Source organism: Mycoplasma sp. 06067-C1-B144P-99-0482-3 (assembly GCF_051053925.1).
Taxonomy (GTDB): domain Bacteria; phylum Bacillota_I; class Bacilli_A; order Mycoplasmatales; family Mycoplasmataceae; genus Mycoplasma; species Mycoplasma leachii.
This window is the reverse complement of sequence record NZ_CP144017.1, coordinates 230687-346029: the sequence shown is the minus strand read 5'-3', so window position 1 is coordinate 346029 and position 115343 is coordinate 230687. Positions and strand designations below refer to the sequence as shown.

Below are 115343 nucleotides of genomic sequence, written 5' to 3'. Positions count from 1 at the left end.
TCCTTTAACATTATCTAAAGCTTCAATTGCTTTAGTATCTGCCTTAGAATTATCTTTTAAAACTAATCTAAGGCGAGATATACAATGAGTATATGAAACAATGTTGTCAGCTCCACCAAGTAAACTAACTAGTTCTTTAACTTCTTCTGTATATGATTTTTTTGCCATAAAGACCTCATAATATGGAATTGTTTCCACACTACAATTATATAATAAAAAATGAAACTAAAATTTTATCTATCTAAAACTTTAATTTCATAATTTAAGTATTTTTCATTTTTTTCATCTATAGGTTTATTATTTAAAATTTTATTAATACTCTCATTTATTCTTTGTACTAGATTTTGATAATCAATAGCTATACAGTATTGTTTTTCAAAAATCGGTAATAACAAACTATTTTTTTGATAAATATCAGTTAAAGTAATGTTTTTAAACTTTTGATTAACTATATATTTTAATAAAATTTTATGACAAGTATGAGTTCCACAAATAATGATTTTGTTATTTAGATTTAATTCTTTTATTAAATTATAAATACTAGTTTCACTATTATGTTCAAAAAATAAATAATCAAATTTAATATTTTTATTTTTAAATCAATTATTTAAACTATAAAAACGATCATATCCAGTTGATTTATTAGTTTCAGGTTTTTCACCAATATATAAAATTTGTTTTTGATGATCAAATTCATTTTGATTATTCATAGTTTCTAGTAACGAGATCATCATTTCTTGATCATTATTAATAAAATAAAACTTTCCTCAATCTTTTCCATAACTAATAAAAGGAATAGTAATTTTTTTTAAATAATCTCTAATTTTTAAATCATCACTAATAGCAAATAAAACTAAAGCAGCCGGTTTTCTTGCTACTACTTTTTTTAAGTATTTTAAATAAGTTTCTTGATTATAAGTAGTTTGAATTACAAATACCATTGTTTCAGAAAATTCTAATTGTAGGTACTTTAAGATTTTTTTAATAACAAAAGTATTACTTTTAGTTAAATCTGGAATTAAAAAATAAACTTCTTGAATTTTTCTTTTAATTGAATGAGCTGCAAAATTAGGTGAAAAATTATATTTTTCAACTACTTTTTTAATTAGTTCTTTTTTTTGATCACTAACATAACCATTATTAAAATAACGTGAAACTGTTCCAACTCCAACATTACATTCTTTTGCTATTGTACTTATTGAAATTTTTTTATTTTTCATTTTTAACTCTTTTAATAAATCAATTTTGTTTAATCATTGGACTAATAATTATAAATAAAACACAATAAGTAAATAAAACAGCAAAAAATAATATAAAAAAATAAGGAAAAGCAAAAGTTTTTACTCGTAAAAATTGAAATAATAATCCAACTACTAGTCCAATCAAAAAAAATATTAAATGATAAAATCAAGGAATTTTTTTAAATATTTTAGAGATCATTGTTTTATCTTTTGCTAAATTAAATTCATTCATACTTTTAGTCTCATAAATCTAAGTTTCTAAAATTATTTTATCATTTAAAAAAATAATACTTTTATTAGTTGATATATTACAAAACACTAGCACTTTTTTAAACAATTTTTAATTTTAATAGGTGAATTATGGATCAAAATAAAACAAATAATCTGATTTTAGCTGGAGCTATTATTTCAATAATCGGTTCTGTTATTTCAGTATTTTTACTTATTGGGTATCGCTTCCGTTTATATGTTTTATGTAAATATTTTATTTGGATATTATTTTCAATTTTTGGTGCTATTTTTAAAATCTTTTTTTAATTTCATAGGATTAGCAATTAGTTCTGTAATTTTAAGTATTTTATGTCTTGTTCCTAAATTTAAAAATAATAAAAAATTAGTTTTAACAGTTGATATATTTAATGTTGCTTTTGGATTTATTGCTGGGGGAGTTTTATTAATAATTGGAGCTAATAACATATCAAGTTCAGCAGTTATAAGTACTACAAATACAACTACTCAAATAATTAGTACTGAACCAATGAATAAAGAAATAATAAATCCAGAAATAGAAGAAAAAAATATTCATATTAAAAAATCAGAACAAAATCTAGACTCACTAAAAATTACTAAAAAACAATTTAAATATAAAAAAACTAATTTTAGCTAGATTAATTTTAAGTTTAATAGGGGCAATCATCGGATTTTTGATAAATATTTTTTATACATTTGATTTAACTCAGTTACACATATACATCAGACGACGTGAGATATATAGATATCTTGAGTCATTAATAATCGAAACGTCATTTTCAGCTTTTAATTCAATAGGTTTATTTACACTTTTAATTATGAGTATTGTAGGTTTATCAACTCTTAAAAAGAACAAAGATATTCTTTTAATATTTATAGTAGCTATAGCAATCCCATTATTTAATCCAATATTTATAAATTCATTTGGTGGAATACTAATTTTAGTAGGTGTAATTATTAAAAAGATAATTGAGCAAAAAGAAGAAATTATTCAAAAAATTACAAAATAAGTCATAATAATTTAATTAAATATATAACAATGTAAGTTTTAAAACTTACTTTTTTTATTTTTATTTACTGTAAAACAAAAAAAGAAGATCAAAATGATCTTCTTAAATTATGTAAATTAAATTCTTATATAAATAATTAATTTATCTTATTAGTAATATGAATGTCAAATAGAACAATTTGTAAGATATTTGGTTGTTTAAATTTTAAAAATAAAGAGCACAGTAGTGCTCGAGTTTTCTAATGGTGCTGACTATAGGAATCGAACCTACGACCTACTGATTACAAGTCAGTTGCTCTGCCTGCTGAGCTAAGTCAGCATAAATAAAAAATGGTGGAGTGTATAGGACTTGAACCTATGACCGCCTGCTTGTAAGGCAGGAGCTCTCCCAGCTGAGCTAACACTCCGAAAATATGGTAGCCTGTACGGGGTTCGAACCCGTGTGTCCACGGATGAAAACCGTGTGTGTTAACCGCTTCACCAACAGGCCAAGATAATGGCGGCTTTTACAGGGCTCGAACCTGTGACAAACCGGTTAACAGCCGGTTGCTCTACCTGCTGAGCTAAAAAGCCATATCTTTTAATTGGTCATATTTATCTAAGACACTAAAAATAATACCATTACTGATTATCATTTTCAAGATTTTACTTAATATTTTTTTATTTTTATAAATTATTTTTTAACTACCATAAATGTATTTATCATCTGAGTACTTTTGATTAAATTTTGAAAGTTTATCTTTAGTCATAACTGATTTTAAAGCATTTGCAAAATTTTGAGCATTTCCAACTTTTTTAACATCTCAAGAACTTAAATTTTGATTGAATTTATCTGCTGAAGAAAACATTCCATTCATCGATTCAACATTACCTGTATTTCACAAATTAATATCTTGATTAAAACTAGTAGCTTCAGTAAACATACCATCCATACTTTTAACTTTTGAAACATTTCAATTATTTAATGGCTGATTAAAACTTATAGCGCTTCTAAAAGTATAAGTTAGATCTGTTAAACTATCAGTCTTTCAATCATTTATATTTTGATTAAATGTTATTGCTCCATCAAACAAAAAATCCATATCAGTAACCTTTGAAACATTTCAGTTACCTATTGGTTGATTAAATTTTTCAGCTTCAAAAAACATAGCTGACATATTTACAACATTAGAAATATTTCAACTAGAAATATTTTGATTAAAGCTTTTTGCTAAATAAAACATGTTTTTTAAAGAAATAATGTTTTTAGTATCTCATTTGTCAATATTAGTGTCTTTTTTCATTTTTATTTTTTTAAAAGAATCACTTAATGAATTAATTTTTAATGGCAGATCAATTGGAACTTCTTTTGTATTTTCATCTAATCTATTTAAAACATAATAATCTACATTTTTTATTGTTTCTTTTTATAACCTAATTAAGTTACTTTAGTTTTAGTATCATCACTATATTTAGTTTCTACATACTCTTTTACAGTTTTTGGCTTAAATTCAAAAACATTACCAAAAACTCTGATCTTAACAGAGTTCTTATTAGCATTATTATCTAAAACTAAATGTTTATCTTTTTGATTTTCATCAAATAAAATAACTTCATTTAAATTTTTTTTACTTAAAAATACTTTTAGTTGATCTAAAACATCTTTATAAGTATGAAAAGTTGCAAAAGTATTATACAAATTTATTATTTTTTTACTAGTATTTTTTAAAAAATTAAATAAAAAAAAAATAAGCAATTGCTTATTTTGTCTAATTATTTTTTTAACTCATCATACATTTGTTTAAATTCAGGATCAAAGTTAAAAATAGATTGTAGTTTATCTTCACTTAGTTTGTCTTCTTTTACTAGTTGATAAGTTCTTTTTACTTGTTGGTATTTTTCAGTTTTTTTAGCTTGTTCTAATTTTTGATTATTAATTTGATTATTATTTATTCTACTTATATTTGCATGATAATGATCTGCAACTATTTGTTGGTTTGGATTATCAGTTTGATTTATATTAGATATAAATTGATCTTTAGACTGATTATTAGTTTGATTTTCAATTTGATCTTGTTCTTTAGATTCAGTTTTTTGTTTATTATCAATTTGATTTTCTAATTGATTATCAGTGTTTTTTTCTTCTTCATCTTTATATTTATTACTACTAAAAATAATTAAAAATCCACCAATTATACATACTATTGAAACTATACTAAAAATAACTAGAATTTCTAAATAAATTGTTGTTTTATGATAATTACTAATAACTGATAAACACAAACTAATAGCACACATTAAAAACACATAACTACTAATTGTAATTAAACTAATTCCACTAATTGTATTTAATTTAATATTTGTAGTATTAACAACAGTTCCTAAAGTAATCCCAACTATTCCAAACATAAATCCAATAGTTGCTAATAACATAAATATAGCACTTGATATTTGAATAATTAAATTAGCCTTTTTAAAAATATCATTATATATATAATGTCTTTTAGGATGATTATTTTTAAAACTAGTTTTCATAATTTTCCTTTATATGTAGTTTGTATAATTTGAATGTATTTTCTAATAACATACTAACAGTCATAGGTCCAACACCACCTGGAACTGGAGTAATATATGAACAAAGTTCTTTAACATTTTCAAAATCAACATCACCAACTATTTTATTAGTAATTGGATCTTTTATAATTCCAACATCAATTACAATAGCATTTTTTTTAATCATATCTTTTTTAATAAGCGCTTGTTTTCCAGTAGCTGAAATTACTATATCAGATCTTTTAGTATATTTTTTTAAACTCTTTGTATTTTTATTACACATACTAATTGTTGCACCCATATTAGATAACATTATTGCTAAAGGTTTTCCAACAATATTTGAAGTTCCAATAATAGTTATATCTTTTGATCTAACATCAATATTATAAGCTTTTAATAAATTAATAATTCCAATTGGTGTACAAGGATAAATAGTATTATAACCTTCTAACATTTTTCTTTGATTAATATAGTGAAACCCATCTACATCTTTTAAAGGATCGATTGCTTGTAAAAACTCTTGTTCATTTAAATGTTTTGGTAATGGTAATTGTAATAAAATTGCATCAACACTATTATCATTATTTAATTGATTAATTTGATCAGATAACATTTCACTAGTGATATTTTGATCAAATCTTAATAACACTGATTCAATTCCTACTAAGTTACAAGCTTTTATTTTATTTGAAACATATAATTCACTTGCTGGATCATTTCCAATTAAAATTACAGCTAATTTAGGTTTTTTATAGTTTTTATTTAAATATGTGTCAATTTGTTTTTTTAAAGCTTCTTTAATTTGTTTTGAAACTAACTTACCATCTAAAATAACCATACTATCACCTATCCTATAGTTATATCTTCTTCAAGATATTTATAAGCTTTATCTCTTGCAGGTTTTAAAAAGATTAATAAAGTATTTGAAACTCCTAATTGACCAATAAACATAATTAAAATAATTGATATTTTAGTAACAACTCCTAATTGATACATTTGAAAATGAGTTAATGGAGATAATCCAACAGTCCCAAATGCACTAGTAATTAATAAAATAGTATTAATTGAAGCACTGTTATGGTTTTTTAAAGTATGAAAAGCACTATTTGAATCAACATAAATAATAAATAAAGCAACAAAAATTAAAAATGTTGAAATAAAGAAAGCTGCATAACTTCTATTAACAGTTTCACTAGGTATAGTTTTTCTAAAAGCACTTGTGAATTTTTGGTTTTTAATAATTTTAAAAGTTGATAAAAGCAGTATTCCAAAAGTTGTAGTTCTAATTCCTCCAGCAGTTGAACTTGGTGCTGATCCAATAAACATTAAAATTGATAATATAGCTTTTGATCCTGAATTAAAAGTTGAAATATCAATTGTTGAAAACCCAGCATTTCTTGAAGCTGTTGTATTAAATAAAATATCCATAAAAACAACAATATTAGATTTAGCATTTAAAACAGTAAAGTTTTCATCATAATAATAAAAAATTAATGAATGATCGTAATTTGAATATTCTGTTGCAAAAACAGCTAAAGGACCAAAGATAAATAATACTAAATACACTCAGAAATTAATTTTTGTAAATAAACTAAAATTAATTTTTTCTTTAGTTTTTTTAGCTTTTAGTTTACGTTTAATATCATGAAAAGTAGGATAACCTAATCCACCAATTATTCACTCAAGCATAAAAATTACTTGAATAGCATAAACTCTATGATTATCTACATTATATGGTTGTAATGAGTTTGGTGAAATAATATCAAACCCAGCATTATTTACAGCACTTGTAGAATGAAAAACAGCAAATCATAAAGACTTTCAAAAATCATGATATGGTGAAACCACTTCTAAATTTGGATTATTTGAAGGTTGATTAAAAAAGAATAAAAAGAATAAAATAAAAGCTGAAATCACTTGAACTGAAGTTAGTCAAATAAACCCATCTTTGATTAGAACAATAGTTAAACTAGTTGTAGCACTTCCTCTTTCAGATTGAGCAACAATAGTATCTGAAATTGAGATTTTTTTATTAATAATTAAAAATAAAACAATTTTAAAAGTTAAAACACCAATTCCACCAAATTCAATTAGTAATAATAAAATAAACTGACCTCAAAAAGTATAAGAATGAGAAACATCTAAAACAGTTAAACCAGTATCACTAAATCCAGATGAAGCAATAAATATTCCAGTTAAAAAATCTCAATTATATTTAGATCCACTTTTAGTTAGTGAAAAGTTAGGAATTGATAATAATAACCCTCCTAATAAAATAATTGCTACATAAATTAAAAAAATCTTTCCTGAAGTTTTAGAAAGTGGTCAAATATCTTTAACTAGTCGGAAAAATTTATACTTTTCTTCATTAAAATTTGAAGTTTTTTTAAAAAGTCTTGAGGTGAATTTTCGTTTCTGTTTTTTATTATTTTTTTTCTTAAAAAACATAAATCCACCTCTTTTCAATATATTATTATATCATTTTGATAAAAATGTATAATTTAATTAGTTAAGAAGGGATAATTTATGGCAAAAAAACAAAACTTTGCAATCATTGGTGTTTCTAACTTTACTTTATCTGTTATTGAAACTTTAGTACAAAAAAGACAATCTGTAACTGTTTTTGATATTGATGAAAGACGTTTGAATTTATATTTATCTGAATTTGATACAGTTGAAGGAATTGTAATTGATACAACTAATAAAGTAGCTCTAGCAAAAAAAGGAATTCAATCATATGATTGAGTGATTGTTGGAATTGAAAATGAATTAGAATCATCACTAGTAACAGTTTTAAACTTATTAGATTTAGAATGTACTAATATTACAGTTAAAGCAAAAGATGATAATTATAGAAGAGTTTTACTAGCTTTAGGTTTAACTGAAAATCAAATTATTGTTCCTAATAAAATTGCTGGAGAAATTACAGCTACTAGAGTAATTTTTAATATTGATTTTGATATTGAAGTACATTCAATTGATGATGAATTTATCTCTTCAACTTTAGAAGTTAAAAACCCTGATTTATTTAATAAAAATATTCAACAAGTTGGATTATCAGCAAATAAAGATTTTAATATTATTCAAATTAGAAGAAAAGGTAAGATCTTATTACCAGATGATTATACTGAACTAAAAGAAGGAGATCATATTGTAGTTTTTGCAAGAACTACTATTATTAATAGTTTAGCTGAAAAAATTCAAGGTATGATTGATGAAGAAACTGATCCAAACCTTTTAACTGAAGAACAATAAAAAATGGGCAGTGCCCATTTTTTTATTATTATAAATTCTTTTCAATTTCTTTAATTACAATTTCATTTGCAATTTCAGGATCAACATTACCATTAGTTTGTTTCATTAACTGACCCATAATTGTTTTAATTACTCTTTCAGGACGAGTTGAATATTGGTTTAATAACTCTTTATTTTGATTAATAATATCAATTAATAATTTTGAGATTTCATCTTTATTTGTAATTAATTTTAGATTTAATCTTTCAACAATTTGTTCAACAGTTTCAGTATTTGAATCTAATATAATTGGCATAATTACTTTTGTTTGTTTTGATGAAATAATATTTTTATCAATTAAATTAATTACACTAGCTAAATTTTCTGGGCTTAATTCAATTTGATCTATTGTTTTATTTTCTAAATTTAATTTAGCTTGAATTTCTGAAATTAACATTTTAGCTATTTTATTATAATTAGTAGTTAATTTAATAGTTTTTTCAAAAAAATTAGTCATTTCTAAACTAGTTAAAATAATATTAGCATTTTCACTAGTTAAACCTAATTCATTTACATATCTAATACGTTTTTGATCTGCTAGTTCAAGAGAATTTGAAATAATTTGATCAACTCATTTTTGATCTAGTTGGATTGGAAAAATATTTGGTTCTCTAAAATATCTATAATCAATACTATCTATTTTACTTCTCATTAAAATAGTTGAATTAGTTTGATCATCAAATCTTCTTGTTTGTTGTTCAACAATTTGATTTTTTAATAAAATTTCTTTTTGTCTATTAATTTCAAATTCAACAGCTTTTTTAATATTTGAAATAGAGTTTAAGTTTTTGATTTCAACTTTATTTGAAAATTTATCACTACCATAAGGTCTTAAAGAAATATTTAAATCAGTTCTTAGTGAACCTTCATTCATTTTTACATCACTAACATTTAAAAATAATAAAATTTCTCTAAGCTTTTCAACATATAAACAAGCTTCTTCAGCACTTCTTAATACTGGTTTTGTAACAATTTCAATTAATCCAACACCAGATCTATTATAGTCAAGATAAGTTAAATTATCTTTATGCACTTGTTTTGCAGTATCTTCTTCAATATGCAAACGTTCAATTTCAATTACTTTTTTATTTCCATTTTCTAAAATTATTTCTAAACTACCATTTGTTCCAATTGGATTAAATTGTTGAGTGATTTGAAAGCCTTTAGTTAAATCTGGATAAAAATAGTTTTTACGATCAAAAGTTAATAAAGTGTCAATTTGCATATTTAAAGCATTACATGCTAAAATAGCTAACTCTACTCCTTTTTTATTAACACTTGGTAAAGTTCCAGGATAAGCTAAATCAATTTCATTTGCTAAAGTATTTGGAGTTTGTCCGTAACTAACTTTACTTGGTGAAAACATTTTTGAATTAGTTTTTAATTCAATATGATTTTCAACTCCAATAATAATTTCAAAATTTTGCATACTAATCCTCAACAATTTGGTTTTTAATTCCAATAATATTTTCTAATAATTTAGCTGCTTGCAATGTTGATAAATCTGTTTTAACTTTTGTTGTAATATTAATTCCAACTGGCATATTTTTAGTTTTAAAAAATGGAATAGTAATTGAAGGACTACCTGTAAAATTAGCTAAAACTAAAATATTTTCAATAAAATCTCTTTCTTGAGATTTTTTATTTGGATTAGTAATTTCTTCTATTAATGGAGCAATAGATGGTGATGCTGGTAATAATAAAACATCAATTTGTTCAAATAAATTATTAAAATCACGATTAATTAAAGTTCTAACTTTTTTAGCTTGTACTAAATATTTTTTTTGATTTTCACCTTTTAAAACTAGTGAACCAATTGCAAATCTACGTCTAACAATTTCACCAAAACCTTGAGTTCTTGAATTGATCATAATTTCACTATAATCATTTCCGTCCACTCTTTTTCCATATTTAATTCCATCTAAACAAGAATTAGTTGAAACACTTTCACTATTTGCAATCATTAAATAAACAGGTAAAACTGCATCTAATAAATCTTGTCTAAAATCTAAAGCTTTAATTTGATAACCTTTATTTTTTAATGTTTCAAATAAATTATAGTAATGAGTTTTATGTTCTTGATCTAAACTTTCAATTACTGAACTAATATATCCAAAAGTTTTAATATTTGAAAAATCATTTATTTGTTTTAAAAAGTCAACATGATCAGCTGTTGTTGATGAAAAATCTCTAGTATCATTATCATAACTAGCATCACATAAAACTGCCATATCATCTACATTTTTTGTAAAAAATCCAGCTGTATCTAAACTTGGAGCATATGGTAATAATCCATATCTTGAAATTACTCCATAAGTTGGCTTAAACCCAACTATTCCATTATAACTAGCTGGTTTTCTAATTGAATCACCAGTATCAGTTCCTGTTGCAAATGGAACTAATCCTTTAGCTACTAAATAAGCAGATCCAGAACTAGAACCACCAACTATACGATTTTTATCTCATGGATTTGTAATCTTACCATTACATGATAATAATCCAGTTCCACCCATTCCAAGTTCATCTAAAGCAGATTTTCCAACTAATATAGATTGATTTTTATCTAGTGAATCAACTAAGGCAGCAGAATAATTTGGAATATAGCTCTCTAGTATTTTTGATGAAGCTGTAGTTGGTATATCTTTTGTTGAAAAATTATCTTTACAAATATATGGAATTCCACATAATAAATTATTGCTATCAAAATTTTCTTCAACTTTTTTTGCTTGTTTTAAAGCATGAATTTCAGCTAAATAATTAATTGCATTAGAATCTAATTCATATTTTAAATTCTTCAATACTTCTTTAGTTAGATCTAAAACAGTATATTTTTTATCTACTAAATCTTTGTGAATTTCAAAAATACTTTTTTTTCTATAATCTTGCATTATTTAACCACCCTTGCTATTGTGATGTAATCATCATGTTTAGTTGGCGCATTTTCTAAAATTTCTTTTTGACAATTAGTTTGTATTGGTTCATCATCTCTTAAATATGAATGAATTTGATTAACTGTATAAAAAGTTGGTTCAACATCTGTTGTATCAATACTAGTGATTTTTTTAAAATCATCAAAAAGTTTGTCTTCAACACTCATTAAGTTTTCAAGCTCTTCATCGTTTAATTCAAACATAAAATCATGAGCTAATTCTTTTCAAAATTCTTTATTAAATCTATTTGACATATTATCCTTTCTCTAATTTTAATAAATCAAAAAATTGCTGTTCATCTATAATTTTAACACCTAATTTTTTTGCTTTTTCTAGTTTAGAACCTACATTATTACCAACTAATAAATAGTCAGTTTGTTTAGAAATTGAGCCACTTATCTTACCAGCATTATTTTCAATTAGTGTTTTAAATTCTTCTCTTGGTCTTGTTAAATTTCCAGTAATTACAAATGATTTATTAGCAATTATTGAATTAGAATTAATTTTTGCTCCCAAATAATTAAAATTAATATTAAATGATTTTAAATCATTAATTAGTTTTAAATTATCTTCTATTTTAAATCAATCAACAATAGATAAAGCTAAAGATTCTCCAATTGAATTTATTTGAATTAATTCATCATAACTAGCACTCATTAAATTATCTATATTTTGATATTTTTTAGCTAAAATTTTTGCGGTTTTACTTCCAATATGTCTAATTCCTAAACCAAATAAAACTTTTTCTAAAGAATTATTTTTAGAAGCATTAATTGAATCAATTAAATTTAAATAACTTTTTAAACCAAAATTATCAATTGCTAAAATTTGATCTTTATATTCTTCTAATTTATAAATATCTGAAATATTTTGAATAATTTTTAGATTAAATAAAATCTCTAAACTTCTATCTCCTAAACTTACAATATTCATAGCTTCTCTGCTACTAAAATGTTGTAATGATCTTAATATTTTCATAGAACAAGAAGAATTTATACAAAACTGATCAACTTCACCATCATTTTTTTCTAATAAAGAATGACAATTTGGACAATATAATGCAGGTTTAAATTTTTCTAATTTATAAAAATCTTCATCTTTAATAGCTTCAATAACTTCTGGAATAACATCTCCAGCTTTTTTTATTTTAACTATACTATTAATTCTTAGATCTTTTGTTTTAATATATTCTGCATTATTTAAAGTAGCAGCACTAATTTTAGCTCCCATTAAAAAAACAGGTTCAAGTTTAGCATTATAAGTAATTTTTCCAGTTCTTCCAACTGTAGCAAATACATCTAATAATTTAGTTTGTTTAATTTCAGCTGGAAATTTATAAGCAATTGCTCACTTCGGAATTTTACTAGTAAACCCTAAACTATTTTGTAAGTTTTTATCATTAATTTTAAATACAATTCCATCAATTTGATAATCTAAATCATTTTTTAAATTAGTATATTTTTGTATATATGCTTTAATTTGATCTAAATTTTTGCACAACATTGTTTCTTTATTAGTTTTAAAACCTAGCTGATTTAGTCTTAAAATGGATTCATATTGATTAAGCTTAGCTGAATCATCACTAATGTAATAATATAAAAAGGCATCAAGATTTCTACTTGCAACTATTTTTGAATCTAACTGTCTTAAAGTACCAGCGGCTGCATTTCTAGGATTTGCAAATAAATCTTCACTATTTAATAATCTTTTTTTATTAATTTTTTCAAATTCAGCTTTAGATAAATATATTTCTCCTCTAACTTCAACACGTTCTTTTTTACTAATTTTTAAAGGAATAGATTTAATAGTTTTTACATTAATAGTGACATCTTCACCTACAATACCATTACCTCTAGTAGCAGCTGATATTAAAACTCCATTTTCATAAACTAATGAAATTGATAAACCATCAATTTTTAATTCAGCTACATATTCATTATTTAAATTGTTTGAAACTTTACTTACTTGAATATTAAATTCTAAAAATTCATCAAAATTAAAAACATTACCTAAACTTAGCATTGGAGTTTTGTGAGTTATTTTTAAAAACTTTTCATTAACCGTTCCACCAACTTTTTGACTAGGTGAATCACTTGTAATAAATTCAGGATATAAATTTTCTAAACTAATTAGTTCTTTTAAAGCTAAGTCATACTCAGTATCATCAACACTTGGATTATCATCAACATAATATTGTTTAGATCATAAGTTTAACTGTTCTTTTAATTGATTAATTCTTAATAGAACTTGTTCTTTTGACATATTTTAATACTCCAATTCATCTTTTTTCATATCACTAAATTTTAAAGTATAAATTTTAGGCTTAGGTTTATATTTTGAATATTTTTCAAATTCACTTTGATCAATAACCTTGTCATTTTCAAAACCATTCATAGCTTTTAATAAAGCTTCTTGTTTTAATAACAACTCATCAATTTTTATACCTTCTTTTTCAAAAAGTTTCTTTTTTGCTAAAATTTCTTTTTTTCTTGCAATTTGTTTAATAATAGGTAAGTTATAAAAAAATATTTTACCTATTGATTTATTAAATATTAATGGAACTACTACTATTAAAAATAAACCTACAAAAAATGTTATAGCAATAACTGTTAAAAGCATATTAAAATTAACAGGAATCTCATCATCTAAATTAATATGAGCAATAGTAGATAAAACTAGTAAAACCATTCCAATAATTGCTCCTGAAAGAACTAAATAGCTTACATTTGTAAAAATCGAATCAAATTTAGCATTATAAACTAACTTATCTCAAGAAAAAAATCATAAATATACATAAGCAACTATTAAAAAGAAAAACTTAAAAATATAAAATGTTTCAATCACAGAAGTAATTTTAGTTTCAACATCACTAATAAAACGATTTAATAATAAAGTAGTAATAAAACTAGTAATAAAAAAACTAAAAGCAATAATATTAATTGGTTTAACAATTGCTCTGTTCATTCCTTTTGCTTGTATTAAAGATAATTTTCCTTCTAAAACAACAATTAAGCTTGTTGTAAAACCAAAAAGTGTTGAGAAATTAAAACTAGAAATTATAAATTTAATTGTGTTTTTTGTTAATCCATTTGTATCAACATCATTAATTATGATTTTTGAAAATAGCCCTGAAACTACATAAGGAGTTATTGAACTTGTAAAAAGAAATGAAAATATAGCTACAACATAAGTGTAATACTCATAATTAGAATATGTTGTTCAATCTAGTCGGCCTTTTTTAATAATAACACTTAAAAAATATTCTCTAAATGAAGTAATTAAAGTAGTCATAATAACTCTTAAATTAATTGCAACTACCATATATAAAGAAAGCAAAGAAGAAACCTTTAACCCAATTGAACCCAAAGCTAAAAAGATAATAATTAAATCACTATTACTTAAAATAGATTGACCAATAGAAGATCAATAAATTTTTGTAGATTTTCTAATTAAACTTAAATTATTAAAATCATTATAAAATTTTAAAAATGGATATTTTGATTTAATATAAATTTTAATTATAAGTCCTCTTATGAATGGATAAAGTAAAAACGGTAAAAATAAATAAACTGGTGAATATTTATCATTTAAAGAAATATAAGAATTCAATCCTATAAAAAATGCACCATAAAACAACATATCAGTAAATAAAATAACTAATTTTCTAGTGGCATTTTTTTGATCTGCTTGCATAATATTTTCATAAACACCAAAAAGTCCAGCTGTTAAAGTTTGTTTAAATCCTAAAATTAAAAAAATTAAACTTAGTTCTCAAAACTTTAAACTAGATGAACTTTTTGATAATGGAGCAATAAAATCAATTCCTCACTTAATTGGTTGATTACTTGTTATCATTGGAGAAATTGCAATTTGTAATGGATAAAGTATAGATAATAAAAAAACTAAAATAAAACCAGAAACAATCTTATTATTATAATTTCTTTTTGAAGTTGAATAAATTTCATTAACTGTAATTCAATCTTTTTTACTTAAAGGTTCTGATAGCATTAAAACTGTTGATAAAGCTAAAGCTCCTTCAGCAGTTCCACCAATTATTGAAAGTGACATAGAAATTCTAATAAACCCATTTATTTCAGTTCCAAAACTTTGTAAAACTCAATAAATTAACAAAAACTGAATTATCATATTAGTTATTGAAATAACAACACCTAATAAAGCACTAAAAACACCACTTTTAGCTGAAGTAGTTTTTTCAGTTGTACTAATAGGTATATTAGCAGTTGTTGATTCAACATTTGTTTGCATAATTACCTCCTACTAATTCAATCTGGGTTTTTTATAATTACTTTATTATTTAAATAATCTAAAGGTTTTTTTAAATTTTTAAATTCAATTTTAAAAGCTGCTAAATAGATCATTTTTTGATCGTTTTCTTTTTTACCATTATATCTAAAATCATTTAAAATAGGATTATTATAAAAACTTAACACACTTCTAATTTGGTGTTTTTTACCTGTTATTAATTTTACTAAAATTAAATTTTTATTAATTAGTTTAAACTCAGTTTGACAATATTTATAGTTATTTTTTTCAACTAAACTAAAATCAGCTTTTTGAGTATTACTATCATAACTAATATAACCATTAACTTGTAAAAAATCATTTAAATTTCAATCATAACTAGTTAGTGCATAATAATATTTATTAATTTGATCGTTTGATTTAAATGCATTAGTTAAAATAGTTGAACTAATTTTATTTTTAGCATAAATTACTAAGCCACTAGTTAATTTATCTAATCGATGAACATGAGAAATCACAAATGAATTTTCTAAATAAATATCATACTCTTTTTTATCAACTAAATAAGATTTAACCATATCATCTAAACATAAATTATATGTTGAATGCATTTCTAAATTATTAGACTTGTTAACTATTAAAATATTATTATCTTCATAAATAATATCTAAACTAACATTACTAATATAGTTAAATTGATCTCTAATTATTGGTTTATTTGAATCATAAACTTCAATAATATCATTTACTTTTAATAAATATTTTTTATCATTAATTCTTTTAGAATTTATCTTAATAGATTTATTTCTTATTCATTTATAAATAACACTTATAGGAGTAGTTTTAAAAGTTTTTTTTAAAAACTTAAATAAAGTTTGATTTTGATCATTTTTATTAACAATAAATTTTGTCATAACTATTTTATATATAAACTAGCTATTATTAAAACTACTGAAATTAAATTATAAAAAGAATGAGATAATCAACAATAACTTAAATTACCTTTAGAAAAACTAAACACTAATGAAAAGAAAAACCCACCTATAACATATGGAAAAATATTATAAACATCTCCACTTGAAATATGTAAAATTCCAAAATATAAACTAGATACTATGATTGATAAAACTTTATTTGAAACCCCTGTAAATAGAGCTTGTCTAGCTACTATTTCTTCACACAAAGGAGCTATAAAAACAGTTAAAATGATAAATAAAACCATATAAATGTATTTAGTAATTCCTTGTACTTTAAAAGGTGAAACTAAACCTTCTTGATTTTTTGATTCACCTAAATTTAACTTTAATTCTGTAATTATTAAACTATATAAAGTATTACCTACAAAAAAAGCAACAATTGCAAAAAGAATTGCAATGGGTATTAAAAGTTTTTTATTTTCTTTAAAAGTTTTTTTAACTTTACTTTTTAAATTATTTATTTTATTAAATGCAAAAATAATTACTAAAACTTCAGCAACAGTTTGAACTAAAAGATTATAAATATCAGATCAAGCATTATTATTGTTATTATTAAAAACACCAACTAAATTTGCTAATAAACCAAAAGCTAATCCAAATAGTTGCAAAAATATTGGAAAACCAAACAATATTCCAACTCCAGACTTTCAAAAACTCATAGGATTTCTAGATCAAAAAATAGTTGCTCCAACTAAAGTAAATAAAATACTTGAAAGTTGAAAAATTAATCCTATTCTTTCATCTGTTATATTTAATTGAGTTTTAAAAACATTTAAAAAAATTACTGCAATTAATGGCAAAATAACTAATGAAAATAAAATAATCATTCCTTCAACTTTAGGTTTATAAAACTTAAAATCAAATGGATATTGTTGATCAACACTAGTATCTTTAATACTAAATTTTTTAATCATTTTAAAATAACTTTCTATTAATAAAGAAAACAACCTAGATGGTTGTTTTTAAATTAAATTATCTTTGTATTAAAGCTGTATCAATCATAGTTTGTTTGATTGCTTGTATTGCTTGATCAGCATCATTTCCATCAGCTTGAATAGTTATTTCGGTTCCAGTTTTTATAGCCATTGCCATTACATTCATAATTGATTTTAAATTACCTTGTTTTTCATTTGCTATTATAGTAATGTTTGAACTAAATTTAGAAGCTTCTTTAGCTAGTACTGAAGCTGGTCTTGCATGTAATCCTACTTTATCTGTAATGATAGCTGAAAACTTTGCCATGAGTCTAATCCTCCTAAAATTTAACAATATTATTATATCATTCTTATTTAAACTACATTTAAATATTATACCTTACTTAAAGCAGAATTATTAGTAGCAATCATCATAATTCCATAACTTGAATTTGTAAATGAAATTTGTAATTGATCATTAATTATTTTAACTACAACACCTTTTCCAAATAATTTATGTTCAACATGATCACCAACATTATATAAATTATGTTGTTTTGGACTAACATAAAATGAACTTTGTTTATAATCATTTGAATCATAAAGTAAAGTATTTAAAAATTGAGTTTCAAATTCATATAAGTCTTTATCAAGTTCGTGAATAAATTTACTTGGTTTTAATTCTGATTGCATAATATGAGAATAATCGCCTTTAACATAAGTTAAAAATAATTCTTCTTTTGCTCTAGTTAAAGCAACATATAAAGCACGTCTTTCTTCTTCTAATTCACTAATACTAGTTTCAGATAGTCTTGATGGAAAAACTCCTTGGTTTAATCCAGTAATAAAAACTACTTTATTTTCTAATCCTTTAGCTGCATGAACTGTTAGTAATGAAACTTTATCAATTTGTTCAGCTTCATCAATATCACTAGCTAAGGCTTCTTCTTGTAAAAAAGCAATTAGTTTATTTTCTTCACTATAATATTTTGGATCAAAATCTTCATCAAATCTTTTTAATTGATCATATAAAGCATTAATATTTTCTAAATCGTCTTGCTCTTTTTTAACTTTTAATTTATTTTCATAACCAGATTGAATTAGTAAATATTTTAAGATTTCTTCAATATTTGTATTATCTAAATATAACTGATGAGCTGTTTTAAACACTTCAATAAGTTCATCTAAGTTTTTAGTAATTGAATGTAAAAGTGTTCTATTTTCATTTGTAATTAAATCAAATATATTCAAATGATTTAAATTAGCAGTATTTATAATTTTTTCAATTGTAATATTTCCAATTTTTGGAATTAAACCTAAAACTCTTTGACTAGATAAATTATCTTTAATTGAAATCATTTTTAAAAATGCCATAGCATCTTTAATTACTTTTCTTTCTCTAAACTTAATTCCACCAATTAATTGAAAAGGAATTTTTTTATTTGCTAGCTCTTTTTCAAATTCTTGAGACCAAGCATTCATTCTATATAAAATAAAAATATCTTTATAATGATAGCCTTGTTTAACTAGTTCTTTAATCTTAGAGCTTACATAACTAGCTTCACTAGTTTTTGAATTACATTCTTTTAAAACTACTTTTTTACCTGATTTATTATTAGTAAAAATTTCTTTGTGTTCTCTAAATTTATTATTTTTAATAAAACTATTAGAAATATCTAATATTTGTTTTGTTGATCTATAGTTTTGATTTAAAACAATACTTATAGCATTACTATATGTTTTATTAAAGTTTAAAATAATATCTAATTTAGCTCCTCTTCAAGAATAAATAGTTTGATCAGGATCTCCAACTACTGTTAAATGATTAGTATTTATAGTTAAAAATTTAATTAAGCTAAATTGAAGTTCATTAGTATCTTGAAACTCATCAACTAAAACATAATCATAAGCATTTCTTCATTTATTTAAAATTTCATTATTTTGTTTAAATAATCGATAAACATAAATTTGTAAATCATCAAAATCTAAAGAATTATTTTTTAAAAGCGTATTTTGATACAACCTATAAATAGCTGCAAAGTTTTTTTCTAAAGTGCTTGTAGCATTTAAAATAGCTTCACTAGGATCAACTAATTCTTCTTTTCATTCTTTTATTTTATAAAGAATTTTTTTATCAAAAGTTTTTTTATCGTTTTCATTTAGTTCAATATTTGATTCTTTTAAAGCTGATTTAATAATTCTTTTTTGATCATCACTATCAATAATTAAAAATTTATCTTCTAATCCAATATGTTTTCCATCAATTCTTAATACTTTAGAACATCATGAGTGAAAAGTAGAAATAAACGGACTTTTAAAAGAATTATTTGTAATTTGTAAAACACGTTCTTTCATTTCTTTAGCAGCTTTATTTGTAAATGTTACAGCTAAAATTCTACTAGGATCGATGTTTTGTTTTTCTATTAAATAAGCAATTTTAGTTGTAATTACTCTAGTTTTACCACTACCAGCTCCAGCAATAATTCTTACTGGTTTATCTGTATTTAAAACTGCTGCTAATTGTTGAGTGTTTAGTAAATTTAACAAATTATCCACTGACATTTTTCCACCATCTACTTACTATTTTTTTTATCTTTTAGATCATCACTATCTAAATCTTGTTTTAACTCATTTATAAATTCTAAATCAAAATTACCAGGTTGTTCATTTAAAGAAATATGTTTATCATTTCTAGTTAAAATTTTATTAGATTTAATTTGTTTATTTACTATTGTTTTTTGTTTTTCAATTACAATTAAATTCAATTTAATATCAATAAAAGATTGATGATTAGTTTGTAATCTAATTGAAATCATCAATCCCAAAAATCAAAATAAAACAATAACTAAACCTATTTGATAAATAATTAAAGATAAAGAAATTCTTCAAGCTTGTTTTTTTACAAAATTACTAGGTAATAAAAAAGCAAAAATAATTGTAAAAATAAAACCAATAAATAAAGGAATAAAAATAAACCAAATTTCTCTAATTATTACTTGTTTAAAACTAATTTTGTTAGTAGTTAAACTTTTTAACTCTATTTTAAAAAGTTTTTTACAACAACTATTTCCTTTTAATAAAAAACTTAAAACAACAAAATAAAAAAAAGTTCACACAAAAGATACTAAATACTTAGCAAGCAAACTTACAATATCACCAGTTTTAATTTTAAAAAAAATTGAAATGATAATTAATGGAATTGAGCAAATTAAAAAATCAAAAAGCCTAGCAAAAAAAACTTTTCATAAACTAGCTAATTTGTAATTGTTATCTAGTTTAATTTCATCTATTTTACTAGTAATTAAAGAATCATTCATTATTTTATTTTTTTAAGTTCACTATATATAAAACGCTCAAAATCATTCATTCTTTTGTTAAATTCAGGGTCTTTATTTTCTAGAAAAATTTTATTTTTTTTAACAAAAACATTAATTTTGTTTTTTACTTTACTTTGAGTGAAATTTAAAGCTTTTTTATATAAAACAGGGTTGTTATATTTTCCAATTAAATTTAAAAATTTATAACAAGTTTGATAATAATGAGCATAAGTTAATTGATCTGAAAGAACTTTATATTTATCAATTTGTCTAAAATAATTAATAATGTGTGGTCATTGTCTTAATAAATCAAAAGCTGAATATTTCATAATAGAAATTCTATGCAATGATAAATAATCATCAAGTATATAACAATTATTTGCTAAAGATAAAAATTTATAAGTAAATAAGTGGTCAAATCTAACTTTTCTTCTAAAGCTTAAATTTTTTTGTTTAATTGTCTCAAGTTTAAAAGCTTTAGTATAAATAAGTCTTTGAATATAAGCAAATACTTCATAATTTTTATTTAAATCATATAATTTATTACCTTTTAAAAGATTATATGAAATTTGATCTTCAAGTAAACCATTATAATTTTGATTAAATTCTATTAAATCAGCATTGTTTTTGTCAGATACTTTTTGAATTTGTTCAACAAAATTGGGATATAAAAAATCGCCTTCTTTAACAAAAACAATATATTTTCCTGTTGCTAATTCCATTGCAATGTTTCAATCACTTGAAGTATCTTGTGGAATATTATTTTCGCTTAAAATGATATTATTTGAATTATCAAAAATTTCTTTTATATACTTTCTTTTTGCATTATCTATATATTTAGAGTCATTTATAATAATAGTTTGGTGTGAGTCATTAGTTTGATGTTTTATAGAGTCAATAGTTGTTTTTAATCTATTTAAATGTGTTTGAGACACAATAATAAAAGATACCAGCATTTTTACACCAACCTTCTTATACTATTTATATTTTACACTATTTAAAAATTAAAAAATGAAACTTATTTTTTAGTTATAAGTTTCATTTTTTAATGAGTGTTTCTGATATCTAGTTATAATGTTTTAAGTATTTCTTCTGAAAACTTTGGAAGATTTTCTTTTGGTATATTTGATTCAGCATCTTTTCTAAAATCTTTTGCGTGAGTTACTTTTATTGGTTTTCAAGAACTTAAACTGCGCTTAAACCCTTTTGCATCTTGGAACATTTGTCTCATCGATGTAACATTAAATATATTTCATTTAGAAATATTACCATTAAATAATTTTGTTTTACTAAACATTCGACACTGCCATATTTTCTACTTTAGAAGTATCTCATTCATTTAAATCCTGATTGAAATTAAAGGCTCCACTAAACATACTTTGCATATCTTCAACTTTTTTTACATTTCACTTAAACACAGAACCATTGAAATTTTCAGCATCTCAAAACATTCCATGCATTGTTTTAACATTTTTTGTATCTCAAGAATTTAAATCTTGATTAAATTTACTTGCTCCAGCAAACATTTTAGTCATATCAATAACATTTGAAACATCTCAATTACTAATATCTTGATCAAAAGTTGTTGTATCACTAAATGTTTCAGTTAAGTATTTTACATTAGTTATTTTTCATTTATCTAAATTATCTATACGTTCTGATTCTAAATTTCTAAATGTATTGTCTAATGAATTAATTTTTAAAGGAAGATACAGTGGAACTTTTTTTGCATTTTTGTCAACTGTGTTCATTTTTATACTTTTTAACGTATTATCTAGTTTATAACCAATTTGTAATAATTGATTTTTAGATTTATCATATTTTTCTTTAACTTCGTCTTTTAAAACTGTTTTAGGAATAAAAGTAATTGTTTTATTAAAATAACTAATATTTAACTTATTTATTTCACTACTATTATTATCAACTTGCAACTTTGTATTTTTTTAGGGTAGCAGTCCCAAACTTTTAATTGATCAACAACATCTTGATAAGTTGAAAACTACCAAAAGCTTCTTCTTGTTCTTTAAAAACTTTTTGTAAAGCTGTTAGACCTTTATTTTTAATATCTTCACTTACTACAGTTTCTAATTTAATTTCAGAAGTATCAGGTATAGATTTTCTATTTCTTGAAGAACGACACTGTTTTGCTCATTTATATTTTTATTAGAATTAGTTTGTTTATTAGTGCAACTAACTGATGAAATACCAGTACTTAATATAGTTAAACTACTTATTATTTTTAATAAGTGCTTCATTTTTGCTCTTTCTTTAAAACAAAAAATACGAATCTAGAAATTCGCAAATATATCAATATAAAGTTATATTAACATTTAGATTAATAATTAAATTATTAACTAATTAATCTAAAAGTTTTTTGTATTCAGAATACCCCTTTTTTTCCATTTCTTCATATGGAACAAATTCAATAGCTGCCCCATTAATACAATATCTTAATCCACCCATTTCTTTAGGACCATCATTAAAAACGTGTCCTAAATGGTTATTTCCAGTTTTTGATCTAACTTCAACTCTATGCATATTGTGAGAATAATCTGCTTTATATTCAACAGCTTTATTATTAATTGGAGCTGCAAAACTTGGCCAACCACAACCAGCATTAAACTTAGTATTTGAAGCAAATAACACTTCTCCAGTTATTTTTTCAACATAAATACCTTTTCTATGTTCGTCATTAAATTCTGAAGTGTGTGGTTTTTCTGTTGCTGAATATTTTAAAACATTTAAACTTAATTCGTCTAAACTTAATTCTTTTCTTATTAACTTAATAAGTTCTTGTTCTTTATCTGTTAAATTAAAATCTACATTTAAATTAACATGACAATAACCTGTTGGGTTTTTATCTAAATAATCTTGATGATAGTCTTCAGCAGTCATATAGTTTTTTAATTCTTCTAACTCAACATAAAATTCATCATATTGTTTTTTGTATTCTAAAAACACTAATTCAATAACTTTTTTATCATTTATATCAGTATAATAAACACCAGTTCTATATTGGGGGCCTACATCATTTCCTTGCTTATTTAAAGAAACAGGATTAATAATTCTAAAATAATGCACTAGTAATTCTTCTAGTGAAATTTGATTTGAATCATAAGTAACTTTAACTGTTTCAGCATGTAAAGTTTTAGATAAACTATAATATTTAGTTTTTTCACTAATTCCATTAGCATATCCATTTTCAGCATTAATTACACCTTTTAGTTTAGAAAAATATGCTTCAACACCTCAAAAACAACCACCAGCCAAATAAATAACTTTATTCATATGTTTTTTACTTCCTTTTTTTATTGTTATTTATTTTAATATAAAAAATATAAATTTATAAACTTTAATTAAAATAAATAAAAACAAATCTGTATAGATTTGTTTTTCTAATTATTATAATTTGTTAACTTCTTTTACACTAAATGAAACTGTTCTTTCATCTCTTAGTTTGTACATTAGATTTGGGTTAGCATAACCTTTAGTTTTTTCAAATCCTAACATGCTTAAACCATTAAAGTATAATGGTATTTCATCTAAAATTGCTCTTTGCTTATCTTCTATTCCTGTTTTAGGATCAACTTGATAAATTTTTCTATCTTGTTTAAATTCAATCCCTATATTACCAATTGCAGAAAAATCATTATTTGAAACACTAGATTTATAACCCTCAGCTCTTTTATCATCTAGTTGTGCTCTAGTTGTTTTAGATGAGAAGTAATTTTCCGATAAATAACTAGGTCTGTTTGTATATAAGTTAACATGTGCATGACTCATTCATCCACCATTTGATGAGTGATCACCTAAATAACCTATAACTGTACCCTTTGAAACCTTTTTTGGTGTGCTTGGAGTAACACTTTTTACGACTTTTACTGTTCTGCCTTTTTTTAATTTTGCAGTTTCAGCAACTCATCCTAATTTATTATTATTTAGAGTTCTTTGAGCATCTAAATGCAAGAATGAAATATAAATATGTGTTTTATTATCATTTAATTCAATTTCTTTTTGTTTAGGAGATCATGGTAGGCTAGTAATTGGAACTTTAGCAACCAATACAGTACCAACACCAGCAAATGGAACATTAGTACTTAATTCATAAGCTGCTATAATTTCACCATCATATGGCATTACAACAGGCTGAAAATCATTAGCAATATAATCTTCACCTATGTGCATATATTGTGGACTCTTTATTTTTTCACCATAAAATCCTCTTGATTTAGCATATCCTCCAGAAAATACTTCTGAATCAAATTGTCTAAAGAAGTCTTTATTTATACTTTTTAAATTTTCTTGAGTTAATTTTTCAGTTGCAAAGTTAGGAGCATGAATATTGCTTTTAGTAAAATCAGCACTATATAAGTCAGTATATTTACCTACACCTAATTTTTTATGTAAATTAGTTACATTATTAAAACTTTCATTAGTTAAAATTTCTAAAAGTAATTTAGAATTTCTATAATCAGTTGTTTTATCGATTGATTTTACTTTAATTCCTTTAATAAAGTCTGATTTTGCTTTAATCAATAAATTAGCCTTATCTAAATTAGTAAAGTCTGTATTAGTTTCAGTGTATTTAACAGTATTAACTTTAATTAATTCACTTAGTTTTAATTCTTTTCAAAATGAATTATTTTTATCAAATTTAAATTTAATTCAGACATTTATTCCTGCTTCAGGCTGTCCTTTTTTTTCATCAATATTATCTCTAATTGCTAGTCTTACTTTTACAAATCCTTCATCAAAAGCTAGACTAGAATCAGATAAATCTACATCAGTAATAATTTTTTTAAATTCAATTTTTTTCTCTTTATTTTCCGATAATTTATCAAATTCATCAGCTTTAATATCAAAAATATCACCTAATTGTTTTGAATTTAATTCATGAATTCCTCATTCATCAACTAGCTTTTTAGTTTCTTCAGTTACTGTTTTAACACTAACTGTAAAGTTATTTTTATCTTTTAATTTTAGAAGTTCTTCATAAATAGATTTAATGTTTTTTGTATCTATTTTTTCACTACCACTTGCTTTTACATTTTTAATTCTAAATTTAAAAGTTTGTTCAATAAATAAACCTTGTTGGTATTTAAAATTATTATGACTAACTAAAGGAAGTTTTACTCTTACAGGAAAAATAACATCAAAGTTATTACCATAATCTCTTGATATGTTATTATAATCAACTTCAAATTCTAATCTTTTTAAAAAACTATCAGATAAATTAAATTTTTTTTTAATGATTTCTTTAAATTTATCTTGATCAAATTTTATATATTTTGATGCATAGTTATTTTTCATTATATTGTTAAATTCAACTGTATCTCCAGATGCACCATCAGTTGTAAATTTAACTAAATCTTTGTTGTGGTCGTGTTTAGTAAAATATTGATTAATTTCACTTAACATATTAATTTGGTTATAGTTTTCAAATTCTTGTTTGTCTTTTTCAGTTTGTAAATTATAGTTTAAATAAATTTTTTCACTTAAAGATTGATTAGATTGAGGATTTTTACAAGAAACTACAACAAGTGAAGGAACAACAGCTAGTGTAGTTAGTAAAGGGATTATCAATTTCTTTCTCTTAAACATAGATCTCCTTGACAACTGAAATGATTTTTCAGTCTTTTTATAAATAAGTACGTTAATAAAATTTAATTATTATAAGAATAAAATTAGTAAATTAATTACTAAATAAATTTTAATACTTGAAAATATGAATATTTGAGAATGACTCTTTTTAATATTTTTTTAAATATTAGTTCCAAGTTATTAACTAAGTTAGAACTATTTATTTTGATATAAAACTAAAAAAACAGATCATAAGATCTGTTTTAGTTTTATGTTAATTTATTAACTTCTTTTACACTAAATGAAACTGTTTTATTATCTCTTAATCTATACACTAAGTTTGGATTAGCATAACCTAATCTTTTTTCAAATAAACTCATACTTAAGTTTGGTAAAAATAAAGCTTGTTCATCTTTTATTATTATTTTCTTTTTGTTTTTATCTAGTTTTTCTACTCCAGTAATCTGATCAACTTCATTTATAGTGTACGGTGGTCTTTGTGGAGATTGATGTAAACCAATATTTCCAAATTGTCTTCAAGTTTCTTTTCCATTTATATTTTGATGATATTGTTTAATTCTATCTTCAGATAAACCTTGATTAGCTTTAGTTGAAAAATAGTTTTCAGATAAATAACTAGGTCTATTTGTATATAAGTTAACATGAGCATGACTCATTCATCCACCATTAGATGCATTATTACCTAAATAACCTATAATAGTATTTTTTGCTACTTTTTGTGGTTTTTCTGGTGTTAAACTCTTAACAACTTGAATTGTTCTATTGTTATTTAAAACAACTTTTTCTGCACTTCACCCTAATTTTTGATTATTTAAAGTTCTTGATGCATCTAAATGTAAAAACGACATATAAATATGATCTTTATTATCATTTAAATAGATTTCTTTTTCTTTAGGAGTTCAATCTAAATCAGAAACTTTTATTTTAACAACAACAACTGTTCCAACTCCAGTAAATGGTATTTTAGTAGTTAATTCATATGCAGCTATAATCTCTCCATCATATGGCATTAATACAGCTTGAAAATCATTAGCTACGTAATCTTCTCCAATATGCATAAATATTGGTGTAGTAATTTTTGGAGCATAAAATCCTCTTGATGAAGCATAACCTCCAGAAAATAATTCTGAATCAAATTGTCTAAAAAAGTCTTTATTTACAGATTGTAAATTTTCTTGAGTTAATCTTTCAGTTGTAAAATAAGGAGCTTGAATATTATTTTTTATAAAGTCATTTTCATATAATAAACTATATTTTCCAACACCTATTTTTTTGTTTAATTCTAATTTTTTATTATCTTTTAATAAAACATCTAAAACTAATTTTGCATTTCTAAAATCATTAGTTTTTTCTATTTTTTTAATATCAACATTTTTAACATCTTTATTAAGAATTTTAACTATTAAATTATCTTTAGTTAATGATAAAAAATCAGTATTAGAAATTCCATATTTAATAGTATCAATTTTAATAACTTCATTTAATTTAATGTTTTTTCAAAATTGATCATTTCAATCAAATTTAAATTTTATTAATTTAGTTATTCCTGCTTCAGCTGGTAAAGCTTTTTTTTGAATCGTTTTTAGTTCTATTATTTTTTGATTAATTTGTTGAATTAATTTATCAATTTCTATTTTATTTGAATCAGACTTATCTTTTTCTAATTTCTCTTTTTTTGTAACTAAGTTATTAATTTCTTTATTAATTTCAATTAGTTTTTTAGCTTTTTCAGATGAATCAAAACCTTCTTTAACTGCAAATCTAACTTTTAAATAACCTTCATTTAAAGCTAAATTTTTATCACTAAAATCAACACCAAAAATTGTTGATTTAAAAACAAAAATAGGATTGTTTGTTTTTAATTGATCAAATTCAGAAATATTTATTTCAAAAATATTTGAAAGTTGAGTTGAGTCTAATTCATTAATATTTCATTGATCTATTTGATTTTTAAGCTCATTAGAAATATTAGTTTTAATTCTTGCTGTAAAGTTATCATATTTAAGTTCTTTTAACTTATTAAAAACATCTTTTAACTCTTCAGCAAAAAACGCTTCACTAGGTGAACTTTTTACATTTTTTAATCTAAACTTAATTATTTGTTCAGTAAATAATCCAGGTTGATAACTTGCTTTTTTATGATTTTCTAATTGTCTTTTTATTCTAATAGGAAAAACAATATCAAAATTATTAGAATAATCTCTATCAATATTAGTGTAATCAACTTCTATTTCTAACTTATTTAAATAATCATCAGAAAGATTAAACTCTTTTTTAATAATTTGTTTGAATTTATCTTTATCAAATTTAACATATTTAGCTGCATAGTTATTTTTCATTAAACTATCTAAAGTTATATAGTTATGTGAATCTTTATTAACAAATTGTACTAGTTGTTCATTAAAGTCGTGTTTTTCAAAAAAATGATTAATTTCAGATAATATGTTTATCTGGTTTTCTTTTTCAAAATCTACTATTTTATAAATACCTTGTTGATTTTGAGTTGTTTTACACCCAATAACTATAGAAGTTGAAAGTATTGGTAAACTACAAAGTACAGCAAGAACTGATTTTTTATATTTTTTATTTATCATATAAATCCTTAAGCAACTGATATAACTACTCCAGTTTTCATCTTAATAGCTATACTAATAAATCCAATTATTATAGGAATAATTATTGAAAATACTAATACTAAAACAAACTTTAATAAATTTAATAAATATGATTTAACACTAATTTGGTTTTGTTTTTTTAATAAAATAAAATCTATTGTTTTAAAAATAATATCTATAAAAGGAAATGCTAAATGGAAAGAAAAGAATTCAAAAAATGATGAAATAAATAAAATAGTTCAAATAAATAACAATTCCATTAATATAATTCCAAATTGGTCAAACTTATAAATTGCTGTATCAATTGCTGATATAAATGGTAAAACTATTATTAATAAAGTAATAAACACAAACTCTTTAATACTAAAAGAAAGTATTGATAAATCAGATGAGCTTTTAAAAAACTCTCTTAAAGTTAATATATTTAAAAATTGGTATTCGATTTTTTTATTATTAACTTTTTTAATACTATTAAAAAATAAATAAAATACTAAAACACTTAAAATTACTCCAATAAATTGAGCAAATAAAATATATCAAATTCCATTAGTTAAAATAAATCCTACTAATTGATTACTTTCTTGGCCCGATTTTCCAAACCCAATAAATACAGCTTTAAAAAAGACAACTAATGGATTTAAAAATGGAGCTATTGAAGTTTTTGCTCCAATTGAAGCAAATCCATAAGGTAAAAAGAAAGCTAAAGCTGTAGCTATTGTAAAACTAGTTGATAAAAATAATTTGTTATGTTGTTTTTTTAATAATATTGCAATTAGTCTAAAAACTAAAACTAAAAATACTAGTAAAAATACTGCTAGAATTTCAAAACCAAAAACTGTTGGATTAAAAAACGTTCTTAACGCTTCTCCTGGTGTATTTTTTTGTATCATACTAACCCTTTCTAGTGTATATTAACCCCTCTTTTTTATTATAAATAATTAGAAAAATTAATTAGAAATCTTAATAAAATAAAAAGCAATAGCTATTAGCTATTGCTATACATACTAAAGAATCCTCAATTAATTTGATTAATGATTTTTAAAAATTGATCAACAATTTGCTCAGTTCTTTTTTGAATTTGACTAAATCTTCAAACACTATAAGAATTAATAGAATCAATATTATAGTCTATTAAATTATTAGATCCATTAATTAAAGGTGATAAAACAAGACGATAAAGTTTGGTTTTTTTGTCTTCAAATGAATAATTACTTATTTTAGAATTTTGACTTGAATCAATAAGACATAAATTACCTATTTTATTTAAATATGTTTTTTGTTTATCTATAACATCTTGTTCTGATATGTTTTAATTAATTGCTATATATTTAATTCATTCATTAGTTAAAGTTTGAGGCATTATATGTTCTAGTGTAGTTTTTTTTAGTGTGATTGATTTTTTCATTAGCATTATTTAAAATAGTAGTTTGAACAACATCAATAACACTTTTTGCAATTCACTTAACTGTATCTTTAATATTTAAAAGTGATTCTCTAACTTGTATATCATCTGGAGATATTGCGTTTAGTAGTTTTTTAATAGAATTATCTTTTAAAATTTTAGATAAATCTTTATAAGTTTTTTCTTCTTTAGTTATTTGTTCTTCAAATCATAAACAAAAATCTGAAAGTGATTGACCTGTACCTTGATAAGACATTAATCTTATAATATGTATTGAAAATACTTTCATATAATTAATAATTGTAATATTTTCTTTTCATTCTTCACCACTAGTATCAAAGTTTGAAAATTTATTAAATAACGCAAATAATAAACCTATATAAACTCTTTTTTGATCAATTACTCTTATTCATAAATTATTTCCAATATGATTAGACTTTATTGGTTTAGTAATTGTTAAATATAAAATCAGATATTTTTTTAACTCTTGTAAAATATTAGTTAAATTTCAGTTTTTGGATTTACTAGATTTTATATAATATTTGAAATTTTTATAAATTTCATAAGATCCATATTTTTTATAATTATCTTTTAAGTATCATTTTAAAAATTCTTCAAAAAAAGTCTCTAATTACTTTTTCTTTATCTTTATTTTTTCAATCTCCATTTGAAACTAAATTTCAAATGTATTTATCAAATTGTCTTAAGTTTTCTTTTGGATTTTTATTTTGATCTGCTAGCATTATAATATTTTTAATTAAATCTAAATCATCTAAAGGTACACCTTTAGAGTTTAGATTTTCAAAAATAGTCATTTCTTTAAATGAATCATTTATTGGATAAATCAATGATGAAAAAATAAACTTATTTAAAAAAATATCTAATAATCTTTTATAATCATCAACAATGAATTTTTTAGAATCAAAAAAGTTTTTAATAATTTCATAATTCTCTTTTATTTTTTTATCACTAAAATTTATTTCACTACTATCAAGCTCATTGCTTGTATAATAATTAATTATTTTTTTAATATCTTCTGATATAGATCAACTTTCTTGGTCATCAGAGCGTTTTTCCAAAGTAAATTCTTTTATTTCTAGTCCTTTTTCTTTAAAAATTGATTGTTGTAAAATATTTGACTCTTTATTTCTGATTATTTTGCTAGTTGGATTATTTTGCTATTAAAAAAATGAATTAATAAAAGACAAGTAGTTAATCTTTGTTGACCATCAATTATTCGATGTTTTAAACCATTAGGACTATCTGTATCAATTGGAGCTGTTGCTTCAGTAGTGGTTCCAAAAAAGTGCTGACGTTTATCTTGATCTCTATCTAATAAGTCATTTAAAAGTGAGTGAATATTTTCTTTGCTTCAACAATATTGTCTTTGATATAAAGGTATTTCAACTATTTGTAAATAATAAAACATTTCTTTAACACTTCTAGGACTAACCTTAATTCAGTGATTTTGCATAATTATTTTTCCTTTTTTATAAACTCATAATTTTCTATTTTTTTAAGACAATATGTTATTAATTCAGAATCTGAACAAACATCTTTTTCTCAAGGTGAAACTTATGCTTTTAAATTTTTAATTTTAACTTGATTAGTTCTTTTACCTTTTAATTTGAAATCTTGATAGTTACTTTCATTAATAATGTTTAAATTTACTAAAAGCGTGATTATTTTACTTTGTCTATATATTGAAACATTCTTATCAAAAGTTTTTAAAAAAATATTATCTGCAATTTGTTTTGTAGATAATTCTTTATTAATTATTTTTCAATTACCATTTACATTTTTAATATAACCAAAAGCAGTTAAAACTAAACAAAACTGATCATAAGTAGCATCACTAGTAAAAACATCAATTATTGTGTCATTTTCATTCATCACATTAATGTTGTTATTAATCTTGCTATTTGGTGAAGTATAAAAGCTATTAAATTTTGAATATTTATCTTTAAATCTTTTTAAATAAGATTTAGCATTAGTACCAACTGTATGAAAGATAGCACCTTTTATAATTTCTTTAAATTCCATAATTATTTATTCTTGTTTAGTTTTATTTTGATTTGATTAATAATATCTTTGATCAATTCACTTGGAATTGAACTTCTTTTTGAATAATTCCCTCTTGCCATATGATTAAGAAATTTATCATTTTTGCCACTATAGGTTTAAAATATCAATAATATTGTCAGTATATTTCTTTTCACTTGTATAGTGTCATTTTTTAGTTGTACCATCTAAATACTTATTAGCTGAACTTAATCTTTCCATTATTTGATTAAATGAAAATCTCTCTGTTAATCCTTTTTCTTCAAATTCTTTTTTCATTCTTGAAGTGATTATAGAACTTATTAAGTTTATAAATTCAGTAGCAATTACACTTGTGTTTTGCTGTACTCTTACAAAATCCAGTTCAACAATGTTTTTATAGAAGTTGAAAAATTCTTCAATTTCTCATCTTGTTTTGTAAAGATCATATATTTGTTTTAAAGATAAATCTTCGTTGGAAATAAAAGTAATTGTTCCAAAAAGATTTTCTTTTTCTTGTAAAAGTTCGTTATTAAAACTTTGTTCACGATTAACTTTATCTAAATAAGCTCTTCTTTCTTGGCTGTAGTCATTTGTGCTTTTAAATGAATATAAAAATTCGCCTTGATCTAGTTTTGCTTTTTTACATAAAATAATATCTTCATCAGAATTGAAAGTCATTTCATATTTAGATAACTCTAAAGCTTTGATTCTTTTATCGTTTCTTTTAATAGGGAAAAGATTTTTAACATTTTTCTTTTGAGTATTTAATTTATCTAAACTTTCTTTAGAAAGAATTCCTTTATCTCCCATGATTAAGCAATTATTTAGTGAAAATTCATCAATAAATCTATTGAACGCCATTGTATCTAGTGTGTTTCCTTGAAAAACCTTACTTGCAATGGGTTCTTTTTTGTTTAGGTCAAAAGCATATAGAACAGAAATGTTTTGCACCCCTTTAGTTCTAGCTTTTCACGATCATTTTGTAAAATCAGAACTTTTAGAACTACATTTTTTTAACATACCATCAATTACAATAGTAGATCCAGGAGAAACAGTATCGATTCTATTTTGAATGAATTGTTTGATGCATCTGTAGTTATATCCTAACTTTTCTAAAAACCTTGAAATGTTACTAGATGAAAGTCCTATACCTGGAAATTGTTCAGAGAAAAATGAACATTGATATTTTCTATTAATTTCTCGATTAGTGATATTTCCATAAGCTGCTCTAATAATTGCTATTGCATAAATTATTTTTGCATCTGAAGGATTATAAACTTTGCAAAGATCTTCAAATACATCTTTTGATAATTTATAAGCAATTTCAGTTCTTCCGAATTGTTTTATGTCACACAAAGCAAAGTTAAGTCTACTTGTTTTAGTTTCTACATATTCAAAGTTTATTATTTCACCGATTTTACCCAGTTCTACAGGAACAGATTTTCCATTTTTTCAAACACTTGTTCTTTTAATAACATCATATCTATTTCCGTTTTTCTTTACTCTTGTTTTTTTTGGTCTTTAGACAGCTAATATCTCTTTTGGTATAGGCATTTTCCTTCTCCTTATGTAGTGCTTTAGTCACTATAATTGTATTATATTTTTCGTTCTTTTTCTATAGTTTTTAGCTGTTTTTTTATATATTTTTTTCTATAAAAATCCTAGGTTTTATCGATATTTTGACAAAATAGGCAAAAAAAAATAGCATTTCAGCTATTTTTCATATATTCTTATAGTGGTTTTAACGGAAAGTTCTTATTATATTTAAAAAATTTACTTTTATTATTAAATATTACTCTAATTTCATCTTCATAAAGATCATGAGTTGATTTTAATTTGATTACAGATTGATTATTTATAATAGTATTATTTTTAACTTCTAAATCTATGTTTTTAAAAGAACTATCAGTATTTTTTAATTCTGCAATAATGTTATTAGTATTAATAACATTTATATGATTTTTTAAAACAATAGGTTTCATTGGGCTAGTAAATAATAAGATGTGTTCATGATCATTATCAGTAAGCAAATTATTCTTTTTAAAAAATATACTATAAAGTTTAGATCTATTAGATAGTTTGATCTTATAGCCTTCTTTTAACTTTTCAAAAGTTGTATTAGTATTTTGATTAAACTCTTTTTCTAAATCATTAAATGATAAGATAGAAAATTTTAAATCTTCTACTAATTTAGTATTTTGTGCTTTTATAGTTATTGGATTATTAATTTGAAAATTACTTAAACCAAGGTATTTAACTAAGTTACTTTTATTTTCAAGTGCTTTTAATAACTCAGGAAAAACATTAATTAAAGTTCTTACTCTATTATTTTTAATTTCTAGTTTAGGTAAAATAAAGTTCTTATTTTGATTATCTGAAAAAGAAGCAAAATTAACAACACTAGTAGTATTTCATTTAGATAAATCTTGATCAAAACTACTAGCTCCTCAAAACATTTTAAAAATATTAGTTATATGTGAAATATCTCATTTACTAATATTTTTATTAAATAATTTAGCATCATAAAACATAGATGATATATTAGCTACTTTTGAAGTATTTCATTTACTAATATCTTGGTCAAATCATTGAGCACTTTCAAACACATTACTCATATCAGTTATATTTGAAGTATCTCAATACTGAATTCCTTCTATTTTATCACTTATGTTTTCTTTAAATACACTATTTAAACTAGTAATATGTCTAGGTAGATCTTTAGGTACAGTTCTAATATGGATAGGAATTTGCTTTAATTTATAAACACCATTTATTTTTTCTCAACCTAATTCTTTGATAATTTCATTATTTGTTTGATCAATAACATGATCTTTTGAATCTTGAATATTATTTTCTTGTTTATTAGACAAAAGCATAGTCGTTCTTTAATATTGACATTTAATAACGAAACACCTAATGAAGTTAAAATTAAACCAAATGCAATTACTTTAATTAATTTTTGATAATACTCCTTTTTTAATAGCTTACTATATTTTTTACTTAATTGTTTAATACTATATTTATTTTTTATTTTCTTTTTGATATTGTTCTTTTCACTGTTCTCTTCATTTTCCTTTGAAATTGTCAAAATAAACATTTTTTCCTGTCTTTTCATCAAATTTCATTGGATTTAAAGGTTTATACCCATCATGTTTTTCTTTTTCATACTCTGCTTTTTGTTTTTCATATTGTTTTCTAGTAACAATTTTGTCAAACATTCTTACTCCAACATATCTCTTTGCATGAGCACCTGTTGGTCAAGTAGGTTTTGAAAATTCATCAACATAAGAAATACTTGGAAGAGTATCAGCTTGATGAGTATGAGTAGGAATAATAACAGCAGAAGCTAAAGTATAGAAGTTTTCTAATTTAGCCAATTCAGTATATCTTTTATAAATTTCTGTTTTATTTTCATCAATATAAGTTAGTTCATTAGTGAAATGTTGAATAATATTTTTTAAATCTTCATAAGCTTTATTTAAAGTATCTTTATCTACAGATGTATCCTTAACTTTTAAATCTAACTTAATATCTTTTCTGTGTTCTCCATTTGTAGAGATTATGCTTGTAGGTTCTAAGTTAGATTTATCAAATACTTTAGTTCAACTTTGAATATATTCATATACTCCACCATATTTTAATGTTGCTAAATAGTTAGTTGGATCATCATAATCTGGTGATCAACCAAAAGCTGTTAATCCATATTTACCATCTCTTATGTCTTTTAAGTAATTAGAAAAATCAATAGGTTTATCAATATCAAATACAAATGGAGAATCAATATCATCATTTCCAAATTTTCTTACTAAATAGTTAAATGAACCAAAGAATTGAGCAATCTTTATTTTAAAATCATCTGCTCCTGTTGGGTTTAATAAGAAAGGAATTGTAATAGGTTTTCTAAGATCTTCAATACCAGCAATGTTTTTTAAATCTTCTTTAACTTGTTGTTTTAATAAATTAATTTTTTTGTATAGATTTGTTAAAAGACGATCTTGCTTTTTAATATCTTTTTTTGAATCAATACCAGTATCATAAACTCCAATCAAATCAGCAAATTGTTTTGCCAAAGTTTCGTTTTTAAAAGTTACTTTACTTGCATCTCTATTTAAGTCAAATAAACCGTTTTTACCATTTGTTTGTTGCAATTGATCTTCTTTTAAAAAGGCAGTAAATGCTAATAAATCATTTTCTAAGTATGCATCATTTCCTTCATTATACACACTAACTTTTTTCTTACTATTTGGATTTTTAGCATCCTTAACTTTACCAAAACGATTAGCTCACTTTTTAATATTTTCTTCTTTGTACCAACCTTTTTTCTTTAAAACTTCAATAATTCAATCACTTCATGACTTTTCATCTGCTTGACTTGTAGAAGAAATAGATGAACTAGACTCAGTGTCTCTTCTTGCTCTAGAAGATGTAGAATCTGAAGAATCATTTTTATTTTTTGGATTATTATCATCATCATATTTTCTTATATCATAATAATCTTTTGCTAAAAAGTCAGCATAATCTGCAACTTTTTGTCCAGAATCTCTATCTAATACTTTATAATCATCATCATTATAAGTTGAAACGTATTGACTTGTAAATGTATTTCTTAATTGAGTACTTGTAGGACGATCATTACCATCTCTAGCTTCAGAATGGAACTTAGCATATAAAGAACGATTTAATACATATCTAGCCATTATTCTAAGAGATTTTAAAGCAAGTGCTCTATTTAAAACGCTATCTTCTTGAGCTGTTCTAGGTCTTTTTTTAGAATTTTCTTTTAAATTACCTTCATGGTCAAGTTCGATTCTGTCATAAATCTGGGTTCCTTTAGTATGAAAGTTAAACCCAAAAGCTCAAGTAGTTGTTGGTTTTTGTTTTAAAATATTTGTTCCTTCAAAAACTGGATTATCTTCACTACCAACATATTTTTTTCAACCAGCTAAATCATTTGCATTAATTTTTGTTGAAGAAACGTCTCCTGTTTCAAATAAAAATCTTCTAGTAGCAGCATCAGCCTTATTAACATAGCTATAATTAATTTTTTCTATATAAACTTTGTCTTTATTATAGTAAAATTCATTCTTGGTTAGATTTAAATTAGAACCTGGGAAATAATCTTCAATAACATAAGCTCCTGAATATCATAAACCATTATATCCAGATTTTTTTCCTAAAGGTTTACCATAAGCAGTTCCTGCATAAATACTAGATTTTTGGTCTTTATCACTAGCATATTGAAGAGCAATCTCTGGAATAGGAGCAAAAGCAAGATATGATATTACTGATTCAAAATAAGATATTCTTTTAGAAAGATAAAAACCAATATCAAAAATATTTTGATCTAATCCATCTTCACTTTTATCTTTGTCTGCACTAGATTTACCATTATTAACTATTTTTCCATCTTTAAATGATTTTTCTACCAATTCTTTTGTTGACATCGAAGCATCTAAGGCAAGCTTTTTGGCTTCTTTTTCATCAGTTGGATTTAAATTAAAAGCAAGAATGGCTCTATCAATTCAATAACTTGATTTCAATTCGTTAGTTCTTAAATCACCAGGAAGATCTTTATTAAATCTAGCATCATATTCTTTATTTTTTGGATCTGATAATTTGTTAATAAATTCCATCAATTCATAAACATGCTTAAAGTTAGTTAAGAAATGTTCAGTAGTTAAAGCTAAATTGTTTTTATTTAAAACATATCTAAAGGTATTAAAAACATCTAAACCAGCAATTTGAGGTCCTTTAACTTGTTTACCATTTTCAATTCTAGTTCAATAAGCATTTCTTCTAATTCTGAATTTTCAGTAATCTTTATCTTTATTATGATCTCAGTATTCAGCTAAAGCTCCTTCATAATTATCGTGTCTATTTACTGTTAATAAAATATCTTGTAAATTAGCAATAATGTCAGCATCATTAGCAATATTGTTAGTTGCTGAGTTTAAATTAGCTAAAGAATAATTAGTAAGTTCACGCAAAACTTTGGTATTAGAATTTCTTCTATTTAAAATTTTATCTAAACTAATTCCAACAGAACAACTTACAATAGAAGCTGAAGCTGTAGCTATTATAGAACCTAACACTGTCATACCTAAAACTTTTTTCATAAAACTTCCTCCTTTCTTACTTCTTACTTCTTAACTTTTATTTTTAATTTTAATTGATCTTTATAATCTTTAATTTGTTTTTTATATGCTTTAACTTCTCTTTCATTAGCATAAACAAAACGACCTTTAGAAACTTCTACTCATTTTGGAAAATCAACCAAATAGTCATAATGTTCAACTTCTGGTTTATAAACAAAGTGAACTTTTTTACTTTCTTGAATAGGATCTGGTAAAGGAATCGCACTTAATAGTGATCTAGTATAAGGATGAAGTGGTAAGTCAAATAATTCATTAGATTCAGCTAGTTCAACAATATCACCACGATAAATAACTGCAATTCTATCTGTTGCAAATCTTACAACTGATAAATCGTGAGCAATAAAAATATAAGTTAAATCAAATTGTTTTTGAAATTTAGCTAATAAATTCATAATTTGAGCTCTAATTGAAACATCTAAAGCTGATATTGGTTCATCAGCTACTACAAATTTAGGCTTCATAATTAAGGCTCTAGCAATACCAATTCTTTGACGTTGTCCTCCTGAAAACTCATGTGGGTATCTTGACAAGTGTTCAGGTAATAAACCAACAGTTTCTAGTAATTGATTAATTAAAAATCTTTTAATATCTTTTTTATCAATTTCTGAAATATCAGCTATTAGGTTTTCTTTATTATTTTTATTAAATCAATTTTGGTATGCTACTTTAACTTCATCGTTCAAATAAAGTTCTGGGAAATTATCTAAACCTTCTTTAATAATTTCTTCAACAGCCATTCTTTCGTTTAATGATGAACTTGGATCTTGAAAGATCATCTGCATATTCTTTTTATTTTCTTTAAGTTCTTTTCTAGTAGGTGATTTAAAAATTTCTGCAGTTTTTAAGTTATCATAAAAATCGCTATTTTGAACAGTTTCTATAACTGATTGATATTCTTCAGCTAGTTCAGTTTTATTATTTATAGTCAAATAATCAATTCTTTGTTTTAATTTTTTTAAATAATAACTATTTTTATATTTTGGACAAGTTAAAGCTAAGTTCATTAATTGATCATAACTAGCATCTTCAAGTTGAGGAGTAATTAGTTTTTGACTTTTAATAACTAATTTTAGCTTAGCTCCCATCTCATCAAAAAACTTAGTTACTGAAGTATATTTACCATTATTAACATCATTTCTAATAGATAACATTTCTTGTAAAGTATTATAAATAGTATTTTCTAAATCTTTAATTTTTAAAATTGAATCATGAACAAAATCTTGATATTTATTAATAGCATCTTGTAACTCTACTTTAACATTAGCATGCTTTGAAATGTTTTTTGTAATACGTGCTGCTTTTTCTTGCAATCTAATAATTTTTAATAAACGTTTTAAATTATCAGTAACAGCTTGGATAACAATTGATAAATTAGCATTCTTTTTAACACTAACTAATTTAGTTGTATTTAAATTAACTCCTTCTTTAATAATTCTTGACTTACCATCTTCATATTCTTTTAATTCTTGAGTTTTAAAGTCAAAAAATTTAGATTGAGTATACTTATAATAAACTCTTTTAAATTCATTAGAATAATCATTTAAACTAAGTGAAGTAGTTAAATGATTTTGTTGCATAATGTATAAGTGTCTTGCAATTTTTTGATTAATTTTATAAACATCTGGAGTTTTTCCTCTTAATAGTTTATTTTCAAAATAAATTGCTCCATCACTTACTGGTTGAATTCCAATAATTGCTCTTCCAATTGTAGTTTTTCCAGAACCAGATTCTCCAACTAATCCAAAGGTTTCACCTTTATAAACATCAAAAGTAACTCCTTTAACAGCTTTTAATTTATTTCTACCGTTTCCAAATTCAATCAAAAGGTCTCGAATTTTTAAAATTGCTTCACTTTTCTTTTTTATCATTTTATTCACCAACCTTTGATTCTGAAACTGCTTTTTTTAGACTATTTAATTGTTTTGGACGTTTAATTTTTGGAGCACGTGGATCTAATAATCAAGTTTTTGCATAATGAGTATCTGAAATTTTAAACATTGGAGGTTCATATTTATAGTCAACTGCTAAAGCAAATGTATTTCTTGGTGCAAATGCATCAGCTTTAATTTCTTTAAATAATGAAGGTGGAGTACCACTAATTGAATATAATTCTTCACCTTTAGTTCCTAATTGTGGAAGTGATGATAATAATGCTCAAGTGTATGGGTGTTTTGAATTAAAGAATACATCTTCAGTAGTTCCATATTCAATAATTTGACCAGCATACATAACAGCAACTCTATCAGCAATATTTGCAACTACTCCTAAATCGTGAGTAATAAAAATTACTGTAAATTTATACTCTTCTTTTAATTCTTTAATTAGATCTAAAATTTGAGCTTGAATAGTTACATCTAGTGCAGTTGTTGGCTCATCACAAATTAAAATCTTAGGTCTACATGCTAAAGCAATAGCAATAACAACTCTTTGTCTCATCCCACCTGAATATTTACCAGGTAAATCTTTATAACGCTTTTCAGCATTAGGTATTCCTACTCTTTTCATTAAATTAATAGCTTCAACTTTAGCTTCAGCTCTATTTAATTTACTATGATTTCTTAAAACTTCACTAATTTGATATCCAACACTTAATAAAGGGTTTAAAGAAGTCATTGGATCTTGAAAAATTGTAGCAATAGTTCCACCACGTAGATGTTGTAAGTTTTTATCAGTACTTTTTTTAATCCAAAAATTAAAGCGCTTAACAAAATTTCACATTTCATTTAAAGCTTCAACTTTAGTTTGATCTAATTTTTTATTTTGATTAGATCTAATATTATAAAAAATTTCTAAAGCTAAACTTTCAAAATTATTTTTATATTCAATTTCATCTAATCATTTAATATGTGGTTCTAATTTATTTATATCTTCTAATTCGTTTTTATTAAACTTATTAATTAAACTAACAATTTGAAAATATTTAAACTTTTTAAAAGCACTAATTGTTTTAAAATTATAAATTTCTTTTTTAGCAGTTTGAATGATTTTTTCTAATTGTTGAATTTCAAATTCTAATTTTTTAGGATCTTTTTTTCATTCAATTTGTTCTTTTAATTGCTTGATTTGTTCTAAATACTCATTTCTTTTAACTAGTTTTTTAGTACTATTAGTAAATTCGTATTTTTTCAACATATCTGCTTTTTGTTGTAATTCATCAATTTTTAAATTTAAAGATTCAATAGTTGATTCTTTTAATTCTTTAATAATTAATAAAGCATCTTTAATTTTCTTATTATTATATTTTTTAATTCCTTTTCTTGATTCATTTTCTAAAGAATTTTTATGAAATTCTACTAAATCAAGATCTTTTTTAAACACAGCTGATTCATTTTCTTTAGTAGCTTTGCTTGGATAATACATAATAGTTCCATTAGCAATATAACCATTTGACTCTAACATATTAGTTAAAGTTTTAGTTAATACTGATTTTCCAGAACCAGATTCTCCAACTATAGCTACTGTTTCACCATCATAAATATCAAAACTAATATTTCTAATAGAAGTTAAAACTTTAGAACGGACACGAAATTTTACTACTAAGTCTTTAATTGATAAGATAATATTTTTCATAAATATGTCCTTTCTATCTATGGTTTTTTGGATCTAATGAATCGGCAAATACTTTTAATACTAAGAAAAATAAAGTTGAAATAATACAAATAAATAAAATAGGTAGAATAATTAAATGCGGATAAACTTGTCATTCACTTGATTGCATAATTGATTGTAAAATTTTACCTAGTGAAGTATTTTTTTTACCATCAACAAATCCTCTATCAAAATAAGCTAAAGTTGATTCAATTGCAATTGCTGTTGGAATTGAAAATGTTGATACTTGAATTAGTACTGGTAAAATTTTTGGTAAAACATTTTTTCTAATAATTTTATCTGATCTGGTTCCAAGTGTAATTGAAGCAATATTATAATCAGCATCTCTAATTGATAAAACTAAAATTCTAATACTAAATGCTGGACCAATTCAAGCTTGAATAACAATTCCCAAAATCATTGGCCAGTATCCAATACCAAATACTGACATAATAATAATAATTAAAATTAGTTGTGGAATAACTAGAATTAATGAAGTTAATTGGTAGAATAAAATATCTAATTTTCTATAATATCCTCAAATTAATCCCATAATAATTCCAATTGATAACTGTAAAAAGGTCATAACAAAAGCAAAAGATAAACTACTTCTTAAACCTAATCAAATCTCAATTCAATAATCTTCACCATTTCTACCTAATCCAAATCAATATTTCATAGATGGGTGTTCTTGAGATGTACCAGGTGTTTTTAAAGGAATTGCTTCTTTTCCTCAAGGAACAATTATTGAAGTTAGTAATAAAGCAAATAAAATAATTGAACAAACAATAAATACTTTACTAGTAACAAGAATTCTACCAACAGCTTTTCAATAACTGTATGGCTTTGTAATAATTGTTTCACTAGTTTTAGCTTGTGATCCAACTAATTCAAATAGAGAGTGATCTATTTGAAAAATATCTAAACCATGTCTTTTAAAAAACGCTTCTCTTTCTTTATCTAAAAGAAGTGAAAAATCTGGTTGTTCTAATTGCTTTGTTTTCATATAAACCACTCCTTTCTAATCTTTAGTTAAACTTACTCTTGGATCTAATAAAACATGAACTAAATCAGCTAGTAATTTTGCAAAAATACTTACAAATGAAGATAAAACTGTAAATCCTAAAAATACAAAAAAGTCATTTCCACCAGCTGATTCTTTAATTAATCTACCCATTCCAGGAATAGCTCATTGAGTTTCAACAATCATTGAAGATCCAAATACTGTTAAAATAATTTCACTTGGAATACTTCTTATAATTCTTACTCCAGCATTTCTAAAAATGTGAACATAATATGTTTTATTTGAACTAGTTCCTTTAGCTAAAGCAAATTTAGCATAATCAACAGTCATTTCATCAACTATGTATCTTCTTACAAATGTAGCAATTCCTGGTAAATTAATTACAACAATTGCAAAAATAGGTCAAAATCTAGTTGCAAAACTTCCTGTGTTATAAATTCCTGAATTTCCTAAAACAGCAACAGAAAAAATAAATGTTCCAATAATAATAACAATTGATGGAATTGCTAATACTAAAGCTGAAATACCATTAAATACGTTATCAAATAATTTTCCTTTTTTCTTAGCAGCTCCAACACCAATTAAAATTGCTAAAGCATAACTAATTAAAACTGAAACTGAACCAATAGCAAATGAATATGGCATTGCTTTTAAGAAAATAGATAATGCATCACTACCTTCTTCAGCAACAGTTGTAGCAGTTGTTACACCTAAATAAACATATCTTGTTTCAGTAATCAATTTAGATGAATCAACAATTTTTTGTCCATTTTGAGAAATAATAACTTCTGAACCTAAAACAATTTGCTTAGGAATAAAAGGTGTGATGTTTTTTAAATATGTAAGTATTTGTGGAATTAAAGGTCCATAAACACCAAATCGCTTCATACGATCTTCTAACAACTTATCTTGTTGAGCTCTAGATAACCCCGTTTTTTCAATATCTGGTGGTAAATATTTTTCATTTGGAGTAATTAAACGAATCACAACATATAAAATAACAATTGATAATAATAAAGTAATTAGACCATATAATATACGCTTAAATGAATAACCATATAAAGGGTGTCTTACAAAATACTTATAAATATTAGCTGAAGTGTCATAATATCAATATTTAAAAGTAGTTCATTTACTTACTTTATGTTGTTGATTAGTTTCATTAAGTAAACTAAAATCATCAAGTAACAATTGAGTATTTAAATTCAATGCTTCTTGCTTACTTTTTGATGTTGATTTCATAAAGCTTTTCCTTTCTATTAAAATATATTAAAAAGCAAAATAAGTTAATCAAATTAACTTATTTACTAGAAATATAGTGCTATTAAAACCACTGCAAAATTTATTAATATATTTCTTTGATAGTATCAAAATATTTTTCAAAATTAATAAAAAAATAAAAAAAACTCTATTTTTTTATTTGATTTGTTATATTCTAAAAATGAAAAGGTATGTTTAATATGCAAAAATCTAAAGTATTTAAAGAACTAAAAGAAATTGACAAGTACACTAAAGAACAACATAAAAAACAAGTTAATCAAACAATTGAAAGCGTTTATGATTCTAGTGAATTTAAAATGAATTTTTATGAATATCAACAAGAAAAAAAACTAGGATGAATTGGTTGATTAATTGTTTTTTTAATATTTATAATTGGATCCTTAATTAGTGTTTTAGTTGGGTATTTAACACTAAATATTAGTCATTTAAGTAATTGAAAAGGAATTAATTACTTTAATGTTTTATATACAGCAATTTTATTTTTTATAGGATTTATAATTGGGTTTATTAAAAATAGACAAGCAACAAAATTTTTTAACGACAAAAGAAGAAGATATCAAAAAACATTAGAATTAAAAGAAGCTAAATTAATTAGATTAAAAAAAATTTTTTATTTAAGTGGATTTTTAATGTTAATTTTAACAATTATTCTATTTTTAGTATTTAAAATTTAAATTTTAACTAATAGGTAGTTATTAAATACTCATATATCTATATAATCTATTTATTATTAGGAGGTTTTATGAAAAAATTGTCAACTAATCAAATAAGAAAAATCTGATTAGATTTTTTTATTTCTAAAAATCATTATTTTTTAGAGCCAGTATCTCTAATTCCAGTTGATGATCCATCACTATTATGAATTAATTCAGGAGTTGCTACTTTAAAACCATATTTTGATGGTAGAAAAACACCGCCTTCACCAAGACTAACTAACTCTCAAAAAGCGATTAGAACTAATGATATTGAAAATGTTGGGGTTACAGCACGTCATCATACTATGTTTGAAATGCTTGGCAACTTTTCAATTGGTGATTATTTTAAAAAAGAGGCTATTCAATTAGCTTGAGAACTTTTAACAGATAAAAATTATTTTGATATTGATAAAAATAAGCTATATATTACTGTTTTTAATGAAGATATTGAAGCTTACAATATCTGAAAAGATGTTATTAAAATTGATGAAGATCACATTTTTAGATTATCTAGAAAAACTAATTTTTGAGATGTAGGACAAGGACCTTGTGGACCAAATACTGAAATTTTTTACGATAGAGGTGAAGTTTGAGATCCAAATAAAATTGGATCTAGATTAATTAGTGATGATATTGAAAATGATCGCTATATTGAAGTTTGAAATATTGTTTTTTCTCAATTTAATAATGATGGAAGCAACAACTATGTTGAATTACCTAGAAAAAATATAGATACTGGTGCTGGATTAGAAAGATTTGCTTCAATTTTTCAAAACACTCCTACTAACTTTGAAACTGACATTTTTTATCCAACTATTAAAAAAGTTGAACAACTAACTAATAACCAATTTAAATACTCAATTGACAATTATTTTAATCCTAATAAAAAACAAACTAGAATCAATACTGCTTTTAAAGTAATAGCAGATCATATAAGAGCTACAGTTTTTGCAATTTCTGATGGTGTATTTCCTGGTAATAAAGATAGAGGATATATTATTAGAAGATTAATTAGAAGATCTTGTGTTTTTGGAAAAGAATTAGGAATTAAACAAGCATTTTTATATAAATTAGTTGATAGTGTCATTGAGTCAATGAAAGAATTTTATCCTTATTTAATTGATAAAAAAACTTTAGTAGAACAAACTATTAAAGATGAAGAAGAAAAGTTTTTAAAAACTTTATCAAAAGGATATGATCTTTTAGAAAATATTATTAAAACAAAAAATATAGTTAGTGATAAAGATGCTTTATTATTATTTGAATCATATGGTTTTCCAATTGAGCAAACTATTGAGATTTCTGAACTTTCTAATGTACAAGTTGATGTTGAAGGATTTAACAATTTATTAGAACAAGCAAAACAAGCAACAAGAAACGCTAGAAAAGATCTAAAAGCTTGAGATAAACAAAATGAATTATTTACAAAACTAAAAGTAGAATCTGAATTTACTGGATGATCTGAACTAAGTAGAGATAATGTTAAAGTTGTTTATATGTTTACAGATCAAAAACAAGTAGAATCAATAACTGATCAAGAAGTATTTGTAATTTTAGATAAAACTCCTTTTTATGCTGAAAAAGGTGGACAAGCTGCTGATAGTGGAATTATTTTTAATGATCAAATGAAAGGTTTTGTAATTGATGTTCAACAAGGACCGATGCATCAAAATATTCATAGAATAAAAGTTCAAGGTACTTTAAAAGTAAACGATTTGATAAATTGTAGAGTTGATGAAGAAAAAAGAATCTATACAATGAAAAATCACTCAGGAACTCATATGATCCATTATGCTTTAAGAGAAGTTTTAGGAACTAGTGTAATGCAATCTGGTTCATATAATGATGAAAATGGTTTGAGAATGGACTTTACTTATCACAGATTACCAACTAGTGAAGAACTTTTAAAAGCTCAAAACTTAGTATTAGAAAAAATTAAAAATAAAATTGATAGACAAACTTATTTTTGTAGTTTAGAAGAATCAGTAAAAAAACACCAAGCCTTAGCATTTTTTACTGAAAAATATGATCAAATAGTTAGAGTTATTAAATTTGGTGATTTTTCTTCAGAGCTTTGTGGTGGAACTCATGTTAATAATACTAGTGAAATAGAAGATTTTATTATAACTGGAATTGAATCAAAAGGTAGTGGTCTATATAGAATTAAATGTTTAACTTCATTTAGAGCAGTTAATGAGTATTTAAATGAACAATTTAAAGTATATAAAGACCAAGCTGAATCTATTATTGATAAATATAATCAAAATAAAGATCTTTTAGTAAATGATCAATTAGAAAATATTTATTTACAAATAAAAAATATTGCTATTAATAAAGACAATTTAATACTAATAAAAGATTTATTAGATAAATTAAAAGTTCTAAATAAAGATTATGATAAAAAAGTTAATGATTTAATTACAAATAATAAGTTATTAAAATATAAAGATCTAACTCCTAGTTTAAATAAAGATAACGTTAATGAAATTAAACTAGAAACTACTGATTTAACTATTAAAGATTTAAAACAACTAGCAGATGATTTAAGAAATAAATACAATGATTTAATTGTTATTTTATTAAGTAGTACAAAAGAAAATAATTTTATAGTTGTTGCAGTTAGTCAAAGTTTACAAAATAAATATAAAGCAATTGATATTTTTAACAATTTAGAAGGTTATGAAACTAAAGGTGGAGGAAATGCTAATTTAGCTCAAGGTAAATTTGTTAAAAAATAAAAGTTAATATATTAATTATTAATAAGTAAATTGTTTTATTATTTTTTTAAATTTAATATTAACATTAAGGTAAGAGTAATCTCATTTTTTTATTACTATTTAGTGTTTTTATTTATTAATAATTGCTATGAATGTTATGAAAAATAACGTAAAAAAATCTTGATTTTTTTTTTTTTTTTTATATTAAAATGTTTAAGTCAAATTAATCTATTTAAAAAGGAAAAGAAATGAAGAAATTATTAGCAATTTTATCATCACTTGGTTTAATAGCTGCATCAAGCTTATTTGTAATTGGTTGTAAAAATAATAATTATAAATCTGACAATCAAAATAAAGAGAATACAAATTCTGATCAAATGTCATCATATCAATCAAATAATTCTGATCCAAAAAAAGAAAAACCTAAAAGACCAGCAACTGAAGAAGAAAAACCTAAAAGACCAGCAACTGAAGAAGAAAAACCTAAAAGACCAGCAACTGAAGAAGAAAAACCTAAAAGACCAGCAACTGAAGAAGAAAAACCTAAAAGACCAGCAACTGAAGAAGAAAAACCTAAAAGACCAGCAACTGAAGAAGAAAAACCTAAAAGACCAGCAACTGAAGAAGAAAAACCTAAAAGACCAGCAACTGAAGAAGAAAAACCTAAAAGACCAGCAACTGAAGAAGAAAAACCTAAAAGACCAGCAACTGAAGAAGAAAAAAATAAATTACAAGCAATTTTTAAACAACAAGAAAATGGTTTTGCAGCATTTCACACCTATAAAGATGTTTTAGATCAATTGTTAGTCTATGCAAAAGAACAAGATTTAAATGAACTTGAACTTGAAAATGGTGTTAATGAAAATGAAAATCTAAAAGAAGATAGGAATAGCGCTAATAAAAATACTATTAAATTAAGACTTTATGGTTCTAGTGTGATTTTTACTCCTAAAAAAGTTTTAAATAATGAAGTAGAAACGATTTATTCTTCTGATAAGAAAAAACTAATTCAAATAGGATATAAAAAGAATTCAAATACAGATGTACAAATTAATAAAATTCAAGAAACTATTACAGAAGTTCCAAAGCACTTGCCATTAAAAATTAATTCACTTAAAGATGCTTTTTCTAAATCTAAAATATCAAAAGTAGAAAACTTAGATTTATGAGATACTAAAAATATTAAAAAAATGTCTACTGTTTTTGATGATGCATCTAATTTTAATCAGGATATATCAAAATGAAATACTTCAAATGTTGTTGATATGAGTGGTATGTTTAAGGATGCTGCAGAATTTAATCAGCCTTTAAACGAATGAAAAGTAAACAATGTTAGAGATATGGATGATATGTTTGCAGGCGCAAAGAAATTTAATCAAGATTTAGATAAATGAGAAACTTCTAGCTTAGCTAGTATTAATCAAATGTTTTGAGATGCTACTAATTTTAATGGAAATATTGCAACTTGAGATGTGTCAAAAGTTAAAAGTTTATACAATACTTTTGCATATGCAGTATCATTCAACCGAAATATTTCCAATTGAGTTACTTCTAATGTTGAAAATATGCAAGGAACATTTAGTGGAGCCAAATCATTCTCACAAAATTTAAGTAAATGAGATGTAAAAAAAGTTATTATAACTAAAGACTTTAATAAAGAAGTTCAAAACACATTTGGAAATGAAAATCTTCCTAAATTTAACATAAAAATTACCTATTCAGAATAAGATTTTATTTTTTAGAAATCTTATGATTTTTTTAATGTTATAACTAAATTTACAAGTAAATGTATATTATTATTTTTTGTAATTTTTTTTAAAATAAAAAAATATTTACAATTATTGAAAAAAAGGATCTTTAATAGATCCTTTTTAATTTAATTATTAAATTGGAACTGTAAAATAAATTATTTCTAATTATTTCGCACAAAATGATTATTTTTATTATTTATTAAATATTTCAAATAAAGTTCTAACTAAAACTGCTTGTCCTCTACCAGCTTTATCTGCAGTTCCAGCTATATCAAAATGAACAAATGGTTTTTCTTCAGCAAATGCACTTAAAAAGGCTGCAGCAGTAGAACTACCAGCTTCTCTTCCCTTAGCAGCGTTAGTTAAATCAGCATTTACACTATCTGCTTTAACTTTTTCTAAGTGTTCATCAAAAATTGGCATTCTTCATACTTTTTCACTAGTCTTGTGTGATGTTTGAGAAACTAATTCTCATCTCTTATCACAATTTGTAAATACTCCAGTAGCATAACTTCCTAAAGCAATTACCATAGCCCCAGTTAGAGTTGAAGCTTCTCAAATTTCAGTTGCTTGTTTTTCTCTAATTGCATAAGTAATCCCATCAGCTAATACTAATCTTCCTTCAGCATCTGTATTATCAATTTCAACAGTTAATCCGTTCATAGATTTAACAACTGATTGAGGTAAAGTAGCAGTTGATCCAATTCTATTATCTGTAAACATACCAATTCCAACAATATTAGCTTTAGCTTTCATTTTAGCTAATGCCATAACAGTTGAAAGCATAATAGCAGCTCCAGACATATCAAATTTCATACCTTCCATAGCACTTGAAGGTTTTAAATTATACCCACCACTATCAAAAGTAATTCCTTTTCCAACTAAAGCTTTTTTTGGTTCATTTTCATCACCAACATATTCTAAAACTACAGCTTGTGGTTCATATATTGATCCTGCATTAACTGCTAAAAATAAGTTCATTCCTAATTTAGTAGCTTCTTTTTTACCTAAAACAGTAACTTTAAGTTCATCTATTTCTTTTGCTTTTTGAATTATTTTTTCAGCTAAATATTCACTTGTTGCAATATTTGGTGGAGTATCTTGTAAAGTTCTTGCAAAGTTTACAAATTCCATTTTAATAGCTTCTTTTTCTTCTAGTTCTTTAACATCTTCATTTGTAATTAAGTTATAAATTACTTCATTTGGTTTACTATCTTTTTTATAGCTTACTTTATCAAATGTTTCAAAAGCAATTGTTTCATAAATTGCTTCAATAGCATCTTTTTTACATCCACACATATCAAAAAATACTAAGAATGAATCAACGTCAACATTTAAATTAAATTTATTAGCTAGAACAAATTTTTTAAAGGCATTTCTAATTTTAGTTTTTAAACATTTATTATCTTTTTTAATTACCATATAAATGGTTTTATCTTCACTAATAAATGTAGTTGATAAATCAGTATCTGATACATAAGGTTTATCATTAACTTCAGTTAAACAAACTAAAGTTAATTCTTCTTTTTTATCATTAAATTTAATCATATATATCTCCTTTAATTCTAAGTATATAATAACATTTTAAACTATCTAATAACTAATATTTAGACACATAGATATTAATAACTAGTATTAAATTTTATTATTTTAAATTACTAAAAAACTGAACTAATTAACTTATAAATAAGAAAATTGTTCAGTTTTTTCTTTTATTAAAATTTATTAAACTAATATTATTTTTTTACAATAAATTTGTGGTTTGAATTAGGATAAATTTGATTATTAATAATAGATATTTTATTTAAAACATCACCTATTTCAAATTGATACTCTAAATTATTAACTTGACCATAAATATCAATTTCTATAACTTGATCTTTAACATTTTTAAAATTATAACTACCATTATCAAATCTTAAAATAGCTGAATTATTTTTAACAAATATTAAAATCTCATCTCAACATACATCAAAACTATATAAACAGTTACCTTGATATATTTTTGATTTGTCATCTAATTTATATCAAGATCCATCTGGTAAGAAAACTTCTCTATTAGTTGAATTTTGTTTTAATATTGGACACACTAAAATATTTTGACCAATATAATATTGATCATCTATTAATCTAGCAATTTTATTATTTTCATTTTCTAAAACCATCGGTCTTAGTATTGGTAATCCTTTTTTAATTGATTCTTGTTCTCAAACTTTAAATTCTGGTAATAAAGTTTTTTTAAACTTAGCTCATTTAATTGAATTATCTAAAGTGTTTTTATCAAATCTTCAAGGTTCTCTTTGACCTAAAGCATGATATCTTGAAAAAGTATTTAACATTCCTATTTGAGTTCAACGATTATATAAATCTAAACTAAAATCCTGAGATTGAACAAATCCTCCAATATCAGTTCCTCAAATCACTTCACCAGCTAAACTCAAAGAAAGACCTGCTTGTAAATGATTTTTTAAATCACTAAAACTAGTTATGCTATCTCCAGATCACTTACCAACAAATTTTTGAGTTCCAATATATCCTGGACGACTAACTACAACATTTTTACCAATTCCAAAAAATTCTTCACCAGCTTCATAACAACATTTAACATATAAAAACATAAAATATTGTTTAAAATCTTTTGCTTGATAATTATTAAATAAAATAGCATCTTCAGGTAAACCATCTCCATAATCAGGTTTAACAAATCTTAGACCTAATTTAAATAATTTTTTGATTTGATCTTTATATCAGTTATAAGCTTTTGGATTTGTAAAATCAATTATGTAATTATTTTCTTGATATGTTTCAGTTCCAGTTCATGGATGAGCATAACCGCCATTTTTACTTTTAACTAGCAAATCGTTTTCAAATAAAAATTTAGAGTTTTTTAATCCATCATTTTGAATGTATGGATTAATTCAAAAACACATTTCTAAACCATTAGCTTTAACATCATCAAATAGCTTTTTAAAATCACCAAAAGCATCAGTATTATATTCAAAATTACAACTTTTTGTATATCTATTTTTTAACCATTTTGGATCTAAAGTAATAACATCTAGTGGATAATTTAATTCTTTTACCTTATTAATTGCTTCAAATAATTCTTCATAGTTATGATAATAAAGTCTATTTAATCAAACTCCATATCCAATATCTGGAACTTTTGAAATTCTGTTAGTTAACAAAGTATAACTTGAGACTAATTCTTTTAAGTTTTGATTTGAAAATAAATATAAATCCAAATAATCTTGATCAACTTTAAAAGATAATATATCAGTTGTTGGAGAACCTATTTCAAATGTAGTTTTACAACTTGTATTAACTAAAAAACCTCACTTATTAGTTGAATATAATAATGGCAAACCATTATAAGCTAAATCATTATTTGTTACACAAGAATTATCAGAATTTCAAATAACAGACTCAACTCCATTTTTAACTAAAGGTCTAAACTTTTCACCAAGTCCATAGAATTTTTCATCATTTTCAATATCAAACGACATAAAAAATTTTTGAGTTTTGTTTTGATCAATTTCAATTCCCAAATTAGGATTGATAAATCCTTCAAAAAATTGATACCCCGTTCTTAAAGTAGTTCTAGTTTTAATGTTTTGATTACTATCTAAAATCATTAAAACAAAAGGATTAATGCTAAAAACTAATTTTTCATCATTATCTAAATCAATAATTATTTGATCTTTAGTTTTTATAAAATTAATTGGCTTTTGTTTTAAATTATTATTTAAATGTTCATTAAATAAAGTAGATATTGTTTTTTGAAATAACTTTAAGTTAATAATATTTGATTCAAAAAGTTGAATTTGAAAAGTTGCTTTTTGTAAATTTGAAAAAGTAATCTCGATAAATAAGTTATTATTAGCAGTTCAAAGATCAGAAACTTTAGTTGTTATTAAATATTCATTTTTAGGATCAAAAATTCTTTGTTTAATTGGAAATGAATATTCCAACATTTCTTTAGTAATATTATTTGGTTTTGGCATTTTTATTTCTTTCTAATAGCTCTAATATTTCACCTTTATATATATCAGCTTTCGGACCATAAACAATTTGTAAAGAAACTCCTTTATTTAAAACACCAACAGCACCAGTTAATTCTTTAAATTTATTTTCAACTTTTGTTTTATCTTTAACTTTAACTCTTAATCTAGTCATGCATGCATCAACATCTTCTAGATTATCTAATCCACCTAATAAATTAACTATAGTTTTAACAGTTTTATCTGCTTTTATTGTTTTTGGTTTATATTCTTGCTTTTCTTCAACACTAGTTGATGATTCATCATTAGTAAATCCAGGTATTGCCGGTTTAGTTTTTTTAGTAAAGAAGTAAAATACAACAAAATAAATTCCACCAAAAGCAATAGTTACTAATAATAACCATAAACCTTGAATTCATAAAATACCTTTAATACCAATTCCAGTTATTGAAGTTGGACCAAATACAAATAGGTATTTAATTAATGTTTCAATTCCTCCAAATGCATGAATTCTCATTGGAATAAAATCACTAATTCCAAATGCTACTCCAGTTAGAATTGCATGTAAAACATATAATAAAGGAGCTGAAAACATAAAAATAAATTCAATTGGTTCTGTAACTCCAGTTAATAAGCAAGCAGCTAATCCTGAAAAATAAATTGAAGAGTATCTAGCTCTTTTTTCTTTAGGAATCGCAAATGCCATACCTAATCCAGCACCAACTAATGAACCTGATGAAGTAATCATTTGTCCAACTTTAAATCTTACTGGTACAACTGAGTCTAATACTATTTCATAAACTTGTTGCATTGATAATCCATTAACATTAGTGTGTTTTGCTGCATAATCAGTTCATTCACTTTTTACGTTTCCTAATGCAGTAATTCAACTTAATCAGATTTTTTCTTGTCCTTGTGCTTTTAAAGCTTCTTTATTTGATAAACTGTTAAAAAATTCAGCAATAATCTTAGCGTTTTGTTCATTTGTATTAGTAAATTGACTTGAATTTGTAAAATCTACATTTCCACCTAATTGACTATAATTCATAGGAATTGTGATCATATGATGTAATCCAAATGGTAGTAGTAATCTTTCTGAAGTTCCATATAAAAATGGAGCTAAAAATTTCAATTTTTGTTCTTTTGCAAAAAAGTTTCCTAAATAATTAATTACAGTTTGAAATAATGGTCAAATTAGTCCAATACCAACAGATATTGGTAATACAATAATAATTACCATAAAAGGAACAAATCTTGCACCATTAAAAAATGATAATGCTTGTGGTAATTTGTTAAAGTTGTAATACTTATTATAAATTGTAGCACCAACAAATCCCATTATAATTCCACCAATAGCATCATATCTAATAGACATAACTCCTTCTTGGCTACTAAAAAATAATTCATGTTTTTCTCATCTACCTAAAGTGTAGTTTAAAAATTGTAGTTCTTCAGTATTAGGATCAGTTCTTGTTACAAACATTGAAGAACCAACAGCTAATAAAATAAAATATGCAAACGCAGCAGCAAATGAACCACCATATCTATTTTTAGATCAAGTACCACCAATTGCAACAGCAAACAATAAACCCATATGACTAAAAGCTGCTCAACCAACAGTTTCAATAACACCACCAATTTGATTAAACACTTTAGCTGAAGCCTTAATTTGTCCTAGCCCTAAAGGACCAATTATTTTTCCTAAAATAATTGTCAATCCAGCTGCAGGTAAAAGAGCAACAAAAGTCAAAATTGATTTAGCAAATTTTGAAAAAAATTCGTGTAAGTTACTCTCTTTAGCCTTTCTAAAATCTAGTATTTTTTTCATTCTTTTTCCTTTCTAGTTTATAAAATATATTTTATATAGTTTATGATTTAGAAAAATACTAGATTTTAAAAAATAAAAAGAACTAGTATATACTAGTTCTTTTATAAATTATTTAATAAATTATTTTTCAATTGAGATAACTGTTCCAGCACCAATTGTTCTTCCACCTTCACGGATTGAGAACTTAGTTCCTTCTTCAACAGCAACAGGTTTAATTAATTGAATTTCCATTTCAACATTGTCACCAGGCATTACCATATCAGTTCCTTCTGGTAAAGTAACTTCTCCAGTAACATCAGTTGTACGGAAGTAGAATTGAGGGCGGTATTTATTAAAGAATGGTTTATGACGTCCACCTTCTTCTTGAGTTAAAGCATAAACTGAAGCTTTTAATACAGTATGTGGTTTAATAGTTCCAGGTTTTGCTAAAACTTGTCCACGTTCTACTGAATGTCTGTCAACACCACGTAATAATGCTCCAACATTATCTCCAGCCACAGCAAAATCAAGTAGTTTTCTAAACATTTCTAATCCAGTAACAACAGTTTTAGTTGGTTCTTCTTTTAATCCAATAATTTCAACTTCTTCGTTTACTTTAACAGTTCCACGTTCAACACGTCCTGTTGCAACAGTTCCACGTCCAGTAATTGTAAATACATCTTCAACTGGCATTAAGAAAGTTTTATCTGCATCTCTTTGTGGAGTTGGGATGTATTCATCAACTGCTGCCATTAATTCATTAATTGCTCCAGTTCATTTTGAATCACCATTTAATGCTCCTAAAGCTGAACCTCTAATAACTGGTGCTCCTTCTCCGTCAAAGTCATATTCAGTTAATAGATCTCTAATTTCCATTTCAACTAGATCGATCATTTCGTCATCTTCAACCATATCACATTTGTTTAAGAAAACAACAATTTTTGGAACTCCAACTTGTCTTGATAATAAAATGTGTTCTCTAGTTTGTGGCATTGGTCCATCAGTTGCAGCAACAACTAAAATAGCTCCATCCATTTGTGCTGCTCCAGTAATCATATTTTTAACATAGTCAGCGTGACCTGGGCAATCTACGTGTGCATAGTGTCTGTTAGCTGTTTTATATTCAACGTGTGCAGTATTAATTGTAATACCACGTTCTCTTTCTTCTGGGGCATTATCAATATTTGCATAATCTTTGAATTCTGCATTACCTTGTTCAGATAAAACTTTAGTAATTGCAGCAGTTAGTGTAGTTTTACCATGATCAACGTGTCCAATTGTTCCAATATTAACGTGAGGTAAACTACGGTCAAATTGTTCTTTTGCCATGTTTTTTTCTCCTTAAAATTTCTATAACAAATCAAGAATAATAGATATATTTCTACTATTTTGTCTGCCCCTTTTGGGGCGTTTTTACTATTATATATTTTACACTTATTTAATACTTAATTCAAAAAATATTATTTACCTGATTTTTTAATAATTTCATCAGCAATTGCTTTTGGAGCTTCTGCATAATGACTAAATATCATAGTGTAATTTCCACGTCCTTGAGTAAATGAACGTAATTCAGTAGCGTATCCAAACATTTCAGTTAATGGTACTTTTGATTTAATTGTTTGAGCATTTCCTCTTTGTTCTGAACCTTCAATCATTCCACGTTTTGAAGAAATATTTCCCATAACATCTCCATAATATTCATCTGGAACTGTTACTTCAACATTCATAATTGGTTCTAAAACAACTGGATTCATTTTTTTAGAGGCTTCTTTTAAAGCCATTGAAGCAGCAATTTTATATGCCATTTCATTTGAGTCAACTTCATGCATTGATCCATCAACAATTGTTGCTTTAACATCAATCATTGGATATCCTGCAATAACTCCGTTTCTTAATGCATTTTCTAAACCTACACGTGCTGAGTTAATATATTCTTTTGAAACACGTCCTCCAGTAATTTTATCAACTCATTCAAATCCTTTGTCTTTGTTTGGTTCAAATTCAATCACAACATGACCATATGAACCACGTCCTCCAGATTGTTTGATATATTTACCTTCAGCTTTTCCTGGTAATTTAATAGTTTCACGATATGAAACTTGTGGAGCACCAACATTAGTTGCTACATTAAATTCACGTTTCATACGATCAACAATAATGTCTAAGTGTAATTCACCCATACCAGCAATAATTGTTTGTCCAGTTTCATCATCTGTATAAGTTCTAAAAGTTGGATCTTCTTCAGCTAATTTTGATAAAGCAATACTCATTTTTTCTTGATCAGCTTTAGTTTTTGGTTCTAATGCTAATTGGATAACAGGTTCAGGAAATACCATTGATTCTAAAATTATTTCATGTTTTTCATCACACAAAGTATCACCAGTTGTAGTATTTTTTAATCCAACAGCTGCAGCAATATCACCAGAATAAACTTCTTCAATTTCAGTACGGTTATTTGCATGCATTTGTAAAATACGACCAACACGCTCTTTTTGTTGTTTAGTTGAGTTTAATATATAACTACCTTTAGTTAAGATTCCTGAATATACTCTAAAGAATGTTAATTTTCCAACAAATGGATCAGTCATAACTTTAAATGCTAATGCCGAAAAAGGTTCAGTATCACTTGCATGTCTTTCAACTTCTTCACCTGTTGGTAAAATTCCTTTAATTGATGGAATATCTATAGGTGATGGTAAATAATCAACAACAGCATCTAATAATAATTTAACACCTTTATTTTTAAATGCTGAACCAGCTAATACTGGGAAAAAGTCGGCATTAATTACACCTTTTCTAATTGCTGATTTTAATTCAGAAATACTAATTTCTCCACCATCTAAAAATTTCATTAATAATTCTTCATCATATTCAACAGCAACTTCAACTAAATGCGCTCTTAATTCTTTAGCTTGTTCTAATAAATTAGCAGGAATTTCTATTTCTTTATAATTTTCTTCAGGTTTTCCATCAAACTCATAAGCTTTCATTTCAACTAAATCAATAATACCTGTGAAGTTTTCTTCAGCTCCAATTGGTAATTGAATTGGAGCAGCTTTAGCACCTAATCTATCACCAATAGTTTTTACTGAATAAATAAAATCAGCACCTGTTTTATCCATTTTATTAACAAAAACAATACGAGGAACTCTATAATTTGTTGCTTGTCTTCAAACAGTTTCAGTTTGAGGCTCAACACCAGATTGACCATCTAAAACAGCAACAGCACCATCTAAAACTCTTAATGAACGTTCAACTTCAACAGTAAAATCTACGTGACCTGGAGTATCGATAATGTTAAATCTTGTATTTTTTCAGAATGCAGTTGTAGCAGCAGATGTAATAGTAATCCCACGTTCTTGCTCTTGAGCCATTCAGTCCATTTGTGAAGCACCTTCATGTGTTTCACCTATTTTATGAATTTTTCCAGTGTGAAATAAAATACGTTCAGTAGTAGTAGTCTTACCAGCATCAATATGAGCCATAATACCAATATTACGAGTATTTAATAAACTGTATTCTCTAGCCATTTATTAATTTTCCTTTCTAATTATCAACGATAGTGTGCAAATGCTTTATTTGCTTCTGCCATTTTATGAGTATCTTCACGTTTTTTAACTGATCCACCAATATTATTTGATGCATCAATAATTTCATTAGCTAATTTAATTGTCATAACTTTTTCGTTTCTTAATCTTGCATAATTAATTAATCAACGTAAAGCTAAAGTGATTTGTCTTTCAGCTGAAACTTCTACAGGAACTTGATAGTTAGCTCCTCCAATACGACGAACTTTTAATTCTAAGTGAGGTTTAATATTTTCAATAGCTTTATTAAATACTTCAATTGCTTCTTTATTAGTTTTTTCTTTAATTATATTAAATGCATCATAAATAATTGACTGAGCAATTCCTCTTTTACCATCTAACATAATTTTATTAATTGCACGAGTAACTAATTTAGAATTATAAATTGGATCTGCTAAAACATCTCTTTTTTCTGCTTTATTTTTACGCATGGTAATAACTCCTTTCTTTTTATTATAAATATGCTACTTAATGTGTTCTTTTTAATTTGATATACACGGTTTACTTATTACTATTTATTTTCTTATTTTTTAACTTTAGGTCTTTTTACTCCATATAATGAACGTCCTTGTGAACGTTTTGCTACACCTTGAGTATCTAAAGTACCTCTAATAACGTGATATCTAACCCCTGGTAAATCTTTAACACGTCCTCCACGAATTAAAACAACACTATGTTCTTGTAAATTATGTCCTTCTCCTGGAATATAAGCATTAACTTCCATTCCGTTTGTTAATCTAACACGAGCGTATTTACGTAGCGCTGAGTTAGGTTTTTTAGGTGTCATTGTTGCAACACGCGTACATACTCCACGTTTTTGTGGTGATGCTATTTTAGTAACTTTTTTAATTAAAGTATTAATCCCTCTGTTTAAGGCTGGAGCTTTAGTTTTTCATGTTTTTGCTTTACGGTTAACTTTAACTAATTGATTAATTGTTGGCATGTATTTTCCTCCTTTCACATTTCCGAGTGTATCGAATTAACACAATTTTATATTATATATAAAAATATGCTAAATTCAATAAAATAATAAGAATAAAAAAATAATCTCTATAAACTAAAAAAATTATAGTAAAGGTTGAATAATATTATAAATTTTAATTATGATTTTTCTAAATCAATTAATGTTTTTATTTGGTAAATGATCATATAAATAACTGTTTTTAAAACCTACGTTTCCCAGTTTAAGCATAAAACAAAAAAACATACTTATGTAAATTTTTGATCTCATAAGTTATGTTTTTTATAATGTAATGTCTAAGTGACTTTTTCTTTTGTTAAAAGCTCTAATAATATTTGATAAGTTTGCCAACTTTCTTGTAACTCATCATTATACACTTGTATAGTTTCGATTTTTTGTTTATTTACAAATACTTCAATTTCTTTAACTTCTTTGATAACATTAATCACTTTATGCTCAGTGATTTTGCTTTTTCCAGTCAGTCCTAATTTTGAATTTAGAATGTAGATGATGTAGTTTAAAAACACTAATGAAATGAAACATAAACAAATGTAACCAACAATATGGTTTCAAGTTGATAAATACATTGGACGAAGAGATAATTTACCTTTTAATGTCTTGAAATTAGACTCAATTTGTCATTGTTTTGAATATAAATTAATAACTTCTTTTACTGATAAATCTGTTCTGTTTGTTTCATAAACATAGTATCCATCATATTTTTGATTTTCTTGTATTTTTTCTATGTCAAGTTCATAAAATGCACCTTTGTTTATAGGTTTAAAGAATCTATATTTTTTAGATCCCGCTAAATCATCACAAGAAACAAGATTATCTTTATTCATTTTCTTAGTGAAATTTTGAATTAAAATGTCTCTATCATTTTTGTCTTTAGTTGCTCGTTTTTGACTAAAACTAATTATTTGTCTTCTAAAATGTCCATTAATTCTTTTTTTATTGTATGAAGATGCAATATCACGAGTTTTGTATATCAAACCACCATCATTTATATAATCTTTTTCATCTAATATATACTCTTTAAATTGTTTGCTTCCAGCTTTTATTCTGTATGAGATTATGTATTTTCAATTCTTAGATTCTAAAAATCTAATATTTCTATTAACACTCATTCCTTTGTCAGCAATTATAGTTACACTGTTAACTTCATAAATATCTGCAATTTCAAGCATAAATGGTATTAAAGTATTTGAATCAGCAACATTTCCTGGAAATATTTTGTAGTGTAACGGTATTTCATTTTCATCAGTTGCCATACCTATAACAATCTGGTCTTCTTTAAATTTTCCATCTTTTGAATAACCAGTTTTTTTATAACCTTCACGAGAAAATGTTTCAAAATAAGTAGTTGTTGCGTCAAATCATAATACATCAATTTTTCTATTGGTATTTGCACAAATTTTTGCATTTAAATTTCTTAAAATTTCATCTTTGTTTTTTGCTATATAGTCTAATGATCTATAAAATGAATTTTTTGAATGAGTGTCTATTTTTTCTTTTTTTGCTGTCTTATAAGTGTTAAAAACACTTATTGGATTTTTAATTCTTTGATAAATCAACTGTAAAACAACATCTTTTAATGTTGTCGATTTTGTGGGAGAACAATCATTAAAAATATTGAAATAATCAAATAGTTTTTAAACTACTTCGTAACCTTTAAACCTTTCTAAAACTTCTTTTTTGGTTTCTTTTTTCTCTTTAAAAATTTCATCTAATTTAGTTCTTGCTTGTTCTTTTGTTCAAGACAATGGAAAGTTTGCAATAATTGCTTTGATAATTGCTAGCGGATCATCATGATATTGTTTTAATTCATGTAAATATCCATATCCTAATCTATATACAAAACCTTTGTTATCTGGTCTTGGCACTCCAATTGATAAGTATTCGCCTTTTTTAACTCTTGCTATTGATGTTCTTCATTGTCTTTTTACATCATTTCTTGACTTCTTCACGTCTTTATTATATCATATTTAAGCATAAAAGCATAATAAATTATATTTTTTTGTTGGATTATTAAACAAAATGGTACCAGACCAATTATAAGACCACAGATCTGTGGTCTTATAATTGAACAGGAGGTCTAATGTTTGTTATCCAAGAAAATAAAAAGTTTAATGAAAAAAAGAAACTTATAATAGATACTTTTGAAAAAGAGCCTAACAGAAAGTTGTTATCAATCGCTATACAGTTTCAAAAATCACTTTCTACTGTAAAAAAATATAAAAGTGAATATATTAAATGAAAGAACAAGGAAGCAGAGCTAATTCTTTCACATAAAAACACTAATAATAAAAATGCTCAAAAATATAGTGATGAGATAATACATAATTTAGGTGAAAAATACCAAGAACAAGTAAAAATAACTGGTGGAGATGTAAATAATGCTAGTTGTTCTTATTTAACTTTAGAAAACTATCACAGCACTCTTATGTCAACTAACACTAAAAATAAAATTTCTTATTCAACTTTAAATAGGAGACTAATACAACAAGGTTATGCAAGCCCTTATTGCAAACGTAAAACCAAAAAAGAAGTTAAAAAAATAAGAAGACAACAAGAAGAAGGAAAATTAATTAGGTATAGCAATGAGCTAGTTTTTTATGTGCCTAAAAACGTAGAAAAACACAGACTAGCAGTAGCAAACAATTATAAATTTGGACAGGTAATAGAAGTAGATGGATGTACTCATTATTATTTTCAAAATAACACAATAGCAACATGTGTTATGGCTGTTGATGTTGGAACTAATCAAATACTTGATATGTGTTTTGAAGAATACGAAGAATCTTTAAATTCTTATCAAAAAATTTTTGAAACAATATTTAGAACTTATGGCTATCCTCAAAGAATTATTACTGATAATAGAGCTAATTTTAAAAAAGATGAAAGAAATAACGCTAGAACGCGTTTAGAGCTTGAAAATAGGGGTATAGAGGTGATTTCTTCATCTAATGCTAATGCAAAACCACATGTTGAAAGAATGTGAGATACAGTCCAAAAAAATGCACCTTTCTTCTTTAAACAAAATGATATAAAAACAATTGAACAAGCAAATCAAATAAAACACAAATTAATAGATTTTGTTAATAGTAAATGTAAAAAAAGAAAAAGAGATAATGCATTTAGACAACTAGGTGAAAATGAAGTTGAAAAATTCTTTGACCTACCTATACCTAGAAAATTTGCAAATGGTGTAGCAGAGTATAAAACTAAAATTTATGCTCCATACGATGAATTTGGTAAACGTTTTAGATTTTATAAAAAAGAAAATATTCAACTTGTAATTGGTTCAGATGAACAACTTTACTTTAGAACAGATACTAAACGCTATATTGCAAAGCCATTAGAAATTGGTTCAACTGATTGAGTTGAAGTTGATTTTGTTAGAAGAAAACAATTAGATGAAAGTAGAAAAGAAGATTTAAAAATACTAACAATGATAAACCAAACAAGAAGAATTCATAGTGGATTAGACAAAACACTCTTATACATAAAAAAATACCCCAATGGATTACCTAGTGAGTTAGTTGACGAGATCTCAGGAATCGTATTGAGGGTTAAAAGTGATTGTTCAAGGTTTTCCCATGAACTCAAAGATAAATTAGGCTTGTTAGAATAGATCTATTATTCTCTAATTTCTTTGATAATATAATTATAACTTATAGTACCATTTTGTATAATAACCCACGTAAAAGCATAATAAATTATATTTTTTTATAAAAAAATATAGTCGCTGAAAACTGAGTGTTTTCGCGACTAAGTGGGAAACGTAGGAAAAACAGCGCTAAATAAGCGCTATTATTCCAATTATTAAAAATGCAACACTAAGAACAAAACATGTTAAATAACAACATATTAATGAAAAAGATATTCAAAATCTTTTATCATCATTTTTATCAGTATTAATAGAAAAACTTATTGCTCTATTGTGTTGATTTTTTTGTTTTATTTTTTTTATAACAAATATTGAAACGATTAATAGAATCGCTAAACAAATAGATATTAGTATAAGACCAATTGCTCAATTTTTAGAGATTTTATCTTGTAAAAGAATAGCAAAAAAATAATTATTTATCATCTATTTTAAAATAGCAACAACATCACCTTGTTTAACTTCACCCATTTTTACAATTTCTAAAGTTTTTCCACCATTATTTGTAAAAATGATTGGGGATTTAATTGATGGAACTTTTTTAGCAACTGATTTTAAATCAACAGTTACTAATTTATCTCCAGCATTAACCTCTTGATCTTGAGTCACAAATGATTCAAATCCATTACCATCTAAGCTTACTGTATCTAAACCAATATGTAATAAAATTTCAACACCGCTTTTTGTTTGAATTCCAAAAGCATGCTTTGTTGGAAAAGCAGTCACTAATTTGCCACTAACTGGAGCATGAAAATCATTTGATTTTGGATTTATTGCAAATCCATCTCCTAACATTCTTTCTTTAAAAACTTCATCTTCAACTTCATCTAGTGTAATTATTGTTCCATCACAAGGAGCTAAAACTTTCAAATTCTTATTAAAAAATCACATGTTGCACCTCTTTTTTTCTTATCATTTTAATTTTAACATTTAACAAGATAGTGTTGGTTAATAAGATAATTAACTAACAAATTAATCTAAATTATTTAAAAAATCTTCAACAAGTTTATTTACTTGTTCATTAGTTTCACATTCTAAAACTTTATTAGCTAATATTTTAGCTTTGCCAAATTCAATTTTACTCATAAGTGATCTAACTTTTAAAACTGAAGTTGCACTCATTGAAAAAGCATCTAAATCTAATCCTAATAAAATTGGTAAAGCTTTAGAGTCTCCTGCCATTTCTCCACACATACCAACTCATTTATTATGCTTATGAGCTCCATTAATTGTTAATTGAATTAATCTTAATAAAGAAGGGTTTAATGGTTGATATAAATATGAAACATTTTGATTCATTCTGTCACTAGCAAATGAATATTGAATTAAATCATTAGTTCCTATTGAAAAGAAATCAGCATATTTTGCAAATTGATCAGCTAGTATAGCAGCTGATGGAATTTCAACCATCATTCCAATTTGAACTTGCTTATCATATTTTATGTTTTCTTTATCAAGTTCTAATTTACATTCTTCAACAAATGCTTTAGCTTGCTTAAATTCATCAATTGTAGCAATCATTGGAAACATAATACCTAATTTTCCAAAAGCTGAGGCTCTTAATAATGCTCTAATTTGATCTTTAAAAATATCTTTTCTATCTAGAGTAAACCTAATTGCTCTATATCCTAAAAAAGGATTCATTTCTTCATCAAATTTAAAATATGATAACTTTTTATCTCCACCAATATCTAAAGTGCGAAAAACCACCAAGTGTTTTATTTGACTAACAACTTTTTTATAAGCTTCAAATTGTTCTTCTTCAGTTGGGAAGTGATCATTATCCATATATAAAAATTCAGTTCTAAATAACCCAATACCTTCAGCTCCTGAATCTAGAACTGATTGAATATCATTTGTTGAACCAATATTTGCTTCAATTAGCTTTTTGATTTTATCTTTTGTTAAACTTGGTTCATCTTTAAATTTTTTTAATTGATCTTTTAATTCTATATATTGTTGTACTTTAGTTTGATAGTTTAAAACATCTTCTTTATTAAGATCTAATTCAACAATTCCACTACTTCCATCTAAAGCTATCAAATCATCAGTTTTAACTAATTCAGTTATATTTTTTAACCCTAAAATTGCAGGAATTTCTAAACTTCTTGCCATAATAGCAGCATGACTAGTTCTTCCACCAACATTAGTTAAAAATCCTTTAACAAATTTTTTATCTAATTGAGCAGTTTGACTTGGAGTTAAATCATCACTAACAATAATTACTTCTTTATCAATAGTTGATAAGTCATGAATTTCTAATCCTAAAATGTGAGAAATAATTCTTAAACTAACATCTTTAATATCTGCACTTCTTTCTTTAAAGTATGGATCTTCTAATTGACTGAACATTTCAAAATAGTTATTAGATACTGTAAAAAGTGCATACTCAGCATTCATTTTTTCTTTTTTAATCAATTCAATAACTTCTTCTTTAATAGCAGGATCATTTGCAATATCTTGATGAGCATCAAAAATAGCAGCTTTTTCTTCTCCTAATTTTTTTAAAGTAATTTGTTGAATTTTTTTTAAATCAGATATAGATTTTTCAATTGCTTGTTCTAATTTAATAATTTCTTGATCAACATCTGAAATTAATTGCTTTTGTATATCAAGTTTAGTTTCTTTTATAACAAGAGCTCTTGCTAAAGAAATTCCTTCACTTGCAGCAATTCCTTTAATTTGTTTTGACATTTTTATATCCTTACTATAAAATAAATAACTATTATTAATTTTAATCTACTAAGATAAAAAAACAACTTTATAATCAATTTGATTTACAATATCTACTTTTTATAAAATTCAATTTCTCTTAAAATCGTTGAAGATAAACTTCTTTTATCATAATCACTAATAAAATAAACTACTTCAATATTTGGATCTAAACTTTTAAATCCATCATAATATTTAATTTCATATTCAAAATCAGCTTGACTTCTCAAACCTCTAATTATAAAACAAGCATTTAATTCTTTTGCAATAGTAGTAGTTAGTTTATTTTCATTAGTAATAATTTCAACATTATTAAAATCTCTTATAAGATTTTTAATATTTTTAACTCTACTTTGTAAATCTGGGTCAAGTGATTTATTTACGTTTTTACTAACAACAACATAGACTTTATCAAATAATAAAATAGCTTTTTTTAAAATATTTAAATGTCCTTTGTGAAAAGGATTAAAGCTTCCTGGATAAATTGCTGTTTTCATATTTTCTTTCTAATTAAAAATATTATCAAATAATTTAGTAGATTTTGAATTATCACTAAAACCATTTGGATATAGTTTTTGAAGATTTTCTCTAAATGATGATTTTTGATATTTATATCTAGTTTTATCAGTTCCATCAATTAAGTTATAAGCATAAATAACATTATCTCCAACTTTTATATTATCTGATTGTAAAAACGGAGCTATTGTTGCATGCTGAAGTAAATCTCCAAACTCAACATTTGATCTAACATTATTATAAATACCTATCATCTGTCCAAATTCATTATAAGCTAGTGAACCAGAAGCTCCATAATATAATGAAGAAAAATTAACATTATATTGATACCCATAAAAAGTCGCAAAAACTCTGTGTCAATAATTGTCTCTAATACCAAAATTAGGTACAAATCCTATGCTTGTTTCAAATTCGTTAGGATAAGCAAATGTTTCTTTATTTGTTTTAGAAGTTCTAGAATGAATCGTTAATTTATCTAAGTTTCTTTCAACTGGATTGTTTTGCATTCAATAACTTCTAGACTGATTTGTGGGATAACCAGCTATATAAATGTCTTTTGCATTATATAAATTTTTATCTGATTCATCTTTTCTAAAAAGTGATGAAGTATAATCTGTTGTTTGCAAATGTTTAGAAATTTCTTTATTCTGATTTGGTAAATTATCAGTTTTTTCTAGTCTTTTTAAATATCTGTTTAACCCATCAACGGCATTTTCAATTCATAATTTTAATGTATGATCAGCCTTAGACAAATCAATATCAATTTCAAAAACAGCAAAATCAACCATAATTGGTGCTTTTTTAGTTTTTAAAAAGTCGTCTCAAGCAATTTTTTCATCCTCATTAAGACTATCTTTTTTAGTATCATAATAACTAATAGCTGATTCATAAATTGTTTTATCATATTTACTAGTTGCATAATTATTCATAAAATCAACTGCACCAAACACAAGTTTTGGTTTTGAAATTGCACTAGATAAAGTATGACTACTTAATTGACTTCAAGGATCATTTTTAATATACTCACTAAATTCTGAACTACTTAAATAGTAATTTGCAGTTCAATTAGTTGTTTGTGTATTGTTATTTTTACTACTAAAATCATTAACATTTTCAGCTTTACCTAAACCAATTGCAATAACTTTATTATTAGATGGATCATAATAGTTTAATTCTTTATTTTGTTCTTCAGTTAGAGAATTACTAAATTCAGATAAAACATGTAAATTAGTAGCTAAAAATAATTTATATTTGTTTTCATTATTATATTTATGATAGTCTAATAATCATCCAGTCCCTGTACCATTGCTTAAAGAACCACCATTATTTAGTTTTGTTAAAAATTTAATTGAGAAAGTTCTATCATATAGTTCTTTATAAATTTCTTCTGCTAAAACTGTAGTAAACTTATTTGCAAATTCTGGATAACTATGATTTGCAGGACTATAAACAGAACCTTCTATAAACTTGTCTTCAACATTACTATCAGCATTTATAATTGGTTGATTATTTTGCTTATCATTAGTCATATTATTAATATGTTGATCAACTTCATTTACTAATTCATTAATTTCTAGTTCTAATAATAATTTTTTAACCTTTTTTAAAAAACTTAAAAGATTATCACTATTAAAATTATTAGAAAAATTTTTAAGTTCAAATAAAATGTTTTTTATATTAGCCAAATTATTTAAACTTATTGATTTTGTATTAATTTCTGTTAATTTTTTAACAATTTTATCTTTTAATTTTTTATCAATTCTAGGATTATTTTCTAAAATAGATTTGAATTCTTCTAATTGATTATTTAAATCAATTATGTCTTTTTTATTAGATGAATTAATAGTTGGAATAAAACCAGGTTTAATTTTATTAGTATGAGTACATGAAATAGTAACTAATGGAACTAAAATTAAACTAAGACTACTTAAATATTTTAATGATTTTTTCATTGATTTCTTTCTTTTATTAAATAGTAAAAACTTAGCTTTTTAAGCTAAGTGTTTTAATTATTATATCTTTTATTTAATTAAGTTTAAAGTATCTAAACAAATCATTTTTTCTTCATTTGTTCTAATAGCATAAACTGGAATTTTTGATTTTTCACTAGAAATTAATTTATAGTCTGAGTATTTAGCTTGGTTTTTATCTTGATCAATTTGTAAATTTAAAAGTTTAACTTTTTTACAAATTAAATCTCTAATAACATCTGCATTTTCACCAATTCCTGCTGTAAACACTATTGCATCAATGCTATCTAAATAATTTGCATACTTAACTATAAAATCAGCAACAACTTGAACATATTTTTCAACAGCAATAATAGCTTTTTTATCATTTCTATCATATTGTTCTAAAACATCTCTCATATCAGCTGAAACTTGACTTAAACCTAAAAGTCCTGATTGTTTATTTAAAGTTTGAGTAATTGAAAAGATGTCAGTATTTGTTTGTTTTGCAATATACTCACATATTGATACATCAATATCTCCACTTCTAGTTCCCATCATTAAACCAGCTAATGGAGTTAATCCCATTGAAGTATCATAAGATTTACCATCTTTAATACATGAAATACTTGCACCATTTCCTAAATGACAAACAATTAAGTTTAAATCTTCTTTTTTCTTATTTAGAATTTCAGAAGATTTATTAACTATATATTCATAACTAATTCCATGAAATCCGTATTTTCTTACACCAAATTCTTCATATCATTTATAAGGAACTGTGTATAAATAATTTACTTCAGGCATAGTTTGATGAAATGCTGTATCAAAACAAGCTACCATATTAGTATTTGGCATTAATTTTTTAACAGCTTTTATAGCAATAATTGCAGCTGGATTATGAAGTGGAGCTAATTTAACGCTATCTTGAATTTTTGATAATATTTCATCAGTAATGATTGATGAGTGAGAAATTTCACCACCATGAACTACTCTAAATCCAACTCCATTAATTTCATCAATATTTGATATAATTTTTAACTCAAGTAATTTATTTAAAATTAATTGAATAGCATGTTCATGATCTGGAAGAGAATCTTCAAATTTGTATTTTTGATTATTGTGTTCAAATTTTAAAAACCCATCAATCCCAATACGTTCTGCTAGACCATCTAATATTGGTTCAATTGTTTTTGAAGTATCAAATAATTTAAATTTAATTGAACTACTTCCAGAATTAATTACTAAAATCATTTAATTTTCTCCTTTAATAAGATAAGTGTAGTGTAACAATAGCTGTATTTAATACATCTACAAATGTTGCCCCTCTACTTAGGTCATTAACTGGTTGATTTAATCCTAAAACAAAAGGTCCAATTGCTTCAAAACCACCCATTCTTTGAGCAATTTTATAACCAATATTTCCGGCATTTATATCTGGAAAAACAAAGATATCTGGAGTTTGTTTAGTTAATAAACAGTTTTTGAATTTTTTATCTCTAGTTTTTTTGTCAAAGGCTGCATCAAATTGAATTTCACCTTCACAAACATAATCATTTTGACTAGATTTTAAAATTTCAACTGCTTTGTGAACTCTATCAACATCTTCACCTTTACCACTACCATTTGTTGAATAGCTTAATAAAGCAGCTTCAACATTTTTTACATTTAAAGTCTTTGCAAAATCAACTGCCATTTGTGTGATTTCAACTAATTGTTCGCTTGTTGGTCTAATGTTTAAAGCACAATCAGTAAAAATGTAATTTTCATCACCTTTTGACATAATAAAGATACTACTTGCAATATTATATCCAGGTTTTGTACCAATAATTTGTAAAGCTGGTCTGATTGTATCAGCTGTTGTATTGTTTAATCCAGACAACATACAATCAGCTTGATTTAATTTAACTAGCATAGATCCAACATAGTTTGGTAATTGCATTACTTGATGTGCAACTTCAATAGTTGCTTTACCTTTTCTAAGTTTTACAAATTTTTCACTAAATTCTTTTGTGTCAAATTCATCTAAACAAATAGTTTTAATTGATGAATTATTTTTAATTTCACTTGGAACTTCTTTTGAAGATTTAAATAATAGAATTGGCAATCCTAATTTTTCATCAACTAAAGTTTTAGCCACAGATTGAATAATTTCAGATTCACCTTCTGGAAAAACAATAGATTTTTTTTCTGATTTTAAAACTAGTTGATTTTTAATTTCTTCTAATGTATACATATTATTCTTTCTATAAATTAATTAAAAATGAATAGCTTTTCCTGTTTCTAGAGCTTCTGCTGCTTCTCCAATTGCTTCACTCATTGTTGGGTGAGGGTGAATTGTATTAGCAATTTCAGTAATTGTTCCTTCACACTCAATAACAGCAGCAATTTCAGAAATCATTTCAGTTGCTCTATTTCCAATAATATGTGCACCTAAAATAGTTTTGTATTTAGGTTCTATAATAATTTTTACAAATCCTGAAGTATCATCATCAGCTAAAGCTTTACCAATAGCTGAGAATGGAAATTTAAAGGTTTTGTATTCAATATTTTCTTGTTTTAATTGTTGTTCAGTTTTTCCTATCATTGAAACTTCTGGATGTATATAAATACATGATGGAATTCTGTCATAATCCATAACAATATCTTCAGCATGATCTTTATTAGCTTTTTTAGCAATTCTATTAGCAGCAACAATAGCTCCTTTAACTGCAGTATGAGCTAACATTACTTTTCCAACAACATCACCAATTGCATAAACACAATCTAAATTAGTTTCTTGATATTCATTAACAATAATAGCTTTTCTTGGAGTTAGTTCTAAACCGATGTTTTCAAATCCAGTTATTGAAGTTTTACGTCCAACTGATTCTAAAACGTATTCTCCTTTAATCATTTGATCTTTACCATCAATTTCATAAACTACAGATCCATTTTTAAATTCTTTAACTGAAGCATTTGTAATAACTTCAATGTTGTATCTGTTTTTCAACTCTTTAGTAATAGCATCAATAATATCTTTATCTAGCATTTCTAAAACAGTTGGTAATCCTTGTAAAACAGTAACTTTTGTACCAAGACTAGCAAATAAACAACTAAACTCAATACCAATAACTCCTCCACCAATTACAACTAAAGTTTCAGGAATTTTTGGAACTGATAAAATTCCAGTTGAATCAATGATAACTCCATCTTTTCTTCCTTGATCAAATCCTGGAAGTGGTAAATGATTTGGTGTTGATCCAGAAGCAATAATTAAGTTATTAACACGATAATTTTTATTATTTACTGAAATTGTATTTTTATCTAAAGCAACAGCTTCACCTTTGATTTGAGTTACTTTATTTTTATCTAGTAGATATTTAACTCCACCTGTTAATTTCTTAACAACACCATTTTTTCTTTGAAGTGCTTGAGCTCAATCAATCACTACTTTTTCAGTATTTTGTAAAACAATTCCTAATTCTTTTGCTTTATGCATTATATCGTGATAAACATGAGAAGTTTTTAATAAAGTTTTTGTAGGAATACATCCAACATTTAAACAAACTCCACCATAATATTCTTTTTCAATAATTAAAGTTTTTAGACCTAATTGAGCAGATTTAATAGCAGCAACATAACCACCAATTCCTGCACCAACTACACAAACATCAAATGTATCTTCAATTTGAACATCCACTTTTGGAGCTTCAGCTTTTGGTTTTGGTGCTCTGCTTGGTAAAACATCATTTGAAACTGGAGTAGCACCAACTACACTAGCGTTTTCTTCAACTTGTTCTGTTTTTTTAGTTTCAGCTTTTGGTTTTGGTGCTCTGCTTGGTAAAACATCATTTGAAACTGGAGTAGCACCAACTACACTAGCGTTTTCTTCAACTTGTTCTGTTTTTTTAGTTTCAGCTTTTGGTTTTGGTGCTCTGCTTGGTAAAACATCATTTGAAACTGGAGTAGCACCAACTACACTAGCGTTTTCTTCAACTACTTCAACTTTAGGTTCGCTTGTAGAAGCTGATGTTCCATCATCAATTTCAATAACTACATCACCAACTTTAATTTCTTGACCAGTAGAAATATTTATTATTGCAATTTTTCCAGCCACTGGAGAAGGAATTTCACTATTTACTTTATCGGTTTCAACAAAATATAAAGGTTGTCCTTCTTTAACAACATCGCCAACTTTAACTAAAACTTCAGCAACTGTTCCTTCTGTTAAACCTTCACCTATGTCAGCAAATTTAACTTTAAACATATTTTATCCCTTCACTAATTACATAAACAATAGTACTGGTTTTGATAGATAATCTTGTACTTTAATTAAAAATCTTCCAGCATCTGCACCATCAATGATTCTATGATCACAAGTCATTGATAATGGCATTATAAATCTTTTTTGTAATTCACCATTGATATATAAAGGAGTTTGAGACATTGTACCAACTCCTAAAATAGCTGATTCTGGTGAGTTAATAATAGGAGTAGCATAATCTAGTCCTACTGAACCAAAGTTTGAAACAGTAAATGTTGCTTCAGTCATTTCAGCTCTTGTTAATTTACCATCTTTAGCTTTGTTTGCTAATTCATTAATTTTGATTGCAATTTCAAATACACTTAAGTGATCAGCACCTTTAATAACTGGAACCATTAATCCATTTGGTGTATCTACTGCAATTCCAATATTAATGTTGTGCATAAATTGGATTTTGCTGTTTGCAAAATCACCTCTTACATTAATATTTGGCATATCACGTAATGATTTAGCAACGGCTTTAATAATAAATGCTAAGTAAGTTAATTTAATTCCACTAGCTGCAGCATGATCTTTTAATTCAGTTCTCATCTTGTGAGTTTCAGTAATATCAGTGTTTTTCATACCAGTAAATGCAGCAATTTCAGTATGTGATTTTGTCATTGCTTTTACTGTAGCTTTTCTAACACCATTCATTGGAACTTCATCTCAAGATAAAAGTGCACTTGGTTCAACAACTTTAATTGTTGGAGTTACAACTGGAGCTGGAGCTGGTTGACTAACTGGTTGAGCAACAGTTGGAATTGGAGCTGGTTGACTAACTGGTTGAGCTAATGAAGAATGATAGTTTTCAATATCAGCAACTAAAATTCTTTGGTTTGGTCCTGTTGGAGTTACTAAAGATAAATCAACATTTAGATCAGCAGCAACTTTTCTTGCTAGAGGTGTAGCTTTAATAGTGCTTGATTTTGTAACTGTAGATGCTTGTTTTCTAACAATTAAATCATTTGAAACTGGAGTAGCACCAACTACACTAGCATTTTCTTCAACTACTTCAACTTTAGCTTCTGATTTAGCTTCAGCTTTTGGTTCACTAGCTACAGATGCACCTGTTCCTTCATCAATTTCCATAACTACATCACCAACTTTGATTTCTTGTCCAGCTTTAATGTTAATTACTGCAATTTTTCCAGCCACTGGAGCAGGTATTTCACTGTTTACTTTATCAGTTTCAACAAAGTATAATGATTGTCCTTCTTTAACAACATCACCAACTTTAACTAAAACTTCAGCGACTGTTCCTTCTGTTAGACCTTCACCTATGTCAGCAAATTTAACTTTGAACATATCTTTTTCCTTTCTAAATATTTATTATTTAAAATTAAAAGTCTAACAATTCTTGCATTTTGACTAGAACTTTTTTAGGGTTAACTTGGAAGTAACCTTCTCCTCTATCAAATGGAGTAATAACATCATAACCTGTACATCTTGATAAAGGTGCTTTTATGTATTCAAAACATTCTTCATTAACAGTTGTAATGATTTCAGCTGAAACTGAAAATGATTTAACAGCTTCATGAACAACTAATAATCTTCCTGTTTTTTTAACTGATTCAACTACCATTTTTTTATCTCATGGTTTAATAGAACGTAAATCAATTAAATCAATAGTTGCGTTTGGATGAGTTTCTTTTAATAACGCAATAGCTTTTTGACAATCAACAGTTTGAGCACCATAAGTAACAACAGTTAAATCATTACCTTCTTGAATTTTATAAGCTTCTCCAATTGGTACTATGTAGTGTTCATCTGGAACTTCTTGTTTAAATGCTCTATATAGTTTTGTTGGTTCAACAACAATAACTGGATCTGGTGAATCAATTGCAGCTAAAATTAATCCTTTTGTATCGTATGGAGTTGATGGGCAAACAATTTGAACTCCTGGAATATGAGCATATACTGCTTCTAAAGCTTCACTATGATGTTCTAAAGCACGAATTCCTCCACCCATTGGTGTTCTAATAACCATTGGAGCAGTGTATTTACCACGTGTACGGTTTCTCATTCTTGAAATATTAGTAAGAATATTTTGTAAAGAAGCTAATCCTAATCCTTCAAATTGCATTTCTACAACTGGTTTCATACCATTCATAGCCATTCCTAAACCAACACCAGCAAACATTGCTTCACTAATAGGAGCATTAAAGCAGCGGTCATTTCCAAATTTTACAGCTAATCCTTGAGTAGCTCTGAAAACTCCACCTTCAGTTCCAACATCTTCACCAAATACAATAACATTTGGATCGCGTTGCATAGCGCAATCTAAAGCATCAGTTACAGCTTTAATATTATTAATAATAGCCATTAGTGGTGTCCTCCTTCTTTAGATTCTGGGTATTTTTCAAAGAATTCTTTAGCTTCTTTGTATTGTTCTTCTAAAAAGATATCCATTTTATCGTATTGATATTTAAAGATGTCAATTAGATCATAATTTTTGTTTTGTTCAACTCAAGCAAATTCATCAGCAATAAATTTGTCTTGTTCAGCTTCTAATTGTGCTTGTTGTTCATCAGATCATAGTTTTTTGTCAATTAAATATTGTTTTAATCTGATTAATGGATCAAATTTAGCCATTTCTTCAAATTCACCTTTTGGACGGTAAACATCTGGGTTATCTGAAGATGAGTGAGCACCTAATCTATAAGTATCACACTCAACTAAAACAGGACCATTTCCTTTTCTTGCATATTCAACAACTTCTTTAAACACACCAATACATGCTAAATAATCGTTTCCATCAACAATAATTGAAGGAATACCAGTAGCAATCCCTTTAACAGCAAAGTTAATTGATTTAGTTTGTTCACTTCTAGCTGTTGAAATAGCTCATTTATTATTTTCAATAACAAATATACATGGAACTTCGTGAAGTTTTGCAAAGTTCATTGCTTCATAAGTTTCACCTTCACTAGATCCACCATCTCCAGTAGTAGTTACAACAACTCCTCCTGTTTTTCTATATTTATCAGCAAAAGCAATACCTGTAGCTTGAGAATATTGTGAACCAATAACAATGTTTGGAGGTAAACAATTTACTCCTTCAGGAGCTTTACCACCTGCTTCATTACCAATTCAATATAGCATAATATTTCTTACTAATTGACCCATTGCCAATCAACCAGCATTATTTCTATATCCACTTACAAAGTGATCTGTTTTCTTATTTAATGCGTTAATATATGCAACCTCACAAGCTTCTTGTCCTGTTGAAGATAAAAATGATAATAATCTTCCTTGACGTTGCATAGTATTTTGATAAATATCTTGTCTACGAGATAAGTTCATTATTTTGTATGCTTCAAGAACTTCTTGATCAGAAATTTTTGGCATTAACTTAGGATTAATTACTTTTCCATCTTTATCTAAAACACAAACTTTCTCATTTTTTAGAGGATCAAATTTTCCTAAATAAGTCATTTTGATTGTCCTTTCTATTATTTGTTTTGTTTTTTTGTTTTAATTAATCTTTAAATAATAAGTTGGTGATATCATCACTTGTAAAATTCTTAGCAAAAATAGCTTTTAAGTCAAATTGGTTTAAGACATTTTCTACATCTTTTTATTAAATTTAACCCCAATTAATTTTGCTTCTAATTTTTCAGTTCCTTGAGTTCCTAAAAAATCACAATAAATTTTAATGTTAGTAATAACTCCATTATCGACATCTAAGTTTAGGGTAATAAAACCTTTAGATTCAAGGTATTGTTTTTTAACTAGAGAAAATACAGTATTTTTCCCAAACGTTCAGTCTCATTGATCAAACTTAGTTTCTTTTCTTGACTGAATGTATTGTTTTTCTTGATCAGTTAATTCAATTCATTTAATTTTCTCATTTTGTACATATGAACTAACTACATCATTAATAAAAGTATTTAAATCAATATCGATATTAATATCTTTGAAAAACTCTTTTATATTTCTAACTCTGGCAGGTTTTGATCTGATTTGTTGATGTTTTAATTTTTCAGGATCAACAACTAAATATTTAGGCATTTTAGATAAATCAACATCAAATAGTAATGTACTATGAACTAGTGTTTTTTCATTAGTTTTTAATTGAGCATTTCCTGATACTTTATAACCATCAATTACCATATCATTACGCCCAAAAAACATTGCATTAATATTTTTTTGATTTAAATAAGTAATAATTGGTTGTAAGGCTTTTTGATAATCAACATCATCAGTTGAATTATCAGCAATTAATGAATAACAAACATTACCTAAATCTTGATAAACAGTTCCCCCACCTGTATTTCTTTTAACAATCTTAACGTTATCTTTTTGAGCAGCCTCTAAGTTAATTTCAGCAAAAGCATTTTGATTTCTTCGAACAACTATAGTATTAGCATTTTGTCAGAAAAATACAATAGGTCCTTTAGCTTTATAACGATAAGTTAAATATTCTTCGATTGCTAAATTCATAGCAGGATCGTAATACTTAGAAATCAATAAGTTGATCATGACTATTTTTCCTTTTTAAAGTAATTTAGTCCTAAAACTTCTAGTCCTGCTAGTGAAATAAAGTTAAATGGTTTGTTAAAGTGTGGTAAGAAGAAAATATCAACTAGTGGTAATTCATCAATTGTTAAGTCTTTTTGAATACCTAAAGCTAGCATATACATAACTTCTGTATGGTTCTTTTCACTAGCTACTTGAGCTCCAATAATTTTTCTTGTCTTTTTATCTCATACAACTTTAAATAGAACTTCATTTGCTGTTGACATAAATTCAGGTCTGTCTAGATCTTTAAAGTTGATAAAGTCAATGTCATATCCCATTTTTTTGCAGCTTCAACACTGATTCCAACACTTGCCATGTGTAATCCAAATACTGAAATACCATTAGCTCCTGTGAATCCTGGAGATTTTAATCCATTTGGTGTATCTACTGCAATTCCAATATTAATGTTGTGCATAAATTGGATTTTGTTGTTTGCAAAATCACCTCTTACATTAATATTTGGCATATCACGTAATGATTTAGCAACGGCTTTAATAATAAAATGCTAAGTAAGTTAATTTAATTCCACTAGCTGCAGCATGATCTTTTAATTCAGTTCTCATCTTGTGAGTTTCAGTAATATCAGTGTTTTTCATACCAGTAAATGCAGCAATTTCAGTATGTGATTTTGTCATTGCTTTTACCGTAGCTTTTCTAACACCATTCATTGGAGCTTCATCTCAAGATAAAAGTGCACTTGGTTCAACAACTTTAATTGTTGGAGTTACAACTGGAGCTGGAGCTGGTTGACTAACTGGTTGAGCAACAGTTGAAATTGGAGCTGGTTGACTAACTGGTTGAGCTGATGAAGAATGATAGTTTTTAATATCAGCAACTAAAATTCTTTGGTTTGGTCCTGTTGGAGTTACTAAAGATAAATCAACATTTAAATCAGCAGCAACTTTTCTTGCTAGAGGTGTAGTTTTAATAGTGCTTGATTTTGTAACTGTAGATGCTTGTTCTCTAACAATTAAATCATTTGAAACTGGAGTAGCACCAACTACACTAGCATTTTCTTCAACTACTTCAACTTTAGCTTCTTATTTAGCTTCAGCTTTTGGTTCACTAGCTACAGATGCACCTGTTCCTTCATCAATTTCCATAACTACATCACCAACTTTGATTTCTTGTCCAGCTTTAATGTTAATTACTGCAATTTTCCCAGCCACTGGAACAGGTATTTCACTGTTTACTTTATCAGTTTCAACAAAGTATAATGATTGTCCTTCTTTAACAACATCACCAACTTTAACTAAAACTTCAGCGACTGTTCCTTCTGTTAGACCTTCACCTATGTCAGCAAATTTAACTTTGAAGATATCTTTTTCCTTTCTAAATATTTATTATTTAAAATTAAAAGTCTAACAATTCTTGCATTTTGACTAGAACTTTTTTAGGGTTAACTTGGAAGTAACCTTCTCCTCTATCAAATGGAGTAATAACATCATAACCTGTACATCTTGATAAAGGTGCTTTTATGTATTCAAAACATTCTTCATTAACAGTTGTAATGATTTCAGCTGAAACTGAAAATGATTTAACAGCTTCATGAACAACTAATAATCTTCCTGTTTTTTTAACTGATTCAACTACCATTTTTTTATCTCATGGTTTAATAGAACGTAAATCAATTAAATCAATAGTTGCGTTTGGATGAGTTTCTTTTAATAACGCAATAGCTTTTTGACAATCAACAGTTTGAGCACCATAAGTAACAACAGTTAAATCATTACCTTCTTGAATTTTATAAGCTTCTCCAATTGGTACTATGTAGTGTTCATCTGGAACTTCTTGTTTAAATGCTCTATATAGTTTTGTTGGTTCAACAACAATAACTGGATCTGGTGAATCAATTGCAGCTAAAATTAATCCTTTTGTATCGTATGGAGTTGATGGGCAAACAATTTGAACTCCTGGAATATGAGCATATACTGCTTCTAAAGCTTCACTATGATGTTCTAAAGCACGAATTCCTCCACCCATTGGTGTTCTAATAACCATTGGAGCAGTGTATTTACCACGTGTACGGTTTCTCATTCTTGAAATATTAGTAAGAATATTTTGTAAAGAAGCTAATCCTAATCCTTCAAATTGCATTTCTACAACTGGTTTCATACCATTCATAGCCATTCCTAAACCAACACCAGCAAACATTGCTTCACTAATAGGAGCATTAAAGCAGCGGTCATTTCCAAATTTTACAGCTAATCCTTGAGTAGCTCTGAAAACTCCACCTTCAGTTCCAACATCTTCACCAAATACAATAACATTTGGGTCGCGTTGCATAGCGCAATCTAAAGCATCAGTTACAGCTTTAATATTATTAATAATAGCCATTAGTGGTGTCCTCCTTCTTTAGATTCTGGGTATTTTTCAAAGAATTCTTTAGCTTCTTTGTATTGTTCTTCTAAAAAGATATCCATTTTATCGTATTGATATTTAAAGATGTCAATTAGATCATAATTTTTGTTTTGTTCAACTCAAGCAAATTCATCAGCAATAAATTTGTCTTGTTCAGCTTCTAATTGTGCTTGTTGTTCATCAGATCATAGTTTTTTGTCAATTAAATATTGTTTTAATCTGATTAATGGATCAAATTTAGCCATTTCTTCAAATTCACCTTTTGGACGGTAAACATCTGGGTTATCTGAAGATGAGTGAGCACCTAATCTATAAGTATCACACTCAACTAAAACAGGACCATTTCCTTTTCTTGCATATTCAACAACTTCTTTAAACACACCAATACATGCTAAATAATCGTTTCCATCAACAATAATTGAAGGAATACCAGTAGCAATCCCTTTAACAGCAAAGTTAATTGATTTAGTTTGTTCACTTCTAGCTGTTGAAATAGCTCATTTATTATTTTCAATAACAAATATACATGGAACTTCGTGAAGTTTTGCAAAGTTCATTGCTTCATAAGTTTCACCTTCACTAGATCCACCATCTCCAGTAGTAGTTACAACAACTCCTCCTGTTTTTCTATATTTATCAGCAAAAGCAATACCTGTAGCTTGAGAATATTGTGAACCAATAACAATGTTTGGAGGTAAACAATTTACTCCTTCAGGAGCTTTACCACCTGCTTCATTACCAATTCAATATAGCATAATATTTCTTACTAATTGACCCATTGCCAATCAACCAGCATTATTTCTATATCCACTTACAAAGTGATCTGTTTTCTTATTTAATGCGTTAATATATGCAACCTCACAAGCTTCTTGTCCTGTTGAAGATAAAAATGATAATAATCTTCCTTGACGTTGCATAGTATTTTGATAAATATCTTGTCTACGAGATAAGTTCATTATTTTGTATGCTTCAAGAACTTCTTGATCAGAAATTTTTGGCATTAACTTAGGATTAATTACTTTTCCATCTTTATCTAAAACACAAACTTTCTCATTTTTTAGAGGATCAAATTTTCCTAAATAAGTCATTTTGATTGTCCTTTCTATTATTTGTTTTGTTTTTTTGTTTTAATTAATCTTTAAATAATAAGTTGGTGATATCATCACTTGTAAAATTCTTAGCAAAAATAGCTTCTAAGTCAAATTGGTTTAAGACATTTTCTACATCTTTTTTATTAAATTTAACCCCAATTAATTTTGCTTCTAATTTTTCAGTTCCTTGAGTTCCTAAAAAATCACCATAAATTTTAATGTTAGTAATAACTCCATTATCGACATCTAAGTTTAGGGTAATAAAACCTTTAGATTCAAGGTATTGTTTTTTAACTAGAGAAAATACAGTATTTTTCCCAAACGTTCAGTCTCATTGATCAAACTTAGTTTCTTTTCTTGACTGAATGTATTGTTTTTCTTGATCAGTTAATTCAATTCATTTAATTTTCTCATTTTGTACATATGAACTAACTACATCATTAATAAAAGTATTTAAATCAATATCGATATTAATATCTTTGAAAAACTCTTTTATATTTCTAACTCTGGCAGGTTTTGATCTGATTTGTTGATGTTTTAATTTTTCAGGATCAACAATTAAATATTTAGGCATTTTAGATAAATCAACATCAAATAGTAATGTACCATGAACTAGTGTTTTTTCATTAGTTTTTAATTGAGCATTTCCTGATACTTTATAACCATCAATTACCATATCATTACGCCCAAAAAACATTGCATTAATATTTTTTTGATTTAAATAAGTAATAATTGGTTGTAAGGCTTTTTGATAATCAACATCATCAGTTGAATTATCAACAATTAATGAATAACAAACATTACCTAAATCTTGATAAACAGTTCCCCCACCTGTATTTCTTTTAACAATCTTAACGTTATCTTTTTGAGCAGCCTCTAAGTTAATTTCAGCAAAAGCATTTTGATTTCTTCCAACAACTATAGTATTAGCATTTTGTCAGAAAAATACAATAGGTTCTTTAGTTTTATAACGATAAGTTAAATATTCTTCGATTGCTAAATTCATAGCAGGATCGTGATACTTAGAAATCAATAAGTTGATCATGACTATTTTTCCTTTTTAAAGTAGTTTAGTCCTAAAACTTCTAGTCCTGCTAGTGAAATAAAGTTAAATGGTTTGTTAAAGTGTGGTAAGAAGAAAATATCAACTAGTGGTAATTCATCAATTGTTAAGTCTTTTTGAATACCTAAAGCTAGCATATACATAACTTCTGTATGGTTCTTTTCACTAGCTACTTGAGCTCCAATAATTTTTCTTGTCTTTTTATCTCATACAACTTTAAATAGAACTTCATTTGCTGTTGACATAAATTCAGGTCTGTCTAGATCTTTAAAGTTGATAAAGTCAATGTCATATCCCATTCTTTTTGCAGCTTCAACACTGATTCCAACACTTGCCATGTGTAATCCAAATACTGAAATACCATTAGCTCCTGTGAATCCTGGAGATTTTAATCCATTTCCTTTAATTACGTTAAATGCAGCAATAACCCCAGTTCTAACAGCTGTTGTTGCTAATTGAATTGGAACGTTTTTATTCATTGCTTTGTTATAAACTTGAGCACAGTCTCCAATTGCATAAATATCTGGATTTGTAGTTTGCATAAAGTCATTTGTTACAATAGCTTTTCTATCATCTAAATCACAAATACCTTCTAAAATAGCTGATTGTGGTCTTACACCTACTGAAAAGATTACATAATCAACATCAATGTTTCCTTTATCAGTTACAACTTGAGTTACTTTTCCATTTTCACCTTTAAATTCAATAACTTTTGCACCTAAAGATAATTTAACTCCAGCTTTAGTCATTTTTTCTTGCATTAGATCAGTGAATTCTTGATCATAATAAACTGGCATAATTCTATTAGCAACATCAATTAAAGTAACATCTTTTCCATACTCATTAAATGCTTCAACTAATTCAACACCAATGTATCCTGCACCAACTACAGCAATTTTTTTATAACTTTTATCTAAGTTGTGTTCTAGAATTTTTTTAGCATGGTGGTAGTTTTTACAAATTTGTACACCTTCTAAATCGATTCCTGGGATTGGTGGAATTAATGGTCAAGTTCCTGTAGCTACAATTAATTTGTCATAGTTATCTGTTTTTACTTCACCTGTTTTTAAATCTTTAACAGTAACAGTTTTTGCTTTGTCATCAACTGATAGTACTTCGTGATTCATAAACACGTTAACTCCTTCAGAACTTAAAATTTCAGGAGTTGCGTAAAATAACATATTTGGGTCTTTAACTTCACCTTTTACTCATAAAGCAATACCACATCCTAAAAATGAAATGGCATCATTTTTGTCATAAGTAGTTACTTCACAAGTAGGATCTAATCTTTTTAAAGTTCTAACAGCTGTAGTTCCAGCATGGTTAGTACCTAGTACTATAACTTTCATTATTAAAAGCCCTTTCTTTTAAAGTTTTTAGTCTTGGTTTTTTATCTCATTTTAAGAACTATTCAATACAAAATAAGTCTATTGAATATTCTAATCTTATTTTAACTTATATAAAGTAAAATAACACACATAGCAAAAAATATTACTACATAAAATGTTTATTTTCTATATAAAATTAATAAAAATTTCAAACTAGTAAAATTTCTAATATATTAAAATATATCCAACTAATATATTAAACCACTAAAAAACAGAAATTTAAACCAAAAACCTACTTATTTAGGCTAAAATGTACAAATTTTTTTTATGTTTTTATACTAATTTTTTGACTAATTTCTAAATTTTTAACTCTAATAAACTTGTTAAATATGATATCTAATTTAATCCTAATTTTGAGTTTTTTATGATTATTATTCTAAGAAGATTTTTTATTTTAGATTTATAAATTAATTATAAAAATTACTTAGATTTATAAAAATTTAAAAATAAGTTTTAATAATTCATTCAACATATATTTGTTCTAGTTTTTTAAGAATTTTTAAATACAATTACAGATTTGTTTTTAATTTAACTAATATTTATTACAAATAAAAAACTTGCAAAATTATTTGCAAGTTCTAATATTATTTATTTACTTTTTATCTTTAATTTGTTGTTTTAACATATCAATAAATTTTTGAATTGGTACAGTAATTTGAGCATTACTTCCATATTGTCTATAAGTAATAGTGTTATTTTCAACTTCTTTATTACCTAAAACTAGTTGGTATGGAACTTTTTTAGTTTGAGCATCTCTTATTTTATAACTTAATCTTTCATCTCTTAAATCAATATGTGATCTAATAAATTCTTTTTTTAGTTTTTGATGAATTAAATTAGCATATTCTAAATTAGACTCACTAATTGGAATAATTTCAACTTGTTTTGGAGCTAATCATAAAGGTAAAACACCTTTAGTTTGTTCTAATAAAGTTGCTATAAATCTTTCATAAGTTCCAATTAGCCCACGATGAATCATAATTGGACGAACTAATTTTTGATCTTTATCAATATAAGTTAAATCAAATTTATTTGGCATTAAAAAGTCAAGTTGAATAGTTGAAACTGTAATTTCATGATTTTGAGCTGTTTTAATTTGAATATCTAATTTAGGACCATAAAAAGCAGCATCTCCAATGCGTTTTTCATATTTTAAACCTAAATCAATTAATACTTTTTCTAAACTAGATTCAGCTTTATCTCACATTAAATCATCTTTATAAAACTTAACTTTATCATTTGGATCTCTTAAACTTAAACTTAAATAATCAATTTGAATATTAAATGTTTTTAAAACCTCACTAATTAATTTGTAAGTTGATCTAAATTCATCTTCAATTTGATCGCTTCTTACAAAAATGTGTGAATCAGTTAGTTTCATTCCTCTAACTCTTTCTAATCCAGTTAATGAACCACTTGATTCAAAACGATGTTGAATAGCATGCTCACAAATTCTTAAAGGTAAATCACGATAACTTCTTTGTTCTTGTTTATAAACTGCAATGTGATGCGGACAATTCATAGGTCTTAAAATAAATTGCTCGTCACTACCTTTTCCACCATTAAAAGGTTGAAACATATCTTCACCATAATGATCTCAATGGCCGCTAGTTTTATATAGTTCAACAGTTCCAATTGGTGGAGTTTCTACTGGAATATAATCATATTCTCATTCTTTTTGTCTTAAATATTTTTCAATTTCACTTTTAACAATAAACCCATTTGGTAATCATAAAGGTAATCCTGCTCCAACAAGTTGGTCAAATCCAAAAATATTTAATGTTTTGTTAATTAAACGGTGATCTCTACTTCTTCTATCTTCTAAAATAACTTTTTTATTTTTTAATTCACTATTTGAAGTTGCACATAATCCATGTACTCTTTGTAGCATAATGTTATTTTTGTCATTTAATCAATAAGATCCAGTTAATTGTTCAATATCAATAACTTTAACAAAGTTAGGATTTAAAATTAAAGCATTATTTATAACCATATAAAAATCATTAATACTATAAACTTTTATGTAATTATATTTTTCATACATTTGTTTTGCTAAATATTTTTGATAATCATTATTTAAAATTTCTAATGCTTTGTTTAAATCATAAATATGAGATTTAATTTCTAAATTAGAAGTTAATAGTTGATTAATATTAGTTTGAATATTTTTTAAATCATCTAGTACTAATCTTAGGTTTGTATCAAATGTTGTTGAAAATTCCATTTCATCAGCATTATAAAAGTTTTCTGCTTGACTAATTGGTTTTAAGTTATTAATTGCATAACTTGTAATAAAAGCTGCAGTTAAATTTAACATTAAATCATATTCTTTACTTTTATTTGTAATTAATTCTAAGCTACAATCATTTTTAATTAAATAATTAATATCAAACAATTGATCATTAATTTTAGCTCCAATTACATTTTTTAAACCTATTTCTAGACTAATATCTTTAACTGAAATTTCTTGATTATATTCTTTAATTGATCCATCTAATAATTTAATTTTCATATATCTCCTTATAAAAAAAATCGCTCCCTAATTTAGGAGCGATTTAACGCGGTACCATCCTAATTATGTAAAATATTTTACTTTACACATCTTAACTTTACTTATCGCGTAATTACGTAATACTTTTAGTATGGTAGTAATTTTAGCTATCCAAATTAACTTTCACCAACCGTTAACTCTCTGTACTGTCTTTACTAAAATTGTATCCATAGTATTAATTAAATATTAAATTTATAAATTTATTTTATAGAATATTTTTTAGTTTTTTTAAATAACTTCTATTTCTTTTATAGCTGTACTTCTTACAACTAAAACTTTTTCACCAAGCTTAGCTCCTCAAGACTTAGCAATTTCTGATAGTTTTTCAACATTATTATCTAAATTATCTAAAGTATCAACTTTATTCATAAAAATTGAATGTCATACACCAAATGAAGTTCACAATTTCTTATCTGGACTAACTCCTAAAATTGTTACATTTGGTCTAAATTTAGAAATGGTTTTTAATAATTCACCTGTCTTTGATAAAACAATAGCATACTTATATTCACCATCTTTTGTTTTTGTAGCTAATAAGTCTGCAATTTCAGCTCTAGATCCTGATGTTGAGTTTCTTGCATTATCTAATTGTACTTGGTAGTAAATTTTGTTGTAGAATTCAACTTCTGCTCTTTTATTAATTGTTGACATTGTATGAACTGTTAAAAATGGATAATCTCCAGCAGCTGATTCACCAGATAACATTGTAGCATCAGCACCAAGTTCAGTTGCATAATAAACATCAGTTACTTCAGCTCTAGTTGGTGATGGATTTTCTGTCATTGTTTCTAACATTTGAGTAGCAACAATAACGATTTTTCCTTTTTCTCTACATTTTCTGATGATAATTTTTTCTCAATAAGGTACATCATAATATGGAATTTCTAATCCTAAATCACCACGCGCAATCATAATTCCATCAGATTCTTCAATAATTTCATCAATATTATCTAATCCAACTTGTGATTCTATTTTTGAAATAATTTGAATATGATTTGCATTAGCTTTAGTTAAGATTTCTTTAATTTGTCTTACATTTTCAGCTGTATTTACAAATGATGCAGCTATATAATCAACACCTTGTTCACATCCAAATAAAATATCTTTTTCATCTTTTTCAGATAAGAATGGTAATGAAAAATCAATTCCAGGTAAGTTAACACGTTTATTAGTTTTTACAATGTGATGATTAAATGCAGTTGCTTTAATAATTTTAGGTTCAACTGAATCAACTGTTAATTCTAATTTACCATCATCAATTAAAATCATATCTCCAGGTTTTAAATCAACTGACATATCATAAGCAACAGTCATTTCACCTTGAACACATTCTTTGTTTAAATAAGAATAATTATCTGTATAAATAGTAATTGCTTGACCTTTTACTACTTCTTGTTTATTATCTTTAAATTTTCCTAATCTTATTTCAGGACCTTTAGTATCTAACATTATTGAAATTGGCTTATTTAAAGCTTTAGAGATTTTTTTTGCAGCTTTAATTCTATAACCGTGTTCTTCATAACTACCATGTGAAAAATTTAAACGAATAGTTGTCATACCATTGTTAAATAATTCTTTAATAGCTTCTGCAGAGTGAGTTGAAGGACCAATTGTTGTAATTACTTTGGTTCGCTTTATTCTCTTTTGTAATGTTTCTTTAGTCATTATATCTCCTTAATTACTACTCATTTTAATTATATTTTATTAATTAATTTCAATATATTAATTATTAGATGTTATTTACTAAAATATCCATTAATTTCTCTTAAATATTTAATAAATGGTTTTTTATCTTCTTTTTTCATATTTAAAGTTGAATCAATATCTCTTGCAACTAATTTATTATTTTCTAACCCGATAAATAATCCACCTTTACCTTCAGCTAATTTTTCAACAGCAAACATACCTGCTGTAAAAGCAATATATCTATCCATAGCAGTTGGTCTACCACCACGTTGAATATGTCCTAAAACAGTTGCCTTAGTTTCATAACCACTAATTTTTTGAATTTTTTCAGCAATTTCTTCAGCTGAAATTCCATATGATTTTTCTGAAACTAAAATAATTAAACTTTTTTTACCTAATAATCTAAATTGTTTTGCTTTTTGACCCATTTGTTCAATTGTTAGTAGATTTTCAGCTGGTGAAAAAATTTCAGCTCCTGTAGCAACTGCAGTATAAGTTACTAAATCACCACAACCATTTCCCATAATTTCAACAACGTCTGCTCTATTGTGTGATTGCATTGTATCTCTAATTCTATCAACTGCTTCAACAATTGTATTTAATGCAGTATGAAAACCAATAGTATAATCAGTTGAAGAAATATCATTATCAATAGTTCCAGGTAAACCAATACAATTAATGCCCATTTCAGTTAATTTTTGAGCACCCATGTAACTACCATCTCCACCAATTACAACTAAAGCTTCAATTCCAGCCTTTTTTAGATTAGCTACTGCTTTTTGTCTTACTTCTAATTCTTTAAATTCTGGTAATCTTGCAGATCCTAAATAAGTTCCACCTCTTGAAAGAATATCTAAAGTTTTTTCAACATTTAGTTTTTCAAATCAACCATTAACTAATCCTTTATACCCATCATTAATCCCATATACTTCAATTTCTTTTGAAGCTGCTGTTTTTACAACTCCAGCAATGGCATTATTCATTCCAGGAGCATCCCCTCCAGAAGTTAAAATTCCAATTTTTTTTATCATTAAATATAAGCCTCTTTCTAAAAAAACACATTAACATAAATTTAATTATATAACAAAAAAGTATACCTCTAATTGTAAAGGTATATTTTGAACCTATTTTACAGATTGCACTTCTCATTTTCTAATAAGTGAAAATAAACAAGTAATTTAGACTAATAAAATATAAAATATTAGTATAGAAGAGAGGAGATAAGTAAACAACTGTTCAAATTTTATACTTACTTAGAAAAGCAAAATGATTTACTTTTTTTATAGACTTAAATAATAGTAAACAAATATAAATTTTTTTTCAAGTAAATTTTATAAAATTTTGAATTTTTTAAAAAAAATATTATGAAGCGAACAAAAGTTGATATTTGTATCATCGGTGGTGGAATTATTGGTGCTTCTGTTGCAAGAGAACTAGCAAAATTTGATAAAAAAATTGTAGTTTTAGAAGCAAACCCAAGACTTGCCTTAGAAACAAGTAGTCATAACTCAGGATTAGTTCATGGTGGATTTGATCCAAGACCTGAAACTTTAAATGCAAAATTAAATGTTTTAGGTAAAAAACGTTATGAAGACTGAATCAAAGAAATGGATTTTCCATATCTAAGAATTGATTCAACTATAGTGGCATTTAATGATGAAGAAATGAAACACGTTCATATGCTATATGATAGAGGTTTAATTAATGGACTAGATCCAAAAGAAATGCAAATCATTGATGCAAAAGAACTTCAAAAACGTGAACCAAATATTAGTAAACAAGCAGTTGGAGCTTTAGTATGTAACTCTTCAATTGCTATTGATCCAGTTGTACTAACTACAACACTTATGAGAAATGCTATTAAAAACGGTGTTGAACTAAAAGTTAATTCAAAAGTAGTAGATATTAAAAAAGTTGATAATATTTTTGAAATCAAAACTGCAAAAGATGAAATCATTCAAGCTGAAGTTGTAGTTAATGTAGCTGGACATTATGCTGATGTTATAGCAAATATGGCTGGATATGGTGATTTTAAATTAACTACAAGAAGAGGAGAATACCGTATTTTAGATAAATCTGAAGCAGGTATTGTAAATTCTGTAGTATTTATGGTGCCAACCATTCATGGAAAAGGAGTTATTGTTGCTCCAATGTTAGATGGTAGAGTTATTGTAGGACCAACTGCTTTAGATGGAGTACCAAAAGAAGAAACCTTATTAGTAACTCAACAACAATACGATAACATTGGAAAAATTGGTAAACATTTAATACCAAATATTAATATGGATAAAACTTGTACAGTTTATGCTGGTTCAAGACCTATTGATATTGAAACTAATGACTTTATAATTAGACCAGCAAAAAATGATAAAAAATTTATTAATGTTGCTGGAATGAAATCACCAGCTATTGCATCAGCTCCAGCTATTGCAGATATGGTATGTGATTTAGTAAAAAATGCATTTGATAAATTAGATAAAAAGGCTAATTGACAACCAAAAGAAGAAGCTATTCTTCCATGAAAATAGTATAAGGAGAATAACTATGACAGATAGTAAAAAATACATCTTAACACTAGATGAAGGAACAACAAGCGCAAGAGCTTTAATTACTGATAAACAAGGTAATATTATTGCTGTTGAACAATCAGAATTTACTCAATACTTTCCAAAAGAAGGATGAGTAGAACATGATGCTATTGAAATTTGAAATACTCAACGTTCTGCATTAGTACAAGTTTTAAATAAATCTGGAATTGATCCAAGTCAGATTGAAGCAATTGGAATTACTAATCAACGTGAAACTGCTGTTATTTGAAATAAAGAAACTGGATTACCAATTTATAATGCTATAGTTTGACAAGATCAAAGAACAGCTGACTATTGTCAAACATTTGATAAAGATACTTTAGAAATGGTAAAACAAAGATCTGGATTAATAATTAATCCATACTTTTCAGGAACTAAAGTAAAATGAATTTTAGATAATGTTCCAAACGCTAGACAACTAGCAAAAGAAGGAAAGCTAATGTTTTGAACAATCAACACATGATTAATTTATCGTCTAACAGGTGAAGAAGTATTTGTAACAGATCATACTAACGCACAAAGAACTTTACTATACAATATTCACACAAATGACTGAGATGATGAATTATTAAAATTATTTGATATTCCAAGAAACATTCTTCCTGAAATTAAATCATGTAGTGAAGTTTATGGTTACACATTTAAAGGGCTATTTTCTAAAGGCAATGAGCAAAGAATCAAAATTGCATCATCAATTGGTGATCAACAAAGTGCTTTGTTTGGGCAATTATGCTTAGAAAAAGGTCAAGTAAAAGTAACTTATGGAACAGGATGCTTTATTTTAACAAATACTGGTGAAGAAATTGTTAAATCAAATCATGGTTTATTAACAACAGTTGCTTATTCATTTAAAGACAAAGTATATTATGCTTTAGAAGGTTCAGTAATGATTGCTGGAGCTGCTGTTCAATGATTAAGAGATAATCTAAGAATTGTTTATAATGCTATTGAAACAGAATGATATGCTGGTCAAGTTAAAGATGATAGAAGAGTTTATGTTGTTCCATCATTTACTGGATTAGGTTCTCCTTATTGAGATTCATTCTCACGTGGTGCTATTTTTGGACTAGATCGTGGAACTAAACGTGAACATATTGTTAGAGCAACTCTAGAAGCTATTGCATACCAAGCAAATGATGTTGTTGATGCAATGGGAAAAGATATGAAAAAACCAATCGAAATTTTTAAAGTAGATGGTGGGGTTGCAAATAACAAATTCTTAATGCAATTCCAATCAAATATTTCTCAATCTAAAGTTATAAAACCAACAAACGTAGAAACTACTGCTATGGGAGCTGCATTTATGGCAGGATTAGCTGTTGGATATTGAGAAAATGTTGAAGAATTGAAAAAAACTTATAAAGTTCACTTTGAATTAACACCAGAACTAAGTAAACCAGAAGTTGATAAATTAATTAAAGGTTGAAAAGTAGCTGTTCAAAGAACATTTAAATGAGTAGAAGAAATTGAATAATTTATAAATAAAATAAATAATAATGAAAGGATAATATGTTAGAACAGATTATTTTAATAGAGTTATTTGGAACTGCATTATTAGTTCTTTTAGGTAACGGTATTGTAGCAAATGTTGTACTAAAAGGAACTAAAGGACAAAATGCAGGTTGAATCTCAATAACAGCTGGTTGAGGATTTGCAGTGTTTATTGCTGCTGGAATATCAGCTGGATTAGGTGGAGTTGCTCATCTAAACCCAGCAGTAACAATTATGTTTGCAATAAAAGCAGCAAATAATACATTTGGATTTAATACAGATGCTATAAAACAAATCTCAGGAGTTGGATTATTCTTTATTGTATTGATTGTTCAATTTATTGGAGCAATCTTAGGATCAATTTTTGTAGATTTACTTTACTGAAAACATATCTTAACAACTAAAACAGATGATGATTTCCAACCTAGAGTTTTAGCAATTCACTCAACTGGAGCTACTCATAAAACACCTATTTTAAACTTCTTAATGGAATTTATTGGAACTGTAGTTCTATTAGTTGGTATTTGAGGATTAACAGCTGCTAAATCTTCAGCATTTGAAAATATTGGTCCATTAGCTGTTGGTTTATTAGTATTTGGTATTGGTCTATCACTAGGTGGAACAACTGGATATGCAATTAACCCAGCTCGTGATTTAGGACCAAGACTAGTTCACACATTCTTACCTTTAAAAGATAAAGGTTCATCTGAATGATCATATGCTTGAATTCCAGGACTAGGACCAGTAGCAGCTGCTGTTGTCATTGGATTAATAGCAATGACTGTAAAATAAAATTTTATAACTTAATAAATTAAGCAAAATAAAAGCTTATCAATCCCCCGAACCCCATATTCCGGACTAAAAATCCAGGAAATGGGGTTTTTATATGTCCAAATTAGATTTAGAAAAAAAGTTAAAAATTGTTAAAGAAGCTAAAAAACTTAATGTAAAAAGGAGCACTTATTTAGCAAATAAATATAATATTTCAGATTGAACTGTAAAAAATTTAGTTAATAGATTTGAAGCATTCGGAATTGAAGGACTTATTAATAAGGATAAAAAACCTTATTATAGTCCAAAATTAAAACTTAAAATTGTATTATATAAACTTAAAACTAATCAGTCTTATGATGAAATTGCAAGAAAATTTAATATTGTTTATTCATCAACTATAGCTGGATGATTTAAAAAGTATAAAGAATATGGATTTTTAGGGTTAAATAATAATATAGGAAGACCTAAGAAAATTATGAAAAACCTTAATAAAAAACCAACTAAAATAAAGAAATCTCAAGTAGAAATTAACAATGAACAACAGATTAAGGAATTAAAAGAACAAGTTGAATACTATAAGTTGGAGGCTGAATTCTGAAAAAAGTTCCATACCTTGTTGACAAAACAAAAATCAACAAATAAAAAACAAAAGTAGTTTTAGAAATGTTAAAAATCTATAAAAATGTCAAAGTTTGTGTTTTATTAAAAATAGCTCAATTGCCTAAATCCTTTTTTTATGAATGAAAATATAAATTAGAAAATCCAATAGATAAAGACAAAGAATTAAAGAAAATGATTATTGATATTTTCTACAAATCATTTGAAAGATATGGCTATAGAAGGCTAAAAATGGCTTTAAAATCAAAAGGATATATTGTAAATCATAAGAAAATTTTAAGGTTAACTAAAGAATTTGGCATTCAATGCATTAAATTTAGAACAAAAAATAGACAATACAGTTCTTATAAGGGAACTATTGGAAAAATTGCTGATAAGGTTTTAAAAAGAAATTTTTACTCACCAGAAGCAAATAGAGTTTGATGTACTGATGTAACAGAGTTTAGGGTTAATGGTCAAAAGCTATATTTATCACCAATCATTGATCTTTATAATGGTGAAATTGTCTCATATTCAATTCAGACAAGTCCTAATTTAAACTTAACTAATTCTATGTTGAGAAAAACACTTAGAAAAGTTAAAAATATTAATGGTTTTATAATTCATTCTGATCAATAATTTCATTATCAACATATTAGCTGAATTAAAACACTAGAAGAAAATAACATAACTCAAAGTATGTCTAGAAAAGGTAATTGTTTAGATAATGCTATAATAGAAAATTTTTTTGATCTGTTAAAATAAGAAATTTATTATGGTGAAAAATATAATTCAATACAAGAATTAATTAGATCAATACACAAATATATTTATTGATTCAATAACATAAGAATAAAAGAAAAATTAAAAGGATTGTCTCCTGTACAATTCAGAAAACAATCCTGTTATAATATTGAAAATTTTTAGTCCGTGTTTATGGTAGCGGGGGGATTTCAGGTTTTTTTATTATCATTTTCAATCATCTAATTTAGTTGTATCACAAACTGCTACATATGGTAAGTTTCTAATTTTTTCTTGATAATCTAATCCATACCCAATAACAAAACATGGATCAATTGTAAAACAAACTCAGTCAGCAGTTAAATCAATTTTTCTACCACTTGGTTTATCTAACATAGTTAGTATTTTAACACTTTTAGCACCTTTATTTAATAAATATTCTTTAACATATTTTAAAGTAAATCCAGTATCAATAATATCTTCAATAATTAAAATATCACGATCTTTTACATCGGTATTTAAATCTAAATTAATTTTTGGAGCTGAATTTGAACTAGTTGATCCATGATAAGATGAAACAACCATAAAATCCATTTCCATTGTTAAATCACAAACCATACAAAAATCTGTATAAAAAGGTACACAACCTTTTAATAAACCAACAACTAATAAACTGTTATCTTTTAAAGGTTTATCTTTATAATAACTTTCAACTTCTTTTGCAATTTCTTTAGTTCTTTTTTGAATTTGATCTCTTGTAAATAAAACTTCTTTTACTAATGGGTGTAATTTTTGCATAGTTTCTATAATTTCCTACTTTCTAAATATAGTTCTAAAATTAGCTGTGCTGCTAAACTATCTTTATATTTTTTTTGTTTTTCTCTAGTCAAATTAGCTTGAATTAAAATGTTTTTGGCTATTTTTGTAGTTCTTCTTTCATCAATTCTAATAATTTGATCTTTATTAAAATTTTTATACATATCTAAAAACATTTCAATAACATAATCAACCATTTCAGCACGTTCTCCAATAGTATTATTCATATTTTTTGGATAACCAACTACTATAATAGTTGGATTATATTTTTTTAAATAAGATTCTAGTTGTCTTAAGCCTTGATCAAAGTTATATTCTTCAAATCTAATAGTATCTAAACTTGAAGCAATAACTCCACTACTATAAGCTAAACCAATAGTTTTACTGCCAATATCAAGTGCAATAATACTTTGTGTCATACTAAATAAATAACTTGCCTTTCTTGTGATTAATTATCAAAATGATTGTTGATATTGTAAATGATAATAGCATAGAAAAAACAACATCAGTTAAAAAATGTTTATTTAATACAATTCTTGACATAGCTATAATTATTATTAATATTCAAGTAAAACTAATTCATAAATAGGCTTTTTTATTTATTTTATTAAATAATAACAAAACAAATAATAAAGTTGTTGCTGAATAAGTATGACCTGATGGAAACGAGTTATGTTTTCATGAAGTTCATTTGATATTTCATCAATTTCTATATAATTCTAAATTAGTGGGGCTTGGTCTATTAAATGTTAATTTTAAAATATTTACTACAATTAATAAACTTATAATAGTTATTAGTACTATTACTGCTTTATAAATACTTAAATCAGGATTACTAATAATTTCTTTATTTATATGAAAATAATAAATTAAACTACTAATAATTATCAAACATAATAAATTACTAATAATTGAATAAACTATACTTTGCTTTTCATATAAAAAGTTAAAAATAATAAATCCTAAAGGAATAATAAAATAAATTAAAGTTTCTATTATATTATTAATTTTTAGTTTATTTTTTAGCTTTAAGCTTTTAATAAGATAAATTAAAGCTATTGTTAAAGGAATAGATGGAATAATAACACCTAAATTTGATATAAAAACTGCTAAGTTTAAGTTTTCTGATCTTTTAAAACTTGCAATTTTAAAATCATACACACTTCCTATAATAAATAAACTAATTAAAATAATAAAAACAATTCCAGAATATATATAATAATGATTAATCTTATTTTTCATATAGTTATTTTAACAAAATAAAAAAGAGTGACTAGACTCTTTTTTAAAATTATTTAATTGCTATTATTATTTTTTTAAATTATAAAATACTTCTAATCCATCATATACAGCATTTTTATCAAGTTCAGATTCAATTTGTAATAATCTATTGTATTTTGCAATTCTATCACTTCTTGACATTGATCCAGTTTTAATTTGTCCTGTATTAAATGCAACAGCTAAATCAGCAATAGTTGTATCTTCTGTTTCTCCAGATCTATGTGATACAACTGCAGTTCATCCTGCTTTTTGAGTCATAGTGATTGCTTCAACAGTTTCACTTAGTGTACCAATTTGGTTTAGTTTAATTAAAGTTGAGTTTGCAACTTTTTTATTAATACCTTGTTTAATAAATTTAGGGTTTGTTGTAAATAAGTCATCTCCAACAATTTGAACTTTATCACCAATTTTTTGAGTTAATTTAGTAAATCCTTCTCAGTCAGTTTCAGCTAATCCATCTTCAATTGAAATAATTGGATAATTATCAACAAGTTTTTCTAAATATAAAATCATTTCATCTGTAGTTAATGATCATTCTTGATTAGTTACTTTTTCAATCTTTTTAAAATGGTATTTTTTATCTTCTAAATATAGTTCAGATGAAGCACAATCCATTGCGATCATAATTCCATCTTTTCCTGGTTTATATCCTGCTTTTTTAATAGCTTCAACTAATAAATCTAAAGCAATTTCAGCTGGAGTCTTTGCTTTAAATGATTTTAAATCATGTTTTTCATATGCTCATTCAAAATTAGGTGCAAATCCACCTTCATCTCCAACAGCAGTAATATCTTTTTTAGATTTTAATAATGATTTTAAAGCTTGAAAAGTTTCAGAAGATCATCTTAAAGCTTCACTAAATGATTTTGCTCCAACTGGCATAATCATAAATTCTTGAAAGTCAATTGCTGAATCAGCGTGTTCTCCACCATTAATAACATTTAACATAGGAACTGGTAATTTTTTTGCTTGAACTCCACCTAAATATTTATATAATGGAATGTCTAATTCACTAGCAGCAGCTTTTGCAACAGCTAAAGAAACAGCTAAAATTCCATTAGCTCCTAATTTAGTTTTAAATTCTGTTCCATCTAAATCTAACATTATTCTATCTACTGTTAATTGATCTAAAGCATCAACTCCAATTAGTTTAGGAGCAATTGTTTCATTAACATTTTTAACTGCTTTTAATACACCTTTACCATTATAACGAGCTTTATCTCCATCTCTTAATTCTAAAGCTTCATTAACTCCAATTGAAGCACCAGAAGGAGCTTTAGCACAACCATATCCACCAAATTCAGTTCAAACTTCAACTTCAACTGTTGGTGTTCCTCTTGAATCTAGAATTTCACGAGCGAAAATTCTTTCTATTCTTGACATAAATATCCCTTTCTGAAAAATAATTTCTAATACAAGAGTATTATATTACATAATAAATACTTATTGTTAATTTTTAGAAAATGAAAATTTGCTAATAACTAATATTTTAGTCTCTTTTAGATTTTAAATCAGTAGCTACGATTAAGTTATAATTTAAGTTATAAGGAATTATTTTAAAGTTATGAGCAACTTTACAAAAAAACAGAAGTTAATTTTTAATATTTTATTAATAGTATTTAGTATTGTAGGTTTAATTGGTTTTATTTTTTATTTAACTAAATTTATTAATTTAGCAATTATATTTTTATCAATATCTGGAATTGGTTTTATTTTACTTATGATAATTTGATTTGTATTTGAAAAAACAAATAAAAAGGGCAAATAATTGATGACTGAAAAACAAATAATAAGAACAATTAAAAAAATTAGTTTAGATACAGATCATCGTTTTTGTTTTATTGCAAATTATGTTTTAAGTAATTTAGATAGTATTGAAAAAATGACTATTAACCAATTAGCAAAAGCTACATATACATCAGTTGCAACTATTAATAGATTTGTTAAATTTTTAAATTTAGATGGATATAAAGAATTAGTTCATATTATTAAATATTTTAAAAATAGTTTGCAAGGTGATCAAATTACTTACTCACTTACTAGTAATTCACTAATACTTAATGCATATAATAATATAATTTCTAGTTTAGATGAAACTTCTAAATTAACAATAGAACAACAAGATACTATTAAAAATTTAATTAGTAAAATCAAAAAAGCTCTTAAAATAGCAGTCTTTGCTGTTGGTGGCACTTTTAATATTGCTAAAGATTTTCAACAAAAGTTATTACGAATTGGTTTTAACATCACAGCTGTTAATGATTTTCATAATGGTTATTTATTAGCTAATCAGTTAAATAATAATGATTTAGCAATATTTGTTTCATATTCTGGAGAAACACTTGATTTAATTAAATTAGCTCAAGTCTGTACTAAAAATAATGTTCAAATTGCTGTAGTATGTAAAGCAACCAATAATACACTTTCTAATTTATCTAATTACTTAATAAACATTAATAGTAATGAAAAAATTGATCGTTTAGTTTCTACTACTAGTAGATTTTCTTTATTATTTGCTTTAGATCTTATTTACATATTTTTATTATCAACTGATTTAAAAAATTATACCGAGTTATTAGAAAAAACAATGATATCAAAATTTTAAAATTTACAATTTTTGAAATAAAATTACAACCTGAATAAATAAGAATTTTTTATGTCTTTATTCTTTTTAAAATAAAGTTGTATATTAACAAAATATACGATTTAAGAAGTGATATTAAATGACTAAAGACCCTAAAATAACTGCTAAAGAAATTATAAATATTATAAAAATTGATAATATTAATTCTTATACCAATTGTTTAACAAGATTACGTTTAAATATTAAAAAAAATAATATTGATCTTGAAAAATTAAAATCAATACCAAACGTATTAGGTGTTATAAATGTTTCTTCTAATGAATTACAAATAGTTTTAGGACCTGGATTTGTAAATAAAGTAACTGAAGAGTTTTCGCAATTACTAAAAGCAAATGATTCAAAAGATGATAAATTTATGTCAGCTTCAGAAGTTGGTGATATTGTAAAACAAAATCTTAGAACTAACAAAAACTGAATTCAAGATTTTTTTACTAGGTTTTCTAAAATATTTTCACCAATGATAATAGGATTTATTGGTGCTGGAATTTTATCAGGAGTTGGTGGTATCATTCAATCATCATATGGAGGAACTGTTAATTTAAAAACAGCACCAGCTGTAGTTGTTTCATGATTTAATGCCTTAAATCTAATATTAAATATTTAAAAAAATGCATTTATTATCATTATTGGCTGAAGAACTTGTGAAATTTGAGGTGGAAGTGGAGTTTTAGGAGCTATGACTGCTGCTTTATTTTCGCCAGTTTTTTCAAATAGTATTCTACCTATGATTGTAATTAATAACAAAGATAGTATTAATTATTTAGGAATTAATATAACAAATCCTACAACTAACTGATTAACTGTTGGTTTTAGACCCTTTATTAAAAATGATCAAATAATATTTTCATACCCATCAGGAAATATTCTAGGTGCTTTATTAACTGCATATGCATCATTATGAATAGAAAAAATAATTCGTAAATTTACACCTGGAGTACTAGATACAATATTAACACCAACATTAACACTATTTTTACTACTTATTATTAATATATTTTTAATAATTCCAATTTCTGGATATTTATATAGTGCTGTTGCTTGATTTTTTTCAAACTTATATACTAATCCTTTTGGTGCATTTGTTTTATCTTCTATCTTTTTATTATCTGTTTCTTTTGGTGTTCATCAAGGCTTTGTACCAATTTATGCTATTTTAATTGAAAAAACAGAAGTAAATGGATTATTTCCAATTCTAGCAATGACAGGTATGGCTCAAGTCGGAACTGGTATTGCTTTGTGATTTTTAGCAAATAAAAAAAGTTTGTTACGTCGTCAAATTCAAGGAGCAATAATTCCTGCTATTTTTGGCATTGGTGAACCAATGATTTATGGAATTACCCTTCCAAGAATTCGTCCATTTATTACAGCATCAATATCTGCGGGTTTTGGTGGTTTTTTCTTAGGATCAATTTATTTATGAGGAAATGTTCATTTTGGTTTAAACTCAATGTTTGGTCCTAGTGGAATATTAGCAACCTTTATGATGACAACTCAAGATAAAAATATAGGTTTAGGTGTTCTTATTTATTTATTAGGTTGTTTAGTTTCAATTATTTTTGGAATACTAATAACATTATTTGGCTATTCAAAAATATCTAGAATTGGAACTAGTAAAATGAAAGAAATATATAAAAATGATCAATACAAATTAGGTTATAAAATATTATTAACAGTTATTTTTATTACAATAATCAGTATTTTTATATATTGAATAATAAGTTATTATAAATTACCAAAACAAGAAAGAATCAAACTTGCAAATATTAAGGTTGAGTAATAATGAAAAGTAATAATATATTAGATATTGAAACTGAAAATATAAATAAAAATAGCTTAGATATTGATAAAAAGAGTACATCTGAAATAATAAAAATTATTAATAATGAAGATATAAAAGTTGCATATGCAATTAAAAAAGAATTAAATCAAATCTCAAATGTAATTGATCTAATCTTTGAACGTTTTAAAAAAGGTGGAAGACTAATTTACATTGGTTCAGGAACTTCAGGAAGACTAGGAATTTTAGATGCATCAGAAATGTATCCAACATATGGAATTGATCAGAATAGAATTATTGGAATTATTACTGGAGGAAATAAAGCAATAAAAAATCCTATTGAAGGCGCTGAAGATAATGAAAAATTAGCAATAGTAGATTTAAATAAAATCAAATTAAACTCATTTGATACAATTATTGGAATAGCTTCATCAGGAAAAACTCCTTATGTTCTTTCAGCATTAAAATATGCTAATAAAAAAGATGCTTTATCTATTGGTTTATGTATGGTTAAAAATTCAGAAATGACAAAAATAGCCAATCAAGTTATTAGTATTAAAACTGGAGCTGAAATAATAACTGGTAGTACAAGAATGAAGGCAGGAACCGCTACTAAGTTAGTATGTAATATGATAACAACAACACTGATGATTAAATTAGGAAAAGTTTATAAAAATTTAATGATAGACTTAGTAGCTACAAATGATAAATTAAAAAACCGTGCTTTTAAAATAGTCAAACAGTTAACAAGCGCTAAAGATCAAATAATATATAAAGCATTAGCTGAATCTAATTTTTCTTGTAAGCATGCAATTGTGATGATATTAAAAAAAATTTCTTATAATGAGAGTGTTTTATTATTAGATAACTATGATAATTCATTAACAAAATTATTAGAAGAAAAAGTATAATACAAAAAACTGAACAACAAATCTTTATTTTGTTAGTTCAGTTTTTTTATTTTATTAACTATTTGAAATTGGTTTTTTAAATTGCGGTAGTAACTCAATTCTGCCCTGAATACCAGAATATTTATCAAAAGTTTCTTAGTAGAAAGATTTAGAAACTTTTCATTTACTTAAATCACCTTTAAATGATTCAGCGCTAAGAAACATATAAGTGTCCCTTCTACATTGTCAGTTTTTCATTTACTGATATCACCATTAAATTTTTTGGCACCATGAAAAGTTCTACTCATGTTTGTTACTCTAGAGGTATCTCAACTCTCTATACCGTCAATAATCTCATTAACATTATCTTTAAATGCAGCTTCTAAACTTGTTATTTTAGTAGGTAATGATTTGGGAACTTTATTAATATTTGAAGGAATTGAATTTAATTTATAAATATCTTTTTTACCTCTAGTTTCTTTTGTATAACCTAAAAGCAAAATTTCGTTAGGATTCTTAGGATTTATAAAATGTTCAGATTTACCATTTTTACTATCTTCTAACCACTTATTATATCCGTAAATAAATAAATTTTCGTCTTCAATACTAGATAAAACATTATCATTATTCATACTTAAAGATTCTGAACTAGAACCACTATTATTATGTGATTGATCACTTTGCAATTTTTCTTTCATAATCTCAGGATCTTTGCTCTCATCTTTTTCTTTTTTAGAAAAATTTCTAGAAATATATTTAGATTTTTCTACTTTACCTTTTAGTCCGTTAGTTTTACAAGATACAACTAACACACTACTTGTAGCTATAATGTTAGGACTTTTTTCATATAATCTATCCTTACTTTTAATAAATTTATATTTCTAATCTTTAATTAGTTTGCCAATTTATAAAATATAAGTCACGAATTCTATTTTTCTTATATATTATGCTTGAAAATCTTTACATCGCAAAGAATTTTTTTACAATATTATTTAGTGTTTTTTAATTAATAATAAATAAAAACTTAATATTTTAAACTAAAAAATAATTAATAAGAATCAATGTAATAAAATTAATATATTGCTTAAATTTAGAGGTGTTAGAATGAATAATCAAAAAATAATAAATATTGCTGTTATTGCACACGTTGATGCTGGTAAATCTACACTTGTTGATGCTTTATTAAAACAAAGTGGAGTTTTTAGACAAAATCAAGAAGTAATTGAACAAGTTATGGATTCAAATGACCAAGAAAGAGAAAGAGGAATTACAATTTATTCTAAAAACTGTTCTATTACTTATAAAGATTACAAAATTAATATAGTAGATACTCCAGGGCATGCTGATTTTTCTAGTGAAGTTGAAAGAATTATGAAAACAGTTGATACTGTAATTTTATTAGTTGATTCAAGTGAAGGACCAATGCCTCAAACTAGATTTGTTTTACAAAAAGCTTTAGAAATTGGATTAAACCCAATTTTATTTATTAATAAAATAGATAAAAAAGATCAAAGAAGTTTAGAAGTAGTTGAAGAAGTAATTGAACTATTTTTAGAACTAAACGCAACAGATGAACAACTTAATTTTAAAACCTTATATGGAATTGCAAAAAATGGAATTGCTCAATATAGTCTAGAAGAACAAAGTAATGATTTAACACCTTTATTTGAAACTATTATTAATCAAGTTGGATCATATCCAACTGAACTATCTAATAATGATCTAGTAATGCAAGTTTCAAGTTTAGCTTATGATAGTTTTATTGGAAGAATTGGAATTGGAAGAATTTTTGAAGGAAGTATTAAAGAAAATCAAATCGTAAGTATTGTTAAAAATGATAGAACTATTAAGCAAGGAAAAATTGCAAAATTAATGGTTTATCAAGGATTAAATAGAGTTCAAGTTAAACAAGCGTTTGCTGGAGACATTATTACATTTGCTGGAATTGAAGATATTTCAATTGGAGATACTATTAATAATTTAAATGTTATTAAACCATTAAAACCAATTCATATTGAAGAACCAACAATGTCTATGAACTTTTTAGTAAATACTTCACCATTTGCTGGAAGAGTTGGTAAATTTGTTACTTCAAGAAATATTAAAGAGCGTTTAGAAAAAGAAGTTGAAGTCAATGTTGGTTTAAGAATTGAACCTTTAATTAATTCTGAAATTGAAGGATTTAAAGTTTTAGGACGTGGAGAATTACATATTTCAGTTTTAATTGAAGCAATGAGAAGAGAAGGTTTTGAATTAGCAATTTCAAAACCAGAAGTAATTTTTCAACGTAATCCAATAACTGGAGATTTATTAGAACCAATTGAAAAAGTAATTATTAATACACCAACTGAGTATTCTGGAACTATTATTAACAAATTAAATCAAAGAAAAGGAATTATGTTAGATATGGATTCTGATGGTATTAGAGATAAAATTACTTATTCTATACCATTAAGAGGTTTAATTGGATTTAGATCAGAATTTACAAATGATACTCATGGTGAGGGTATTATGGTTAAAAGTAGTGGTGGATATGAACTATATAAAGGTGAAATTGTTTCAAGACAAAACGGAGTATTAGTATCAATGGCAAATGGTAAGAGTTTACCTTATGCTTTAAATAATCTTGAAGAACGTGGAATTTTATTTATAGGTCCTCAAGTTGATGTTTATGAAGGAATGATTATTGGTCAGCATTCAAGAGATAATGATTTATATGTAAATCCAACAACAGCAAAAAAATTAACTAATACTAGAGCTAGTGGGACTGATGATGCTGTTAAATTAACACCAGCTAGAAAAATGAGTCTAGAAGAAGCTTTAGAATATATTTCAAATGATGAGTTAGTTGAAATTACACCAACAGATATTAGGTTAAGAAAGCGTTGATTAACTCAAGCAGAACAAAAACAACACAGAAACGATAAATACTAGTTTCTAGTGTTGTTTTTTTGTATCATTAAATTTTAAAATTCAAACCCTTCATAAGTTAAAAAGGCTAATTTGTATAAAGCTAAAACAATATCATTGTTTATTTTACTTAGTTCTTCAAAAACAGTATCTTTTTCAACTTTAAGAAAAACATTTTCACTTACAAGTTTTTCTAGAGTTATTGGAAATTGTAAACATAAATTTTTAAAAGAATTTTTGTTTCCTGTAACTATTTCATAAAATTTATCTATTGACATTCTTTTTATGCGTCTATTTCCAATCAGCTTTTGATTTTCAATCTTCATAACTCATGGAATATTTTGAGAATGTTTAGCAATTACTTCAACTAGTACGCAAATACTTTTTTCATCATTATCATAATTTAATAAATGATTTTGCATTTTCATATAAATACCAGATGCTGCCACACTATTCATAGTATTATGCTTATTTTTCATTTCAACATAATAAGTATTTTCATCACTTTGAAAAATTACATCTCATCCTTGAGATGGTACTTTACAATTTTTAATATATTTAAAAATGTTTTGGTGAAAATAACCAATCGCATTATTATTTGTTTTATCTCTTTGTCTAGATATTTCTAATTCAATAATTTCTTTAAATTCTTTATTAAAAATGTTTTTATCAAAAATAAGCTTTATTGGATCAATAATATTTCTATTAAACTTCTTCAAATTAATAGATTTTAGTGTTTCTCTATATTGATTAACGGTATTTATTACGTGTTTTTCAAAATCTTCCTGTTTAATAAAATCTAGTAAAAATTTATCGTTCATTTACATTAATTCCTTTTAAAGATTTTATAATACTTAACCCAATTTCTTTTGCTAAATTACAAGGAACAGCATTTCCAATTTGTCTATATTGACTAGATATAGTTCCTTTAAAAACTCAATCATCTGGAAATGATTGTATTCTTGCATTTTCTCTAATACTAAAAGGTCTTATTTCTAAAGGATGACATCTTTCAGTTTGTTTCATTTGAGGTGTAGTTAATACCGTTAACCCTGGTTCATCTAAACTTAATCTTCTTAAAATACCAGTTCTTCCACCTTGCATATTTCAACAACTCTTCATATATTTTTTAGCTATATTTTGATCAATGTCTTTTCAACATCCACCAGGAGGAACTAGTTTAAATATTTCTTGTTTTTCTTTTGAATATTTTGCACATTCACTTTTTGGTACGTTTTTTAAAATATCTTTTAAAACCAATTTTTTTTGATGTTTTTTAGGAAATTCAAATTTTATTAAATTAGTCAAATCATTTCTAATTCCAATAACAATTAGTCTTTCTCTTTTTTGAGCAACCATATAATCTAATGCATTTAAAACTTTATAAGTAATTTGATAACCCTGTTGAGAAAATATATCACAAATTGTTTGAAAAGTCTGTCCTTTATTATGTGTTAATAAACCTTTGACATTTTCAAATAAAAACATTTTGGGTTTTAATTTATTTAAAAAAGTAGCATAGTGATAGAACATAGTTCCTCTGATATCATTTAAACCTAATCTTTTTCCAGCATAACTAAAACTTTGACAAGGAGCTCCACCAGACAATAAATCTAATTCACGTTCTTTAAGATTAAATTCTTTTTTTAAATCACGCTGGGAAACTTTTTGAACATCTTCAAAGATTATATTTCAATTTGGTCTATTAAATTTTAAAGTCTCAACTGCTTGTTTATCAAATTCAACTAATCCAATATGTTCAAATCCAGCTTGTTCTAATCCTAAAGCAAGACCACCAGCACCAGCAAAAAGTTCTATACTTTTATATGAATTACTCATGATTCTCCTTTAGTTTTTTTAATTTACAAATATAAAATCCATCAGTATTTTCTTCAAAACCAAAAATTTGTTGTTCATAAAGTTTAACCATATCTTTATGTTTATTTAAAAACTTATTAATTTGATTTTGGTTTTCATCTTGATTAATTGTACAAGTTGAATAAATCATTTCACCATTATTTTTTAAATTATAATAAGCTGATTCTAGTAATTCTTCTTGTAGATTAATAATGCTATTTACTTGAGTTTGATCAAATCTTAATTTAATTTCTGGTTTTCTTTTAAATACTCCAAATCCTGAACAAGGAGCATCTAATAAAATATAATCAAATTCTTGTTTTTGTTTAATTTTTCTAGCATCCATATTAATTACACTAATATTTAAACAATTTAAACGAGTAATATTTTCTTTAATTAATTTAATTTTTGATTCATTTATTTCATTTGCAACAATGTTTCCAGTGTTTTTTAAAATCATTGATAAATGAGTAAGCTTACCACCAGGTGCACTACACATATCTAAAACTTTTGTATTTAAACTTGGATTTAAAATTTGACTAACTAAAATTGAAGTTTTATCTTGAATAGTTATAAAACCATTTTTATATAGATCAGAATTAATAATTCTTTTATTTGCAATTAAACAGTCATTAACATTAGTTTTTTTTAATAAATAAATGTCCTTATATTTATTAAAAAGTTGATCAGATGTAATTTTTAAAGTATTTACTCTAATATATAGCTTTGGTATTTGGTGATTATTAACAACTATTTGATTAACAATATCTTTATCATATTGTTTAATTAACATTAAATAAAGCTCATAAGAAAAAGAGTGAAGTATACATAATTCTAAGTCTTTATTATCTAAATCAATTTCTAAATATTTATCTTTAAATCTTAAAAACTTATTTAAAATTGCATTAATAAAATTAGCTTGTTTTTGACTAGTAGTTTTTGCTAAATTTACACTTTCATTAACAATAGCATAATTTGGAATACTATTTAAATAGATCATTTGATATAAACTAATTAATAAAATAATTTGTAAATCAATTGAAGTTTTTTTAACATCAATTAGTTTAGTTAGTAAGTAATCTAAATAAATTTTATTACTAATAACTCCATGCACTAAATTAAATACAAAATCTTTATCTTGCTGATTTAAATTTTTTTTACTAATTTTATTTAATAAAACATTAGAATAAGCTTTATTAACAAAAACTTTTTTTAAAATATCAAAAGCAATATATCTAGAATTCATCATTATTATAATGTTTTTGTTCAACACTAAAGAAATTAATTTTAAACATTAATTTTTGAATTTTAAAATCAACAAAATCTTTATCTAGTAGTTTAGAAAAATCCCCATGCCCTAGAACTTTGTGATATACCTTTTTAGTTAATAATTTAATTAAATAAGTTTCAGCATCAAAGTTTTTAGCTTTATTTTTTTCTTCTTCATTTTTTGCTAATAACTTAACATTAGTTTCTCAATTATTAACAAAATACATATATTTTTCTTTAACAATTTGTTCAACAATTTGTTCTAATCTTTCATATACAGTTGGAGTTTTTATATCAGTTAAACCTTCTAAATGTAAAACATCAGTAATTTTTGCAACAGCGTTAGGTACATTATCATTTTCAATTACATATTGATAATTATGTTTTAAAGGAATTTCTAATAAAGCTTTATCTAATCGTGCTTTTATTTTTTCTTCATCTTCAGTTTGTCTTCCTCTAATTCTATTAGCTAGTTCAGTTAGATTTGGAGGCATTAAAAAAATAGACAAAACATTTGGCTCTTTATTTAAAACTTGAGTAGCTCCATCTACTTCAATTTCTAAAATAACATTATTACCTTTTTTTAGTTCTTGTTCAACATATTTTCTAGGAGTACCATAAGAATCACCAACAAAATGTGCATATTCAATTAACTCATCATTAACAATGGCTTTTGCAAATTCTTCATTTGAAACAAAAAAATAGTTCACTCCATTAATTTCACCATTTCTAGGTTTTCTTGTTGTCATTGAAACTGAATATCTTAAGTGTAGATCTGGATTTTGTAAAAGTTCTCCATTGACTGAACCTTTACCAACTCCACTTGGTCCTGAAATTATGATCATTTTACCTTTTTTCATTTTTATTTTTCCAATCTAAATATGTACAAATATTTTTTGTTATAGTCTTTAAATTTTAACAGACTTAGATCTTTAATTTTAGTCAAATCTAATTTTTGGTTTGTTTCACTAATTATAATTGCTCAATCATTTAATAAATTATTATTGATTAAAAAATCAAAAACTACATAATAATATTCTATTTGTTTAAAAGGTGGATCTAAATATACTAGATCTACTTTTTGATGTTGAACTTTTAATAAATTTAATAAATCTAAATAATCTTTTTGATATAAAACATAATCACTAGTTGGAATTTTTTTTAAATTAAAAGAAATAATCTTATTAGCGTCTTTATTTAAATCATTAATAATAGCAAATTTAATTCCTCTACTTAATCCTTCAATAGATAAAGAACCAGAACCACCAAACAAATCTAAACTTGTTTTATTTTCAAAAATAAAATAATTACTAATTATATTAAACATATCTTCTTTAATTCTTGTTAAAGTTGGTCTTGTTATTGATGAGTCTAAAGTTTGTAGTTTCATCTTTTTATACTTACCAGAAATTATATGCATAATTACTCCAATCATTTATATTTAATTATAACAAATCTATTTTGCTATAATATGGATGTAATGGAGCATAAATATGGATAAAAGTTATTTGTTACAAGATAAAATTCCTTCAAATAGTTGGTTAGTTAAAGATCATAAAAAAGAAATTATAAGAACAAAATCTACTAAAATTATTGATCCTACAAATTTAAATAATGATGAAGAATTAGTAATTAAAAAATTAATTGATTTTGTTACTTTTAGTCAAGATGAAAATAATAACAATATAAATAATAAAGATTACTTACGTCCAGCTGTTGGACTAGCAGCTCCACAAATTGGTGTTAATAAAGATATGTTTTATGTAAGATTTCAACTTGATAATAATAAAATAGAACAATATGCAATGATTAATACAAAACTAATTTCAACTTCAACTCAAATTGCTTGTTTAAAAAATGGTGAGGGTTGTTTAAGTGTTGATAATGATCATCTAGGTTTTGTACCAAGACATTATAAAATTGTTGTTCAAGGTTATGATTGACTAACTAAACAATATCTAACTTTAACTTTAAGAAACTATCAAGCAATAGTCTTTCAACATGAAATGGATCATAATATTGGTGTTCTTTATTATGACCATATTAATAAAACTGATCCTTTATATAAAGATAATAATTGAATTATTATTGAATAATTTAAAATTATTGTCTTTTACTTGCATTAAATTAGATGAATATATATAATATTATCGTTTAAGAAAGAAGCACGTGCTCACCATTAGCTACTAGCAAAATGGTAATAACTTTTTTATTTTAGTTATATGCAAAAAATGTGCTTTCTAATTCTTTAATGGCACATTTTTTTATTTTAAGGAGAACTGGATGGAAAACAGAAACAGAAATTCAAGACCAATAAAAAATCAAGATCCTGTTAATGAGTTTATAAGAGCTCACCAAGTACTAGTTATTGATGAAGACAAGCAAAATTTAGGAGTTATGTCAAAAAGACAAGCTTTAGAAATAGCAAGATCAAAAAACTTAGATTTATATCAAGTTGGAGTACAACCTGATGGTACTGTAATTACTAGAATTGTAAATTTTGGTAAATTAAAATATGAACAACAAAAAAAATCTAAGGAAGCTAAAAAACACCAAACTAAAATTGAAAACAAAGAAATTAGAATTACAGTTAATATTGGAAAACACGATTTAGAAACAAAAGCAAGAAAAGCAAAAGAATTTTTAGAAGAGGGTAGTCGTGTTAAAGTTTCTTTAAAATTTAGAGGTAGAGAAGTTGTATATCTTGATTTAGGACAACAAACACTAAATAATTTTTTTGAACTAGTTAGTGATGTTGGTAAAATGGAAAAAGAAGCTAAGTTAAATGGTAAATTCCTAGATATGTATATTGTGCCTAAGAAAAATTAGTTAAGAACAAAGGAGATATTAGATTATGCCAAAAATGAAAACTAAAAAGTCTTTAGCTAAACGTGTTACTGTTAAATCAAATGGAACACTAAAAAGAGCTAAAGCTTATAGATCACACCGTGCAACAGGTAAAACTACTAAGCAAAAAAGACAACTAAGTAAAGCAACAATTATTAGCAAAGTAGATATGAAAAATCTAAAAGGGCTTTTACAATAATAGGAAGGTAATAAGAATATGGCAAGAGTTAAATATGGAAAAGTAACTAGAGCAAGAAGAAAACGTTGAATTAAACTTGCTAAAGGTTATTTTGGAACTAAAAAATCATCATATAAAAAAGCACACGAACAAGTGATTCGTTCAATGGCTTATGCATTTATTGGTCGTAAAGAAAGAAAACGTGATTTTAGATCATTATGAATTGTTCGTATTAATGCTGCAGTTAGACCAGAAGGATTATCATATTCAACATTTATGCACGGTTTAAAATTAGCTAATATTAATATTAATAGAAAAATGCTTTCAGAATTAGCTATTAATAACAATGAGGAATTCAAAAAAATTGTTAAACAAGCTAAAAAAGCTTTAAATAAATAATCAAATCTCTCTCAGGAGAGATTTTTTAATTAATGATTTTTATTTAAAAAACCAAGAAAAAAGTTAATTTAGCATTGATTTATATTAAAAAAATATTTATTATTTAATATTAGCAAAAACTTTTTAGATTATCTTTTGATAGTAAAATTAATGTAATGTAAAACAAAAAAAGGAGGGCAAACATGCTAAAAATAATTGATGAGCCAATTAAATTTTTAACATCTTGATTAGAAATTATGTTTGTTCTTTCTCAAATAAATGAAACTGTTTTAGAAACTGAAAGTCTCTCCCTTAAGTAGAAGTCTAATGACTTCTTTTGTTGTTAAAATTCTAATCTTTTTACAATAAATTAAGGAGAAAAATGGAAAATAATATATTAGAATTAAGAAACGTTACTAAAGAATATGACGGACAAGTTGTATTAAAAGGTATCAGTTTTAATGTTAAAGAAGGGGAGTTTATCACTCTTCTAGGTCCTAGTGGTTGTGGAAAAACTACAATTTTAAAAATTATTGGTGGATCTCAAAAACCAAACAGTGGAGAAATTTTATTTGAAGATAAAAACTTAATTCCAATCCCAATTAATAAACGTCAATTTAATACTATATTTCAGTCATATGCTTTATTTCCACATTTAAATGTATTTGATAATGTGGCTTTTGGCTTAACTATTAAAAAAACTAAAAAAGATATTATTGAACGTGAAGTAATGCGTCAAATTCGTCAAGTTGGTTTAGAAGGATATGAAAACAAAAAAATAAATGAACTTTCTGGTGGTCAAAAACAAAGAGTAGCAATTGCTAGAGCTTTAGTTATGAAACCAAAAGTCTTATTATTAGATGAGCCAATGGCTGCTTTAGATGTTAAATTAAGAAAAACTATGCAAGAAGAATTAAAGCGTTTACAACAAGATATTGGAATTACTTTTATAATGGTAAGTCACGATCAAGAAGAAGCTTTAAGTATGAGTGATCGTATAGTTGTTATGAATCAAGGAACTATTCAACAAATAGGAACACCTGAAGAAATTTATAATGAACCAGAAAATGCTTGAGTAGCTAACTTTATTGGTAGTTCAAATATTATTACTGATGGAATCTTTTTAGAAGATAACAAAATTAAATTTGATGGTAAAGTTTTTGAATGTATTGATACTAACTTTGGTGAAAATGAATCATCAATTGATATTATCATTAGACCAGAAGATATTATTATTAAAAACCCAAATAATGGATTTTTTAATGCAAAAGTTATTAAAACAACTTTTAAAGGAATACACTGAGAAATAGTTGTTGAAACTAGTAAAAAAAGACAATGAATTATTCATACAATCAATGAATATGATGTAGATCAACAAGTTTCAATTAAGTGAAAACCAGCCAACGTTCATGTTATGTGAAAAGAGGTTGATAATTAATGGAAAATAAAAATCTAAAAGATAATAATGTAATTGAAAATAAAATTATCAATCAAGATGAATTAGAACAAGTTATTGAAAATATTGAAAAACAAAAAAAACGCGAATCTTTAAGATTAAAAGTAAAAGATGTTAATCATTATTTATCAAAAACTAAATTATTTCATTTTTCAAAAGATAAAGTGTGACCAATTCTAGCTCCATTTATCTTAGTAATGGTAATTTTAGTTATTCTTCCTTTAGTTTCAATCTTAATTTATGCTTTTATTCAACCAGCAGATGGGATTACATTATTTAAAATCTCTTTTGAGAAATTTGCTAAGTTATTTACAAGTAATGGTATTTTATATTCATTATTTCTATCTATTTTATATGCAATTGTAGCTGGGATGCTATGCGTTTTAATTGGATATCCAATTGCTTTAATGATGGCTCAAATGAAATCAAAAATTTTAGCTAGAAATATGTGAGTCATTGTAACAATGCCTATGTGAATTTCTATGCTTTTAAAAGTATTAGGATTACAAACTCTATTTTACTTATTAGCTGATTTTGCAATAGGAACACCAATTGCTATTATTATTGGTATGACTTATATGTTTTTACCTTTTGCAATAGCTCCAATTTATGATTCATTAGAATCAAGACAAACTGATTTAGAAGAAGCTGCTTTAGATTTAGGAGCTTCAAAATTTAGAACATTTTGATCTATTACTTTAAGATCATCTATGCCTGGAGTACTAACTGCTTTTAGCTTAGTACTAGTTCAAGCTGCTACTAGTTTGATTGTTGTTCATTATATGGGTGGAGGACGAATTTATTTAGTTTCTGCTGCTATTGAATCTTATTTTTTCCAAGGAAATGATTTTGGATATGGTGCTGCTGTTTCAGTAGTTTTAGCTATCTTAGTATTTGGTTTAATGCTTGTTATGAAACTAATTAGTAATAAATTTGAAATGAAAGGAAATAAAAGAAAATGAAAAAACTCTTAAAAAGAAGTTATTTTGCTTTTGTTTTACTATTTATTTATGCACCCATTTTAGCAATGGTAATTTTTTCATTTAATGATGGAGATACTACTATTAAATGAACTCATGCTAGTTTTTCTTGGTATGAATCATTTTTTAAAAATTCCCCTTTTATAAAATCAATTATTACTTCTTTATTTGTTGCTGTAATTTCAACTATAGTTTCACTAGTGATCGGAACTTTAGCAGCAATTGGATTAAGCAGAGTTAATAGGATAACTAAAAACAAGTGGGTATCAATTGCAAATATTCCTTTAATCAATGCTGATGTAATTACAGCTGTATCACTAATGATTGTTTTTTTAATTATGGGATTAAAATTTGGACTATTAACTTTAATTATGGCCCATATTTCATTTAATGTTCCTTATGTTTTAGTTACAATTATGCCTAGATTAAAAAAAATTGACCCAAGCTTAATTGACGCTAGTTATGATTTAGGTGCTAAAAATCACCAAGTAATGTTTAAAGTAATATTACCTATTTTAAAACCAGCAATTATTACAGCTGCTGCTATTGCTTTTGCAATGAGTTTTGATGATTTTATTATTTCTTATTTTACTGGTGGTATGCAAACTAATGTTTCAACATTCATTTATACTGCTAAAAAAACTAGACCGTTTATTTTTGTTTTTGGTACTTGTTTAGTTTTAGTAATTGCTTTATCTATTATTACTTGAAATACAGTTAATTTAATCAAACAATCTCGTTTAGAAACTAAACAAAAACTAATTAATAATAATTACAAACTAAAAACAATTTCTAAATTAAATAAACAATTAAATGAACTAAGTGAAATTTTAAAAACTAAAACTATTATTAAAAAATCTCATAATCTTTCTTTGTGAATTAAATACTTTGTTTTAAAAACTAAGATTTATTTTTATAAACTAAAAAGTTTAGATAAAAAAATCTCAAAATTGCAATGAAAACAATATAAATTAAAATCAAAAATCCAAAAAGAAGAAAGATATTATTCAAGATTAAAAAAATCAGAAAAAAAATTAAAACAGTTAATTAAACAATTTGGTATTGAAAAAGATGTTAAAAAAGCTGCAAAACTAAGTTTACAAATTGAAACTTTACAAGAAAAAGTAGAATTTTTAAAAGACCAAATCGAAGTAATTAAAGAACGTGAGCAAACTGCTAATTTAAAAGTTAAAAAATTACAAAACAAAATTAAATTATTAAAACAAGATTTATCTCAAGAACAAAAACCTTCTAAAAAATTAATTAATTGATACAATAAAAAAATTAAATACTTTGAAGAATGAATTATTGAACTTGAAGAAGGTAAAGATTATTACAAATTAAAATTAGTTGTTGAAAAATTAAAAAACTTACAAAATATTAAAAAGAATAAAATTAATGAATTAACTGATCAATTAAATATATTAATTAGTAAAATCTATATTCCTGTTTTAATTACTAAAGATATTGACTTAAAAATTCAGAGCACAACTAATTTAGAAGCTTTAAATAATTTAAATCAAAAAAGACAAGTTATCATTGATAAATTTACTAAAATTTATAGTCAAAAAATTGATAAAACCACAATTTTAATTCAAAAAATTAATCAAAAAACTGATAAGCTAAAAAATAAATTATTACCAAGTCAAAATGAAAATGTGTCTCATTTTAGATCATTTTTTTCAAGATCTTGAAAAGCTATTTTAATTTCATTTATTGGAATTGGAGCTTTTAGTGGGTTGACTGCTACTTATGTTTTAAATAATATTTATGATCTAGTTGTTGCTAACTGAGGAGAATATATTGATCCTTCACTAATTGGTGAATTTGAACAACAAGCAAGTAAGAAACATAATAGAAGAATTAGAATTAATTATCAAATTTATAACTCAAATGAAATTTTATATAATAAACTTCATACAGTTGATTATGATATTATGATCCCAAGTGATTATATGGTTCAAAGACTAGTTTCAGAAAATTACTTACAAAAAATTGATTACAGTAAGTTAAATATTTGAGGAGAATTTAATAGTCAAAATTTCAATAAAAATCATGAAAATAATAATGATTATAAAAAACTAAAAGTAAATAAAAGCTTATTAGAATTAATGGCTAA

Annotated in this window: 93 protein-coding genes, 4 tRNA genes and 6 pseudogenes (2 of these 103 running past the window's edge); 23 read left to right on the top strand and 80 right to left on the bottom strand. The window is 25.3% G+C overall.

Annotation, left to right across the window (positions count from 1 at the left end):
• The 3 genes from V2P32_RS01525 to V2P32_RS01515 all read right to left on the bottom strand — a co-directional run.
• Window positions 1-168 carry the 5' portion of a PTS transporter subunit EIIC gene (locus tag V2P32_RS01525; RefSeq protein ID WP_434343804.1) on the bottom strand. Its footprint begins 1380 nt before the window's first position, so only the first 168 of its 1548 coding nucleotides appear in the window; it begins with the start codon at window positions 166-168; its stop codon lies off the left edge, out of view.
• Between the two features lie 65 nt (window positions 169-233).
• Window positions 234-1220 (bottom strand): LacI family DNA-binding transcriptional regulator, encoded by a 987-nt coding sequence (locus V2P32_RS01520; RefSeq protein ID WP_434343803.1) that lies wholly within the window; start codon window positions 1218-1220, stop codon window positions 234-236.
• Window positions 1210-1473 (bottom strand): TIGR04570 family membrane protein, encoded by a 264-nt coding sequence (locus V2P32_RS01515; RefSeq protein ID WP_434343802.1) that lies wholly within the window; start codon window positions 1471-1473, stop codon window positions 1210-1212. Before V2P32_RS01515 ends, V2P32_RS01520 begins: the two co-directional genes overlap by 11 nt.
• Before the next feature lie 234 nt (window positions 1474-1707).
• On the opposite strand from V2P32_RS01515, the gene V2P32_RS01510 reads away from it, so the two are divergent.
• Both V2P32_RS01510 and V2P32_RS01505 read left to right on the top strand, forming a co-directional pair.
• On the top strand, window positions 1708-2127 hold the full coding sequence (locus tag V2P32_RS01510; protein ID WP_434343801.1) for a hypothetical protein: 420 nt from the start codon (window positions 1708-1710) through the stop codon (window positions 2125-2127).
• 37 nt (window positions 2128-2164) lie between these two features.
• A complete protein-coding gene (locus V2P32_RS01505) occupies window positions 2165-2500 on the top strand; it encodes a hypothetical protein (protein ID WP_434343800.1) in 336 nt (111 codons plus the stop codon).
• 242 nt (window positions 2501-2742) lie between these two features.
• Here V2P32_RS01505 and V2P32_RS01500 read toward each other — a convergent pair.
• The 9 genes from V2P32_RS01500 to V2P32_RS01460 all read right to left on the bottom strand — a co-directional run bounded on the left by V2P32_RS01500 (window position 2743) and on the right by V2P32_RS01460 (window position 7479).
• Window positions 2743-2818, bottom strand: a tRNA-Thr gene (locus V2P32_RS01500).
• A 12-nt stretch (window positions 2819-2830) separates the two neighbouring features.
• Window positions 2831-2906: transfer RNA gene (locus V2P32_RS01495), tRNA-Val, on the bottom strand.
• A gap of 7 nt (window positions 2907-2913) precedes the next feature.
• Window positions 2914-2989 (bottom strand) — tRNA-Glu (locus V2P32_RS01490).
• Window positions 2990-2996: 7 nt separating this feature from the next.
• Window positions 2997-3072: transfer RNA gene (locus V2P32_RS01485), tRNA-Asn, on the bottom strand.
• 107 nt (window positions 3073-3179) lie between these two features.
• Window positions 3180-3782 carry a BspA family leucine-rich repeat surface protein gene (locus V2P32_RS01480; RefSeq protein WP_434343799.1) on the bottom strand — a complete coding sequence of 201 codons (603 nt, stop codon included), beginning with the start codon at window positions 3780-3782 and terminating at the stop codon, window positions 3180-3182.
• A gap of 134 nt (window positions 3783-3916) precedes the next feature.
• Complete coding sequence (locus V2P32_RS01475; RefSeq protein ID WP_434343798.1) at window positions 3917-4177, bottom strand: hypothetical protein; 261 nt, start codon at window positions 4175-4177, stop codon at window positions 3917-3919.
• Between the two features lie 74 nt (window positions 4178-4251).
• On the bottom strand, window positions 4252-5013 hold the full coding sequence (locus V2P32_RS01470; RefSeq protein WP_434343797.1) for a YIP1 family protein: 762 nt from the start codon (window positions 5011-5013) through the stop codon (window positions 4252-4254).
• Window positions 5003-5869 (bottom strand): bifunctional 5,10-methylenetetrahydrofolate dehydrogenase/5,10-methenyltetrahydrofolate cyclohydrolase, encoded by an 867-nt coding sequence (locus V2P32_RS01465; RefSeq protein ID WP_434343796.1) that lies wholly within the window; start codon window positions 5867-5869, stop codon window positions 5003-5005. The genes V2P32_RS01470 and V2P32_RS01465 overlap by 11 nt, the downstream gene beginning before the upstream one ends.
• Window positions 5870-5877: 8 nt before the next feature.
• Complete coding sequence (locus V2P32_RS01460) at window positions 5878-7479, bottom strand: potassium transporter TrkG (protein ID WP_434343795.1); 1602 nt, start codon at window positions 7477-7479, stop codon at window positions 5878-5880.
• A 78-nt stretch (window positions 7480-7557) separates the two neighbouring features.
• Between V2P32_RS01460 and V2P32_RS01455 the strand changes: the two genes are divergently transcribed.
• Window positions 7558-8286: a potassium channel family protein gene (locus V2P32_RS01455; protein ID WP_434343794.1), complete on the top strand. Its 729-nt coding sequence runs from the start codon at window positions 7558-7560 to the stop codon at window positions 8284-8286.
• Window positions 8287-8314: 28 nt separating this feature from the next.
• Here V2P32_RS01455 and gatB read toward each other — a convergent pair whose 3' ends face one another.
• The 30 genes and pseudogenes from gatB to oppB form a co-directional block, all read right to left on the bottom strand.
• A complete protein-coding gene (gene gatB / locus V2P32_RS01450) occupies window positions 8315-9754 on the bottom strand; it encodes an Asp-tRNA(Asn)/Glu-tRNA(Gln) amidotransferase subunit GatB (RefSeq protein WP_434343793.1) in 1440 nt (479 codons plus the stop codon).
• A 1-nt stretch (window position 9755) separates the two neighbouring features.
• The gene (locus V2P32_RS01445) at window positions 9756-11213 is read right to left on the bottom strand and encodes an amidase family protein (RefSeq protein ID WP_434343792.1); all 1458 of its coding nucleotides are present in this window, start codon (window positions 11211-11213) and stop codon (window positions 9756-9758) included.
• On the bottom strand, window positions 11213-11509 hold the full coding sequence (gene gatC / locus V2P32_RS01440) for an Asp-tRNA(Asn)/Glu-tRNA(Gln) amidotransferase subunit GatC (RefSeq protein ID WP_013447982.1): 297 nt from the start codon (window positions 11507-11509) through the stop codon (window positions 11213-11215). The genes V2P32_RS01445 and gatC overlap by 1 nt, the downstream gene beginning before the upstream one ends.
• 1 nt (window position 11510) lies before the next feature.
• Window positions 11511-13517, bottom strand: coding sequence for an NAD-dependent DNA ligase LigA (gene ligA / locus V2P32_RS01435; RefSeq protein WP_434343791.1), 2007 nt, complete (start codon window positions 13515-13517; stop codon window positions 11511-11513).
• 3 nt (window positions 13518-13520) lie between these two features.
• Window positions 13521-15521, bottom strand: a complete 2001-nt coding sequence (locus V2P32_RS01430; protein ID WP_434343790.1) for a hypothetical protein — start codon at window positions 15519-15521, stop codon at window positions 13521-13523.
• A 2-nt stretch (window positions 15522-15523) separates the two neighbouring features.
• Complete coding sequence (locus tag V2P32_RS01425) at window positions 15524-16432, bottom strand: pseudouridine synthase (protein WP_434343789.1); 909 nt, start codon at window positions 16430-16432, stop codon at window positions 15524-15526.
• Between the two features lie 2 nt (window positions 16433-16434).
• Window positions 16435-17409, bottom strand: coding sequence for a lysostaphin resistance A-like protein (locus tag V2P32_RS01420; RefSeq protein WP_434343788.1), 975 nt, complete (start codon window positions 17407-17409; stop codon window positions 16435-16437).
• A 58-nt stretch (window positions 17410-17467) separates the two neighbouring features.
• Window positions 17468-17737, bottom strand: coding sequence for an HPr family phosphocarrier protein (locus V2P32_RS01415; RefSeq protein ID WP_107669451.1), 270 nt, complete (start codon window positions 17735-17737; stop codon window positions 17468-17470).
• A gap of 65 nt (window positions 17738-17802) precedes the next feature.
• Window positions 17803-19971 carry an ATP-dependent helicase gene (locus V2P32_RS01410; protein WP_434343787.1) on the bottom strand — a complete coding sequence of 723 codons (2169 nt, stop codon included), beginning with the start codon at window positions 19969-19971 and terminating at the stop codon, window positions 17803-17805.
• Between the two features lie 11 nt (window positions 19972-19982).
• Window positions 19983-20726, bottom strand: coding sequence for an RDD family protein (locus V2P32_RS01405; RefSeq protein ID WP_434343786.1), 744 nt, complete (start codon window positions 20724-20726; stop codon window positions 19983-19985).
• Entirely contained in the window at window positions 20726-21682 is a 957-nt protein-coding gene (locus V2P32_RS01400) for a glycosyltransferase (RefSeq protein ID WP_434343785.1), read from the bottom strand. The genes V2P32_RS01405 and V2P32_RS01400 overlap by 1 nt, the downstream gene beginning before the upstream one ends.
• Window positions 21683-21795: 113 nt before the next feature.
• Window positions 21796-22023, bottom strand: coding sequence for a BspA family leucine-rich repeat surface protein (locus V2P32_RS01395; RefSeq protein ID WP_434343784.1), 228 nt, complete (start codon window positions 22021-22023; stop codon window positions 21796-21798).
• On the bottom strand, window positions 22016-22657 hold the full coding sequence (locus V2P32_RS01390; RefSeq protein WP_434343783.1) for a BspA family leucine-rich repeat surface protein: 642 nt from the start codon (window positions 22655-22657) through the stop codon (window positions 22016-22018). The genes V2P32_RS01395 and V2P32_RS01390 overlap by 8 nt, the downstream gene beginning before the upstream one ends.
• A 427-nt stretch (window positions 22658-23084) precedes the next feature.
• On the bottom strand, window positions 23085-24014 hold the full coding sequence (gene msrB / locus V2P32_RS01385; protein WP_434343782.1) for a peptide-methionine (R)-S-oxide reductase MsrB: 930 nt from the start codon (window positions 24012-24014) through the stop codon (window positions 23085-23087).
• A 114-nt stretch (window positions 24015-24128) separates the two neighbouring features.
• Window positions 24129-26327 (bottom strand): MSC_0775 family lipoprotein, encoded by a 2199-nt coding sequence (locus tag V2P32_RS01380; protein WP_434343781.1) that lies wholly within the window; start codon window positions 26325-26327, stop codon window positions 24129-24131.
• A gap of 248 nt (window positions 26328-26575) precedes the next feature.
• Complete coding sequence (locus V2P32_RS01375) at window positions 26576-28921, bottom strand: MSC_0775 family lipoprotein (RefSeq protein ID WP_434343780.1); 2346 nt, start codon at window positions 28919-28921, stop codon at window positions 26576-26578.
• An 8-nt stretch (window positions 28922-28929) separates the two neighbouring features.
• Window positions 28930-29832, bottom strand: a complete 903-nt coding sequence (locus tag V2P32_RS01370) for an MAG4940 family membrane protein (protein ID WP_434343779.1) — start codon at window positions 29830-29832, stop codon at window positions 28930-28932.
• Between the two features lie 95 nt (window positions 29833-29927).
• Entirely contained in the window at window positions 29928-30182 is a 255-nt protein-coding gene (locus tag V2P32_RS01365; RefSeq protein WP_434343987.1) for a GmrSD restriction endonuclease domain-containing protein, read from the bottom strand.
• A 100-nt stretch (window positions 30183-30282) separates the two neighbouring features.
• Window positions 30283-30600 carry a hypothetical protein gene (locus V2P32_RS01360; RefSeq protein ID WP_434343778.1) on the bottom strand — a complete coding sequence of 106 codons (318 nt, stop codon included), beginning with the start codon at window positions 30598-30600 and terminating at the stop codon, window positions 30283-30285.
• A 328-nt stretch (window positions 30601-30928) separates the two neighbouring features.
• Window positions 30929-31423: a GmrSD restriction endonuclease domain-containing protein gene (locus V2P32_RS01355; protein WP_434343777.1), complete on the bottom strand. Its 495-nt coding sequence runs from the start codon at window positions 31421-31423 to the stop codon at window positions 30929-30931.
• A gap of 74 nt (window positions 31424-31497) precedes the next feature.
• A complete protein-coding gene (locus tag V2P32_RS01350) occupies window positions 31498-31818 on the bottom strand; it encodes a DUF262 domain-containing protein (RefSeq protein WP_434343776.1) in 321 nt (106 codons plus the stop codon).
• A 101-nt stretch (window positions 31819-31919) separates the two neighbouring features.
• Window positions 31920-32387 carry a hypothetical protein gene (locus V2P32_RS01345; protein ID WP_434343775.1) on the bottom strand — a complete coding sequence of 156 codons (468 nt, stop codon included), beginning with the start codon at window positions 32385-32387 and terminating at the stop codon, window positions 31920-31922.
• A 2-nt stretch (window positions 32388-32389) separates the two neighbouring features.
• A pseudogene (locus tag V2P32_RS01340) lies at window positions 32390-32491 on the bottom strand (DNA methyltransferase); the annotation flags it as partial.
• A gap of 25 nt (window positions 32492-32516) precedes the next feature.
• Window positions 32517-33941 (bottom strand): annotated as a pseudogene (locus V2P32_RS01335) (transposase).
• 176 nt (window positions 33942-34117) lie between these two features.
• The gene (locus V2P32_RS01330; RefSeq protein WP_434343774.1) at window positions 34118-35263 is read right to left on the bottom strand and encodes a BspA family leucine-rich repeat surface protein; all 1146 of its coding nucleotides are present in this window, start codon (window positions 35261-35263) and stop codon (window positions 34118-34120) included.
• A 144-nt stretch (window positions 35264-35407) separates the two neighbouring features.
• Window positions 35408-38503 (bottom strand): oligopeptide ABC transporter substrate-binding protein OppA, encoded by a 3096-nt coding sequence (oppA, locus tag V2P32_RS01325; RefSeq protein ID WP_434343773.1) that lies wholly within the window; start codon window positions 38501-38503, stop codon window positions 35408-35410.
• A 23-nt stretch (window positions 38504-38526) separates the two neighbouring features.
• Window positions 38527-40410 (bottom strand): ATP-binding cassette domain-containing protein, encoded by a 1884-nt coding sequence (locus tag V2P32_RS01320; RefSeq protein WP_434343772.1) that lies wholly within the window; start codon window positions 40408-40410, stop codon window positions 38527-38529.
• Window position 40411: 1 nt separating this feature from the next.
• Window positions 40412-42112 (bottom strand): oligopeptide ABC transporter ATP-binding protein OppD, encoded by a 1701-nt coding sequence (gene oppD / locus V2P32_RS01315; RefSeq protein WP_434343771.1) that lies wholly within the window; start codon window positions 42110-42112, stop codon window positions 40412-40414.
• A 13-nt stretch (window positions 42113-42125) separates the two neighbouring features.
• A complete protein-coding gene (oppC, locus tag V2P32_RS01310; RefSeq protein WP_434343770.1) occupies window positions 42126-43136 on the bottom strand; it encodes an oligopeptide ABC transporter permease OppC in 1011 nt (336 codons plus the stop codon).
• Between the two features lie 15 nt (window positions 43137-43151).
• Complete coding sequence (gene oppB / locus V2P32_RS01305) at window positions 43152-44396, bottom strand: oligopeptide ABC transporter permease OppB (RefSeq protein WP_434343769.1); 1245 nt, start codon at window positions 44394-44396, stop codon at window positions 43152-43154.
• Window positions 44397-44614: 218 nt separating this feature from the next.
• Between oppB and V2P32_RS01300 the strand changes: the two genes are divergently transcribed.
• From V2P32_RS01300 to V2P32_RS01290, 3 genes are all read left to right on the top strand, one after another.
• A complete protein-coding gene (locus V2P32_RS01300; protein ID WP_434343768.1) occupies window positions 44615-45109 on the top strand; it encodes a hypothetical protein in 495 nt (164 codons plus the stop codon).
• A gap of 68 nt (window positions 45110-45177) precedes the next feature.
• The gene (gene alaS, locus V2P32_RS01295) at window positions 45178-47868 is read left to right on the top strand and encodes an alanine--tRNA ligase (RefSeq protein WP_434343767.1); all 2691 of its coding nucleotides are present in this window, start codon (window positions 45178-45180) and stop codon (window positions 47866-47868) included.
• Window positions 47869-48095: 227 nt separating this feature from the next.
• Window positions 48096-49574, top strand: a complete 1479-nt coding sequence (locus V2P32_RS01290) for a BspA family leucine-rich repeat surface protein (RefSeq protein WP_434343766.1) — start codon at window positions 48096-48098, stop codon at window positions 49572-49574.
• Between the two features lie 216 nt (window positions 49575-49790).
• Here V2P32_RS01290 and V2P32_RS01285 read toward each other — a convergent pair whose 3' ends face one another.
• The 8 genes and pseudogenes from V2P32_RS01285 to V2P32_RS01250 form a co-directional block, all read right to left on the bottom strand.
• A complete protein-coding gene (locus V2P32_RS01285; RefSeq protein ID WP_434343765.1) occupies window positions 49791-51146 on the bottom strand; it encodes a M17 family metallopeptidase in 1356 nt (451 codons plus the stop codon).
• A 188-nt stretch (window positions 51147-51334) separates the two neighbouring features.
• Entirely contained in the window at window positions 51335-53602 is a 2268-nt protein-coding gene (locus V2P32_RS01280; RefSeq protein ID WP_434343764.1) for an alpha-xylosidase, read from the bottom strand.
• Window positions 53586-55427 (bottom strand): PTS transporter subunit EIIC, encoded by a 1842-nt coding sequence (locus tag V2P32_RS01275; protein ID WP_434343763.1) that lies wholly within the window; start codon window positions 55425-55427, stop codon window positions 53586-53588. Before V2P32_RS01275 ends, V2P32_RS01280 begins: the two co-directional genes overlap by 17 nt.
• Window positions 55428-55547: 120 nt before the next feature.
• Window positions 55548-56735, bottom strand: coding sequence for an elongation factor Tu (tuf, locus tag V2P32_RS01270; protein ID WP_011166362.1), 1188 nt, complete (start codon window positions 56733-56735; stop codon window positions 55548-55550).
• A 131-nt stretch (window positions 56736-56866) separates the two neighbouring features.
• Window positions 56867-58936, bottom strand: a complete 2070-nt coding sequence (fusA, locus tag V2P32_RS01265; protein ID WP_434343762.1) for an elongation factor G — start codon at window positions 58934-58936, stop codon at window positions 56867-56869.
• 20 nt (window positions 58937-58956) lie between these two features.
• Window positions 58957-59424, bottom strand: a complete 468-nt coding sequence (gene rpsG, locus V2P32_RS01260; RefSeq protein ID WP_434343761.1) for a 30S ribosomal protein S7 — start codon at window positions 59422-59424, stop codon at window positions 58957-58959.
• Between the two features lie 92 nt (window positions 59425-59516).
• Complete coding sequence (rpsL, locus tag V2P32_RS01255) at window positions 59517-59936, bottom strand: 30S ribosomal protein S12 (protein WP_008362393.1); 420 nt, start codon at window positions 59934-59936, stop codon at window positions 59517-59519.
• 314 nt (window positions 59937-60250) lie between these two features.
• Window positions 60251-61924, bottom strand: a pseudogene (locus V2P32_RS01250) (IS1634-like element IS1634 family transposase).
• A 131-nt stretch (window positions 61925-62055) separates the two neighbouring features.
• Between V2P32_RS01250 and V2P32_RS01245 the strand changes: the two are divergent.
• A complete protein-coding gene (locus V2P32_RS01245; protein ID WP_434343361.1) occupies window positions 62056-63591 on the top strand; it encodes a hypothetical protein in 1536 nt (511 codons plus the stop codon).
• Window positions 63592-64050: 459 nt separating this feature from the next.
• Here the strand turns inward: V2P32_RS01245 and V2P32_RS01240 are convergent, their stop codons facing one another.
• The 20 genes and pseudogenes from V2P32_RS01240 to pfkA all read right to left on the bottom strand — a co-directional run bounded on the left by V2P32_RS01240 (window position 64051) and on the right by pfkA (window position 88781).
• Complete coding sequence (locus tag V2P32_RS01240; protein WP_011387122.1) at window positions 64051-64515, bottom strand: PTS sugar transporter subunit IIA; 465 nt, start codon at window positions 64513-64515, stop codon at window positions 64051-64053.
• An 81-nt stretch (window positions 64516-64596) separates the two neighbouring features.
• On the bottom strand, window positions 64597-66318 hold the full coding sequence (gene ptsP, locus V2P32_RS01235) for a phosphoenolpyruvate--protein phosphotransferase (protein ID WP_434343760.1): 1722 nt from the start codon (window positions 66316-66318) through the stop codon (window positions 64597-64599).
• Between the two features lie 92 nt (window positions 66319-66410).
• Window positions 66411-66833, bottom strand: coding sequence for a pantetheine-phosphate adenylyltransferase (gene coaD, locus V2P32_RS01230; protein WP_434343759.1), 423 nt, complete (start codon window positions 66831-66833; stop codon window positions 66411-66413).
• Window positions 66834-66842: 9 nt separating this feature from the next.
• Window positions 66843-68804, bottom strand: coding sequence for an MIP family Ig-specific serine endopeptidase (locus tag V2P32_RS01225; protein ID WP_434343758.1), 1962 nt, complete (start codon window positions 68802-68804; stop codon window positions 66843-66845).
• Between the two features lie 69 nt (window positions 68805-68873).
• Entirely contained in the window at window positions 68874-70055 is a 1182-nt protein-coding gene (locus V2P32_RS01220) for an acetate kinase (RefSeq protein WP_434343757.1), read from the bottom strand.
• A 13-nt stretch (window positions 70056-70068) separates the two neighbouring features.
• A complete protein-coding gene (gene pta, locus V2P32_RS01215; RefSeq protein ID WP_434343756.1) occupies window positions 70069-71037 on the bottom strand; it encodes a phosphate acetyltransferase in 969 nt (322 codons plus the stop codon).
• A gap of 21 nt (window positions 71038-71058) precedes the next feature.
• Window positions 71059-73050: a dihydrolipoyl dehydrogenase gene (gene lpdA / locus V2P32_RS01210; protein ID WP_434343755.1), complete on the bottom strand. Its 1992-nt coding sequence runs from the start codon at window positions 73048-73050 to the stop codon at window positions 71059-71061.
• An 18-nt stretch (window positions 73051-73068) separates the two neighbouring features.
• Complete coding sequence (locus tag V2P32_RS01205) at window positions 73069-74394, bottom strand: dihydrolipoamide acetyltransferase family protein (protein ID WP_434343754.1); 1326 nt, start codon at window positions 74392-74394, stop codon at window positions 73069-73071.
• A gap of 34 nt (window positions 74395-74428) precedes the next feature.
• Complete coding sequence (locus tag V2P32_RS01200; RefSeq protein ID WP_434343752.1) at window positions 74429-75412, bottom strand: alpha-ketoacid dehydrogenase subunit beta; 984 nt, start codon at window positions 75410-75412, stop codon at window positions 74429-74431.
• Complete coding sequence (pdhA, locus tag V2P32_RS01195; RefSeq protein ID WP_011166462.1) at window positions 75412-76524, bottom strand: pyruvate dehydrogenase (acetyl-transferring) E1 component subunit alpha; 1113 nt, start codon at window positions 76522-76524, stop codon at window positions 75412-75414. The genes V2P32_RS01200 and pdhA (V2P32_RS01195) overlap by 1 nt, the downstream gene beginning before the upstream one ends.
• Before the next feature lie 43 nt (window positions 76525-76567).
• Window positions 76568-77571: pseudogene (locus tag V2P32_RS01190) on the bottom strand (lipoate--protein ligase).
• A 2-nt stretch (window positions 77572-77573) separates the two neighbouring features.
• Window positions 77574-77888 (bottom strand): hypothetical protein, encoded by a 315-nt coding sequence (locus V2P32_RS01185; RefSeq protein WP_434343753.1) that lies wholly within the window; start codon window positions 77886-77888, stop codon window positions 77574-77576.
• Window positions 77870-78929, bottom strand: a pseudogene (locus V2P32_RS01180) (dihydrolipoamide acetyltransferase family protein); the annotation flags it as partial. The pseudogene V2P32_RS01180 and the gene V2P32_RS01185, both read right to left, overlap by 19 nt.
• 34 nt (window positions 78930-78963) lie before the next feature.
• Window positions 78964-79947, bottom strand: coding sequence for an alpha-ketoacid dehydrogenase subunit beta (locus V2P32_RS01175; protein WP_434343752.1), 984 nt, complete (start codon window positions 79945-79947; stop codon window positions 78964-78966).
• Window positions 79947-81059, bottom strand: a complete 1113-nt coding sequence (gene pdhA, locus V2P32_RS01170; RefSeq protein ID WP_011166462.1) for a pyruvate dehydrogenase (acetyl-transferring) E1 component subunit alpha — start codon at window positions 81057-81059, stop codon at window positions 79947-79949. The genes V2P32_RS01175 and pdhA (V2P32_RS01170) overlap by 1 nt, the downstream gene beginning before the upstream one ends.
• A gap of 43 nt (window positions 81060-81102) precedes the next feature.
• Window positions 81103-82107, bottom strand: coding sequence for a lipoate--protein ligase (locus tag V2P32_RS01165; protein ID WP_434343751.1), 1005 nt, complete (start codon window positions 82105-82107; stop codon window positions 81103-81105).
• A 2-nt stretch (window positions 82108-82109) separates the two neighbouring features.
• Complete coding sequence (locus tag V2P32_RS01160; protein ID WP_434343750.1) at window positions 82110-83474, bottom strand: FAD-dependent oxidoreductase; 1365 nt, start codon at window positions 83472-83474, stop codon at window positions 82110-82112.
• A 631-nt stretch (window positions 83475-84105) separates the two neighbouring features.
• Window positions 84106-86025, bottom strand: coding sequence for a threonine--tRNA ligase (thrS, locus tag V2P32_RS01155; RefSeq protein WP_434343749.1), 1920 nt, complete (start codon window positions 86023-86025; stop codon window positions 84106-84108).
• Window positions 86026-86292: 267 nt separating this feature from the next.
• Window positions 86293-87729 (bottom strand): pyruvate kinase, encoded by a 1437-nt coding sequence (gene pyk, locus V2P32_RS01150; RefSeq protein ID WP_434343748.1) that lies wholly within the window; start codon window positions 87727-87729, stop codon window positions 86293-86295.
• A gap of 71 nt (window positions 87730-87800) precedes the next feature.
• Window positions 87801-88781, bottom strand: a complete 981-nt coding sequence (pfkA, locus tag V2P32_RS01145; protein ID WP_434343747.1) for a 6-phosphofructokinase — start codon at window positions 88779-88781, stop codon at window positions 87801-87803.
• A gap of 333 nt (window positions 88782-89114) precedes the next feature.
• On the opposite strand from pfkA, the gene glpO reads away from it, so the two are divergent.
• From glpO to V2P32_RS01125, 4 genes and pseudogenes are all read left to right on the top strand, one after another.
• Entirely contained in the window at window positions 89115-90278 is a 1164-nt protein-coding gene (gene glpO, locus V2P32_RS01140; protein ID WP_434343746.1) for a type 2 glycerol-3-phosphate oxidase, read from the top strand.
• 16 nt (window positions 90279-90294) lie between these two features.
• Entirely contained in the window at window positions 90295-91812 is a 1518-nt protein-coding gene (glpK, locus tag V2P32_RS01135) for a glycerol kinase GlpK (RefSeq protein WP_434343745.1), read from the top strand.
• Between the two features lie 35 nt (window positions 91813-91847).
• Window positions 91848-92621 carry an MIP/aquaporin family protein gene (locus V2P32_RS01130; RefSeq protein ID WP_434343744.1) on the top strand — a complete coding sequence of 258 codons (774 nt, stop codon included), beginning with the start codon at window positions 91848-91850 and terminating at the stop codon, window positions 92619-92621.
• Between the two features lie 94 nt (window positions 92622-92715).
• Window positions 92716-94127: pseudogene (locus V2P32_RS01125) on the top strand (IS3 family transposase).
• Window positions 94128-94166: 39 nt separating this feature from the next.
• Here the strand turns inward: V2P32_RS01125 and hpt are convergent.
• The 4 genes from hpt to eno form a co-directional block, all read right to left on the bottom strand.
• Entirely contained in the window at window positions 94167-94739 is a 573-nt protein-coding gene (gene hpt / locus V2P32_RS01120) for a hypoxanthine phosphoribosyltransferase (RefSeq protein ID WP_013447575.1), read from the bottom strand.
• 5 nt (window positions 94740-94744) lie between these two features.
• Window positions 94745-95176: a Holliday junction resolvase RuvX gene (gene ruvX, locus V2P32_RS01115; protein ID WP_011166452.1), complete on the bottom strand. Its 432-nt coding sequence runs from the start codon at window positions 95174-95176 to the stop codon at window positions 94745-94747.
• A gap of 1 nt (window position 95177) precedes the next feature.
• Window positions 95178-95999, bottom strand: a complete 822-nt coding sequence (locus V2P32_RS01110; RefSeq protein ID WP_434343743.1) for a phosphatase PAP2 family protein — start codon at window positions 95997-95999, stop codon at window positions 95178-95180.
• 66 nt (window positions 96000-96065) lie between these two features.
• Window positions 96066-97421: a phosphopyruvate hydratase gene (gene eno, locus V2P32_RS01105; protein ID WP_434343742.1), complete on the bottom strand. Its 1356-nt coding sequence runs from the start codon at window positions 97419-97421 to the stop codon at window positions 96066-96068.
• 388 nt (window positions 97422-97809) lie between these two features.
• Here eno and V2P32_RS01100 point away from each other — a divergent pair, with 388 nt between their 5' ends.
• From V2P32_RS01100 to murQ, 4 genes are all read left to right on the top strand, one after another.
• Window positions 97810-98643, top strand: coding sequence for a MurR/RpiR family transcriptional regulator (locus V2P32_RS01100; protein WP_434343741.1), 834 nt, complete (start codon window positions 97810-97812; stop codon window positions 98641-98643).
• A 118-nt stretch (window positions 98644-98761) separates the two neighbouring features.
• Complete coding sequence (locus V2P32_RS01095) at window positions 98762-99286, top strand: hypothetical protein (protein WP_434343740.1); 525 nt, start codon at window positions 98762-98764, stop codon at window positions 99284-99286.
• A gap of 72 nt (window positions 99287-99358) precedes the next feature.
• The gene (locus tag V2P32_RS01090; protein ID WP_434343739.1) at window positions 99359-100459 is read left to right on the top strand and encodes a PTS transporter subunit EIIC; all 1101 of its coding nucleotides are present in this window, start codon (window positions 99359-99361) and stop codon (window positions 100457-100459) included.
• A 2-nt stretch (window positions 100460-100461) separates the two neighbouring features.
• Window positions 100462-101370, top strand: a complete 909-nt coding sequence (gene murQ / locus V2P32_RS01085) for an N-acetylmuramic acid 6-phosphate etherase (RefSeq protein WP_434343738.1) — start codon at window positions 100462-100464, stop codon at window positions 101368-101370.
• Between the two features lie 167 nt (window positions 101371-101537).
• On the opposite strand, the gene V2P32_RS01080 is transcribed toward murQ, so the two are convergent.
• A complete protein-coding gene (locus tag V2P32_RS01080) occupies window positions 101538-102161 on the bottom strand; it encodes a BspA family leucine-rich repeat surface protein (RefSeq protein ID WP_434343737.1) in 624 nt (207 codons plus the stop codon).
• A gap of 292 nt (window positions 102162-102453) precedes the next feature.
• Between V2P32_RS01080 and typA the strand changes: the two genes are divergently transcribed.
• Window positions 102454-104283: a translational GTPase TypA gene (gene typA, locus V2P32_RS01075; protein WP_434343736.1), complete on the top strand. Its 1830-nt coding sequence runs from the start codon at window positions 102454-102456 to the stop codon at window positions 104281-104283.
• Window positions 104284-104315: 32 nt separating this feature from the next.
• Here typA and V2P32_RS01070 read toward each other — a convergent pair whose 3' ends face one another.
• The 5 genes from V2P32_RS01070 to rsmD are packed head-to-tail and all read right to left on the bottom strand — an operon-like array spanning window position 104316 to window position 108820.
• Window positions 104316-105080: an Eco47II family restriction endonuclease gene (locus V2P32_RS01070; RefSeq protein ID WP_434343735.1), complete on the bottom strand. Its 765-nt coding sequence runs from the start codon at window positions 105078-105080 to the stop codon at window positions 104316-104318.
• Window positions 105070-106098, bottom strand: coding sequence for a DNA cytosine methyltransferase (locus V2P32_RS01065; RefSeq protein WP_434343734.1), 1029 nt, complete (start codon window positions 106096-106098; stop codon window positions 105070-105072). The genes V2P32_RS01070 and V2P32_RS01065 overlap by 11 nt, the downstream gene beginning before the upstream one ends.
• Window positions 106091-107362: a 16S rRNA (cytosine(967)-C(5))-methyltransferase RsmB gene (gene rsmB / locus V2P32_RS01060; RefSeq protein WP_434343986.1), complete on the bottom strand. Its 1272-nt coding sequence runs from the start codon at window positions 107360-107362 to the stop codon at window positions 106091-106093. Before rsmB ends, V2P32_RS01065 begins: the two co-directional genes overlap by 8 nt.
• Window positions 107352-108245, bottom strand: a complete 894-nt coding sequence (gene gmk / locus V2P32_RS01055) for a guanylate kinase (RefSeq protein ID WP_434343733.1) — start codon at window positions 108243-108245, stop codon at window positions 107352-107354. Before gmk ends, rsmB begins: the two co-directional genes overlap by 11 nt.
• Window positions 108246-108247: 2 nt before the next feature.
• On the bottom strand, window positions 108248-108820 hold the full coding sequence (gene rsmD, locus V2P32_RS01050) for a 16S rRNA (guanine(966)-N(2))-methyltransferase RsmD (protein WP_434343732.1): 573 nt from the start codon (window positions 108818-108820) through the stop codon (window positions 108248-108250).
• A gap of 58 nt (window positions 108821-108878) precedes the next feature.
• Here rsmD and def point away from each other — a divergent pair, with 58 nt between their 5' ends.
• From def to potCD, 7 genes are all read left to right on the top strand, one after another.
• Entirely contained in the window at window positions 108879-109481 is a 603-nt protein-coding gene (gene def / locus V2P32_RS01045; protein WP_434343731.1) for a peptide deformylase, read from the top strand.
• 187 nt (window positions 109482-109668) lie between these two features.
• On the top strand, window positions 109669-110214 hold the full coding sequence (gene infC, locus V2P32_RS01040) for a translation initiation factor IF-3 (RefSeq protein WP_011166421.1): 546 nt from the start codon (window positions 109669-109671) through the stop codon (window positions 110212-110214).
• Between the two features lie 25 nt (window positions 110215-110239).
• Window positions 110240-110431, top strand: a complete 192-nt coding sequence (rpmI, locus tag V2P32_RS01035; RefSeq protein WP_011166422.1) for a 50S ribosomal protein L35 — start codon at window positions 110240-110242, stop codon at window positions 110429-110431.
• Window positions 110432-110449: 18 nt separating this feature from the next.
• Window positions 110450-110809 carry a 50S ribosomal protein L20 gene (gene rplT, locus V2P32_RS01030; RefSeq protein ID WP_013447558.1) on the top strand — a complete coding sequence of 120 codons (360 nt, stop codon included), beginning with the start codon at window positions 110450-110452 and terminating at the stop codon, window positions 110807-110809.
• Window positions 110810-111170: 361 nt separating this feature from the next.
• Entirely contained in the window at window positions 111171-112226 is a 1056-nt protein-coding gene (potA, locus tag V2P32_RS01025) for a spermidine/putrescine ABC transporter ATP-binding protein (RefSeq protein WP_434343730.1), read from the top strand.
• Window positions 112226-113218, top strand: a complete 993-nt coding sequence (gene potB, locus V2P32_RS01020) for a spermidine/putrescine ABC transporter permease (protein ID WP_107670152.1) — start codon at window positions 112226-112228, stop codon at window positions 113216-113218. Before potA ends, potB begins: the two co-directional genes overlap by 1 nt.
• On the top strand, window positions 113203-115343 hold the 5' portion of the coding sequence (gene potCD, locus V2P32_RS01015; protein ID WP_434343729.1) for a spermidine/putrescine ABC transporter permease/substrate-binding protein. It continues 1000 nt past the right edge of the window; the window shows 2141 of its 3141 coding nt (coding positions 1-2141); its start codon is at window positions 113203-113205; the stop codon falls past the right edge of the window. The genes potB and potCD overlap by 16 nt, the downstream gene beginning before the upstream one ends.